Here is a 115,343-nt window from a genome sequence, read left to right on the forward strand (position 1 = left end):
CACGACACCCGCGACGAGGTCCTCATGATCCTCGCCCCACTCTGACCGCAAGGGCATTCGGACAGTTCCAATACCCGACGTCACCATTACACGTCAGCGACGACTTCATGAACACCATGCTCCATAAGGCGCTCGCGCCCGTGCTCGCGCCGACCACCTCCGCAGACAAGGACCGCTGATGGCCGCCAAGCTCGACTACCACTGGCACCTGCGCAAGGTCATGGCCGACCGAGGGCTGTTCTCCACCACCGACCTCATCCCGCTGCTGGACAAACGCGGCATCACCTTGTCCTCCAGTCAGGTCTACCGACTCGTCGTCGAGCGCCCCGAACGGCTCAGCCTGAGGATCCTCATGGCCCTGCTCGACATCTTGGACTGCACCATGGACGACCTCATCGAACCCGTGGCCGCGGCCGGTGCCGGAGCAACCAGCCGAACAAAGAAGGCAGTCGGCGCCGAGGCCGGTGTTGGTGATCTTCGGCCCAAGCGGGCCCGCATCCGTGGTGTCGAGCGACCGTGACTACCACGGGACACCCTGATCGGGCGGTCTCCGATCCGATCGGAACGATCGTGGACTTGGTCGCGGCCATCGAACCTCAGCTGGGGACCGAGCAGATCCGCACCGTGGTCACCGGCATCGCGGGCGGCCGGGCGAAGGCCCGCCGTCTCGCGTCCCACTTGGCTGGGCGTCCCGGCGTGTTGACCGACGGCCGCTCGCCGGCGCCCCGGGCCGTCGGTGACCTGCTCATCGCGCTCCGCGAGGCAGGCGCCTCGCACATCTCGCCTCCCTGTTGCGCCGACTGCGGCAAGTCGATGCGAACCCTCCAGCGCCGTGGGCAGGACTGGTACTGCTGGATCTGCGGACCGCAGCCCGAGCCCTGCGGCGCCTGCGGAAACACCCGGCGTGTCGCGACGCGGGATCGCGCCGGGCGGCCGCGCTGCAAGATGTGTCCGGACCTCGACGACCGGGATCCGATCACGGTCATCCAGACGCTGGTCAGCGCTCTGGACCCGGCCGCCGATCGCGGGGCGATAGCCGACGCGGTCCGCCGCTCGGCACCACGCCCCTCCTACCAGCAGAAACTCGCCTGGGCCCTGGAAACCGATCCCGGCCTGCTGACCGGGGACGGGCACCTCGCACCCCTTCGCGCCATTCTGCGGCTGATCGACCTCCTGCACACCGCGGGCATCGCCGGAGTCGTCCAACCCGCCTGTCCCCGCTGCTGCAGAGTCGTCCGCATCGACAAGCCACTCGATGGTCAGCGGGTCTGCCGCACCTGCATCGCCCACAGCCGCCTCCAGGACTGCTCGCGCTGTGGGGCCCACCGTGAACCCGCCACCCGCGACGACCAGGGCCGACCGCTGTGTCCGAACTGCCTGATCACCGACCCCGCGAACCTCGAAACCCGCATCAACTGCGGCCGCCTACGTCTGGTGAACACCCACACGCCAGACGGTCCGATCTGCCCGAGCTGCCCCGCTCTGCGCACCGCGACCTGCTCCATCTGCGGCGAGAACAGACCCTGCGGCACCTCCCGCACCACCGGTCGCCCCTGGTGTCCTACCTGTCAACGCCGCACCGCCTCCTGCTCGGCCTGCGGCCGCCTCTCAGCGGTGATCTCCGGGACCCTCGCCGAACCCCTCTGCGCCGACTGCACCGCCCCCGAGGTCTGGCACACCTGCCCCACCTGCACCGATCCCGACCATCCGCACCCGGGCCAGTGCGCCCGCTGCCTGATCAACCAGCGCCTCAACGAGCTGCTGGGGCCTCCAACAGCGACCCTCCACCCCGGGCTCCAGGCCCTCCGGCACAACATCGCCACCGCCGAATACCCCATCACCGCCAGGCGCTGGCTGAACAAGCCCTCCGTCGCCCCGGTCCTCGCCGACCTTGCCGCAGGCCGACGTCCACTCACCCACCAAGCCCTCGACGAACTGCCCGACACCCAGCCCCTCGCGCACCTACGTCAGGTACTCGTCAGCGCCGGCGCCCTGCCCGAACGCGACGAGCACATGGCCCGCACCGAACGCTTCCTCGCCGACCTGATCACCTCCCAACAGGACCCCGACCAGCGCAGACTCCTCCACCGCTATGCGACCTGGCACCTCGTCAGGCGACTGCGCGCCAAGAACAACGGCCAACCCGCCACGCTGCAGCAGTTCAACTCCATCCGCCAGCGCACCCACGCGGCCGTCGCTTTCCTGAGCTGGCTCTCCACCCACAACCTTGCCCTGGCCACCTGCGGACAAAGTGACCTCGACCGCTGGCTCACCGACGACTCCGCCACCTACCGCAAGACCGCCGGCCACTTCATCCGCTGGGCCCGCACCAACAAGCTGACCACCATCCACGCCCCCGCCCACCGCTGGAGCGGCCCGACCCAGCCCCTGGACGACCAGCACCGATGGGACACCGCACGCCGACTCCTGCACGACGGCGCTCTCAAAGCCGAAGACCGCCTCGCCGGACTGCTTCTCCTCCTCTACGCCCAAAGACCCGCAGCGATCAGCCGCCTCACCACCACGGACGTCGAAGCCGACGCTCAAGGAGTGCGCCTCCACCTCGGCCAAGCCCCTATCCAGCTGCCCGAACCAGTAGCCGCGCTCGCCCGCGCCGTCACCGCGAACCGCAAAGGTCACGCGACCATCGGGGCACTGACGCCATCGCCCTGGCTCTTCCCCGGCGGCCAACCCGGACGCCCGATCAGCACCACACAACTGGCCCAACGGCTCAACAACCTCGGAATCCGCCCCAACCAGGCCCGCAGCACCGCACTCTTCCAACTCGCCACCGAGATCCCCGCCGCGATCCTCGCCCGCACCCTCGGCATCCACACAGACGTCGCCGTCACCTGGCAGCGACTCTCCGCCGGCGACTGGACCAACTACGCCGCCGAAGTCAGCCACCGCATCAACCACACCCACCAACACGGAGACGATGATCATGCCCCTCGATGACCAGCACATCTGGGCTCTGCTGAGGGACCTCGACGATCCCGACCACATGGAGTTCCCTCAGAACTACGACCACGCCGCGACCCGGGCCCGATTCGACCAGCTCGCAGCCAGGCTGAATCAACGGTTCCAGTGCACCTGCTCCGTCGATCGAGGCGTCCAGGACGCCAGCCACCACGGGACGATCGTCATTCCCACCACGGCGACGGCCAGCGGCGACCACATCGCCATCCGTGTCAGCAACTTCGGCGCCCTCGTCACCGTGACGCTGGGGAACCCTGGCAGCTACGACGAGGAAGAAGAGAACCTCCTCTTCGAGACCGCCGACCGGCGCCGCATCAAGGACGAAGTGGAAGCGCTCGGCTACATCGCGGTCTCCGAGCACCTGCTCTGGACCCGATACGACGGCGCCAGCAATCTCGCCACCTACTACCCACCCGAGCACCCACCAACCTGGTGGACCCGCTTCTTCGACTACCTGTGAGCCCGCTCCACCCAACTCTGCACGCAGGCATTCGGACAGTTCCAATACCCGACGTCACCATTACACGTCCGCCTCCACCTCCAGCGCCAAGCCATCGACCTCCTCGGCCGTACCCTCGGCAAACCCTCCGAGGCCGCCACCAACCCCGACGACGGCGACGACCCACCGCTTTGTGCAGCACCCGTCCGCTGACGTTGCTTGTCAACTACTGCCGTCAGCACGGCCGGACGCCTCTCCCGAATGTGCTCGGGAGAGGCGTCCTGACTTGCGCCACAATCATCATTCCACAATTGGGTGCAAGCTCATTTCAGCTCAATACCCAAAACCATCAGAGATGGTACGGATAAAGCCGAATTGAAGAAACATTTAGGGAGACCGTGCTCCCTGGCTCAATTTCCCACTTTCGATCCGGAGCTTCGATCAGAATGATGTCGGACCCAAGTCTGATCCCCACAATCGGATCGTCCCCCTCGCCGATATCAACGACAGTTCCCGTGATGGAGACGCTCGCCTCCCCTTCGGCGCTCCCCACAATCGAACCGAGAGAGGGGGCATCGAGGACGGTCCAATCAGTGATCTCCTCTGGAATTTCCATCTCGACGTCAAACTCTCCGGGTCGGGCGGGTGTCGATCCAACCCAGCAGCCGGAAGCCCGCCCGAGCGCGCAACGGAAGGCAACCCGCCCCCCTGAAGCATCTAGAACTCGGGTGATCTCTACCCTCATTACTTCAGCCCCAACGGGACGCGAACCATCGTATTGCCCACTACCCACTCATTTGATGGGGAAATCCAGTCCCACGTTTCCATATGGAAGTGAAACTTTGTGGGCTTGCTGTTCATCTCATGGTCTCCCATCCGAATGCTGCGACGGCCATCAGCAGAAACAAGGCGGTTCGGATCCGGCAAGCCCGTACGAGGATGGATATTCGTGTATGGGCCTTCTCCCAAAAAGTCTGTCCATGCCTGTTCTGCCTGAGCAGGCTTCAGGGGCTTGGGGGCTGCCACCTCCGGGATATTTTTGACCGTCGCCTCGGGCCCTGTTGGCCCGCAATTGTGCACGAGTACCGGCGTGGAACCCGCCAGCACATAGTACGTGTGGAGGTTGCTGACTGTCAGGTCGTATGCCAGGCGAGGTGCAGTCCGGTAGCTGCGGACGTAGCTGACCGTCGCCATATTGCCGTCGGCAGTGCGCAGGGTGTCGCCAGCGTGGAGGTCGGCCGCATTGGTCCAGCGGTGTGTGCTCTCGTTCCAGTACGGGTGGTGCCGGGTGGAGGTTATCGTGGTCGGCTCAGCGGTGCCGTTGCCGTTTTGAGGGTCAGCTTGCTTGTTGGTGATGGAGATTGTCAGGTCGGTGAATTCTGAGTCATCGGGAGTTTTGATTACCCGGATGACTCGTTCCGAGTTTGTGGTGCTCGTCTGAGGGTCGCTGGATTCGACTTGGTCGCCGGTAGTGATCTCCTCGATTTTTTTGGTGCTGCCATCTGCCATGGCCACGAGAGTTCCGGGAAGGAAACTGTGGCAAGGGTTGGCAGGATTACGGCCCAGTCCGCCCAGCACGCCATAGCTTCCTCCGAGGAATCCACCAGCTATCGCGGTCTTGAACAGACTGTTCCGGGCGTTGCACCCCCAGTCCGCCCCGGGGGCCTTGCAGTTCTCGAGGTCGGGGATGTTTGCCGCGCTGGGCTTGTCCTCGTACCCGGGGGTCTTGCAGTTGGTCTGCTGTGCTATGTAGCCCTTGCAATAGCCAGATGTTTGTGGGCTGGGCTTGGGCTTGGGCTTGACGGTGTAGGTGGCAGTGAGTTTGAAGGAGGCGGAGTTGTCAGAGAAGTCGATGTGCTGGACGGTGGCGGTGCCTGTGGTGTCAACTTCTTTGACACCGATGTTGTTGTACACCCAGTGACCGGGGCCGCCGCCCCATTGGTCGGTGCTGCCGTCCGTGCAGGTGTTGGAGCATTTGCCTTCGGGGCGCAGACCGGACGGGTCGCTCAGGTTGACGGGGTTGTTGTTGCTGTAGGCGTAGCCGTTCCACTGCTGGGGGTCGGCTGTGTCGAGGATGGGGTCGGGGCTGATGAAGCGTCCGCGGACGGGGTCGTACTGGCGGGCGCCGAGGTTGGTGAGTCCGGTGGTGTCGTCCTTTGTGCCGCCGACGAAGCCCTTGGTGCCGGCCCACTGGTTGGTGCCAGGCTGGGTGCCGCGGGGGTTGCCGAAGGGGTCGGTGGGGCGGCGGGTGACGGTCTGGGTCGCGTTGGTGTTGACCTGGACGCCGTTGGTGCCGTGCGGGTCGGCGGCCTGGATCAGGACGGTGCCTCCGCCGATGGCGGCGGTGACGCGTGTGTAGGTCAGTCCGCCCGGGGCGGTGATGGAGCGGACGTTGCTCGTGGAGCCGCTGGCCGTGTCGAGGGTGAGCTCGTCGGTGGGCAGGTTGAGCGTGGTCTTGCCGGGGTTGCGGCGGATGAGCTGGTTGCCGTCGGCGTCGTAGAGGTAGGTGGTGGCAGCGGCCTGGCCGGTCTTGGCGAGCGAGTCGAGCCTGTCCTCGCCGTTCCAGGCCAGGGTGGTGGTGCCGCCGGTGTCGGTGATGGCGGTGGTGTTGCCCTTGGCGTCGTACTGGTAACTGACGGCCTTGGTGCCCGCTGGCCCGCTGGTGGTGGAGGTGAGCAGGGCATGGGGCCCGCCGGTTCCGCCGCCGGTGTTGGGGGCGCTGGTGGGGGAGTTGGTGCTCTTGGCGGCTCCGAAGGTCTGGGTCGTGGTGATGTCGTTGAGGCTGTTGCCGGTGATGTCGTGCTGCACGAGGCCGGTGCGGTTGCCGGTCGCGTCGTAGGTGTAGGTGTTCCAGTAAGGTGCCGGGCCGCCGATGGTCCGTCCACCGGGGTTGACGGTGGCCGGGCCGTTCGCGTTGTTGCAGCCGCCGACACCGGGCACGGTGGTGGAGCTGCCGGTGCCGTGGACCTCGCCCGAGGAGTCGGTCCAGTCGGCGGTGGTGAAGGTGCCTGCGGTGTCGGTCCAGGCGCCGGTCAGCCGGCGGAGGTGGTCATAGGTGAAGCACTGGGTGTCGGTCGCCGAGGCGTCCTGGATGGTGGTGGCCGAGGTGATCTGGCCGGACTGGGTGTAGGTGTAGCTGGTCTGGTCGACCGAGACGGTTCCGACCTGACGGTCGGTGAAGCTGTTGATGACCCGTCCGGTGGCCCAGTCGTACTGCTGGGTGGAGACGACCTGCTTGCCGTACTGGCCGACCGTCGTACGCACGGGGCGCGCGAGCGCGTCGTACTCGACCTTGGCGATGACGGCCTTGCTGAGGCTGGCGGCCGCGGTGAGCAGGCCGGTGATGGTCCGGCCGTAGCTGACGGTTTCTGCCGGCAGGCCGCCGGCGGCGGGGACACTGACCGTCTTCAGGGAGCCGATGACCGGGCTGTAGGTGTTGGTCGTCGTGTAGGTACCGGCGAGTGCGCCCTCGGCGGACGGGATGGTGATCGATGAGCCGAGAGGACGGTAGGCGGTGTCGTAGTCGGTGACGGCCTTGGTGTAGGCCGTGCCGCCGGCTCCGCCGACGTAGCGGGTCGAGGAGGTGGGCTGGCCCTTGACGAGGGTGTCGTAGCTCCAGGAGGCCAGCTGGTTCGCGGGTGCCACGGCACCGTTGAACGTGCCGGTCCTACGGTTGAGCAGATCGTAGGTGTAGGAAAGTGTGTTGTTCTTGGCGTCGACGATATGGTCGACGCGCGAGTTGACGTCGTAGAACGTCCGGGTCACACCGGTGTCCGGGTCGGAGGCCGAGGTCTGACGCCCAAGCAGATCGTAGGAGTAGTTCCAGGCGTTGCCGCTGCTGTCGGTCCGGGACGCGGTGAGACCGGTCGGCGTGTATCCGTAGCTGGTGACGTCCGCGTCGGCCAGGTTCCCGGTTGCAGTTGCCGTCCGGTACTGCCCCAGAGCGGTGGTGCGGCCTCGGGCATCCGTCACGGTCGAGGTTGGCGTGGAGCCCGAGGGAGGGGTGACGTCGGTGCGGTCAGCGCCAGGGTAGGCGGTGCTGGTGGCCCACTGGAGGTTCCCGTAGGAGCGGAACTCCGAGCGCACGACGCGCCCGTTTCCGTCGTAGGTGTTCCACGTCTGGCCCGGGACCTGGCCGTCTGCTGCCGGGACGAAGACGGAGTTGGTGGGGAATGACCCCTGTTCGTAGTACGGGTCCGAGGTCTTGACCACCCAGCCGTGGGTGTCGTAGACGGTGTCGGTGATCAGGCGCCCGGTCGGCTTGGCGGCGCTGGTGCTCTGGGTCTGCCGAGGCCGTGCCAGGCCGTCGTAGATGTCGATGCTCGCGGAGTAGGTGACCGCGTCGTCGTTGATCGATTCGGTCTTGACGGTGGACGGTGCCTTGGAGCCGTTCAGGAGGTAGGTGAACTTCCGGCTCGGCAGTTCCTCGGTCGGCCGGTCGGGCTCCCAGACTGCGGTGATGCGGCCGAGGGCGTCGTACTGGGCAGTGGTGACCCGGCCGTTGATGTCCTTGCTGACCAGAAGTGAGCCGCGGGCCGGATCCTGGGTGACGCTGGTGGTCCAAGCCGCTCCCATCGGTCCGGTGGTGCGGATCTCCGTCGGCAGCTGTCCGGCGGCCGGGGTGCGGGCGAGCGACGTGATGGCAGGCGTGACCGACGGCCCGCTCAGCTGGGCCCCGTTGCGGTCATAGGTCGAGCCTTCGGTCGTCGCAGTCGTGACGGAACGTCCGTAGGCATCGAAAGCTGAACTACCGTCATGAATATAGATGGGGTTGCCCGCTTGGTCGAAATGGTCGAGGACCTGGGCGCTGGTCGGGTCGCCGGCTGGACCGGCCTGTTTGAAGTCCTTGCCGTCATAGATGATGCGGCTGCTGGATAGGGTGTTGGAAGCCGTGGCCGTCGCGCCGCAGGACCCCTGGAAGGTGGTCGTTTCCGACGCCAGGGTCAGGAGCTGGGGGTTGTCACTGACCGCGTAGCCGGTGGTCGTGCAGGTCTCGGGAGTGGCGGCGGTGCCGTCGCCCTTGTCGTCGACCTTGACGACGCGGTTGCCGTTGGCCGGCTCGCTGGTGGTGACCGTCGTGGTCGTGCGCCAGCTGCCGTCGGTGAGCTTCGCCTTGGTGATCGCGGTGGTCTCGGAGTCCGGGAGCCACGCCTGGATCTTCGGCACGCCCGCGCTCTGGGCATGCGTCGCGGAGCTCGTCTGCCCGTTGTAGGTCTTCCCGGCCACCGCCGTGACCGTCCCGCCGGCCTGGTCGTAGACCTCGGTGGCGACGACGCGGCCGGACAGCTGGGCGCTGTCGGTGACGGTGCCGCCGAGCGGGCTGGGGACCTGGACGCTGCGTTGGGTCTTGCCGTTGGCGAGGTAGTCGTCGTTCATGCCCCGCAGGTAGGTGACCTTCTGCTGGGTCTTGGGTGCTTCGCTGGAGCCACCGCTGCCGGTCGTGGTGGTCACCGACTGGTACCCGCGGAAGCTGTCCCAGGTGCGGGTCTTGGAGTCGGTGAACTCCGCGTCGTTGCGATGCCAGGCGGCTCCACCGTTGTACGTGTACTCGGTGGTCTTGCCGATATTGGGTGTGCTGACGAGGTCCAGCGCGACGACTGTCTTGACGAGGGGCTTGTCGAACCAGTCGTTGATCGGGTCCTTCGAGGACAGGAACGTCGGGTACCACTTGACGGGCATGCAGGCCATCGTGTTGCTGTCCTCGGAGGACGGCATGTGGTTGTTCACCCGGGAGCATTCGGGGTCGGCGTAGATGACGCCGATCCGCCCGCCGGTCTCGGTGGTGATCTCCTGGATGCGCGGGCGCATGTACATCTTCTCGCCCAAGTCCAGGCCGTCGACGCGGTTGGCGCGCATCGTGTACTTGAACTGGACGGCGGGCAGGTCCTCGATCGCCGCCTGTCCGTTGCTCGGCACCCGCTGGACGGAGTCCAGCTGCAGGATTCGCTTGGTGGCGTCCCCGGGATCGGCAAGTTCCTGGTTGAGGTTCCAGGTGTCGACGGTGCGGTAGGCGGAGCCGACCATGACCTGTGTCGAGATCCCGGTCAGGCGCTTGGTCGTGAAGAAGGTGGGTGCCGAGTTCACGCACGAGCCGTCGGTGCAGATCTGGTCGATCGGCGTATCGGGCCAGGCGTCCGCGTTGGCCGCGGTGCGCTGGGCCTCGGAGCAGGTGATCGCACCGCTGGGTATGCAGCGCTCCGCGACGGTGAACAGGACCTTCGCCGCCGGGTTCGCGCCGCCCTTGGCCGCCTTCTGCTCGTCCAGGCGCTGGCCGTAGGCGATCTCCTTGAGGTAACCGGCCCGCTGGTAGTCGGAGAGGGTGCCGGTGCCGCCGTTCTGGACGCGGCCGCGGTTGTACTTGTTGCCCTCGGCGGCGTACTTGTACGTGGTCAGGTTGCCGTGCGGGTCGACCACGTAGTCGAGCTGCCAGCGCCAGGCCATCTGGCACCAGGAGTTGTTACCACTGCCGGAGTTGTAGCAGGGGTCGCCGCTGTTGGGCGAGTACACCGGCAGGGTCAGGACGGAGTTCGCGGCAGGATCGCTGCCGTCACCGCCCGGCAGGTGGTTGAGGCCGTAGTAGTACTGGACACCGTCGGGTGTGGTGATCCGCCAGTACTCCATGCCCTGGTAGTCGACATCACCCGCCGCCTTCGGAGCACCGGTGAGCTGCTCGACCTTGGTGCCGTCATCACTCTCCAGGTGCCAGACGTGGGTGTCGTCGTCGCGCACGATCGCACCGGCCCGGCCGCCGAGGGAGAAGGTGGCGTTCTGCCCGCCCCAGCACTGGTCGCCCGAGCCGGTGATGCCAGCCTTGTCGCAGCTGCGGTAGGACCGCTCGATGTAGCCGGGCTCGTAGCCCCAGCCGTCGCCGATCCACGAGGGCTGCGCGTTCGTGGACGACGTCTTGCCGTCCACGTTCGCCGAGTTGTAGCTCAGCGCAACGGTGGGTGCGGCGCCGCCGAGGGCCGGCGGTGTCTGGATCGGGTAGCTGTAGGTGAAGCTGCCCGTGTTGGAGCCTGCGGACCAGGCCACCGACGACGACAGTGGTGTCGCGGTGAAGTTGCCCAGGGGACCGGACGGGGAGGCCGCGGGGGCCAGGACCACGGAGCCGCCGGTTCCCCCGGCGCTGCCGACGGTCAGGGCCTGCGCAGGCGCCTGGGCGGACGAATTCGCGGTGGTGAACGACGCCTTCACCGCACCGCCCTGGGCGTTGCCAGGTGCCGCAGGGGGAAGGGTGACATCCGCAGTGATCGTGCCGGAGCCGTCGTTCTTCACCGGAACCGGGGTCTGCGTACGGCACTCGGGGCGTTCCGGTGTGGTCAGTGAACAGGCCGGGAGCGAGACGAGGCCGGCGCGGTCCGACCACCCGCCCGCCTGCAGGGCCTTCAGGTCCAGGGTGACGCTCGCCTGCCGCCCGTCGCCACCGACCGACGCCTTGGCGTCGGCCAGCGCCACCAGCGGGCCGCTGACGCCTGCGGCCTTGCCCTTGTCCTGTCCGGCCACCTCGACGGTGACGGCGTGCGCGCTCTCACCCTGGCCGGTTCCCGGTGCGACCCGGACAGCCAGATCTCCGGCCTTGGTTCCGGTCATGCCACCGGAGGCGGGCGAAGCCCCACCGGTCGCCCTGCGGGCAGCCTCGGCCTCGGCGCTGTCGGAGCCGAGCACGACCGTCGCGGTGCCGGTGACGATCGGCGGAGCGGTCTCCGGCTTCCAGTTCGCCGCCTTGCCCTCCGACTTGGCGCCTGGCGGCTGTGCATCGTGTCCCTTGACGGAGGGGGTCGCGCTTCCCAGGGGCGTGTTAGGAGGAGCCCAGACCTCCCCTTCGGGCTCGGGGTAGGTCCATGCCACCGCCGGCGGCACGCTCACCCCGGTCAGTGTCAGGGCGACCAGGGCCGCCACAGCCGGCGACCGCCATCGGCCGCCTATTCGTCTTCCGGCCCGTTTCCGGGCAGGCCAAACCACCACAGTGGTTTCTCCTCACTCATTGTCGACACAACGTCATATGGACAGGAATGTGCCAGGATCGAGGTGACGATATGTGCACCCACTGACACGCCACCAGGTCGCGCCGGTGCTGTACATGAGATGTTTATGAAGTCTTGATCTCGCGATCCGCGGCTTATCCGGACACATCGGCACGAACCGACAAAGGGTTTGACCGATCCACAGGCCAGCACGCATCGTTCCCACCCGAACGCACCCCATCGAGGGTGCGGCCCGACCGGGAGGGACCCCGCAATCCGCATGACCAGCACTCCGCGCACAATCGCGCACACACCACCGACACCGTCCATACGCAGGCGCATACTCGCGCTGACCGCCCTCGGCACCGGCTGCGCCCTGAGCCTGGCCCTGCTCAGCGCGCCGGCGGCGCTCGCGGCCGACACCGTCCCCGCCCCGCCGACCCACGGCCCGGTGGGTGGACTGCCGCCGATCGTCCCCTCGTCACCGGCACCTGCCCGCACCCCCGCGCAGCAGGCCATGCTGGACGCGCTCGCCAAGGCCAAGACGACCGGCAAGCCGGTCACCGTCGAGACCTTGACCAATGAGGCCTCCAGAACCATCGCCAACCCCGACGGCACGCTGACCAGCACCGACAACGCCCAGGCCGTACGGACCAAGCGCGGTGGTGCCTGGGCGGACATCGACTCGACGTTGCGGGCCAACGCCGACGGCACGTTCAGCCCGGCCGTCGCGACGACCGGGCTGAAGTTCTCCGGCGGCGGGGCGGGCCCGATGGCCACCGTGACGACCGACGACGGCAAGAGCCTCGCGGTGAACGCCCCGTTCGCCCTGCCCAAGCCGTCCGTGACCGGCGCCAACGCCACCTACGCCGACGTCCTCCCCGGTGTGGACCTGCAGCTGACCGCGCTGTCCCAGGGCGGCTGGCGGGACGCCATCATCGTGCGGACCAAGGAGGCCGCCGAGAGCGCGGCGCTCAAGTCGCTGACCTTCCCCGTCTCCGCGCAGGGCCTGTCCATGGCCAAGGACCAGTCCGGCGGCATCACCGTCGTCGACGACAGCGGTGTCACGCGCTTCCGCGCGCCCGTACCGCTGCAGTGGGACTCCAGCAAGCCCGCGCCTTCGACCGCCACCGCCGACCGGGCTTCCAGGGACTCGGTGCGTGCGGCGTTGGCGGCCGCCCCGACGCCCGCGCCCACGGGGAGTGCGAGCGGGATTCCGTCGACCGCCGAGGAACCGGGTGACGGCGCGAACGTGGCCGCCATCACCACCAAGATCACGCCCGCGGCGATCGAACTGACGCCGGACCACGACGCCCTCGGATCCGGCGACGGCCCCTGGTACCTCGACCCGTCCCTGGTGGCGGCGACGAGCTCGGTCCAGGGATCGGTGGAGGTCCAGGAGAACCACAAGAAGGCGGAGAACTTCAACAAGAAGAGCAACCTGGCCACCGGCTACTGCGGCTACCACAGCAGTGACCCGAGCCTGGACTGCGGTGACCTGGGCCGCCAGCGCGCCTACTTCCAGTTCGGCATCAACCCGGTGCTCTACACCAAGCCCGGCGGCGCCGAGAGCCCGCCGAGCATCTACAGCTCCACCCTCAACTTCCAGGTCACCGGCGCCTCCAGCCCGGGCACGAACACGCCGCTCGTGGTGTACTCGGCTCCCAAGCCCATCCACGAGCACACCAACTGGACCGACCAGCCCTGCGGGGACAGCAAGACCGTCGTCATGGAGAACTGCCCGACGGTCAACGGTCAGTGGATCACCGGCACCGGCCCGCTGGCCGTCGACGTGACCGACATGATGAAGCAGGCGATCGCCGGCCAGTGGCCGTGGTGGACCGTCGGCATCGCCCCGATGGGCAACGAGTGGGACATGATGTACCGGCACTACATCGCCAACAATCCCTCCATCACCACCACTTACGACATCACTCCGACCGTCTGGTACCCGCGCACCAGCCCCGCCCCCGGCTTCGCCTGGAACAACAGCGCCGCCGAGTGCACCACCGGCGGCGCGCACCCCTGGGACAACCCCGGCTGGATCGGCGGCAACCAGAACATCAACCTCACGGCCAACAGCTACTCGCCCGCCGGGCAGACCCTCCACACCGACTACCAGATGTGGGACGACAACGACGCCAATTTCAGCTGGACTCAGGGACGCTGGGGGACCAGCTACAATGACCCCGGCCCCTCCGTGGGCGTGGGATCACTGTCGGACGGCCACCAGTACGGCTGGACGGCACGCGCCACCGACGAGATCCTCACCTCGCCCATGACCCCGTGGTGCTACTTCCGCGTCGACAGGACCAACCCCCGCGTCAGCATCAGCTCGACCGACTTCCCGCCGTCGGGCACCCCCAACCCCACCCCGGCCAAGTACATGAACGACCCGGGTGCCTTCACCATCAACGCCGAGGACCCCGCCCCCGGCGCCGGGCTCCAGGCCTCCGGCGTCGCCTGCGTGCGCGTGAGCACGGACCCTACCCCGGTCGTCGGCTGGCGCTGCGGCCAGAACGGAACCCTGCCCCCCGGCCAGCCGTACACCTACAAGCCCAGGGACTGGGGCACCAACACCCTGTACGCCTGGGCCATGGACAACGCCGGTAACTACAGCCAGCCGGCCGTCTACAACTTCTACGTCCCCTGGAAGCCCGACACCCAGCCCCTGTTCGGCGACGTCGACAACGACCAGAAGCCCGACGTCATCACCGTCGACAGGAACGGTGACCTGCGCGTCATCGGCGGCACCATCGACCCCACCACGTCCCTGGCCGCCCCCGCCGCCGCTGCCCCGGGAAACCGGGACTACGGCGCCACCTGGTCCGACTACCAGGTCAGCCACCACGGCACCTTCGCCGTCGGACAGGCCGTCGACGAGATCCTCGCCCACTACACCAAGGACACGACCTCCAAGCTGCGCGAGGCCCTCTACCTGATCCCCAACAACGGCACCGGGCGCTTCGACACCCTGACCCCGATCGCCCTCAACCGGCCCGCCTGCACGACCTACGAGACCGGCAAGCCCTGCTCCGGCTACAACCAGAAGAACTGGAGCGGCGCCTCGCAGGTCATCGCGATCGGCACGCCCGACGGCGAGGCCGTGGGAGGAGAGCCGGGCAACGAAGCCCGCAAGGTCATCATGACCCAGACCTCCATCCTCTCCCTGGAGAACAACAACCTCTACCTCTTCCAGCCCAACGGCCTCGCCGACTCCCTCGACGCGGCCACCTACATCCCGGCCGTCTCCGGCAGTTGGGCCGACCTGGAACTGCTCAACCCGGGTGCGGCCAACGGGGCGACCGCCGTCCCCGGCACCACCGACCCCACCTACCAGACCACCATCTGGGCGCGGAACCGCACGACGGGTGACCTCTTCGCCTACCCACTCGGCTACAAGGCCGACGGAACGGTCGACTACTCCGCCCTCACCAAGCCCGGCCAGGGGATCAAGCTGGACGTCGGCCAGCCGGTCAAGGCGGGCGACTACCCCCGGATCGGCGCCGGAGACCTCAACAACGACGGCACCCCCGACCTCTGGGTCATGGACAACAGCAACGCGATCGCCATCTTCGCGGGCAAGAGCAACGTCGGCACCAAGGGCAAGGTCGACGGCTTCGTCCCGCCGGCCTTCGCCGGCTTCTCCGACTCCAGCGTCACCATCCACTCCCAGCTGGTGAACTGGCTGTGCGCCGACTCCATCGGCGGCCCCAACGAAGGCACCGAGGTCGCCGCCTACGCCTGCTGGCAGACCATCAACCAGCGGTTCAACTTCGCCACCGACGGCACCATCCGTTCCGGTAGCTGGTGCGTCTCCACCAAGGGCAACGCCCTCGGTAACGGAACCGGCCTGATCCTGTCCCGCTGCGTGGGCAACACCGGCCAGAAGTGGGCCGTACGCCCGGACGGCCGGATCTACCTCCCCGCCACCGTCACCGCGGACAACCCCGGTGGCCGCTGCCTCGAACTGCCCGGATGGGCCACCGAGCAGGGCACCCGGCTCGGGATCTGGAACTGCCCCGGTCTGCAGGCCAACCAGCAGTGGAGCCTCAACTACGAGCAGCACGCGCCTTGATGGCGCTCGCCGTGGGGCGAGCTGAACCGATCCGAAGAACGTGAACAGCCTGTAGGCAGGCCGGTGGGCCTCGACGCCGCGTCGAGGCCCACCGGCCTGTGGTGGCCCATCTGGCGCGGGCGCTCTGTGATGGCTGGGGCTGCGCGTAGCGGGGGTTGTGGGGGGAGGTGAAACTCCGTTGTCCGGGGGTGGGGCTCGCGGCGATGATTTCGGGTGTGGCTGACACCAGGTTCGAAGGCTCCGCGTTGCGGCCGTACCCCAAGATCTCGGCGAGGGGGCGGCTCTCCGCGTCCGGGAACCGGGAGTGGGTTGCCGTGGAGAAGGTGCACGGGGCGCACTTCGCGGTGGTCTGTGAGGGGGGTGCGGTCCGTCCGGCCAAGCGGCGGGAGCTCCTGGGGGAGGACGCGCTGGACGGCTTCTTCGGCGTCAGCCGGGTCTGGCCGGCGCTGGCGGTGGCGGCCGCCCGGTTCGCCTCGGCGGTGCGCGAGGCGGCGGGCGGGGGCGCAGGTGGGGGCGCTGTGGTGACTGTTTACGGTGAACTGGCCGGCGGGTGCTACCCGCACCCCGATGTGCCCGCCGTCGCCGGAGTCGAGCCCGTACAGACCGGCGTCTGGTACGCGCCGGGGTTGGAGTGGCTGCTCTTCGACGCCACCGTCGACACCGCCGAGGGCCGGTCCTGGATCTCCGACCGTGCTCTGCGTGACGCCGCGGGCACCGCCGGACTCGCCTGCGCCCCCTCGATCGGGCGCGGTGCGCTCACCGTGCTCCAGGAACTGCCGGCCGCCTTTCCCACCCTGGTCCCCGCGCTCCTCGGGCTCCCCGAACTCGCCGACAACCTCGCCGAGGGCTACGTCCTCAAACCCGCCGGCACCTGGCGGGAGACGGGTTCCGAGGGGGGCGGCGCGCGTCCGGTGGTGAAGGTGAAGCAGCAGGCCTTCGCTGAGGACGAGCGCTACGACGGTGCCCGCCCGTACCTGCCGCCGCCGCAGGGCGCGGCCGGGGTCCCCGCCTGGCTCCTGGTCCAGGCCGCGGCACTCCTCACCCCCGCCCGCGCCGCCGCCGCCGTCAGCAAGCTCGGTCCGCGCGCGCCCGAGGACGTCGTGGCGGCGGAGCTGACCCGGGACGTGGCGGAGGAACTCGCCGAGGCGGTGGGGGGATTGGACGGTGACGTCCTGCGCGCGCTGGAAGCCGCCCTCGGGCCCGGAGCGCGCTCCCTGGCGGCGTTCGACGCCGAGGACCGGCGCTCGCCGACGAGCCGGGCCGGGCTGACGGGCTGACGGGCTGAGGGGCCGAGAGGCCGAGGGGCTGACGGGCTGAGCGGTCGGGCTGGTCAGGCCGGTCGGGCGCGGAAGGATTCCTGAAGGAAGTCGCCCGCCCATGCGGAGGGCCCGTCGCCGGCTCCGGCCGAAGGGTGACAGCGCAAGGGTGGGTGGGGCGCGGATGTGGGAGGGGTGTTCGGGAAGAATATGTCGGTCGGTCTACTGATTCCTTGCCGCCGCCCGGGTGGTGCGCGCAGGAAGTCGGCCTGGTCGACTTCCTGCGCGGATGGAGGCGGTGGAAGTAACGGCGATGGAGAAACTGTAGACCGGTCTACATATTTCTTGCCGGAGAGGGCGTCGGTGGTCGAGGGTGGGTGAAGGGGGCGTCGAGAGGGGCTTCCGCCCGGGGTGGGCCGGGCCCATCATGGGCTCCCGGCCCCAGCCCCCGGTCGAGGGCTCCGGGTGAGGCTCCAGGAGGCAAGCAGAGATGGCGATTCCCTTCCCTGTCCGGATCCAGTCCGCCGTCGTCCGGGGCGCGTACGCGCTGCCGGAGGGGCTGCGGCGGGCGATCGCGGGCGCGCCGGTGGTGCGGGACGGTCAAGTGCTCTCGCTGGACGCGCAGTTGATCCTCAAGTTGCAGCGCCTGTCGAAGGCCGCCCTGGTGCTGCCCGCCGGGGTCGGGCCGTCGCGGGAGGCGATGGAGCACGCGCGGTACCTGGTGGGCGGGGCGACGATCCAGCCGGTAGCCGTCCGGAACGTCGGAATCCCGCAGGAGTACGGCGAGTTGGCGGCCACGCTGTACACGCCGGGCAGGCTGGCGGCGGGTTCCGGGCTGCTGGTGTACCTGCACGGCGGGGGCTGGGTGGTCGGCAGTCGGGCCAGCCACGACCACGTGGTGCGGTTCCTGGCGCAGCGGGCGCAGGTGCGGGTGCTGTCGGTGGAGTACCGGCGCGCGCCCGAGCACGCGTTCCCGGCGGCTGCGGACGACGCGCTGGCCGCGTTCGACTTCGCGTACGCCAAGGCGGCGGACCTGGGCGCGGATCCGGAGCGGATCGCGATCGGCGGCGACAGCGCGGGCGGGAACCTGGCGGCCGTCACCACACAGGCGGCGGTGCGGCGGGGCGGTCCGGCGCCGGTGTTCCAGTTGCTGCTGTACCCGGCGGTCGACGCCTCCGTCCGGCGGCCCTCGCGCGACCTGTTCACCGACGGGTTCTTCCTGACCAGCGCGGACATGGACTGGTTCCTGGACCGCTACGCGCCCGCGCCGGCCGACCGGACCGATCCGCGTCTGTCGCCCCTGCTCGCCGCCGACCTGTCCGGGCTTCCGCCCACGTACGTCGGCACCGCGGGCTTCGACCCGCTGCGGGACGAGGGCGAGGCCTACGCCGAGGCGCTGAAAGCGGCCGGGGTGACGGTGCGCCTGAGCCGCCAGCCGGACCTCATCCACGGTTACGCCAGCTACCTCGGCATCGGCCGCCGCTTCCGGGAGGCGACGGCGGAGGCGGCCGAGGCGCTGCGGCAGGCGCTGGGCGCCGCGTAGCGCGCAACCAGGGGCGGTACGGCTCGGCGCAGCACCGGGCGGGGGCCCGTTCGGAGGAATCAACGGCCCCTGCCCGGCTGCTCGTTCAGGCCGGGATCCGCCGTGCCTCGGCGAGCTCCGACGCCTGCGCGCCGTGCGCGAGGAGGTACTCCGCCACCGATCCGTGGTGACTCCGGATCGACAGCAGCGCGCGCCGCAGATGCACTTCGCGTACGGGCAGGGCGTTGTGCGCGGCCCCGGCCGGCGGCGGTTTGGCCAGGCCCAGTTCGTCGTTCGAGCGCAGGAAGTCCTGGAGGACCTCTGCCTCGGAGGCGCCCAGCAGCGTCTGCAGGACGGCGACGACGACTCCCGTGCGGTCCTTGCCCGAGGCGCAGTGGACCAGGACCGGCGCGGCCTCGCCCCCGCCGACGAGCAGTCGGCGCAGGACGGCCACCGCCGCCGCGCCGGCGCGCTCGGCCATCAGCGGGTACAGCTCCAACTGGTCGGCGGGCCAGCGTCGTTCGGTGAAGACCGGTGCGTGCAGGTACCGGGCGTCGACGAGGTCGACGGCATCCGGGCGCTCCGCCACCTCCGGGTCGCTGCGCAGGTCGACGACCGTCCGTAGGCCGAGGCGCCGCAGCGTGTCCGCGCCCTCCGCCGCGAGGCCGTGCAGGCTGTGCAGGGCTGCGGAGCGGTACAGCACGCCGCGCGGCAGGGAGCCGACGCCGCCGGCGTCGCGGAAGTTCCGTACGCCGGTGGGGGCGATGCGCTCCGGACCCGCCTCGGGCTGGTTGGTGATCACGTCTCACTGTATCCGGGGGCGGAGGGGGTGGCTGGGGGCGGCTGGGGGAGGCCATGGATGAGAAAGGACGCGGGAGTTGTGGTCGTGCGCCCGTCCGGTGCTGCGCGGGGGGTTCTCGTCGGCGGGCTCTTATTGTACTGTCCGTCTAATAAGCGGGTGAGCGGGCACCCGTAGGGGCAGGCATCTGGAGGCAGCCATGGCTCTCACCAACGCGGCGGCAGGGCGGGCGGTGGGTGCGCACGGCCACACCGCGGCCGACGACGACGTCTCGAAGCGGCTGCTGGAGTCCGCCGCGACCCTCTCCTACGACCCCTCGACCGAGATCGACTGGGACGCACCGCTCCCAGCCGACCACTACGGCCTCAACCCGGAGTGGAGCACCCTCTACGGCACCCGGCTGTGGGACGAGATGACCGAGCACCAGCGGGTCACACTCACCCGGCACGAGGTCTGCTCGATCATGAACACCGGGATATGGTTCGAGATGATCCTCCAGCAGATGGTGCTGCGCGATCAGTACCTGAAGAACCCCGCCAACGCCGAGTTCCAGTTCGCGCTCACCGAGATCGCCGACGAGTGCCGCCACTCGATCATGTTCGCCCGCGCCTGCGAGAAGATGGGCGTCCCCGCGTACCGGCCGAACAAGGTCATCGCCCAGGCCGGGCGCGCGTTCAAGGCCCTGGCGAAGGGTGAACTCGCCTACGGCGGCATCCTGGTGGCCGAAGAGGTGCTCGACGTCATGCAGCGTGACTGGATGCGCGGCGAGAACGTCCTGGACATCGTCCGCGGCACCTCCCGGATCCACGTCGTCGAGGAGTCGCGGCACATGAAGTTCGCCCGGCAGGAGATCCGCGAACGGGTGCGCCACGCCGGCCCCGCCCGCCGCCGCACCTCGGCCACCGGCATCGCCGTCGGCGCGTACGTCATCGTCTCCAGCATGGTGCACCCCGGGGTCTACCGGGCCGCCGGGCTCGACACCCAGCGGGCGATCGCCGAAGTGCGGGCCAACGAGCACCGCAAGGCGATGATGCGCACCAGCTCCCGGCACCTGATCGCGTTCCTCGTCGAGACCGGATTGCTCACCAGCCGATCGGCCGCCATCTACCGGCGTATCCACATGCTCTGACGATGCGTCAAATGCGGCACGTCAAGCGCGAACCGTCAAACGCGGCACGTCAACAAAGGCTCCGACTCCCGCACTTCACCACCTGTAGCGAGGGACCCCACCCCGGCCATGGCCTACGCGATCACCCGGACCTGCTGCAACGACGCCTCGTGCGTGTCCGTCTGCCCGGTCAACTGCATCCACCCGACCCCGGACGAACCGGAGTTCGGCACCACCGACATGCTGTACATCGACCCGGCCGCCTGCATCGACTGCGGCGCCTGCGCCGATGCCTGCCCTGTGGACGCGGTGTTCCCCGTCGACCGGCTGCGCGGGCCCGACACCGTGTTCGGCGACCTCAACCGCGACTGGTACCGCGACCACCCCAACGACCACGCCTGGCGCGCTCCCACCTTCCCGCGCAGCCTGCCCGGCGGGATCGGCACGCTGCGCGTCGCCATCGTCGGCACCGGCCCGTCCGCCGGGTACACCGCGCAGGAACTGCTGCGCAGCACCGGCGCCGAGATCACCATGATCGACCGGCTGCCCGTCACCGGCGGCCTGCTGCGGCACGGGGTCGCGCCCGACCACCAGTCCACCAAGCGCATCGCGGACAGCTTCGCCGGCGTCTTCCACGACCCCAGGCTGCGGATGCACCTCAACGTGGACATCGGTACCGACCTCACCCACGAGGAACTCGCCGCCCACCACCACGCCGTCGTGTACGCCGTCGGCGCGGCCGCCGACCGGCGGCTCGGCATCCCCGGCGAGGACCTTCCGGGCAGCCTTCCCGCGACCACCTTCGTCGGCTGGTACAACGCCCAACCGACCGTGCCCGCCGACGCGGTGGAGCTGTCCGGGCCCGGCGCCGAACGGGTGGTCGTCATCGGCAACGGCAACGTCGCCGTCGACATCGCGCGCATCCTGCTCACCGACCCTGACCGGCTCGCCACCACCGACATCGCCGACCACGCCCTCGCCGCACTGCGTCGCAGCCGGGTGCGGGAAGTCGTGCTGCTCGCCCGGCGCGGGCCCGCCGAAGCCGCCTGGACCAAGGCGGAGTTCCTGGCGCTGCGGCAACTGCCGGGCGTCGAGGTGGTGGTCGAGGACCACCCGGAGGTGCGGGCGGCGATCGAGGCGGCCACCAGGGCGATCGCCGCGCCGGCCGACGGGACGGAGGACGGGGCGGCCGCTGCGCCGACCGCCGGAACGGCCGCTGCGCCGACCGCGTCGGACGCGCGGGCCGCACTGCTCGCCGGGCTGCCGCTGGTGCCGTTCGACGGGGGTGCCGGGCCGGCGCCGGGCCGGCGGATCGTGCTGCGCTTCCTGTCCGCGCCGACCGCGCTCACCGCGTTCACCCCGCCAGGCGAACCCGGCGAACCCGGTGAACCCGGCGGGCCCAGCGCGTCCACCGGGGGCGGGCGGGTGACGGGCCTGACCGTCGCCCGGACCACCCTCGCGGGCGGCCGGGCAGCCGAGCCGACCGGGGAGGCGGACACGCTGCTGGCCGGCCTGGTGGTGCGCTCCATAGGGCACCGGGGCGTACCGGTGCCCGGGCTGCCCTTCGACGAGCGGGCGGCGACGGTCGCGCACCGGGGCGGGCGGGTCGTGGACCCGGCGACGGGGCGGCCGCTGCCAGGGACGTACGTGGTGGGGTGGGCCAAGCGCGGGCCGTCCGGGGGGATCGGCGCCAACCGGGCGTGCGCCCGCGAGACCGTGGACGCGCTCCTGGACGATGCGGCGGCCCACGCGCTGGCCGCCCCGGCGGCGAGCCGCGCGGACTTCGACCGCCTCGTCCGCCACCGTCGCCCGGACGCCGTCGGGCTCAAGGGACTGCGCGCCGTGGAGCGGGCGGAGCGCGCCCGGGGCGAGGCCGAGGGCCGCCCCCGCGTCAAGCTCGCCACCGTCCCCGCCCTGCTGGCGGCTGCCCGTCGGCGGTAGGCGGGCAGCGGGTTGGCGCTGGTCGGCGCGAAAGAATATGTCGCTCGGTCTACTTAATCCTGGCGCGCCGTGCACAGGAAGTCGGCCTGTCCGAGCAAACAGTTAAATGTAGACCGGTCTACATATTTTTTTGACTCGCTTCGGCCGGCGATCCGATCAGCTGCCCAGCCGGATCGTCGGCCAGCCGGTCGGACGACGCCGCTCGCAGTGTCGGACCCGTTGCCTAGGCTTCCCCCGGTGGCTCACGGGAGGGGCGGAATGTACGAGTACGAGGACGACGAGCACGGCGACCTGCGGTGGTTCGTGGATCAGGCGGTCGAGGCCCTGGAGCGGTGGCTCTCGTACGAGCGGGACCGTGACCGGTTCGACGACCTGTACCGCAGTGAGTCGATGGTGCTCGTCCGGCACACCGTCGGCGCGAAGGGGTTCCGGCGGTCGCTCCGCGACACCGTCGATCTGATCGAGACGGTGATCGACACCGTGGACCTGATCGAGCGGGCGGCTGTGCGGGCCGAGGAGCTCAGCCTCTTTCCGGCGCCCCCGGACCTGGACCAGTGGTTGGGATCGCTGGCGCTGCGGATCCACGGGTGGCAGCGCGACCTGTGCGGCCTGCGGAGGACTCTCGGCGGCCTCGAGCGCCACTACTGGGCCGGACGCCTGGGTGAGGCGGCGGCGGAGAGCGGTGGCGAGGCCGCGCCCCCGGGGGATGCGGACGGCCTCGGCCTCGGTGAGATCGACCGGCAGGCGCGGGCCGTCGCTGTCGAGGTGGTCGCGAAGCTCGGCCGCCGTCAGTGGCACCGGGACGATGACGGGACGGTGGACGGAAGGACGTTCGACGAGAGGATGCTCGACGAAAGGATGTCCACCGAGGCGTTCTCCAAGCGCAGCACGATCACCCTGGGGCAGATCGACGACGGTCACTTCACGACCTTCGAGCACACCGTTGCGGCGCTGCTGGAACGGGACGGGTTCACCGTCACGCGGGTGCAGGGCGGCGCCGGTGACATGGGCGGCGACGTCCTCGGGGTCACCGACCTGAACGTCCCGTTCATGGTGCAGTGCAAGCACTCCGGTGACCCGAGGGCGACGGTCGGCCAGCCGGTCGTGCAGCACGCGCTCGGCGGCGCCAGGGCGGTGTTCCAGGCCGGGATCATCCTCATCGTGACGAACCGCGGGTTCTCGAAGCCGGCGCGCGAGTTCGCCGCCCTGCCGACGGTGGGCGCGACCTTGATCGACCGCGAGATGCTGGTGTCCTGGGCGGAGCGGCGGACCCCGCTGGCCAAGGCGTCGACCCCCCAGCGCGACGCCGAGGCGTCGACCCCGTAGCGCGGCGCCGAGGGGTCGAACCGGCCGCTGACGCGGGGAGCGCCGCCGGGCGCGTCACCCCCGCCACGTGCGCTTGAGCTCCTCCCAGCGGGTGGCCTGGGCGGGGGTGAGGCCGCCTCGGAGTTCGGCCAGCTTCAGCAGTTGTGCTTCGGCGTCGGCGCCGAGGGGCTGGGCTTCGGCGCGGTAGTGGTCGGTGAGGAGGGCGTCGAGTTCGGGGCGGGTGAGGGCCGGGTCGAGGCGCTGGGCGAGTTTGGCCATGTTGCGGTAGGAGCCCTGGAGGAGGAACGGGGGTTCGGTGCGGGTGCGGTCGTCCTGGGCGGCGGAGGCCAGGTAGGCCCGGTTGACGGCGAGGACGGTGCCGCGCAGGTGGAGCAGTCCGGCGAGGACGGCGGTCATCCGGTCGGCCTCGGCGGCGGGCCAGGCACCCGCGAGGGTGCCGCCCGGGGTGCCGGTGGCGCGGGCCAGCAGGGTGTCCAGGTCGGCGCGGTCGGCGGTGGCGAGCGGGGCCAGGTGCGGGTTGGCGGGCAGCGCGTTCTCGACGAAGCTGAGCGCGAAGAGGTCCTCGCGCCCGGCGATGACGTCGCCGAGGTTCCAGACGTCGGCGCGGTTGGCGAGCATGTCGGGCAGTCGGAAGAGGCGGCCGGACTCGGTGTACGGGTTGGCGGCCATGACGACGGCGAAGCGCTTGCCGCGCAGGTCCCACTCGCGGGCCTCGCCGTCCCACACCCCGTCGATCCGGCGCTGGGCGTCGCAGAGCGGGATGAAGCGCTGGAGGAGCTCGGGCGAGGTGTGCTGGACGTCGTCGAGGTAGAGCAGCACGTTGTCGCCCGCGTGCAGGGCGAAGTTGAGCTTCTCGATCTCGCGGCGGGAGGTGGCGTCGGGGGCCTCGGCGGGGTCGAGGGAGGTGACCCGGTGGCCGAGCGCGGGGCCGCTGACGGTGACCAGCAGCAGGCCGAGCCGTTCGGCGAGGTACTCGACGAGGGTGGTCTTGCCGTAGCCGGGCGGGGAGACCAGGAGCAGCAGGCCGCTGCGGTCGACCGGTCCGCCGGCGTCGGCGGTGCCGAGCTGTTTGGCGAGGTTGTCGCCGACCAGCGGCAGGTAGACCTGGTCGATGAGCTGGTTGCGGACGAAGCCGTTGAGCGGGGCCGGCCGGTACTGGTCGAGTCGTAGCCGGGTGTGCTCGGCGGCCAGCAGGTCGGCGCGCAGCCGCTGGTAGGCGCGGTGTCCGGGGGCCTCGGTGGCGGCGAACTCGGCGACGCGGGTCAGGAGTTCGTCGAGGCGAAGGTCGAGCGCGCCGCCCGGGAGCCGGGGGTGGTCGCCGAGCAGTCCGGTGAGGCGGGTGGTGGCGGCGCCTTCGGCGGGTCGGCGTGGCAGGGACGGGCAGAGGAGCGCGGCGGCGGCCTCGGCGAGGTCTCCGGGGTGGGCGTCGACGGCGCTCGACTCCAGCCAGGCCTGGGCGAGTTGGCGCCTGGCGGGCAGCAGGGCGGGTTCGGCGGGCAGTGCGGCCAGCGCTTCGGTGAGGCCGACGGATTCGGGTGCGGCGTGGAACTTGTCGAGCAGCGCGGCGGCCCCCGGCGCGTACGCGAACGTGGGTGTGGCGGCGGCGAGTTCGGCCACCAGGTACGGGCCGGCGGGCTGCGGGTGCGAGGTGAACTCCGTGACGGCGGAGCTCAGTTCGTCGGACAGGACGGAAAGCGCGGCCAGGGCCGCGGGTGCGGCCGGGGCCGGCGCGGTGGGGTCCGGCGCGGTCGGGTCCGATGCTGTCGGGTTCGGAGCGGTCGGGCCCGGCGCGGTCGGGTCCGGTGCGGCGACGAAGGCCTGCCGGGCGAGGGTGAGGGCGAGGGCGAGCGAGCGGGCCCGGGTGTGCCAGACCAGTCGCTGCCGCTCGTCGGCGCCGTGCGCCCAGTACAGCTGCGCGGCCGCCCGGGCGGCCGCCGGGTGGCGCAACAGGCCTGCCTCGGCGTGGAGTTCGAGCAGGGCGCGGAGCAGTAGCGCCGTGTCGTGGTCGTGGACGCCGCGCTGGTAGCCCTCGTCCGGGCGCTGTTCGGCGGCGCGGCGGACGAACTCCAGCAGGTCGTCCTCGGTGCGCAGGGTGTCGCGCAGGGCGTCCAGCCCGTCCGGTTCGGCGGCCAGTAGCAGGCTGGCGGCGAGGTATTCGGACCGGTAGAGCGCGGGGGTCTCGGAGGGCAGCGGCCGGCCCCAGTAGCGCTCGGTGGCGGCGAACGCCGGGTCGGTGACGGGGGAGCGGTAGTCGGTGCCGGTGAGGGTGAAGGCGGGGCGGCCGCGCCAGGGGACGAGGGTGAGTTCGGGCCGCTGGGTGGTGACGGCGAACAGGTGGCGGCCCAGCCGCAGGGTGCCGGGGCCGTCGCCGGCGAGTTCGGCGCGGTCGCGCCGGGCCCGGTGGGCGCGGCTGCGGGCGGCGCGCAGCCGTCCGGTCAGCTCCTCGGCCCGGACCCGGTCGCCGAGCGAGGTCAACTGGGCGGCGAGGTCGCGGAGTTTGACGGCGGTCGGGTCAGCGGCGAGGGCGGCGTCGATCTCGGCCGCGGTGTCGAGGGCGGTGAGCCGCCGGTGCAGGGTGTCGAGGATGCGTTCGGCGGAGGCGGCGATCCGGTCGGCGCGGCGGGCCCGTTCCTCCAGCAGGTGCTGGCGGCGGGCGGTGAGGGCGTCGTGGATTCCGGTGCGCCGGTCGGCGAGTTGTTCGCCCAGCGCCGGGTCGGCGTCGGCGAAGCGGGTCTCCAACTGTTCGATCCGCAGCAGGAGTCGGCCGAGCTGGTCGTCGCAGGCCTCGGGGGTGTCGGCGGCGGCGAGCGCGGCGGTGGTGGCCTGGGCGAGCAGGGCGGTTTCGGCGGCGAACTCGGCGGCGGCCTCGCGGGTGCGCAGGTCGCGGCGGCGGACGGTGAGGGCGGCGCGGGCGCGGTTGAGCAGCCCGAGGACGTCGGCGAGCCGGTCGAGGATGGCGGTGCGGGTGGTGGCGTCGGCCAGGTCGAGGGTGCCTACGAGCTCCGAGACGGTCTGCAACGCCTCACTCTGCTCGGAGATCTGGAGACCCAGCGGCTCGGCTTCGGCGGCGGTGGCGAGGGCGGCGCAGCGGTCGGCGAGTTCGCCTGCGCGCCGGCGGTGCGGGGCGAAGGCCTCGGGTTCGGCGAGGTGTCCGACGGCTCGGGCGGCGGCCTCGGTCAGGCCGTCGGCGAGGTGGGCGGCGAGCGCGTCGATCCGGGCGGGGTCGGCGCGCGGCAGGTCGCGCAGCGCCTCGATCCGACCCTGGGCGCGGCGCAGCCCGGCGAGCCGGTCGACCCATTCGGCGGCGTCGGCGAGGGTCTCGCCGCGGGCGGTGCGCAGCAGGCCTTCGACGTGCTCGGTGGCCTGTTCGGTCTGCCGGGCGGCGTGCGCGGTGAGTTCGGCGACGGCCTCGTACTCGGCGATGACCTGCCGGGCGGTGTCGCGGATCTCGGCGAGCGGGGCGGCGAGGTCGCCGAGGCCGGGCTGGCCCAGCCAGTGGTGCCGGTCGGCGGTGCGGGTGCAGGCGGCGAGGACGGCCTGGTGGCCGGCCGGGGTGTCGGCGCCGGCGGCGGCGAGCCGGGCCAGGGAGAGGCAGTCGGCGAGGCCGCGGACGAGGTCGGCGTTGCCGATCCGGGCGAGCGGGCCGGTGCCGGGCGGCTGCGCGGCCGCGTGGCGCTCGCTGGTGAACGGGGTCTGCCACAGCTGGACGGGGTGCAGCCGGGTGGGCCCGTCCTCGGCCGGGCGGAGGGCGATCAGGGTGCCGTCGGCGAGCAGCGCGTAGCCCTGGCAGGGCAGCGGGGCGGCGGCCTCCTGGCGGACGCTGTTGTACGGCTGGAGCAGGGCGCGGCCGTCGGCGGGGGAGCGGAACTCGTACAGCACGTCCTCACCGTTGGGCGAGACGAGGGTGCGCTCGTAGGCCAGGCCGTCCACCGGCTGGTCGTAGCTGCGCACGGTGCCGTCGGCGAGGTGGCAGCCGCCGGGGAAGGCCACGCCCTGGTCGGCGGGCAGCCGCAGGCAGGCCTGGCCGAGTGCGTCGATCCGGGTGACCCGGCCGGTGGGCAGGTGGCAGACCAGGTGCCGGACGGTCTCCTCCTGGTACGGGCGCACGCGCACCAGCAGCAGGGTGCCGAGCCGGGCGTGGGCGATCTGGGCGTCGGCGAGGGTCTGCAGGGCCTCGGCGAGGGGTTCGCGGTGCAGCTCGCGGCCGTCGGGGGCGGTGACGGTCAACCGGCCGCCGTCGATGCCGAGCCGGAGTTCGCCGCCGAGGTCGGCGCGCGGTGGGCTGCCGGGGGCGGCGGGCAGCTGGTCGTCCCGGGTGAGGGTGGTCCAGGCGAGCTGCTGGCCGTCGGCGGCGGTGTGGTCGCGTTCGCCGCGCCCGTCCTGGTAGGCGGGGTGCCCGTCGTCGGCGAGGTCGTCGACGGGGCGCCAGCGCAGCACCCGGACGTCGGCGGCGGCGGGGCCGGTGCGGAAGACGGCGAGCAGGCGGCCGCTGACGGGGCGCAGCCGTTCCAGTCGGGCGTCGCGGAAGTAGCGGTGCAGGTCGGCGAGGTCCTGGCGCAGGCGCGGGTCGTCCAGCAGCGTGCCCTCGGTGGGGGCGGGGGTGAGGTCGGGGTGGTGGACGCTCAGGACCTCGCCGAGCGGCCCGGCACCCGGGGAGCCCTCGGACGGGGCGCCGGCGGAAACGGAGCCGGAGGCGGAGATGGTGGCGGAGACGGTGGAAGCGGAGGCGGCGGTGTCGGGCGCGCTGCCCGGGCGGGTGCCGAGCAGCAGCAGCCCACCGGCGGCGGTGAGGTCCTGCGGGAGGCAGGCCCGGCCGGTGGTGAGCCGGCCGGTGCCGACCAGCCGCAGCTCCCCGCCGCCGAACTCCTCGACCCGGCGGGCGTTCAACGCCTGCGCGCGGTCGGCGAGTTCGGCGGCGGACCGGGCGAGTCGGCCGCGCAGGACCTCATAGGTGCCGGCGTCGAGCCGGGCGGCGAGGGCGTCCACCACGTCAGTTCCTCAACTACTCGGTTTCTCGACTGCTCAGGAGATCGGGTACTCAGGCGACTCAGGCGACTCAGGCGCTCACTTGGAGCCGTTGACCGACGCCAGCGCCCCGATCGACGTCTCGGCGATCCCCAACTTCTGCGCTGAGGTGAGCAGTTGCCGCAACTGCCCGGCCTGCTCGCCGCCTCCGGCGCCGATCATCCGCATCAGCAGCGCGGACACCGTCAGGTTCTGCACGTCCGCCGTGGACACCGAGGACAGCACCCGGGTGAGGTCCTCGGTGAAGCTGGCACTGCCGTCGAGCCAGGGCCCGGCCAGGGCCTGGGCGGTCTGCGAGTGCCCGACGAAGGCGTCGACGCTCTTGGCGGCCGTCACCGACTGCACCAGGCGGTCGAAGAACACCCCGTCCCCGCCGACGATGTCGATCTTCGCCTTCTCCAGCCCGGCCGCGACCAGCGCGGCCTGCGCCTCGGCGATCTGCCGCTGGGTGTCCAGCCCGGCCAGCCGGACGTCCTTCTCGGCGGCCAGCCGCAGCCGGTACTCCTCGTGCCCGCGCGAGGCCTCGTCCAGCTTCGCCATCGCCGCGGCCTTCTCGGTGAGGCCCTCGGCCTCGGCCTTCAGCTTGGCGCCGATCTCCAGCGCGGCGGCCTTCGCCTTCTCGGCCTGGACGGCGGCCTCGGCGCGGCCGACCTTCTCCACCGCCGCGGCCTCCTGCTCGCGCACCTGCACCTGGGCCAGCCCCTCGGCGGCGGCCTCCGCCCGGATGCCCTCGGCCATCCGGATCTTGGCGGTGGCGTCCAGTTCGGCGGCCTGCTGGCGGGCCTCGGCCAGCACCAGCGACTCGCGGGCCTTGTGCGAGGCGGCCTGCTCGGCGGCCTCGGCGGCCTTGATGTCCTTGACGAGCTTCTCCTGCGCCTGCGCCTCGGCCTGGATGATCACCGCGCGGCGGGTGCGCTCGGCGTCCTCGGTGGCGCGCAGCGTCTTGACGGCCTCCTCCTGCTCGGCGACGGTCCGCTCCACCGCCACCCGCTCGCGGACCACGTCGGCGACCTCCCGCCGGCGGGACTCGACCTCCTTCTGCTTGGCCATGGTGGCGAGTTCGGTCTCCCGGTCGCGGCCGATGACCTCCAGCAGACGGTCCTTCTCGATCCGCTCGTTCTCCACCGCGATCACCCGCTCGCGGTTCTTCTGCGCCACCGCGACCTCGCGGGCCTGGTTCTCGCGCTGCACGCCGAGCAGTTCCTCGGTCCGGAGGAAGGCGGTCTGGGCGTTCAGCCGCTCCTCCTCCTGGACCCGGGCGATCACCGCGTCCTCCGTGGCCCGCAGGGTCTCGATCTCGCGGCGCTGGCGGATCTCGGCGTCGGCCTGGCGGCGCTGGAGTTCGAGGACGGCCTCCCGGGCGTCCACGTTCTGCCGGGTGATCTCCTTCTCCTCGGTGCGCTGGTACTCGTTGGTGCGCACGTGCTCGATCGCCGTCAGCTCGGTGATCTTGCGGATGCCCTGGGCGTCGAGGATGTTGTCGGAGTCCAGCTGGTTCATCGGGGTCTGTTCGAGGTGGTCGATGGCCGCGTCCTCAAGGGTGTAGCCGTTGAGGTCGGTGCCGATGACCGCGATGATCTGGTCCCGGAACTCGTGCCGGTGCGTGTAGAGGTCGGTGAAGTCGAGCTGCTTGCCGACGGTCTTCAGCGCCTCGGCGAACTTGGCCGCGAAGAACTCCTGGATCGCGGACGGGTCGCTGGCGCGGGCGGTGCCGATGGCCTGCGCGACCTTGATGACGTCCTCGACGGTCTTGTTCACCCGCACGAAGAAGGAGATCCGGATGTCCGCCCGGATGTTGTCCCGGCAGATCAGCCCGTCCCGGCCGGCGCGGTGGATCTCCACCGTCTTCACCGAGATGTCCATCAACTCGGCCTTGTGCAGCACCGGGAGGACGATCGCGCCGGTGAAGGTGACGTCCACCTTCTTGGTGCGGGAGACGATCAGCGCCTTGCCCTGCTCGACCTTCTGGAACAAGCGGCCCACGAACAGCAGCATGGCGAGCACGATGAGCAGTACGACGGCGACGAGAATGCCGAAACCCACGGCGATGGTGTCCATCACGGAGTCCTTTGACGAGATGACGAGATGGTGCGAAGTCGAGCGGACGAAAGCGGAACGAGCGAGACAAACGGGGTGAAAGAGGGTAAGGGGACGCCCGGGGGAGTCAGCCGCCCGGTAGCGCCGGGTCGAACGGCGCCACCAGGAAGTGCTCGCCGTCGGCGTCGTAGTCGAAGATCAGGGCGGTGCGGCCGGCCGCCAGCCCGGGCTCCTCGGTGAGCGTGCGGACCTGGACGGTCGCGGTGGAGCCGTCCTCGGCGGTGACCTCCGCCTGCCCGAAGTCGGCCGTCACCCGGCCGGTGCGGATCACGCAGACGCGGCCGACGAAGTCCCCCCTGGTCGCCGGACGGTCCTCGGGGAACAGCCGGGACAGCGGCCGGACCAGCAGCCGGGTGCCCGCCCAGGAGGCGACCAGCGCGACGGCGAACACGCCGCCGCGCGCCGGTGCCCCCGAGGTGAGGACGGTGCCGGCCAGGCTGACGAACCAGGCGAGCGCGACCAGCAGCGACACCGCCACCGTCACGGGCACCCCGCCCAGCCCCAGCGCGCCCAGCACGCCTCCGTGGTGGTGGGCGCCCCCGCCGTCGGCGCCGTGCCCGTCCTGGGCCCCGTGTCCCCCGTGCCCCCCGTGGGTCGCGTGCCCCCCGGCACCGTGGCCCAGGTCGCCCGCGTGACCGGCATGGCCGACGTGACCGGCATGCCCGACGCCGTGTCCCCCGTGCAGGGCGTCGAACCCCAGGCCGCCGACCAGCATCAGCAGCCAGTACCCGACCACCACCACCAGCGCGAAGCTGAACAGCGCCGTCGGAAAAGCCAGCGCGGCCGCGACGAATCCCCCCATCCCGGCCACGCTCCCCCGCTGTTCCCACGGCACCGCACCTCGGCGCCATGGAGATCGTGACAGCGGAGGGGTCGTTCGCACATTGCCAGGATCCGGCAATCTTTACGGCCCTTTGACACCCTGGAACGCACCGCCCGGGGGCGTTTGGCCGGCGCCTACAGCGGCTGCTCCGGCCAGTTCAGCAACCGGGCCCCCATCGCCGCCGTCTCCAGGGTGAACCGTTGCAGGGCGTCCGACGGGTCGTAGCCGGTCAGCGCCTTGATCCGCTCCAGCCGGTAGCCGAGCGTGCGCACGCTCAGCCCCAGCCGCCGGGCCGCCTCCGCGTTCACGTACGCGGCCTCCGCCTGCACCGCGATGGTGTCCAGCAGGGGGCGGGCGCCGCCGCGCGCCTCGGTCAGCGGGCCCAGCACGCTGCGCACCAGGTCGGCCATCGCCGCCCGGTCGCGCATCAGCACCGGGAAGACCAGCAGTTCCTCGGCCTTCAGCTGCCGCGCCGGCAGGTCCAGCCGGTCCGCGTAGTCCAGCGCGCCCAGCGCCTCCTCGTAGCTGCGCAGCACCCCGGTGGCCCCCGAGTGCCGGCGCCCGGTGGCCACCCGCAGCACCGGGCGGTAGCCGGGGCCGGGGCGCAGCGCCAGGTCGGCGAAGGCCTCCAGGACGGCGCGTTCGGTGTCCGGGGCGATGCACACCAGCCGGCCGTCCTTGCCGGCGAGCAGGACGTCCCGCTCGCCGAACCGCCCGACCAGCTCCCGTTCCACCCGGTGCACCAGCGGGTGGACGTCCGCGTACGGCGTGTCGCCGACGGCCACCGCCACCGCGTACGAGCCCGCCAGCCGCAGCCCGAACCGCTCGGCGCGCTCCGCCAGCAGGCCCAGGTCGCTGCGGCCGTACAGCAGGTCGTCGATGAACTCGCGCCGCGCGGACTCCTGTTGGCGGACCGCCATGCGCTGCGCGCGCTCGTGTCCCTCGCCGAGCGCGGCCAGTGCGGCCTCGGTCGCCGCGAGCACGGCGTCGCCGATCCGGCGCAGTTCCCCGACGCCGCCCGCCGCCGTGATGCCCGGCAGCACCTGCCAGGCCCGCCGGGTGGCCGCCAGGCAGTGCGCGACGACGTCGCGCAGCCCGTACCCGGCCTCGGCGCAGTGCTCGCCCAGCGTGCGCAGGCACTCCAGTTCGTCCCGGCGCAGCAGCCTCCCGGTGCGGGAGGCGTCGGCGAGCAGCCCGAGGTAGACCTCGGCGAGTTCGGTGGGTATGTCGTGCTCGGTCCCCTCGGACACCGCGGTACTCCGCCCCCCGTGACGCGTGATGATCCGGCGCGGAACTTTAGCAGGATCGATACGACGCCGAACGGTGCGGGGTGGGCGGCTGACCTGGCGCTATCGCGGGCCGGGCGGAGGTCCGGGCGGCAGGTCGGCCGCAGGGTCGGCAGGCGGCTCCGGCCGGGGCTCGCGGAAGTTCAGGACGAAGCGCGCGCTGCTGCCGTCGATCCGCCGCCGGACGTACAGCGCCGGGGCGCCGTCCGGGGTGCAGCTGACCCCCTCGCGGACCAGCAGCGGGGTGCCCGGCGGGACGCCCAGCAGCTCGGCGTCGGCCAGGTCCGCGCCGATCGCGCCGAACGCCCGCCAGTCGTACTCCAGCTCCACCCCGGCCGCGCGGGCCAGGTCCAGCACCAGGTTCCCGGGCCGGCCGGGCCGCACCAGGGCGTCCGGCAGCGGGCCGAACGGCACCCAGTAGCTGCACACGGCCCGGGCCCGCCCGCCGAGTCGGATCACCGTGTCCACCCGGGACAGCTCGGCCGGCGCCCGGCCCAGTTGCCGGGCCGCCTCCTCGTCCTCCGCCGACCCGGCCACCGGCGGGGTGCCCAGCACGAACTCGCCGTCGCCGGTGTCGGGGAGTGCGGCGTGCACGCTGCCCAGGTCGAAGCGCTGGCTGCGCGGGTCCACCGCGATCGAGACGCGGACGGCCGGCGGGCGGACGAACGTGCCCACGCCCCGCCGGATCTCCACCACGGCGGCCCGCTCCAGCTCCGCCACCGCCTGCCGGACGGTCAGCCGGTTCACCCCGAACTCGGCGCTCAGCTCGGGCTCGCTCGGCAGCCGGGCGCCCGCCGGGTACGCGCCGGCGTCGATCCGTTCCTGGAGCCGCCGGGCCAGCCGTCGGTAGAGCGGGGTGTTGGGAGGGTTCGTCGCCACATGCCCGATCCTACGAACCCCGAGCCCGCCGCCGCCCGCAGCCCGCCCACGGCCGGGCCCGCAGCCAGCCCACGGCCGGGCCCCGCGGCCCGTCCACCGCGGGGCCCGCCGCCCGCCCGCCCCGTCCCCTCCCTCCGGTCGACGGGACCGGTCGGCGGGGGTGGGATGGAGGGGTGCGGGTGGCTGTGGTTTGCCCCGCACCCCGGGGAGGGACTAGACATCTAGATGTCTTGATGCACGTCTGGATGCCCGGCCCCTCCCCACGGCCCCACCGAAAGGCCCCGCGCATGTCCCTGGTCAACTTCCGCGACTCCGCCGTCCTCGGCGACCCCGAGGGCCGGCGGATCCGCCCCGGCGTGCTGTACCGCTCCGCCCAGCCGTTCCCGGCCGCCGACGAGGCCACCGTCGCCCAGCTGCGCGCCTGCGACATCCGCACCATCGTCGACCTGCGCGACACCCGTGAGACCGACCCCGCCGACTGGGCCGCCGCCGAGGCCGCCGGGATAGCCGTCGTCGCCGCCCCGGTGAACCCCACCGGCGACGGCCTCGCCGCCCGGATGCGCACCATGGCCACCGCCGCCGACCTCGGCGACTACTACGTGCTGCTGGCCGAGTCCGCGCCCGAGGCCGTCACCGCCGCCGTCGAGGCCGCCGCCCGCCCGGGCGCTGTCCTCCTGCACTGCGCCGCCGGCAAGGACCGCACCGGCCTGCTGACCGCCCTGCTGCTGGACCTCCTCGGCGTGCCCGCCGAGCGGATCGTCGCCGACTACGCCCGCACCGCCGACGCCCTGCCGCAGATCTTCGCCGGCCTCTCCGAGCGCCACCGCACCGCGCTCAACGCCCGCGGCGCCCGGGTCACCGACTCCGAGGGCCGCGAACTCACCATCCCCGCCCCGCTCCTCGACGCCCCGGCGGAGGCCATGGCCGTCTTCCTCGACCGCGTCCGCACCCGCCACGGCGGCGCCGAGGCCTTCCTCCCGGCCTGCGGCGTCCCCGCCGCCACCCTCGGCGCCTTCCGCGCCAAGGCGGCCGCCGCGGCGGCCTCGGCCGTCTGACACCCGGCTTCCGTCCGGCTCAGACGTCCCGCCGCCGCATCAGGACCACCGTCGCCGCCAGCGCGACGGCCGCCCAGGCGCCCAGGGTGATCCAGGAGTCGAGCACGCTCGGCGCGTACTTGCCCATCGTCGTCGAGGAGTTGGGGTTGATCGTCAGCCTCCCCTCGGCGGCGAGCGGCAGGTGGTTGCCGATCTCCTTCAGCCAGCGGTAGCGGTCGCCGCCGAACAGCATCGGCACGATGAACAGCAGCATGACCAGCGAGACGATCGAAGCGGTGGCGTGCCGCAGCAGGGCGCCGAGGGCCATCCCGATCAGCGCGCAGACGGGCACGATCGCCGCGTAGCCGAGGACGGCCCGCAGGCAACCCTCGTCGGTGATGGAGAGCCCGACGTGCCGGGAGGCCAGCATGGCGTTGCTGCCGAAGAAGGACACCGCGGACACCACCGCCCCGGCGAGCGAGGTGAGGCCGGCGACCAGCACCACCTTGGCCACGGCCACGCCCCGCCGGTCGGGCACCGCGGCGAAGGTGGTGCGGATCATGCCGGTGGTGTACTCGCCGAACACGGTGATCGCGCCGAGGCTGCCGGCCGCGACGGCCATCAGGGCGCCGGAGATGCTGCTGAGGCCGTGGAAGAGCGGGTCGTACCGGTACGGCGGGAAGCCGGGCACCGGCGGGCGGGGGTGGTCGATGTAGGTGAGGTCGGTGTGGACGGCGTTCAGGTTGACCACGATCGCGGCCAGCGAGGCGAGCGCCAGCACCCAGTACGTGGACCGCAGCGAGCGCAGTTTGATCCACTCGGCGGCAAGCAGGTCGCCGAACCGGGGCCGCGGTTCGGCCGGGCGGGTGCGGGGGCGGGCGGGGGCGAGGGTGGCGGTACTCATCGGGCATCTCCTGCCGGGTATTCGACGCTGTCGGCGGTCAGGGACATGAACGCCGACTCCAGGGACGAGGTGCGGGTGGCGAGCTCGTGCAGCACCAGGCCGTGCCGCAGGGCGAGTTCGCCGATCCGGGCCGCGGGCAGCCCGGTCACCACCGCGCCGTCCGGCTCCTGCGCCTGCCGTACGGCCGCCCCTTCGGTCCGCAACACCTCGGCGAGCGAAGGCAGTTCGGGCGTCCGGACGGCCACGCTGGTGACGGCGTTGCGGGCGGAGAACTCCGCCAGGCTCTCGTCCGCGATCAGCCGGCCCCGGCCGATCACCACCAGCCGGTCGGCGGTGTGCTCCATCTCGGCCATCATGTGGCTGGAGACGAAGACCGTCCGCCCCTCCTCGGCGAGGCGGCGGAACAGGCCGCGCACCCACAGCACGCCCTCCGGGTCGAGGCCGTTGAGCGGCTCGTCGAACAGCAGCACCGGCGGGTCGCCGAGCAGCGCGCCGGCGATGCCGAGCCGCTGCTTCATGCCCAGCGAGTAGCCGCCGATCCGGCGCCCGGCGGCCTTGCCGAGGCCTACCTCGGCGAGCACCTCGTCCACCCGCCGGAGCGGGATGCGGTTGCCGCGGGCGAGCGCCGACAGGTGGGCCCGGGCGCTGCGCCCGCCGTGCACGTCCTGGGCGTCCAGCAGGGCGCCGACGTGGCGCAGTCCGCGCGGCCGGTCCGCGAAGGGCGCGCCGTCCACGGTGACGGACCCCTCGGTCGGGGTGTGCAGCCCCAGGATCATCCGCAGCGTGGTGGACTTGCCGGCGCCGTTGGGGCCGAGGAAGCCGGTGACGGTGCCCGGCCGGACGGTGAAGGTCAACTGGTCGACGGCCGTGGTGGCGCCGTACCGCTTGGTCAGTCGCTCGATCTCGATCACGGGGACAACGGTGCCGTCCGAGGCCCCGGCTGGGCATCGGGCCGCGGGCCACAACGCCGGCCGCCGCACTGGCCCGGGGGATTACGCCCTCGGGCCGATGTGCCGCCGCACGGGCCGCCGCTACCATCGGGCGATGATCACCAACCCTCGTCCGCCCCTGCTCAGGCGCCTGCCGCCGGGCGTCTGGGTGGCGGCGTTCTGGGTGGCCGTCATCACGTTCCGAGGCTTCCAGCGGAGCGACGAGCTGGCCCACCTGTTCCGCTACAACGGCAACTTCGAGGACATGCCGTTGCTGGTCACCGCGGTGGTCACGGTCCTGATGGCGTCGCTGCTGGTCCGGCTGCCGCTGCTGGCGGTGGCGATCCCGCTGGCGGCGTGCGTCTTCACGATCGGCATGCGGATCCAGGAGACGGCCGTGGTGCAACTGCTGCTCGCCGAGGTGGCGATCGGCTACTGCACGGCCACCCGCACCCGGGCCGTGTCGCTGTGCGCCGCCGCGATGCCGGTCGCCATGGTGGCCGTCCTGGCGGTCTGGCGGGTGGCGAACGACTACCACACCGACTTCGTCGCCCAGGCCGCGTTCGCCTCGACCGCCGCGATCGCCTGGCTGGTCGGCAACACCGTCCGGCAGAACCGCGTGCACGCCGAGGCCCTGCGCAGCCGCGCCACCGAGCAGGCGATCACCGCCGAACGGCTGCGGATCGCCCGCGAGTTGCACGACATGGTCGCCCACAGCATCGGCATCATCGCGATCCAGGCCGGGATGGGCAGCCGGGTCATGGACACCCAGCCCGCCGAGACCCGCAACGCGCTGAACGCCATCGAGGCGACCAGCCGGGAGACCCTGGCCGGGCTGCGCCGGATGCTCGGCGCGCTGCGCCAGGGCGAACCGGAGTCCGCGCCGATGGAGGTCGCCCCGGGGCTGGGCGAGCTGGACCGGCTGGTCGAGCAGACGGCCGGCGCGGGCGTGCGGGTCGCGCTCACCCGCCTCGGCGAGCCCCGCCCGCTGCCGCCCGAGGTGGACCTCGCCGCCTACCGCATCGTGCAGGAGGCGGTCACCAACGTGGTCAGGCACTCCGGCACCCGGGACTGCCGGGTCACCGTCGACTACGGCCCCGAGGAGGTCGCCGTCACCGTCGTCGACCTCGGCGCCGGAGTTGCCGGGCCGTCCGCCGGCTCCGGTTACGGCATCGCCGGCATGCGCGAGCGGGTCGGCCTGCTGCACGGCGAGTTCAGCGCCGGCCCGCGCCCCGCGGGCGGCTTCCAGGTCGCCGCCCGACTGCCGCTCCCCGTGGAGGTCTCCCCGTGATCCGTGTCGTCCTGGTCGACGACCAGCCGCTCATCCGCACCGGTCTGCGCGTGCTCATCGCCGACACCCCGGACCTGGAGGTCGTCGGCGAGGCCGGCAACGGCGCCGAGGCGGTGGAACTGGTCGGCCGGCTGCGCCCCGACGTCGCCGTGATGGACATCCGGATGCCCGGCATGGACGGCATCGAGGCCACCCGCCGGATCACCGCCGACCCCGACCTGCCCACCCACGTCCTCGTCCTCACCACCTTCGACGACGACGACTACGTGTACGGCGCGCTGCGGGCCGGGGCGGCCGGCTTCCTGGTCAAGGACCTCGCCCTGGAGACCATCCTCGACGGCGTCCGGGTGGTCGCCGCCGGGGACGCCCTGATCGCGCCGAGCATTACCCGCCGGTTGATCGGCGAGTTCGCCGCCCGCCCGCAGCCCGCCGCCGCCCGGTCCGGCCGGGCGACGGTCGACGGGATCACCGACCGTGAGCGCGAGGTGCTGACGCTGGTCGGCCGCGGGCTGTCCAACGGCGAGATCGCCGAGGAGCTGACCATCAGCGTGGCCACCGCCAAGGCGCACGTGGCCCGGCTGTTCACCAAGCTGGACGCCCGGGACCGGGTCCACCTGGTCATCCAGGCTTACGAGTTCGGCCTCGTCGCCCCGTCCTGAACCGGTCCTGAACCGGTCCTGAGCCGGTCCCGAGCCGGTCCTGAACCGGTCCTGAGCCGGTCCCGAGCCGGTCCTGAGCCGGTCCCGAGCCGGTCCTGAACCGGTCCCGAACCGGTCCTGAGCCGATCTTGAGTCAGTTCCGAGCCGGTCCCGAGCCGATCCTGACCCGGTCCCGAGCCCAGCCGGTCCACGGCGGGATCACGGTTCGACCAGCTCCCCGATCCGCATGATCCGCCCGTGCGAGTCCAGCACCACGTCGTACACGTTGCCGTAGCACCCGTACGGCGCGTCGTCGGGTTCGTGCTCGGCCAGGCAGTCCTCCAGGTGCCCGAGCACGTCCTCCAGCCGGACGGTTCTGGTCGGGTCGCCGTGCGGGCGGTCGACGAGCGTGGCCTCGACCCCGGCGGTCGCGAAGCCGTAGCGGGCCGGCGTCCCCGTCCCCTCGTAGCGGGCCTCGTCGCAGGAGTAGCGGGCGGGCTGGGCGGTGACGTCGCCGTCCTCGGTGGCGAGGACCACGAGGACGGTGTGTCCGGGGCGTTCGGTCGGGGTCGGGGTGGCGCAGTCGGCGGTGGGGACGGGGGAGGTGTCCATGCTGGGCTCGGGGTCGGCGAGGTCGTCGTCCAGCAGGTCGTCCTCGTCGTCGTACGCCCCGTCGGCGGCGGCCGCAGCGGAGGCGGCGGCGACGGTGGGCGCGGAGTCGGCGGGAGTGCAGGCGGCGAGGGCGGCTGCGGCGGTGCAGCAGAGCAGCGCGGCGAGGAGGGTTCGGGGCACGGCCATGGCACTAGTCTCCCCGGACAGCGGCGGAACTCGTCACGCAGGTACACGACTGGTGCACGGGCTGTGGTTCCCGCCGCCGCCGGATGTGCGGATCCGGCGGCGGCGGGAGTCTTGAGGGGCGGCGTAACGGTCAGGCGGCGACGGGCCGTTGCGCCTCGTACGCCTCGCGCAGCCGGGCCTGGGCCTCGGGGCCCGCCCCGAGGTGGTCGAGTCCGAGCAGCGCCGCGCCCAGGACGGGCGGCGCGACGACGACCCGCGGTTCGGCGAGCGGCGCGGCCTCGGCCAGACGGGCGGTCAGGTTGTCGAGCAGCAGCGGCTGCCGGGAGGAGATCACGCCGCCGCCGAGCACCAGCGGGGTCCGCGTTTCGAGCAGTTCCAGCCGCCGCAGGGCGACGACGGCGAGCCGGACGATCTCGTCGGCCTGGCGGTCGATCAGCCCCAGGGCGACCTCGTCGCCCTGCTCCGCGACGGCGAACAGCACTCGGACGATCTCGTGCAGCCGGCTGGTCGGCAGGTGCCCGAGGTGGACGGCCTCGGCGACGGCGCCGGCGCTGGGCAGGCCGAAGTGCTCGGCGATGGCGCGGGAGAGCCCGGTGGGGCCGCCGCGGCCGTCCTCGTGGCGGACGGCGTGCCACATGCTGGTGACGGCCAGGCCCCCGCCGCCGCCCCAGTCGCCGGTGAGCTCGCCGAGGGCGGGGAAGCGGGCGGTGCGGCCGTCGGGCAGCAGGCCCACGCAGTTGATGCCGGCGCCGCAGACGACGGCGACGCCGCGCGGGCCGTCGGTGCCGGCCCGCAGCAGGCCGAAGGTGTCGTTGACGACGGTGTTGCTGGCGCCCCAGGGGTGGGATTCCAGCGCGGCGCGCAGGGCCTCCTCCTCGACGGGCAGGTCGGCGTTGGCCAGGCAGGCGCTGACGTGGCTGGTGAGGACGCCGCTCCAGGCGGGGTGGCCGGCCGCGGCGGCGGCCTGCTCGACGAGCGGGGCGAGGCCGGCGACGGCGGCGGCGCCGCCGATCTTCTGGGGTGCGAAGCCGCCGCCGCGGGCGGTGCCGTGGACGGTGCCGTCGGCGCCGATCAGGGCGACGTCGGTCTTGGAGTTGCCGGCGTCGATGGCGAGGACGCCGGGCAGGATCGGTTCGGGCTGGTGGGTCATCAGGTCCCCGCGGCTCGTACGTGGCCCGGCCGTGGCGTGGTCCCCGGCCGGGGGTGATCGGTCTCCTCGCAGTGCCCGGCCCGCGACACCCTCATATCGCGGGCCGGGCTGCTTTCCGGACGGGGCCCGGGTGCGAAGCCGGGTCCCGGGCCGTCAGGCCCAGGCGAGGTGCTCGCGGTTGTGGGCGAGCAGCCGATCGGTGAGCTGGTCGGCGAGTTCGAGCTGACCGACCAGCGGGTGGGCGAGCAGGGCGTCGAAGACCCGGTCGCGGCCGCCGTGCAGGGCGGCGTCGAGGGCGAGGTGCTCGTACGCGGTGACGGCGGCGATGAGGCCGGCGTACAGCGGCTCGACGGCCCGCTGGGGGAGCGGCCGGACGCCGTTCGCGTCGACCTCGGCCGGGACCTCGATGACGGCGTCGTCGGGCAGGAACGGCAGCACGCCGTTGTTCGGCGCGTTGACGACCTGCACGGACGTCCCGCCGCCGGTGCCGAGCAGCGCGGCGATCAGCTGGACCGCCGCCTCGGAGTAGAACGCGCCGCCGCGCTGGCCGAGGAGTTCCGGCTTGGTGTCGAGGGCCGGGTCGGCGTACATCTCCAGCAGCTGCCGCTCGATCTCGGCGACCTGGGCGGCCCGCGAGCCCTGCACCCTGAGTTCCTCGACGACGGCGTCGTGCTGGTAGAAGTAGCGCAGGTAGTAGGACGGCACGACGCCGAGCCGCTCGATGACGGGCTGCGGCAGGTGCAGGTCCTCGGCGATGGCCTTGCCGTGCGCGGCGAGCAGCTCCGGCAGCACCTCCCGGCCCGTCGCCGATCCCGGGGCGTCGAGCAGGGTGACGCCGCGCTCCCAGGTGAGGTGGTTGAGGCCGACGTGGTCGAGCCGGACCAGCTCCGGGTCGACACCGAGGTGGGTCGCGAACTTGCGCTGGAAGCCGATGGCGACGTTGCACAGGCCGACGGCCTTGTGGCCGGCGTTGCGCAGCGCGCGGGTGACGATGCCGACGGGGTTGGTGAAGTCGACGATCCAGGCGTCCGGGTTGGCGCGCCGGACCTTCTCGGCGATGTCGAGGACGACCGGGACGGTGCGCAGCGCCTTGGCGAGGCCGCCGGCGCCGGTGGTCTCCTGGCCGACGCAGCCGCACTCCAGCGGCCAGGTCTCGTCCCGGTTGCGGGCGGCCTGCCCGCCGACGCGCAGTTGCAGCAGCACGGCGTCGGCGTCGGCGACACCGGCCTCGACGTCGACGGTGGTGGTGACGACGGCACCGTGCCCCTGCTTGGCGAAGATCCGCCGGGCGAGCCCGCCGATCAGCTCCAGCCGGTCGGCGGCCGGGTCGATGAGCACCAGCTCACCGATCGGCAGGGTGTCGCGGAGCCGGGCGAAGCCGTCGATCAGCTCCGGGGTGTACGTCGAACCGCCGCCGACGATTGCCAACTTGAGTGCGGACATCAGCCCTTGACCCCTGTCAGTGTCACGCCTTCGATGAAGGCCTTCTGTGCGAAGAAGAAGAGGATGATCACCGGTGCCATCACGAGGAGGGTGGCGGCCATGGTGAGGTTCCAGTTGGTGTGGTGGGCGCCCTTGAACGATTCCAGGCCGTACGAGAGCGTCCAGGCCTCGTGGTTGTTGCTGGCGTAGATCTGCGGGCCGAAGTAGTCGTTCCAGCAGTAGAAGAACTGGAACAGGGCGACGGCGGCGATGGCCGGCTTGGCCATCGGCAGCACGACCTTCAGCAGGGTGCGCAGGTCGCCGCAGCCGTCGATCCGGGCGGCCTCGATGTACTCCTTGGGGATGGTCAGCAGGAACTGGCGCAGCAGGAAGATCGAGAACGCGTCGCCGAAGGCCATCGGGATGATGAGCGGCCAGAGCGAGCCGCCGAGGCCGAGCTGCTTGGCCCAGAACAGGTACATCGGGATGACGGTGACCTGCGGCGGGAGCATCATCATGGCGATGACGGCCATCAGCGCCAGGTTGCGGCCCCGGAAGCGGAACTTGGCGAGCGCGTAGGCGACCGGCAGGCTGGAGACGATGGTCAGCACGGTGCCGAGGCCCGCGTAGAGCAGGGTGTTGCGCCACCAGGTGAGGAAGCCGGGGGTGTCCCAGACCTTGCCGTAGTTGCCCCATTGCCAGGAGGTGGGCCAGTAGTCGGTGGTGAGCGCCTGCTGGTCGGTCATCACCGAGGTGAGGAAGGCGAAGACGAACGGCAGCAGGAAGAACAGGGCGGCGGCGATGGCCAGCGAGTGCACGGCCACCCAGTTGAGCATCGCGCGGCGGCGGGCCGCCCGGGCGGCCGGGCCGGAGGCGCGGGAGGTGCCGGCCGGGGCGGGCGCCTTGGTGAGTGTGGAGCTGAGAGTCATGATCGGGTCCTCATCGGTCCGCTGGGTCAGCAGCACACGGACTAGTCGTCGCTCGCCATGAAGCCGGACTTGCGGCGGAGCAGGAGCGAGGTGACGGCCATCGAGATGGCGAACAGCACCAGGGCGACGACGCACGCCGCGCCGTAGTTGAAGCGCTGGAAGCCGAGGTTGTAGACCATCTGCGGCAGGGTCCAGGTGGAGCCCTGCGGGAAGCCGGGCTCGAACTGCTGGCCGGAGTTGCCCGCGATGCCGCCGGCGACCTTCCCGGCGACGATCGCCTGGGTGTAGTACTGCATGGTCTGGATGACGCCGGTGACCACGGCGAACATGATGATCGGCGAGATGTTCGGCAGCGTGACGTACCGGAACCGCTGGAAGGGTCCGGCGCCGTCCAGTTCGGCGGCCTCGTACTGTTCCTTGGGGACGTCGAGCAGCGAGGCCATGAAGATGACCATCAGGTCGCCGATGCCCCACATGGCGAGCATGGTGAGCGCGGGCTTGGACCAGTCGGCGCTGGCGAACCAGCCGGGCTGCGGGAGGCCGATCTCACCGAGGAAGTGGTTGACCGGGCCCGTGCCGGGGTTGAGCAGGAAGGCGAAGGCGACGGTGGCGGCCACCGGCGGTGCCAGGTACGGCAGGTAGAACGCGGTGCGGAAGAAGCCGACGCCGGTCTTGACCTTGGTGATGAGCAGGCCGATGCCGAGGCCGAAGGCGACCCGCAGGCTCACCATGATGAAGACCAGCCACACGGTGTTGCGCAGGCCCTGCCAGAACGCCGGGAGGTCGTTGAAGACGTAGTCCCAGTTCTTCAGGCCGCTGAAGGAGGGGGCGCCGAAGCCGTTGTACTTGGTGAAGGAGAAGTAGACGGTGGAGATCAGCGGGTACAGGAAGAAGACGCCGAAGCCGATCAGCCAGGGGGAGAGGAAGGCGAGGTTGCGGGCCGCCTCCCGGCGGCGCTTCCGGCGCAGCAGGTGCTGCGTGGAGGGCGCCGCCGGGTCGGTCGATCCGGTGCCCCTGCGGGTGCCGAACGCGAGTGACATGGGAGCTCCGTGGACCGTTTCCGCTACTTCGCCTGGGCGATGGCGGCGTCGATCTCCTTGGCGGTGGCCGCGAGGCCGGCCGCGAGATCGGGCTGCTTGCCGGACTCGTAGTCGTAGCCGAGGTTCTGCAGGGAGGCGATGTAGCCGCTGCCGTTGACGGCCGCCGGGGTGGTGCCCGAGTGCTGGTTCTTGGCGACGTCGATGAAGGTCTTGAAGTTCGGGTCGTTCGTCAGCTTCGGCGAGTTGAGCGCGTCGAAGGTGCTGGGCACGTTGTGGATCGCGTTGGCGAAGCTGACCACCGCGTCGGTGTCGGTGGTCAGGTACTTGACCAGCTCCCAGGCCGCGGCCTGCTTCTTGCTGCTGCTGGCGATGCCGACGATGGTGCCGGTCTGGTAGCCGCGGCCGTAGGTGTCGGCCTGGTCGTCCGGGACGGGGAACGCGGCGGTGGCCCAGTCGAAGTCGGGCTTGTTCTCGGCGAGGGCGGCGGTGCGCCACTCGCCGTCGATGGCCATCGCGACCTGGCCGGTGAGGAAGGGGTTCTTGGCGCTGAACTCCTCGCCGAAGGTGGCGCGGTACTTCTCCAGCTTGGTGTAGCCGCCGAGCTGGTCGACCATGCCCTTCTGCCACTTGAGCATCGCGGCGACCTTCGGGTCGGTGGCGATGTTCGACTTGCCGTCGGCGCCGAAGTAGGTCGGGCCGTACTGGCCCAGGAAGTGCTCGGTGGTCGACTCGTAGCCGTGGTACAGCGGCATGAAGCCGAGCTGCTTGTAGCCGTCGCCGTCCGCGAGGGTCAGCCTCTTGGCGTCCTCGGCGAACTCGCTGAAGGTCTTCGGCGGGTTGGCGATGCCCGCATCGGCGAAGGCCTTCTTGTTGTAGTAGAGGCCGTAGGCGTCGCCGAGCAGCGGCAGCGAGCACTGGTTGCCCTGGAACTGCGTGTAGTTGAGCATCGCGGCCGGGAAGGTCTTGACCGGGTCGATGCCGCTCTTCTGCAGCAGCGGCTTGAGGTCGGTGAACGCCTTGGTCGAACAGAACATGCCGACGTTGTTGGTGGTGAAGGAGGAGACCACGTCCGGCGCGTCGTCGCCGCCGGCCCGCAGGGCCTGGTTGACCTTGTCGTCCGCGATGTTGTCCACGGCCTTGACGTGGATGTTGGGGTGGGCCTTCTCGAAGGCGGCGATGTTGTCGTTGATCGCCTTCACCTCGTTGTCCTGGCTCCAGCCGTGCCAGAAGGTGATGGTGACGTCCTTGCCGCTGGCCGCGTCGTCGCTGCCGCTGCTCTCGCTGCTGCCGGTGCAGGCGGTGGCGAGCAGGGCCAGGACGGCGGTGCCGGTGACGGCGGCGATCGTGCGACGGCCTCTGCGGGAGGTGGTGGAGTGCACTTCGAGGTCCTCCTGGGGGTGCGCGGGCAGGCGTCATTGCCTCGGGGCCCGCGTTCGGGGGTTGGGAGAGGTGGGTGCAGGGTGCGTGCGGGGTGACGGGCGACCGGGGAGCGTCGGTGGGTGGGCGTCTGTGAGCGTCGGTGGGCGGCTGTCAGTGGGTGGCTGTCAGTGGGTGGAGAAGACCGCCTCGCGGGCGTCCGCCAGCGCGCGTTGCAGGGCGCCGAGCAGGACGGGCGAGCCGGGCAGGGCACTGCTGCGGACCTCGGGCCGGGCGATGGAGAGCCTGGCCAGTTCGTCCTCGACGAGGGCGCGCAGGCGTTCGCCGCCCGCGGTGGGCACCGCGCCGGAGAGGACCACCAGTTGGGGGTCGACGACGGCGACGATCGCGGCCAGTCCGACGGCGAGCCGGCCGGCCAGTTCGACGAGGAAGGCGTCGCCGGCGCCCGGGGTCTCCAGGGCCTTGGCGATCGACTCCTCGGCGGTGGGCGCGCCGAGCCCGTGTTCGCGGGCCAGGGTCCGGACGGCGGGTGTGCCGACCAGCTCCTGGAACCCGCCGAACTTGCGGCGGCGCACGTCCCGCGCGACCGGTGAGCCGGGCACCGGCATGTAGCCGACCTCCCCGGCGCCGCCGGTGAAGCCGCGGTGCAGCCGGCCGGCGATGACGATCGCGGCGCCGGTGCCCGCACCGGCCCAGAGCAGGACGAAGTCCTCGGAGCCCCGCGCCGCGCCGGAGGCCTGTTCGGCGACGGCGGCGAGGTTCACGTCGTTCTCGATCGACACGGGCGCGCCGATCGCCTCGGACAGCTCCTCGACCAGCCGCGGCGAGTGCCAGCCGGGCAGGTGGGAGGCGTAGCGCAGCTTGCCGGTGACCGGGTCGGGGGCGCCGCCGACGCCGATCGCGGCGGTGCGCAGGCTGCCCGCGGCCAGTCCCGCGGCACGGACGGTCTCGGCGACGGCGGCGGCGACCTTGGCGACGGTCTCGGCGGCCGGCACGCCCTTGGTCGGCACGGCGTGCTCGGCCAGCGTGGAGCCGGTGATGTCGGCGACGGCGACTCTGATCTCGCTGTTGGTGACGTCCAGCCCGGCGACGTGGCCGGCGGCCGGATTCACCTCGTACAGCTGCGCGTTGGGGCCGGGGCCGCCGGCGGTGGTGCCGACCGGCAGGACCAGTCCGGCCGCCTCCAGACGGGCCAGCAGCTGGGAGGCGGTGGGCTTGGAGAGGCCGGTCAGGGTGCCGATCTGGGTGCGGGAGAGCGGGCCGTTCTCCAGCAGCAGTTCGAGGGCGGCGCGGTCGTTGATGGCGCGCAGCAGGCTGGGGGTGCCGGCGAGGGGGGCCTTGGCGGTGGTCTTGGTCACGCGCGAAATCCTCCTCTTCCGGCTGGTGGGGGGAGCGACGAGGGTGAACCCGCCGGTTCGGGGAGCCGAACTGTTAGGAAAGTTTCCAGTCGCTTGGGAAGGACCGTACGGGCCCCGTCAGCGGGGTGTCAATGGTCCGTGGCCCGGAGGATGCCGAAGCGTTACCGGGCAGCACGAAGCCCCGTTCCCAAGGGTCTTGGGAACGGGGCTTCGTGCTGCCGGGCCTGGGGCCCTACGGCTTGGCGAGGTCGTCGGTCGGCCTCGGCGCCGGTATCGGCTCGGTCGCCCGGTACCGGGGCGAGGTCGGGTCGGACAGCGCGGACGGCGGTGCCGGCTCGGTCGCGGGGGAGATCACCACCCCGGTGGCGGGGGCCGCCGTCGCCGCGGCGGCCACCGGCGCGGCCTCCTCCTTGACCTTGATCCCGGCCTGGTCGAAGGCCGTCTTCAGGCGCTGGCGCAGCGCCCGGGACACCGCCGGCGCCTTGCCCGGCGCGGTCCGCGCCTCGATCCGCACCATCACCGAGTCCGCCGCGACCGACTCCACGCCCAGGACGGACACCGGCGCCCAGACCAGCTCGTCGTACGGCGACTCCTTGGACAGCGCCTCGGCCGTCTCCTGGATCAGGTCCTCGACCCGCAGCAGGTCCTCCTTGTACCCGACCTGCACGTCCACCGAGGCGGTCGACCAGCCCTGGCTCATGTTGGCGATCCGCTTCACCTCGCCGTTGCGGATGTACCAGATCTCGCCGTTGGCCCCGCGCAGCTTGGTCACCCGCAGGCCGACCTCCAGCACCGTGCCGGCGGCCACCCCGGTGTCGATCTCGTCGCCGACGCCGTACTGGTCCTCCATGATCATGAAGACCCCGGAGAGGAAGTCCGTCACCAGGTTGCGGGCGCCGAAACCGATCGCCACACCGGCCACACCGGCGCTGGCCAGCAGCGGCGCCAGGTTCACGCCCAGCGCGGACAGCACCATCAGCGCGGCCGTGCCCAGGATGGAGAACGACGCCACGCTGCGCAGCACCGAGCCGATCGCCTCCGACCGCTGCTGGCGCCGCTCCGGGTTCACCACCCCGGTGTTGGCCAGCAGCCCGCCGAGCCGGCTCTCCTCGTGGTGGTCGTGCGAGCGCGCCATCCGCGTGATCAGCTGGGTGATCAGCTTGCGCACCACGGCGCGCAGCACCAGTGCCAGCAGCACGATGAAGACGATCCGCACCCCGCCGGCCAGCCAGCCCTGCCAGTGCGTGTCGAACCAGCTGGCGGCCTGCTTGGTGGTGTCGCTGACCTCCTGCGCGCTGGTCGGGATTCTCAGGTCCAGCTGCGGCAGTTGCGGCGCGGTCGGGCTGGGCGCCGGTGTCGGAGTGGAGAGCGTCGAGGACGCGTCGGCGATACCGGTGGCGCCGGAGCGGAACACGTGCGGGCCTTCCTGCAAGGGGGCGTGGCGGGCCCGCGCCGCGGCACGCGGCCCGCGGACCGTCCGCCTCAGCCTAACCGGCGCCGAACACCCGACCGGACACGCCGAAGGGCGTACGGAGCAACACGAACGCCCCGTCAGCGCACCGGTGCGCTCCCCCGGACGACGGGGTCGACCGCTGCTCCGACCGGCCGAGCGCTCCCCCGGGAGGGCCACGGGCGGCACCCCGAGGGCACCCGGGTGCAACCCGACCTTCCCCAGGGCATACCGGCTATGACAGAGGCCACACCCGAAGTTCACACCAGGTCCGTTACACAGGAGTGGTGGCGCCGTACAAAGGCGTAAGGCGACACTGGGGGAGATCGCGCACCAGTTGTGCGATCCAACCGCTCGTCCCGGCGCGAGCCACGCGCCGCAGGCGTCCAAGGAGGCATCCGTGCCGCACGTCCTGGTCCTCAACGCGTCCTACGAGCCACTCGGCGTCGTATCGATGCGCCGCGCACTCATCCTGGTCCTCAACCACAAGGCGGTCAGCCTGGAGGACTCGGAAGTCACTCTGCACAGCGCCACCAGCGCCCTCCCGGCGCCGTCCGTCGTCCGCCTGACCCGCTTCGTCCGGGTCCCGTTCTGCGGGCCCGTCCCGCTCACCCGCCGGGCGCTGTTCGCCCGTGACCACGGCCGCTGCGTCTACTGCGGGGCCGCCGCCACCAGCGTCGACCACGTCATCCCGCGCAGCCGGGGCGGCCAGCACCGGTGGGACAACGTGGTGGCGGCCTGCCGCCGCTGCAACCACACCAAGGCCGACCGCCACCTCACCGAACTCGGCTGGCGGATGAAGCGGCCACCGGCCCCGCCCAGCGGCCTCGCCTGGCGGATCATCGGCACCGGCATCAAGGACCCGCGCTGGCGTCCCTACCTGGAGCCGTACGGCGGCTCCGACCAGCTGCGCGCCCCGCAGTGGGGCGAGTACGAGCACCACGACCATACCGAGCAGGGCCTCCCCGTCCCGCTCGGCCGGGCGCACTCGGCCCACTCCGCCCCCGTCCGCCGCGGTGAGCAGCCCGAACCGCTCTCCGCCTGACCCCGCTCCACAAGGGCCAGCCCGTCATACCGTCGGTACGCCTCATGGGCCGCCGCGCCCCCCACCGGGGAGCACGGCGGCCCGCCGCGTTGTCCGGTGGGGGAGGCGGCGGCTACTGCTTCGGCGGCGGTGTCCCGCCCGTCGTCCCGCCCGTCGTCCCGCCCGTCGTCCCGCCTGTCGTCCCGCCCGGAGTCCCGCTCGCCGGGGGCGTGGCCGGGGTGCTCGGAGCGGTCGGGGCCGTGGTCGGGGCCGTGGGCGCGGTGGTGGCGCCGCCGCCCGGCTGGGCCGGGGGGACGGCCGGCGGCTGCGACGGGGGCGGCGGGGTGACGGCGTACAGCTCGACGCCCCACAGCGAGTAGCCGTACTTGTTGGCCCGGGCCACGCCCTGCACCCGGAGGAACCGGGCGTCCGGAGCGTCGAAGCGCACGGTCTCGTCGCCGCCCTTGCCGTTGTCCACCGTCGCCGCGTCGGTCCAGGTGGTGCCGTCCGCCGAGACCTGGAGCCTGTAGGCGGCGGCGTACGCGGCCTGCCAGTGCAGCACCGCCGCGCCCAGGTGGGTCGCCTGCGGAAGTTCCAGCTGCACCCAGGCGTCGTCCTTGGCGGGGGAGGACCAGCGGGTCTTCGGGTCACCGTCGGTGACCGCCGAGGCGGGGAAGTTCGGCGTCTCGTCGCCCGAGGAGGTGGCCTTCGCGCCGAGTGCCAGGTCCGGACCGCTGGTCGGCGGCACCACACGCACCTGGAGCACCTGCTTCACGGTGGTGGCGCCGGCCGCGAACTGCACCGGTACCTGGTACGTCCCGAACGGCGTCCCGGGAGCGGCGCTGACCAGCAGCGGCACGCCGATGCGGCCGCCGCGCGGCACGGTCACCCCGGCCGCCGGGGTCACGGTCAGGCCCTTGGCCGCGGCCGGCACCTCGGTGTGCAGCTCGCCGCTGGTCCCCTCGGGGCGGCCGGCCTCGACGGTGGCCCGGGTCTGGGCGGGCGCGGCGGCGCCGGCCACCACGTCCAGGGTCGGGTCGGACAGGCTGAGCCGGGCCGCCGGGACGTCCGCGTACCAGGGGATCACCTGGTTGACCACCGGCGGGTCGCCGCCCGGCTTCCAGGCCAGCCGGAACGCGTCGGCGGCCTGCCCGCCGGCCGGCAGCTCGTTGTAGCCGGGCTGCACGGTGCCGATGTCCGTCCAGCCGCCGTCCGAGCGGCGCACCGAGACGGTGGCGGTGGCGTGCACGCCCGGGTCGGTGAGCACGGTGAGCCGGTCGAGCGGGCGGGCGGCGCCCAGTTCGACGGTGAGCGGCTCGTCCTGCGCGGTGGGCGGCTTGGCGGCCCGGTACGCGGTGTCCGGATTGCCGTCCAGCACCGCGGACGCCGAGGAGCCGGGCAGCGCGGCGGGGCCGCCGGTGACGCTGGCGGGGGCGTCGTCGGGCGCGGTGACGGTGAACTCGCGCACCGCGACGGCGGTCTTCTGGGCGGCGGTGGCCCGCAGCCGCACGGCCCGCACCACCGAGCCGGCCGGCAGCTTGGCGCTGACCGACTTCTGGTTCTTGACCACGGCGAGCTGCTTCCAGCCGCCCTCGCCGGTGCTGTACTCCAGCACGCCGTCGTGGAGGTAGTCGTCGACCGCGCTCCGGCCGTCCGGCCCGTTGCCCCAGGAGCCCATCAGCACGGTGACGGCGCCGACCGGGCGCCCGCCGCCGAGGTCGACGCCGACCGCGTCGCCGGGCTGCGGGGGAGCGGAGCTCCAGTAGAACGTGTCGGCTACGCCGTCGGTCATCAGCGCGGGCAGGTGGTCGTGCGCGGTGCCCATGGTGGTGGTCGGGGTGATCCCGCCGCCGGCCACCCCGGCCCAGTTGTCGGCGGCCCCGACGGCCCGCTCCAGGAACGGGTCGAGCACGCCCGCGCCGATCGTGGCCGGGCTCTGCGCGAGCTGCTCGCGCAGCCGGTTGAGCTCCACCCGGGCCTTCCAGGCGGCCGCGCCGTCGCCGCCGTGCTGGGCCAGCAGCATGTCCAGCGCGGACTGCCCGGCCAGCCCGTAGTCGTGCAGCGGGGCGAGCCAGGGCGCGGCCTCGGCGGCGAGCTGGGCGGTGGCCTGGGTGCCGGCGAGGGTCTGCTGGGCGGTGGCCATCGCGGCGAAGGCGTCCCGCAGGGGCGCGGCGGCCTCTATCAGCTTGGCGAGGTCCGACGCGGTGCCCGAGGTGGGCTCGGCGGCGGCCCAGAACCGGTCGAGCAGCGGCGTCAGGTAGTCGGACTCCTGCTGGGACAGCGGCGAGGAGGAGCTGTTGCCGGCCAGCGCGGTGACCGCGGACAGGGCGGTGCCGGCGGGCGTGCTGCCGGCCCCGGTCGGGCCGGCGAGCGAGCGCACCGCGGCCTGCCAGGAGTCCTCCGGCCGGTAGCCGGCCGGGTTCCAGGCGAAGTCGCCGGCCGTGGCGAGGGCGATCCGGGAGGCCATCGGCTGCTGCATGGCACCGGTGAGCATCACCGCCGAGCGGGTGGCCACCTCCGGTTCGCGCCCGGTGTAGGCGCCGAGGAAGAGCCGGTCCGGGCTGGCGTCGTTGACCGGGTAGTTGTCCATGGTGACCAGCGGGTGGCCGTACAGGTCGCCGGTCTCGGCGGCCTGGGCGCCGGTGATCTTCTCCGGGATCACCCCGCCCCCGCTCCAGGCCACCTGCACGCCGTCCGGCAGCGCCGCGGCCAGCGCCTTGCGGTACGGCGTGACGCCCTGCTTGTGGTACTCGGTGGGCACCACGGACAGCGGCGCCAGGCCCGGGTTGCGCGCGATCAGCCTGTCCCGCACCTTGGTCACCAGCGCGGCCTGCGCCTTGGCGGCCGCGGCCGGGCCGGTGCCGTAGGTGTCGCGGTCGTCGCCGCAGTGCCACTCGTCGTAGCTGACGTCCAGGAACTGGAGCTGGAAGGCGGTGAAGCCGAGCTTGCGCAGCCCGTCCAGCTTGGCCACCAGCGCGTTCACGTCCTTGCCGGAGCTGAAGCAGAGGGACTGCCCCGGGTCGATCGCGTAGCCGAGCGTGACGTGGTTGCGCCGGGCCGCGGCGCCCAGTTCGCGCAGCTCGTCGGCCTGGGCGGCGGGGTAGGCGTCGCGCCAGCGGGAGAGCCGGAACGGGTCGTCACCGGGAGCGTAGAGGTAGAAGTTCTGCTTGGAGCGGCCGAGGAAGTCCACCTGGTCGAGCCGCTGCTGCGCGGTCCACGGGCTGCCGTAGAACGCCTCCGCGGTGCCGCGCACCGGCGCGCCGCTCGGCCAGTCCCGCAGCGTGATCCCGGGCAGGCCCAGCCCGGCGGCGCCCGGCGCCTGCCCCTGCCCGGCCGGGACGGCGGCGAGCAGCTGGCGCAGGCTCTGCACGGCGTAGAAGGTGCCCGCCGCGTCCGCGCCCGCCAGCACCACCGCGCCGTACGTCCCGCCGCCCTGGGCCGGCAGCTGACCGACCGACAGCACGTACCCGCCGGCCGGCATGCCCGCGGTCGAGGGGGCGGCGCCGTCCTTGCCGCCGGCCGCGGCGGACAGCGCGCGCAGCGTCCGGTCCGTCCCGCCGTCGGCGGCCTCGGCCGGTCCGCCGACGTACACCACCAGCGACCCGGCGGCCGGCGCGTCGGCGTCCGGCTGCGGGGTCACGGTCGTCGCCCCGGCGATCTCCAGCACCTCCCGGACGGCGTCCAACGCCCCGAGGTCCGCGTCCGGCGCCGGCACCAGCGTCACCACGGCCGGCACCGCGACCGGCTTGCCGGCCACCGTCTGCTCCTGCGGACGCGGGAACACCTGCGGGTTCGTCATGCTCCCCAGCGGCGTCTGCGGTGCGCTGCTCACCACGTCCGGCCCCGCCGACGCCGCGTACGCCGCCGACGGCACCGGCCCGGCCAGCAACCCGCCGACCACCGCCGCCGCCGCGACCCCCGCCGCGATCTGCAGCGTCCGCCGCCCCGGCCGCCCCGCCGCCCGCCGGGCCCGCTCCGCCCGCCCCGACGCCAGCAGCGGTTCCGTCCCCTTGAGACCGGCGATCAGCCGGTCCGCCGTCCTGGGCGCCAGTTGACGGCACGTCCGCGCTGTGGCCCGCCGCGCCGCCAGCGCCGCCGGGTGGTACAGCACCTCCCGCAACGCCGCACTCCGCTCCAACCGCTGCCGCAGCCGCCGCCCGGCCACAACGGACACTCGGGCTTCCACAGGAGCCTCCTCGCCAGGCCTGGACCACATCGCCGCAACCCCACCAGCTACCCAACCCGGTGTCAACGCGACCGCCCGCTATGCCTGGTCTGCCCCGGTTCGAGAATTCGGTCCGGGGCCGCGGCAGCCACCGGCCGGCAGGCCGATCCACCCGCGCGGTCGTGTCGCGCAGCGTCGTCGGGCCGTCACCCGGGTAGGACTGTGGTCGTCCTGACCAGGCGTTGCCGAGACATCGCAGGAGCCGCGAGTGGCCGCTTATCTCGACCGTGACGGAGCCGACGGGCTGAGGGTGCCGACGCAGGACGCGCCGCCGCCACCGCCCGAACTGGTGGCGCTGGCGCAGGCGTACGGGGTGGACACCCGGTACCCCGGGCCGGGGGGTGTGGCCGTGGGGGCGCGAACGCTGGTCGCGGTGCTGGCGGCCCTGGGGGTGGCGGCGGGGACGCCGGAGCAGGCGCGCGAGGCGCTGGATCGTCACCGGGCCGCGCAGCAGGCCCGGTTGCTGCCGCCCTGCGTGGTGGTCCGTCAAGGGCGGCGGACGGCGCTGGACGTGCCGGCCGACGCGCGGCTGCACGTGGAGCTGGAGGACGGCGGGGTGTGGGAGCTGCCGCGCGGCCACTCGCACTGGCTGCCGCCGGACCTGCCGCTCGGGCGGCACGTGCTCAGGGCGGAGTGCGGCGAGGGCAAGGCCCAGGCGGCGCTGATCGTCGCACCGGAGAAGCTCCCCCCGCTGCCCGGCTACAGCTGGGGCTTCCTCGCCCAGCTGTACTCCGTCCTGTCCGACCGCTCCTGGGGCATGGGCGACCTCGGCGACCTCGCCGAGCTGGCCCAGTGGGCGGGCGCCGGCCTCGGCGCGGGCTTCGTCCAGATCAACCCGCTGCACCAGGCGCTGCCCGCCGCCCCCGCCGCCCCCACCGACCCGTCCCCCTACCGCCCCTCCTCCCGCCGCTTCGCCGATCCGGTGCACCTGCGGGTCGAGGCCGTCCCCGAGTACGCCTACCTGACGGGCGACCAGCGCGCCGAGGCGGAGGAGCTGGGCCGCCGGGCCGCCCGGCTGCGCGACGAGGTGCTGGGGCACGACGGCCTGATCGACCGGGACGCCGTCTGGGCGCTCAAGCGCGAGGCGCTGGAACTGCTGCACGAGGTGCCGCGCGGCCCCGGCCGCCAGGCCGCGTACGAGGCCTACCAGCGCCGCGAGGGCGACTGGCTGCGCCGGCACGCGCTGTGGAACGCGCTCGCCGAGGCGCACGGCGCCGACTGGCACGGTTGGCCGAAGGGGCTGCGTCACCCGGACGGCCCACAGGTGGGGCACGCCTCCCGGGAGCTCGCCGACCGGGTCGAGTTCCACCGCTGGCTCGCCTGGCAGGTCGACCAGCAGCTCGCGGAGGCCCAGCGCGCGGCCCGGCAGGCCGGCATGCCGGTCGGCCTGATCCACGACCTGGCCGTCGGCGTCCACCCGGACGGCGCGGACGCCTGGGCGCTCCAGGACGTGCTGGCCGGCGGCATCTCCGTCGGCGCCCCGCCGGACGCCTTCAACGCCCACGGCCAGGACTGGGGCCTGCCGCCCTGGCGCCCGGACGCGCTGGCGGCGGCCGGCTACACCCCGTACGCGGAGCTGCTGCGCACGGCGGCCCGGCACGCGGGCGCGGTCCGGATCGACCACGTGATGGGCCTGTTCCGGCTCTGGTGGGTGCCGGACGGCCACCCGCCGACCGAGGGCGCGTACGTCCGCTACGACGCCGAGGCGATGCTCGGCGTGCTGGCCCTGGAGGCGCACCGGGCCGGGACGGCGGTGATCGGCGAGGACCTGGGCACGGTGGAGCCGGGCGTCCGGGAGGAGCTGGCGGCGCGCGGGATCCTCGGCACCTCCGTGCTCTGGTTCGAGCGGGACTGGCAGGGGGCGGGGGAGATCCTCGCCCCGGACCGCTGGCGCCCGGGCTGCCTGGCCACCCTCACCACCCACGACCTGCCGAGCACCGCCGCCCGGCTCTCCGGCGAGCACGTCGAGCTGCGGCACCGGCTCGGGCTGCTGGCCCGTCCGCTGGGCGAGGAGCAGGAGGAGGCGGTGGCCGAGCTGGCGGACTGGCGGGCCGAGCTGACCGCGCGGGGGCTGCTCGCGCCGGGCGAGCCGCTGTCGATGCCGGTGCTGTACCGCTTCCTGCGCGCGACCCCGGCGGAGCTGGTCGGCGTCTGGCTGCCGGATCTGGTCGGCGATCCGCGCCCGCAGAACCTGCCCGGCACCTGGGACCAGTACCCGAACTGGCGCCTGCCGGTCGCCGACGGGGCCGGCGACCCGGTCACCCTCGACCGGCTGGCCGCCACCCCGGCCGCCCGCCTGCTCGCCCACCTGCTGGCCCCGCCCGGCGCCCACCCCGCCGTCTGACCCCGCCGTGCGGCCCCGCCGCCTGACCCCGGCACCGCGGACGGCCCCCTTCCGGAAGGCCGACCCCGACGCGCGGGGGGTCATAAGCGGCGGGTAAGTTGGAAACGTGGACAAGAGGAACGCTTTGCGAGCCGGCGCGGTCTCCGCAACGGTCACGCTGATGATGCTGCTGTCGTCGCCCGCCATGGCCTTCACCAGGGACGACGGCGACGACCCGGGTCCTGGCCTGAGCGTTGGCCAGACCATCGGCCTGTACGTGCTGATCCCGATCGCCGCCTTCGTGATCATCGCCGCCCTCGCGGGCCTGCCGTACGGCAAGGGCAAGGGCAAGAAGAAGTAACCACCGCGTCCACCAGGACCTGCACGACCCTGAAGGGGCACCGGAGATCTCCGGTGCCCCTTCAGGCGTTTCCAGCGCACCTTGACGGCGCCCGACGGCGCCCGACGGCGCCCACCGCGACCCCGAAGGCGCCCACCGGAACCCCGACCGGGGCCCCGACGGGCGCCTCAACAGCTCAGCAGGTCAGCGGCCGGCGCCCGCCGCCCGGTCGACCGCCTGGGCCTTGAGCGCGCGCTCGATCCCGGCCCGGGCCTCGACGACCTGGCGCCGCAGCGCCGGGGCCGGCTCGGCCTCGGCCAGCCACGCGTCGGTCGCGTCCACGGTGGCCTGCGTGACCTGCAGCGCCGGGTACAGCCCGCCGATGATCTGCTGCGAGATCTCGTGGCTGCGGGTCTCCCAGACCTCCTTGACGGCGGCGAAGTACTTGGCCGCGTACGGCGCGAGCAGCTCCTGCTGGTCGGACTGCTGGAAGCCCGCGATGGTCGCTTCCTGGACGTAGTTGGTGAGGGTGTCCGACTCGACGACGGCGGTCCAGGCCTCGGCCTTGGCCTCGGCGGTGGGCCGGGCGGCGCGGCAGGTGGCGGCGTGCTCCTGGCCGGCCGCGGTGTTGTCGCGGGCCAGCTCGGCCGTCACGGCGGCCTCGTCGGCGCGCCCGGTGGCGCAGAGCCGGGTGAGCAGGGTCCAGCGCAGCTCGGTGTCGACGGCGAGGCCCTTGATCTCGGCGGTGCCGTCGAGCAGGCCGGCGAGCAGGCCGAGCTGCCCGTCGGTGCGGGCGACGGAGGCGAGGGTGCGGGCCCAGGAGAGCTGGTGGTCGCTGCCGGGCTCGGCGGCGCGCAGGTGCTCCTCGGCGGCGGCGGCCCACTGGGCGAGGCCCTGCTCGCGCCAGTCGGGGTCGGTGTAGGCGTCGAGGGCGAGCCGGACCTGGCGCTGCACGGACTGCACGACGCCGATGTCGCTCTCCCGCCCGATGCCGGAGAGGGCGAGCGCCAGGTAGTCGCGGGCGGCGAGTTCGCCGTCGCGGGTCATGTCCCAGGCGGAGGCCCAGCACAGGGCGCGCGGCAGCGACTCGGTGAAGCCGCCGAGGTGCTCGGTGACGACGGCCATCGAGTCCTCGTCGAGCCGGATCTTGGCGTACGAGAGGTCGTCGTCGTTGAGCAGCACGACGGCCGGGCGGTGCCGGCCGACGAGCTCGGGCACCTCGGTGCGCGGGCCGTCGACGTCGAGCTCGATCCGGTCGGTGCGCACCAGCGCGCCGTCGGCGAGCTCGTACAGGCCGATGGCGATGCGGTGCGGGCGCAGCACGGCCTCGCCCTTGGCGCCGGTGGGCAGCGCGGGGGCCTCCTGGAGGACGGCGAAGGACTCGATCTCGCCGTCGGTGTTCAGCGTGATGGCGGGCCGCAGCACGTTGATGCCGGCGGTCTCCAGCCAGGCCTGGGACCAGGTCCGCAGGTCGCGGCCGCTGGCCTCCTCCAGGGCCCCGAGCAGGTCGGTGAGCCGGGTGTTGCCCCAGGCGTGGCGCTTGAAGTAGGCCTGCACGCCCTGGAAGAAAGCGTCCTGGCCGACGTACGCCACCAGCTGCTTGAGCACCGAGGCGCCCTTGGCGTAGGTGATGCCGTCGAAGTTGACCTGGACGTCCTCCAGGTCGTTGATGTCCGCCATGATCGGGTGGGTGGAGGGCAGTTGGTCCTGCCGGTAGGCCCAGGTCTTCATCTGGTTGGCGAACGTGGTCCAGGAGTGCGGCCACTTGGAGCCGGGGGCCTCGGCCTGGCAGACGGCCTCGGCGAAGGTGGCGAAGGACTCGTTGAGCCAGAGGTCGTTCCACCACTCCATGGTGACGAGGTCGCCGAACCACATGTGGGCGAGCTCGTGCAGGATCGTCGCCGCGCGGGCCTCGTAGGCGGCGTCGGTGACCTTGGAGCGGAACACGTACTGGTCGCGCAGGGTGACGGCGCCCGCGTTCTCCATCGCGCCGGCGTTGAACTCCGGGACGAACAGCTGGTCGTACTTGGCGAACGGGTAGGGGAAGTCGAACTTCTCCTGGAAGTAGTCGAAGCCCTGCTTGGTGACGGCGAAGATGTCCTCGGCGTCCAGGAACTCGCGCAGCGAGGGGCGGCAGTAGACGCCCAGCGGCACCTTCTGCGCGCCGTTCTCGTAGGTGTCGAAGACGCCGACGTACGGGCCGGCGACGAGCGCGGTGATGTAGGTGGAGATCCGGCCGGTGGGCTCGAACGTCCAGACCTGCGAGGCGCCCTCGCCGACCGGGGTCGGGGTGGGCGAGTTGGAGACCACGACCCAGCCGGTGGGGGCGGTCACGGTGAACGCGAACGCGGCCTTCAGGTCGGGCTGTTCGAAGGAGGCGAAGACGCGGCGGGCGTCCGGCACCTCGAACTGGGTGTACAGGTAGGTCTCGCCGTCGACCGGGTCGACGAACCGGTGCAGGCCCTCACCGGTATTGGTGTAGGCGCAGTTGGCGACGACGCGCAGCTCGTTCTCGGCGGCCAGGTTCGGCAGCGGGATCCGGCTGTCGGCGAAGCTCTCCGGGTCGAGCGGCGCGCCGTTGAGGGTGATCTCCTCGACGCTCGGCGCGACGAGGTCGATGAACGTGTCCGCGCCGGGGGTCGTGGCCGTGAACCGGACCACGGTGGTGGACCGGAAGGTGCCTCCTTCGCGGGCCGAACTCAGGTCGAGCTCGATGTCGTACGCGTCCACGTGGAGGAGGTCGGCCCGGGTGCGGGCCTCCTCGCGGGTCAGGTTGGTGCCGGGCACTCGCTGCACTCCTTCGTCAGGCTGATGGGGCGAATCCTCCCATGACCCAACGGACGGGCTCCCGGAAAAATCGCAGGCGGGGCGGGTCCGGACAGATCGCCCGTTCCCGCCCCGCCAGGACGAGCCGCGAGGGCTCGTGTCCGAGGGGTGCTCAGCCCCCCGCCGTCACTTCTTCCACTTGGTCAGCGGTGCGTCGGAGCTGCCGCGGCGGAAGGCGTACACGGCGCTGCCGTCGCTGGAGAGGACGTACTCGGACATGCTCATCCCGATGTCCAGGCCGTTGGGCATGGCCATGGTGCCGAGGTCGGTCATCGAGCCGTCGGCCGGCGAGAGCGTCACCAGCCGGGCGGGCTTGTTGTAGCCCTGGCTGACGATGGCGCGGACCTTGCCGTCCTTGTCGGTGCCGGACACCAGCCGGATGTCCTGGTTGGACGTGGCGCTGGCGGCGGACCAGATCCGCTTGCCGGTGGTCAGGTCGTACGCGTTGACGGCCGACTTGGCGCCGGTGATCTGGGCGTACAGGGTGGTGCCGCTGACCACGTTCTGGCTGTAGGCGTCGGACTGGCCGGACAGCCGCAGGCTGTCCGCGCCGGGCTCCTTGACCGACATCTGGTTGCCGGGCTTGTTGCTCTTGTCGAACGGCAGGATGTAGTCGCCGTTGGGGCCGCTGCTCATCAGCAGCACCAGCGGCTGGTCCTGGACGACCTTGTCGATCCGCTCGATGCTGCCGGTGAGGGTGATCGGCGTGCTGGCGGCCTTGCCGCTGTCGGCGTCCACGATGACCAGCTGCGACTTCGGGCCGGAGCCGCCGTAGCAGCGGTCGCTGACCGCGATCTGGCTGCCGGCCGCGCGGCCGTAGAGGCTGCAGTCCTTGTCGCGCGGCTGGAACTGCCAGGCGGCCGAGCCGTTGTCGATGTTCAGGCCGCCGACCACGTTGCCGCCGATGGCGACCACCTTGTCGGTGACGCTGAGCGTCGGCGAGGACATCCGGTCGGTGGAGACCTTGACGCTCCAGAGCAGCTTGCCCTGGCTGACGTCGACGGCGCCGATGGTGGAGCAGTCGCTGTCACCGGTGTTGAAGGAGACGGCGGCGATGTTCTTCGAGTTGGCCGAGTAGGAGGCGGTGCACACCTCCTTGCTGCCGGCCGGGACCGGGATGTTCCAGGCCTCCTTGCCGTCGGAGGTGTTGAACGCCCGGATGCCGGTGCTGTCGGCGCGCACCGCGACCTTGTCGCTGCCCCAGATGCCGAGCAGCTGCGAGCCGCTGTCCGCGTTGGCGGCCTTGGGGGCGTTCCAGGCGATGTTGTAGCCGGCCCCGCCGGTGTTGCCACCGGTGGTGCTGCCGCTGGTGCTGTCGGCGGTCGGGGCGTTGGTGACGGTGCCTCCGGAAGTGGCGCCACCGGACGTGGTGGTGCCGCCGGAGCTGGCGTTCGGCGTGGGGTCGGGGTCGTTGCCCTTGAGGAGCACGACCAGCCCGGCGACGATGGCGATCGCCAGGACGCCGCCGATGATCCCGCCCCACAGCATCACGGGGTTGCGCTGCTTGGGCGCGGGGGGCAGCGGCGCGCCCGGGTAGTACCCGGGCTGCTGCTGCGGGTATCCGTAGCCGGCGCCGTAGGCCTGCCCGCCGTCCGGCGCGCCGTAGGCGCCACCGGGCATCGGGTCGTACGGGCCGACCGGCGCCCCGGCCGGCGGCGGCGGAGCCTGGCCGGGGAAGGCGGCCGCGGTCGGCGCGTACGGCTGGTAGCCGGCACCGGCACCGGCACCGGCACCGGCGGCGGGCGGCTGCGCGGGCGGAGCCGGCGGCTGGGCCGGCGGCGGCCCGGCGGGCGAGGCCGGGCCCGGGATCGCCGCGCCGTCGAGCTGTGTCACCTGGTCCGCCACGGCGGCCGGATCCACGCCGCCGGGCGGGCGCCCGAACGAGACGCCCCGATTGTCCTGCGGGCCGCTGCCCGGCACTGCGCCTGCCCCCGGCGTAGGGTGATCCCCTGCCATCTGATTCCCCGTCATTCCTGGAAGCGCCCCCCTGCCGATACCGCCCCGCGGTCCGGGGGGACGCGTGAGATAGGGCACCATGCTAGTGGTGGGTGTTTTTCGGTCGAACCCAGGACTCCGTCGGCCCGTTTCCGTCCGCTCCCCCGCCACCTCCCCCCGCCACTTTCCCCCGCCGCTCCCGGGCCCGCCGCCGGTCCCCGTCGCCCCGTCCCGGCCCGATCAGCGCCGATCCGCGGCACAGGCCCTACCCTTCAGGAGTTGAAGGGGACGTCCCGGCGGAGGGGTCCCCGCCCTGGGAGGGTGGATCATGTCGACGGACACACCGGGCTCGCAGTCGTCCTTGCACCGGGCGAACCTGGAGCGGGTGCTGCGCGCGGTGCGGACGGCCGGCTCGCTGACCCAGGCCGAGATCGCCCGCGGCACCGGTCTGTCCGCGGCCACCGTCTCCAACATCGTGCGGGAGTTGAAGGAGAGCGGCACCGTCGTGGTCGCCGACACCTCCTCCGGCGGCCGGCGGGCGCGCAGCGTCTCGCTCAGCGGGGACGCGGGCATCGTGGTGGGCATCGACTTCGGCCACACCCACCTGCGGGTCGCGGTCGGCAACCTCGCGCACCGGGTGCTCGCCGAGGAGAGCGCCCCGATCGACGTGGACGTCTCCGCCGCGCAGGGCTTCGACCGGGCCGAGGCGATGGTGGAACGGCTGCTCCGGCAGGCCGGGTTCCGCCCGGAGAAGGTGATCGGCGTCGGCCTCGGCGTGCCCGGCCCGATCGACGTGGAGACCGGCGCGCTGGGCTCCACCGCGATCCTGCCCGGCTGGACGGGCATCGCCCCGGGCCGGGAGCTGGCCGAACGGCTCGGCATGCCGGTGCACGTGGACAACGACGCCAACCTGGGCGCGCTCGGCGAACTGGTCTGGGGGGCCGGGCGGGGGCTGAGCGACCTCGCGTACATCAAGGTCGCCAGCGGGGTCGGCGCCGGACTGGTGGTCAACGGCCAGATCTACCGTGGGCCGGGCGGCACCGCCGGTGAGATCGGGCACATCACCCTGGACGAGGCCGGGCCGGTCTGCCGCTGCGGCAACCGCGGCTGCCTGGAGACCTTCGTGGGCTCCCGCTACCTGCTCTCCCTGCTGACCCCGACCCTCGGCCCGGACCTCACCCTGCCCCGGGTGGTCGAGCTGGCCCATCAGGGTGACCTCGGCTGCCGCCGGGTGATCGCCGACGCCGGCCGGCAGATCGGCACCGGCGTCGCCACCCTGTGCAACCTGCTCAACCCGCGCCGGGTGATCCTCGGCGGCGACCTCGCCGAGGCCGGTGAGCTGGTGCTCTCCCCGATCCGCGACTCGGTGGCCCGCTACGCCATCCCGAGCGCCGCCCGCCAGCTCTCGGTGGTCCCCGGCACGCTGGGCGGCCGGGCCGAGGTGCTCGGCGCGCTGGCCCTGGTGATGAGCGAGATGGGGGAGTCCGGGGCGCTGGGGCGGGGCTGAGCCGCTGCGGCCCGGATCTTTCCCGAACGTCCATTCGTCAATCCAGGGTGACGCGCGACCCCCGGGCCGACCTCCGGGAATGGCGGTAACGGGTCGGTGGCACCGGGCGCGCCGCTCGGTGTCCGGCAAGCGGACATTAGACTCGACCGGTCGGCACCGGCCGCGACCGCCGGCCCGCCGCCAGACCGGGCAGCGACGCCCGTCGGACCGCCCGCGGTCCGCGAACACTGAACGAGGAGGAACGGGTGGCCCTGCTGACCCGCATTCGGGGACCGCGTGATCTCGACCGGCTCACGCCGGGACAGCTGGCCGCACTGGCCCAGGAGATCCGGACCTTCCTGGTGACCGAGGTCGCCAAGACGGGCGGCCACCTCGGCCCCAACCTCGGCGTGGTGGAGCTCACCATCGCGCTGCACCGGGTCTTCGACTCGCCGCGCGACCGCATCCTCTTCGACACCGGCCACCAGAGCTACGTCCACAAGCTGCTCACCGGCCGCCAGGACTTCTCGATGCTGCGGATGAAGGGCGGCCTGTCCGGCTACCCGTCCCGCGCCGAGTCCGAGCACGACGTGATCGAGAACTCGCACGCCTCCACCGTGCTCTCCTACGCCGACGGCCTGGCCAAGGCCAACAAGATCCTCGGCAAGCCGGACCCGGTCGTCGCGGTCATCGGCGACGGCGCGCTCACCGGCGGCATGGCCTGGGAGGCGCTCAACAACATCGCCGACGCCAAGGACCGCCCGCTGGTCATCGTCGTCAACGACAACGAGCGCTCCTACTCGCCGACCATCGGCGGCCTGGCCAACCACCTCGCCACCCTGCGCACCACCCAGGGCTACGAGCGCTTCCTCTCCTGGGGCAAGGACGCGCTGCAGCGCACCCCGGTGGTCGGCCAGCAGCTGTTCGAGACGCTGCACGGCGCCAAGAAGGGCCTCAAGGACTTCATCGCCCCGCAGGGCATGTTCGAGGACCTCGGCCTCAAGTACATCGGCCCGATCGACGGCCACGACCTGACCGCCCTGGAGTCCGCGCTGACCAAGGCGCGCGGCTTCGGCGGCCCGGTGATCGTGCACTGCCTCACCGAGAAGGGCCGCGGCTACCACGCCGCGGAGAACAACGACGAGGACCGCTTCCACGCGGTCGGCAAGATCCACCCGGAGACCGGCCTGCCGATCAAGAACGCCGGCGGCCGGAGCTGGACCTCGGTCTTCGCCGAGGAGATGGTCGCGCTCGGCCACGAGCGGGACGACATCGTCGGCATCACCGCCGCCATGCTCCACCCGGTCGGCCTCGCGCCCTTCGCCGAGGCCTTCCCGGACCGCATCTTCGACGTCGGCATCGCCGAGCAGCACGCCGTCACCAGCGCCGCCGGCCTGGCCACCAACGGGCTCCACCCGGTCTTCGCGGTCTACGCGACCTTCCTGAACCGGGCCTTCGACCAGGTCCTGATGGACGTCGCCCTGCACAGGCTGGGCGTCACCTTCGTGCTCGACCGGGCCGGCGTCACCGGCGACGACGGCGCCTCGCACAACGGCATGTGGGACATGTCGATGCTGCAGATCGTCCCGACCCTGCGGCTGGCCGCCCCGCGCGACGCCGACCAGGTCCGCGCCCAGCTGCGCGAGGCCGTCGAGGTCAAGGACGCCCCGACCGTGGTCCGCTACTCCAAGGGCACCGTCGGCCCGGCCGTCCCGGCGGTCGGCCGGATCGGCGGCATGGACGTGCTGCGCGCCGCCGAGGAGCCGGGCGGCACGCACCGCGCGGACGTGCTGGTCGTCTCGGTCGGCGCGATGGCCGCCACCAGCCTGGAGGTCGCGGACCTGCTGGCCGCCCAGGGCATCACCGCCACCGTGGTGGACCCGCGCTGGGTCAAGCCGGTGGACGCCGCCCTGCCGGGCCTGGCGGCCGAGCACCGGGTGGTCGTCACGATCGAGGACAACGGCCGGGTGGGCGGTGTCGGCGCCGCCGTGGCGCAGGCGCTGCGCGACGCGGACGTGGATCTGCCGGTGCGCGACTTCGGGATTCCGCAGGAGTTCCTGGACCACGCGAGCCGGAACGAGATCCTGGCCGAGATCGGCCTGAACGCCCCGGACATCGCCCGAAAGGTGACGGCCCTGGTCGCCGGCCTGGACGCGGCTCGGGTCGAGGCCTGAGAACGGGCCCGGAACGCGTTCCACCGACGACCGTTCGTCGTAACTCCGTAACAGTTCGTCACGAAACAAGCTGACAATCGCACCGAAAGGCGGGACCGGCGCCGCCCGCGCCGATCCCGCCCGGTAGGTTGTCATCCGTGCCCACCCCCACCCGCTTCCGCTTCGCCGGAATGGCCGAGCGCCTGCCCGAGCGCGTCCGTACCCATGTGCAGACCGGGTACTGGACGAGGCTGGTGCCGGTGCTCGCGCTGGTCGCACTGCTCACCCACATCCCGTCCTTCGCCCGGCCCGTCTGGAGCCCCGACGAGGGGTTCCTGGCCACCCAGGCCCGGATGCTGGCCGACGGCGGAGTGCTGTACGACACCGTGGTGGACCGCAAGCCGCCGTTGCTCCCCTGGCTCTACCAGGCCTGCTTCACGATCTTCGGCTCCGCCTCGCTGTGGCCGCTGCGCACCCTGGCGGTGGGCGCCCACCTGGTCACCGCGATCCTGCTGGCGTCCATCGCCCGCGGCCGCTGGGGCAACCGGGCCGGGGCCGGTGCGGGGCTGCTCTACCTGCTGGTCTCCATCGGGCTCTCCCCGGAGGACACCCAGGCGGCGACCTTCGAGGTCTTCATGCTGCCCGCCATGGTGGCCGCGTTCCGGTACGCCGAGCGCCGCCGCTGGCTGGCCGCGGGCATCGCGGTGGCGCTCTGCTCGCTGACCAAGCAGACCGGCGGCGCGGTGCTGCTGCCCGTGCTCTGGATGCTGTTCCAGGACGCCCGCCGGCGCGGGGTGCGCTGGCCGCCCGCCCTGTTCAAGATCGGCTTCGGCTTCATCCTGCCGATAGCGCTGGTCGCGGTCATCCTGACCAAGCCCAAGGGCTTCCTGTTCTGGGTGGTCACCGGCAGCGGGGACTACGCCTCCTTCGGCGGCGCCTGGCTCCAGATGATCGGCCGCGCGCTCGGCAACTCGGCCATCCTGGTCGCGGCCGGGCTGGGCTTCCTGCTCCCGGTCGGGCGCCGGCTCTGGCTCAAGCACCGCCACCGGCCGCTGCCCGTCGCCGGGGAGGAGCACGGCTCCACCGGCGACCTGTGGGTCTGGCTGGCCTCCTCGGTCGTCGCGGTCAGCGTGGGCTTCCACTTCTTCGGCCACTACTACCTACAGCTGATCCCCCCGCTGGTGCTGCTGGGCACCGGGGCGGTGGCCACCTCGGCGGTCCGCTGGAAGCCCGTCCTGGTGTACACCACGGTCGCCTCGACGGTCTTCTGGGCGCTGGCCCTGGCCTGGCCGGGGGAGCGGCTCGACCGCACCACCGAGGTCGCCACCGCGGTCGCCGCCCAGACCACCCCCAAGGACACCGTCCTGGTCTGGGGCATGCACCCCGAGCTGTACTGGCTGGCCGACCGCAAGCCCGCCACCCGCTACCTGACCGCCGGCTTCCTGACCAACTACAGCGGCGGCAAGGACGGCAACGCCAACGTGGGCGAGCAGTTCAGCGTCAGCAACGCCTGGCAGACCTTCGACAAGGAGCTCGCCGACAACCTGCCCGAGGTCGTGGTGGACGACTCCGGCATCGCCCCGTACCAGCCGGTGCTGGTCCCGCGGATCGAGAACCTGCTGGACACCCACTACGAGATGGTCGGCGTCTTCGCCGACACCGTGGTCTACCGCCTCAAGAAGAGCTGACCACCCCCGCACACGCCGGAGCCCCGGTGACCGTCCAGGTCACCGGGGCTCCGGCGTGTGCGGGTGAGGGGGCGCTACGCGTTACGCGGGCACCGAGGCCACGCCGGGGGCGAGGAAGTGCTTGCCGTTCACCCGCTCCGAGACGCCCTCACGGTCCAGGTACGGAGTGATCCCGCCCAGGTGGAAGGGCCAGCCGGCGCCGGTGATCATGCAGAGGTCGATGTCCTGCGCCTCGGCGACGACACCCTCCTCCAGCATCAGGCCGATCTCCTGGGCCACGGCCTCCAGGGCGCGGTCCAGGACCTGCTCCTCGGTCAGCACGGTGTCGCCGAAGGTCAGCAGCTCCAGCACCTCGGGGTCGAGGACCTGCTTGCCGTCCACCCAGGTGTAGAAGCCGCGCTTGCCGGCCTTGACCACCTTGCCGAGGTTCTCGGAGACGGCGAACCGCTCCGGGAACGCGCCGTGCAGGGTCTCCGAGACGTGCAGCGCGATGGCCGGGCCGACCAGCTCCAGCAGCACGATCGGGGACATCGGCAGGCCGAGCGGCTCGACGCCCTTCTCGACGGTGGCGATCGGGGTGCCCTCGTCGATGATGGTCTGGATCTCGCCCATGAAGCGGGTCAGGATCCGGTTCACCACGAACGCCGGGGCGTCCTTGACCAGCACCGAGGTCTTCTTCAGCTTCTTCGAGACGCCGAAGGCGGTGGCCAGCGAGGCGTCGTCGGTCTGCTCGCCGCGGACGATCTCCAGCAGCGGCAGGATCGCGACCGGGTTGAAGAAGTGGAAGCCGACGACCCGCTCGGGGTGCTTCAGCTTCGAGGCCATCTCGGTGACCGACAGCGAGGAGGTGTTGGTCGCCAGCACGCAGGTCGGCGAGACCACGTTCTCCAGGTCCGCGAAGACGGTCTGCTTGACGCCCATCTCCTCGAACACGGCCTCGATCACGAAGTCCGCGTCGCCGAAGGCGGCGGCCTTGTCGAGCGAGCCGCTGACCAGGCCCTTGAGACGGTTGGCCTTGTCCTGGCCGATCCGGCCCTTGCCGAGCAGCTTGTCGATCTCGGCGTGGACGTAGCCGACGCCCTTGTCGACGCGCTCCTGGTCGATGTCGGTGAGGACCACCGGCACCTCCAGACGGCGGGCGAACAGCAGCGCCAGCTGCGAGGCCATCAGACCGGCGCCGACGACGCCGACCTTGCTGACCGGGCGGGCCAGCGACTTGTCCGGCGCGCCGACCGGGCGCTTCGCCCGGCGCTGCACCAGGTTGAAGGCGTAGATGCCGCTGCGCAGCTCGCCGCTCATGATGAGGTCGGCCAGGGCCGCGTCCTCGGCGTCGAAGCCGGCCTGGAGGTCGGAGTCCTTGACCTGCTGGATGATGTCCAGCGCCTTGTAGGCGGCCGGCGCGGCGCCGTGCACCTTGGCGTCGGCGACCAGGCGGCCCCAGGCGACGGCGTCGTCCCAGGCCTTGCCGCGGTCGATCTCCTCGCGCTCGACGACGACGTCGCCCTTGAGGACCTTGGCGGCCCACAGCAGCGACTGCTCCAGGAAGTCGGCCGGCTCGAAGATCGCGTCGGCGATCCCCAGCTCGAACACGTCCTTGCCCTTGAGCTGCTTGTTCTGGTTCATCGAGTTCTCGATGATGACCTTGATCGCCTTCGAGGGGCCGATCAGGTTCGGCAGCAGGGTGCAGCCGCCCCAGCCGGGGACGAGGCCCAGGAAGACCTCCGGCAGCGAGAACGCCGGGACGCCCGCGCTGACCGTGCGGTAGGTGGCGTGCAGGCCGACCTCGACGCCGCCGCCCATCGCCGCGCCGTTGTAGAAGGCGAAGGAGGGGACGGGCAGCGCGGCGATCCGCTTGAAGACCTCGTGGCCGCCCTTGCCGATGGCCAGCGCGTCCGCGTGCTCCTTGAGCAGCTCGACGCCCTTGAGGTCGGCGCCGACCGCGAAGATGAACGGCTTGCCGGTGACGGCGACGGCGACGACCTTGCCCTCGGCGGCCTCGGCCTCGACCTGGTCCAGCGCGGTGGACAGCTTCAGCAGCGAGCCCGGGCCGAAGGTGGTCGGCTTGGTGTGGTCGAAGCCGTTGTCCAGGGTGATCAGGGCCAGCTTGCCGGCCTGCAGCGGCAGGTCCAGGTGGCGCACGTGCGCGGTCGTGACGACCTCGCCGGGGAACAGCTCGGCGCCGTGCTGCAGCAGCTCAGTGGTGCTCGTCATGTTCACTTACCACCCTCGAGCTCGGACGACTTTTCCGCTCCGCTCCAGTGCGGGTTCTCCCAGATGACGGTCCCGCCCATGCCGAAGCCGATGCACATCGTGGTGAGGCCGTAGCGGACGTCCGGGCGCTGCTCGAAGCGGCGGGCCAGCTGGTTCATCAGGCGCACGCCGGAGGAGGCCAGCGGGTGGCCGAAGGCGATCGCGCCGCCGTACGGGTTGACCCGCTCGTCGTCGTCCGCGATGCCGTAGTGGTCGAGGAAGGACAGCACCTGGACGGCGAAGGCCTCGTTGACCTCGAAGGCCTGGATGTCGTCGATGGTCAGACCGGCCTTGGCCAGCGCCTTCTCGGTGGCCGGCACCGGGCCGATGCCCATGACCTCGGGCTCCACGCCCGCGAAGGCGTAGGAGACCAGGCGCATCTTGACCGGGAGGCCGAGCTCCTCGGCGACGTCCTCGGCGGCCAGCAGCGAGGCGGTGGCGCCGTCGTTGAGGCCGGCCGAGTTGCCCGCGGTGATGTTGCCGTGCGGGCGGAAGGGGGTCTTCAGACCGGCCAGGCTCTCCATCGTGGTGCCCGGGCGCATCGGCTCGTCCACGGTGGCCAGGCCCCAGCCGGTCTCGCCGACCTCGGGGTTGGTGTTGCGGATCGAGATCGGTACCAGGTCGGGCTGGATGTCGCCGTTGGCGTACGCCTTGGCGGCCTTCTCCTGCGAGCGCACGGCGTAGGCGTCGCAGCGCTCCTTGGTCAGGTGCGGGAACCGGTCGTGCAGGTTCTCCGCCGTCATGCCCATGAACAGGGCGGACTCGTCGACCAGCTTCTCGGAGACGAAGCGCGGGTTCGGGTCGACGCCCTCGCCCATCGGGTGGCGGCCCATGTGCTCGACGCCGCCGGCCACGACCACGTCGTACGCGCCGAAGGCGATGCCGCCGGCGGTGGCGGTCACGGCCGTGAGCGCACCGGCGCACATGCGGTCGATCGAGTAGCCGGGGACGGACTTGGGCAGGCCGGACAGCAGGGCGGCGGTGCGCCCGATGGTCAGACCCTGGTCGCCGATCTGCGTGGTGGCCGCGATGGCGACCTCGTCGATGCGCTCGACGGGCAGGTTCGGGTTACGGCGCACGAGCTCCCGGATGCACTTGACGACCAGGTCGTCGGCGCGCGTCTCGTGGTAGATGCCCTTCGGGCCGGCCTTGCCGAACGGGGTGCGGACGCCATCGACGAAGACGACGTCCCTCACGGTACGAGGCACGGGGGCTCTCCTCCCAGGGACCAACATTTGAGGTGGGCAGGCTGCCGCCGGTGAAGACCCGAGCGGCGCCGCTTCACCGTCATGCTACCGGTCGGTAACCAACCTGCCCAGGCCTCACGGAGGGTTCACCCCGTGTGTCCCGCGACACGTCCGACCGGCGGAGTTCGAAAGACGGACCCCGAATACGCCGAAGGGGGTGTCGTCACGAGGACGGCACCCCCTCCGGACGCGCTCCAGGTCAGTCCTGGGCGGCCGCGGCCTCGGCGAACGCGGCGGCCACCACCGGCGCCACCAGGTCGACCTGCCACTGCCGGGCGCCGAGCCGGCGCAGCGCGGCGGCCACGCCCGCGGCGGCCGGATCGGCCGGCGGCTCCCAGGAGACCCGGCGCACCAGGTCCGGGGTGATCAGGTTCTCGGCCGGCAGGTTGTGCCGCTCGGCGAGGTCCGCGACCGCGGCGCGCGCCCCGGACAGCCGGGCGGCGGCCACCGGGTCCTTCTCGGCCCAGGCCCGCGGCGGCGGCGGCCCGTCGTGCGGCGCGGAGGCCGGCGGCAGCTGGTTCTCCGGGACCTCCCGGCCCCGCTGGACGGCCGCCAGCCACTGCTCCAGCTGGCGCCGGTGCACCCGCGGCCCGAAGCCCTGGACGCCCTGCAGCGCGGCGATGTTCAGCGGCATGGCCAGTGCGGCGTTGACGATCGCGGCGTCCGAGAGCACCCGGCCCGGCGAGACGTCGCGCTCCTGCGCCAGCCGGTCCCGGGCCAGCCACAGCTCGCGCACCACGGCCAGCTGGCGGCGCCGGCGGACCTTGTGCAGCTGCGAGGTGCGGCGCCACGGGTCGGTGCGCGGAGCCGGGCGCGGTGCGGCGGCGATCGCCGCGAACTCCTCCAGGGCCCAGCCGAGCTTGCCCTGGGCGTCCAGCTCCTGTTCGAGTGCGTCGCGCAGCTCGACCAGCACCTCGACGTCCAGAGCGGCGTAGCGCAGCCACGGCTCGGGCAGCGGGCGGGTGGACCAGTCGACCGCGGAGTGCTCCTTGGCCAGGCTCAGCCCGAGCACGCTCTCGGTCATCGGCCCGAGGCCGACCCGGGCGAAGCCGGCGATCCGCCCGGCCAGCTCGGTGTCGAACAGCTGCCGGGGTCTCATGCCGACCTCGGCCAGGCAGGGCAGGTCCTGGGTGGCCGCGTGCACCACCCATTCGGTGTCGGCGAGGGCGTCGCCCAGGCCGCTGAGGTCGGGGCAGGCGATCGGGTCGATCAGCGCACTGCCGGCGCCCGCACGGCGCAGCTGAATGAGGTACGCGCGCTGCCCGTAGCGGTAGCCGGAGGCCCGCTCGGCGTCGACGGCGACCGGTCCGGTGCCCCCGGCGAAGGCGGCGACGGTGGCGGCCAGCGCCTGCTCGTCCGCCACGACGGGCGGGATCCCCTCCTTCGGTTCGAGGAGCGGGACCGGGGCTGCTTCTTCTGGGATGGCTGCTACGGCGTCGGTCACCCACCAAGGGTACGACGGTCCTCGCGGCCGGGAGTGTTGTCGGACTGGTCAGACCGGGTCCGTGACTATGCCACGGGGCCCGGGCGGTGGCCGAGGGGCACGGCTACGGCGGCCGAGGAGGAAACGTTCCTCCTCGACCGCCGTGGCGGGTCCGTCCGAGGACTCAGTGGATGATGCCGGTGCGCAGCGCGACCGCGACCATCCCGGCGCGGTCGCCGGTGCCCAGCTTGCGGGCGATCCGGGCGAGGTGGCTCTTGACGGTGAGCGCGGACAGGCCCATCGCCACCCCGATCGCCTTGTTCGACTGTCCTTCGGCGACCAGCCGCAGCACCTCGACCTCACGGCCCGACAGCTCGCGGTAGGCGGACTGCTGTGTGCCCGGCGCACCGGGCGCACCGGGGGCTCCGTGGGTTCCGTGGGCGCCCGGCGCACCCACGGCGCCCGGCATGCCCGGCATGCCGGGGCGGCGCATCCGCCCGGCCAGCCCGGCGGCGCCGAGCGGCAGACCCGGGCGGCCGGGCATCGCCACGTTGGTGCGGGTGCCCGTGACGACGTATCCCTTGACGCCGCCGGCCAGCGCGCTGCGGACGGCGCCGATGTCGTCGGCGGCGGACAGGGCCAGGCCGTTGGGCCAGCCCGCGGCGCGGGTCTCGGCCAGGATGGTCAGGCCGGAGCCGTCCGGCAGGTGTACGTCGGCGACGCAGATGTCGCGCGGAGTGGAGACCCGGGGGCGGGCCTCGGCGATCGAGGACACCTCGATCACGTCCCGGACGCCGAGCGCCCACAGGTGGCGGGTGACGGTGTTTCGGACACGGGGATCGGCGATGACCACCATGGCGGTGGGCTTGGTCGGCCGGTAGGCGACCACGTTTGCGGGGTGCTCAAGAAGGACCGACACCAGGCCTCCTGCGGGGAGTGGCGGACGGAACCCCGAGGGGGCGGTCGGAGTGTTCCGCGTTCGGAAAGGGTCACAGTCTGCTTCGGCAGCTACCGTGCCCGGCTTTAGCGAAAGATCACGATCTAGTGAGTAACAATACGGACAAATCGCGCATATGAGTGATACGACCCGTCCTGAATTCGCACAAAATCGATCAGATCTGGTGCTGATCGGTCGGTTTCAACCGGTTAATTGACCCAGAGCGGGTTCGAAGTCACACTCCGTCAGCCCTGGGGGTGGCATCGGGGCGGTCGGGGCCGCCCGGCCCGGTGCGCCACTCCTCAGTGCGAACGAGGACGCCGCCGCGCGGGCATCGGGACCACCCCACCGAGTGACGGCACATCGGCCGGCGCCTGCGGGGCCGGCGCGGCCGGCGGCAGGCCGGCGCTGATGCACAGCAGGTCCCCCCAGGCCGCCAGGTGCCGCTCGAACCGGCCGTCGGCCGGCGTCCAGGAGGCCCGGATCTCGATCTCGGTCGAGGACGGGCGGTCCGCCAGCCCGCCGAAGTACTGCGAGGCGCAGTGGCTCACCGTGCCGGACGGCTCCGCGTACCCGGCCCCGTGCGCCTGCAGCGAGTCCAGCAGCCAGGCCCAGCCGACCTCCGAGAGCATCGGGTCGCCGGCCATCTCCGGCTCCAGCTCCGCCCGGGTCATCGTCACCACCCGGAACTCCCCGTTCCAGGCCTCCTGCCCGGCCGGGTCGTACAGCAGCACCAGCCGGCCGTCCGCCAGTTCCTCGCCGTCCACCTCCACCGAGGCGGTCACCGCGAACGCGTACGGGGCCAGCCGGCGCGGGGCCGGCGCGGGGGAGAGCTGGATCTCGGGCCGCAGACGTGCTCCGTCGAGGGCCTCCACGGCGGCCCGGAACTCGCTCGGAGCCCCCTCCCGACCTGTTCCGCCACCTGCTCCGCCACCCTGCGCGGGGTGCCCGCCGACCGCTGCCATGACCCGAAGACTAGGTCGAAAACCGCGGTTAAGGCCGCAACTTCCGTCCGAGCGGCGTGCCGGAACGGCAAACCCGGCCAGATCTTGGAGGAACCGACGAGACCGGCCGGGAGGAGCGCCCCGAGGCGCATGCGAAGATTTGGACCGTGAGCGAGACTACGGCAGACACCACGGCGGCCACCCCCGACGGCAGGCCCACCCCCGCGCGCCGCGGCGCCGCGCACGACTCCGCGTTCCTGCGCGCCTGCCGGCACGAGCCCGTGCCGCACACCCCGGTGTGGTTCATGCGCCAGGCCGGCCGCTCGCTGCCCGAGTACCTGAAGGTCCGCGAGGGCATCCCCATGCTGGAGTCCTGCATGCGGCCCGAGCTGGTCAAGGAGATCACCCTCCAGCCGGTCCGCCGGCACAAGGTGGACGCGGCGATCTTCTTCAGCGACATCGTGGTGCCGCTCAAGGCCGTCGGCATCGACGTCGAGATCAAGCCCAACGTCGGCCCGGTCATCGCCGACCCGATCCGCACCGCCGAGGACCTCAAGCGGCTGCGCCCGCTGGAGCCCGACGACGTCCCCTACATCACCGAGGCCGTCGGCCTGCTGGTGGACGAACTCGGCGAGACCCCGCTGATCGGCTTCGCCGGCGCCCCCTACACGCTGGCCAGCTACCTGGTCGAGGGCGGCCCGTCCAAGAACCACGAGCACACCAAGGCCATGATGTACGGCCAGCCCGAGCTGTGGGCCGCCCTGGTCGACCGGCTCGCCGACATCACCTCCACCTTCCTGAAGGTGCAGATCGAGGCCGGCGCCTCGGCCGTCCAGCTCTTCGACTCCTGGGTCGGCTCGCTGGCCCCCGACGACTACCGCCGCTCGGTCATGCCGTCCAGCACCAAGGTCTTCGACGCCGTCGCCTCCTACGGCGTGCCGCGGATCCACTTCGGCGTCGGCACCGGCGAACTCCTCGGCCTGATGGGCCAGGCCGGCGCGGACATCGTCGGCGTCGACTGGCGGGTGCCGCTGAACGTCGCGGCCGAGCGCGTCGGCCCCGGCAAGGGCCTCCAGGGCAACCTCGACCCGGCCGTGCTGTTCGCCCCCACCAAGGTCGTCGAGACCAAGGCCCGCGAGGTGCTGCACGCCGCCCAGGCCCTCGGCACCAGCGGCCACATCTTCAACCTCGGCCACGGCGTCCTGCCGTCCATGGACCCGGACGCCCTCTCCCGCCTCGTCGCCTTCGTCCACGAGGCCAGCGCCCGCTGACCCCGGCGGCGTGCCCCCTCCCGACCGGGCGGGGGCACGCCGTGCTCAGTCCTCGCTCAGTCCTCCGCGGGCCCTTCCCGCGGGCCGGACTCCGGGGGCAGCGCGGTCGCCGGGCGGCGCCGGCGCCGCAGCCGGTACACCAGCGCCGCCGGGACGCCCAGCACCAGCAGGAACGGCGCCACCGCCGCGAGCCCCACCGCCAGGGCGCGCACGATCGCCACCAGCACGTGCCAGCCGCCGCCCAGCGCGGAGCCGACCGACGCCCCGAAGCCCTCGCCGCCGCCCTTCGGCGGTGCCGGGGTGGGCGTCGGCGAGGCGGCCGCACGGCGCACGTCCAGCGTGACGGTCGAGAGCGAGGTCTTGCCGGCCAGCTCCTTCTGCTGCTTCTGGAGCGACTCCAGGTCGGCCTCCCGGCGGCTCAACTCGGCCTCCAGCGTGGTCACCTCGCTCAGCGACTTCGCCTGCCCCATCAGCGCCCGCACCCGCTCCACGCTCGCCTGCTGGGTCTGCACCCGGCTCGCCACGTCCGCGACCTGCTGGGTCAGATCGTCCGCCTGGCTCCTGCGGGACACCACCTGGCCCAGCGCGGCCAGCTGGTCCAGCGTCTGCTGGTAGGCGGCGGAGGGGATCCTCAGCGTCAGCTGGCCGCCCGCCTCGCCCCCCGCCGTGCTCCCCGGCCCGCCCTCCACCGCGCCGGAGACCGACTCGGCGCCGACGTAGCCACCCGCGGCCGCCGTCAACTCCCGGGCCTTCGCCAGCACCTGGGCGACGTCCCCGGTCCGCAGCGTCAACTGCGCGGTGTACGCGATCAGCCGGTTGTCCGCGACCGGCTGGGCACTCGCCCCCGCCGCCGGAGCCGTCCCGGCGACGCTCGGCGCGGCCGCCGGTGCCGCCGGTGCCGCCGGGGCGACGGCGTCCGCCTTCGCCGCCTCCCCCGCCCGGCCCGCACCGCCGGCGCTGCACGCCCCGACCAGCAGCACGCCCGCGGTCGCTACCGCCAGCGCCCCCGCTCCTGCCCGTCTCCCCATTCCGAAGCCCTCCCCAAGTCCGCTGTGAGATCTGCCCATTGGACGAAGGAACGCCCCGAGCGGACCCCGCCGGGAGGTCGCGACTCGATCACAGCTCGGCAGCGGACCGGACAACCTCGACGCCCGCCCGCCGCAGCAGCGCCGCCGTCACCCCGTCCCCGGGGCGCAGCTCCCCGGTGAACGTCCCGTCGTACACCCGCCCGCAGCCGCAGGACGGGCTGCGCGCCATCAGCACCGCCCGCCGCGCCCCCGCGGCGTCGGCCGCCGCCAGCGCCGCCCGGGCCCCGGCCACGAACTCCGCCGTACAGTCCGCGCCCGTCGCGTCCACCACCCGGGCCCGCCCGTCCAGCACGTCCGCCCCGTCCCCGCCGACGATCTCCGCCGCAGGGCGCGGGGTCGGCAGCCCGCCGGCCCCCTCCGGGCACACCACCACCGCCCGCCCCGCCTCGACCAGCCCCACCACGTCCGGCGAGGCCTTCGCCCGCCCGTCGTACCGGCACGGCACCCCGGCCAGACACGCACTCACCACGATCGGTTCCATAGCACACAGCCTAGGCAGCGGCTCGCAGGGCCTCGGAACTCGCTATCTTGGGAGCATGAGCGAGCTGCCGGACTGGATGTACGCGCCCAGAGACGAGGGCTGGTTTGCCGATGACCTCGACCACCTGCCGCAGGCGCCGCGCCACACCGAACTGATCGATGGGGCACTGGTCTTCGTGATGTCTCCGCAGCGCTGGTGGCACGGTGAAGTTGTCGACAACCTGAAGATGGCGCTGATTCCCCAGGTCCCGGAAGGGGTCAGGGTCGGGCGGGAGATGTCGATCAAGCTCGACAGGCGGAACCGTCCCGAGCCGGACGTTCTCGTCGTCAAGGCCAATTTCGAGAGAAAGCGCACGCAGTTCACTCCTGATGAAGTCCTGCTCGTCATCGAGGTCGTCTCGCCTGAGTCCGTAGACCGTGACCGTTTCGTCAAGGTCCGCAAGTATGCCGAGGCAGGGATCCCGCACTACTGGATCGTCGAGGAGGAAGAGGGCGGTCGGCCAGCCGTACACGTCTACGAGCTGGACCAGGCGACCTCGGCGTACGTGCCCGCCGGGATCTTCCGGGAGTCGTTGGAGCGCCCGGTGCCGTTCCCGATCATGATCGACCTGAACGCGCTGGCGGATTGAGGGCCCGGTGTAAAGACCTGCGAGACTGCGAGGCATGTCGGATGCACAGGTCGTCGTCGTCGGTGGTGGGATCGCGGGGCTGGCTGCGGCCGCCTTTCTGAGCGGGGCCGCCGGGGGGCCGGTGCGGGCGCGGGTGACGTTGCTGGAGGCGTCTGAGCGGGTCGGCGGGAAGCTGCGGGGCGGCGAGGTCGGCGGGGTCCGGGTGGACCTGGGGGCCGAGTCGATGCTCGCGCGGCGGCCGGAGGCGGTGGAGCTGGCACGGGCGGTCGGGCTGGGCGAGGAGTTGGAGCCGCCGACCACCGCGAAGGCCTCGATCTGGACGCGGGGCGCACTGCGCCCGCTGCCGGGCGGGCAGGTGATGGGCGTCCCGGGCGACCTGGACGCGCTGGCGGCCTCCGGAGTGCTCACCGCCGCGGGGCTGGAGCGGGCCAGGCACGAGGGCGCCACCGAGGTCGGGGACGACGTGGCGATCGGCCGCTACGTCGCCGACCGGCTGGGCCAGGAGGTGGTGGACCGGCTGGTCGAGCCGCTGCTGGGCGGCGTCTACGCCGGGCGGGCCGAGGAGATCTCGCTGCGCGCCGCCGTGCCGCAGCTGCTGGCGATCGCGCGGGGCGGCGGCTCGCTGGTCGACGGGGTGCACGAGCTGGCCTCGCGGCCGAAGGTGGTCGGCACACCGGTGTTCCAGGGCCTGCGCGGCGGGCTCGGCACCCTGCCGGAGGCCGTCGCTGCCGCCTGCCGGAAGGCGGGCGTGGACCTGCGCACCGGTACGCCGGTGGACGGGCTGCACCGCACCCCCGGGGGCTGGCGGGTGGTGACCGGCGACGGCGAGGTGCTGCACGCGGACGCCGTGGTGCTGGCCGTCCCGGCGCCGGCCGCGGCCCGGCTGCTGCGCGCGGACGCGCCGGCGGCGGCCGCCGAGCTGGACGCCGTCGAGTACGCGGGCATGGCGCTGGTGACCCTGGCGTTCCGCCGGGCCGACCTGGCGGAGCTGCCGGCCGACAGCGGGTTCCTGGTGCCGCCGGTGGACGGGCGGCGGATCAAGGCGTCGACCTTCTCCTCCAACAAGTGGGGCTGGCTGGAACGTTCCGCCCCGGACGCGTTCCTGCTGCGCACCTCGCTGGGCCGCTACCGCGAGGAGGAGGCACTGGAGCTGCCGGACGAGGAGCTGGTGGCCCGGTCGCTGGCGGACCTCCGGGAGGCGATCGGCCTGACCGCCCGGCCGTACGACACCGCCGTCTCGCGCTTCCGGGCGGGCCTGCCGCAGTACCCGGTGGGCCACCTGGACCGGGTGGCCCGGGTCCGGGCGGCGGCGGCCGGGGTGGGGGGACTGGCGCTGTGCGGCGCCGCGTACGACGGGGTCGGCATTCCGGCCTGCATCGGCTCGGCGGCCGCCGCGGTGGCCGCCCTCGACAAACTGTTGACCCCGGCAACCGGGGAAGGTTCCACGGAGAGGACAATGGGCGCATGACTGAGACCGTTGAGCGGCAGCCGGAGCAGCAGCCCGAGAAGAAGAAGGCGCGCGACCTGAACCAGGTCATCCGCTACACCATGTGGTCGGTGTTCAAGCTCAAGGGCACGCTGCCCGAGGACCGGACGGCGCTGGCCGCCGAGGTGGACGAGCTGTTCGCCCAGCTGGCCGCGAAGGACGTGACGGTGCGCGGCACGTACGACGTGTCCGGTCTGCGCGCGGACGCCGACCTCATGGTCTGGTGGCACGCCGAGGACTCGGACGACCTGCAGGAGGCGTACAACCGCTTCCGCCGCACCGGTCTGGGCCGTCAGCTGGAGCCGGTCTGGTCCAACATGGCGCTGCACCGCCCCGCCGAGTTCAACAAGTCGCACATCCCGGCGTTCCTCGCCGACGAGCGCGCGCGCGACTACGTCTGCGTGTACCCGTTCGTCCGCTCCTACGAGTGGTACCTGCTGCCGGACGCCGAGCGGCGCGCGATGCTCGCCGAGCACGGCCAGATGGCCCGCGGCTACCCGGACGTGCGGGCCAACACGGTGGCCTCGTTCGCGCTCGGCGACTACGAGTGGCTGCTCGCCTTCGAGGCGGACGAGCTGCACCGCATCGTCGACCTGATGCGCGACCTGCGCCCCTCCCGGGCCCGGCTGCACGTCCGCGAGGAGGTGCCGTTCTTCACCGGCCGCCGCAAGCCGGTCAGCGAGCTGCTCAACGGCCTGGCCTGAGTTCCGCGGGATCGGTGAACGGGGTCCGCTTCGGCGGGCCCCGTTTGCGTGTCACGTCCGGTGGGGGCGGAGGGCGGCGCGCAGGCGGGGGTCGGGGAGGACGGCGGGGCCGTTCATGGCGACGGCGGTGAGCAGTTCGCGCTCCTCGTCGTCCGCGAGGCCGTGCTGGCGGGCCGGGCGGACCTCGCGCAGCACCTCCTGGCCGACCGGGGACGCCCAGCGGGTGTAGGGGTAGACGTCGACCCGGGCCATCAGCAGGGTGCCCGAGGTGAGCACCAGCGGCAGCGAGAACCAGGCGAGCGGGGCGACGGTGTCACCGCCGGTGAAGCCGGTGAGGGTCAGCGCGGCGGCCAGCAGGAGGAGCGTCAGCAGCAGTGCGTGCCGCACCTGCCGGACCACCAGGACGGTGCTGCGCTGGACCAGGGCCGGGGTGGCCAGGCCGGCCAGCGAGAGCCGGGCGCCGATCTCCAGGACGGTCGGGTGCTCGGCCATCGCCCGGCGTAGCCCGTCGGTGCGGCACTGGCCGTCGGGGCCGACGGTGACGATGACCGCGCGCTCCAGGCGGCTGCGGCCCCGGGGGTCGACCACCGTGGTCCAGCCGGTGTGCGCCAGGTGCAGCCGGCCCCGGCCGGCCATCAGGACGAGGGCGAGTTCGACCACCCGGTCCGGGCCGCCGGCCAGGTAGGCCGTCTCGTACAGCCCGATCCCGACGGCCTCGGGCGGGCGCAGGCCGTCCGCCTCGGCCAGGGCGTCGGCGGTGGCGGTCGTCCGGACGAGCCGGAGACACGAGAGGACCGCCGCGACGCACGCCGGTATCAGGAACAGCAACCACATGGGCTTGTTGTATGCCTGGGCCGATGGCGCGGGGAACGGCTTCCCGGACCGCGATACCGAACTGTGACGTCAGGAGCCGCAGCCGCCGCCACCACCGCAGCTCGACGAGGACGACCCGCAACTGGAGGAGGACGACCCGCAGCTCGACGAGGAGGAGCCGCAACTGCTGGAGCCGGAGCCGCAGCTGGAGGACGAGGATCCGCAGCTGCTGCCGCTTCCCCCGCAGCCGGAGGAGCCGGAGTGGGAGGAGCCGCACCAGGCCGTGGAGCCCCCGCAGGAGGACCCGGACGAGCTGCACGAGCTGGGGGGAGAGCTGGTGGAGGAGCCCGTCGAGGAGGAGGCGGCGTAGGAGCTCGCGGCGGCCGACTTCATCACCTCGTCCTGGGCGGACGCGGCCAGCATCGCGGACCGCAGCTCGTCGTCCTCCAGCCCGGCGGCGGCCAGCCCGCCGAGCGCGAGGGCGCCCAGCAGCACGCCGCCGGTCGCCTTCGGCGACAGGCCGGCGCTCGGCGTCCACGGCGTGCCGACCTTCATCAGGGAGAGCTGGCGCCGCCCGGCCGGGGTGATCCGGCCCTTGGCCGGCCAGGTGACGAGCAGGCTGATCCCGCCGAAGACCAGGAGCACCACCGGGATCCACAGCGCGGGGCGGTCGGAGCCGGCGCCGCCCTCGTCCAGCACGTGGGAGAGGACGGTCGAGACGGCGACGCCGAGCAGCGCGAGCCAGAGCAGCCGCCGGGCGGTGCGGGCCCGCCGCAGCCGCTCGGGGTGGCGCATCAGGCCGCGGTCGGCGAGCCGGTCGCCGATCTCCTGCACGGCGGCGGAGCGCATCACGGCGCGGCGCAGCGGGGCGAGTTCACGGCTGCCTCCCGGGCCGACGGCGTCCAGGACGGCCTGGTCGACGGCGTCGTACGGCTTGTGCCCGGTGAGGGTGACCAGGCCGGCGCGGCTGATCACGGCCCGCTCGGAGAGGTGCATCCGGATCAGGGCGGTGTCGAAGACCCGGCCGGGGCCGCCGGACAGGAAGGCGGCGTCCATCAGCGGCAGGCCGCGGCCCGGCAGGCCCTGGACGTGCGGGACGTGGCCGACCCGCTGCTTGGTCCGGGACGCGTACAGCGAGGCCGCCACCAGCAGGACGGCGGGGATGACGAAGTAGGTGTTGTGCCACATGGGCGGGTTCCCCCCGAAGGTGTGCGGTGAAGGCGGGTGCTCAGCGCCGCAGGGCTCGGCGCAGACGGGCGAACGCGCCGGGCGGCCGCTCGGCGGCCGGGTGGAGCCACTGCTCCAGGGACCGGCGGTGGTCGGCGGCGAGCGGGCCGCCGTCGGCGAGCGCCCAGGCGGCGAAGGCCCGGGCGTCGGCGCGGTAGCCGCCGGTCTGCGGGTGCCGGCGGGCGTAGTCGAGGAACATCGGCCCGTACGGCCGGCCGAGCAGGCGGGGCAGTTCGGGGGCCACCTTGGCGACGGTGTCCCGCCGTTTGGTGGCCAGGCCGGTGGACTGGGCGCGGACCTGGTCCGGGTCGAAGCCGGGCGGGACGGGCCCGCCGGCCACCAGGGCGGCGAGCAGGTCCTCCTGGCGCCGCGCCAGCCGGGCGCGGGTGCCGCTCGGGCACGCGCCCGCCGCGGTCCCCCGGGGCTCGGCGCGGGGGGCCGGTGGGGCCGTCCGCGGGGTGCTCCCCTCCAGCACCCGGCGGATGGCGTCCAGTTCGCCGGCCAGCTCGCTGGGCGGCGGGAAGTCGGCGTCCCGTTCCAGCAGGACGCCGGGTGGTGCGACCCGTGCGCAGAGTTCGGCCAGGACCTCCAGCACCGGTTCGGTGACGGGGTGGGCGTGGGTGTCGTGCCAGACGCCGTCGACCAGGGTGCCGCCGGCGACGTGGACGTAGGCGAGCGCCTCCAGCGGCAGGCGGTCCAGTTCGGCGGCCGGGTCGATGCCGAGGTTGACCCGGTTGGTGTGCAGGTTGGCGACGTCGATCAGCAGCCGGACGCCGGTCCGCTCGACCAGTTCGGCGAGGAACTGCCCCTCGGTCAGCTCGTCGTCGGGCCAGGCCAGCTGGGCGGCGATGTTCTCCAGGGCGAGCGGCACCGGGAGCTGGTCCTGGGCGATCCGGACGTTCTCGGCGATCACCCGCAGCGAGTCCCGGGTGCGGGGGACGGGCAGCAGGTGGCCGGCCTCCAGACCGCCGGCCCGGACGAACGCCAGGTGTTCGGTGACCAGCGGGGAGTCGAGGGCGAGTGCCGCCTCGGCGAGCTTGGCGAGCCGGGCGGGGTCGGGCAGGTCGGCGCCGCCGAGGCCGAGCGCCACGCCGTGCGGGACGACGGTGACGCCGCGGGCGCGCAGGACGGTCAGGGACTCGGGCAGGTGGTCGGCGCAGATGTTCTCGGCGACCACCTCGACCCAGTCCAGGCCGGGTTGGCGTTCGACGACGGTGTCGATCTCGCTGCGCCAGCCGAGGCCGACGCCGAGGCGGGGCGCGCCGTCCCGCGCCGGGGTGGCGGAGCCGGGCAGGTCCAGGGCAGGGGAGGTCATCGGTTCGCCCCCTTTCGGAGGGCCGGGTGGGGAGGCCGCCGGGTGGTGCGGGCTTCGTCGCCAGGACCGCGCGGCCGTGTGCTGAGGATGTCCCCGGGTGGGACGGCTGCCAAGCCCCGCCCGGTCTTCTCAGAGCATTATTTGAGCTTGCCGCTGCGGGGGTGAGGGACTTTGGTCCCGAGCCGGGGCCGTTGCCGCAGGTGAGGCGCACCGGCGAGGGGAAATTCGAAGGCGCCGGACGGGCGTCGGGGTTAGCGTGGGAACCCATGACTTCTTTGACGATCCGTGACTTCCGCCCCGACGACGCCGAGGCCGTGGCCGCCGCCCACCGGGCCGGGCGCGAGCACCTGGTGATGACCTCCGAGGCCCTGCTCTGGCTTAACGGCCGGCAGAGCCCGGGCGAGCACTTCCGCACCTTCGTCGCCGAGCTGGACGGCCGGGTGGTCGGCGCGGTGCGCTGCGCGGTGGTGCTCGGGACGACGACCACCGGCGTCGGGTACGCCAACGGCAGCGTGCTGCCGCAGTTCCGGCGGCGCGGCGCGGCCACCGCGCTGCTGGCCGCGGCCGAACGGCACCTGGCCGGGCACGGAGTGAGCGAGCTGCACACCTGGCTGGACGACGAGCCCGCCTCGCTGGCCTTCGCCGCCGCCCGTGGCTACGAGCTCGGGCGCGCGGCGCAGTTCGGCGGACGGGACTTGGCGCTGCCGCTGCCGCAGGCGCCCGTACGGCCGGCCGGCGTCGAGCTGCGCCCGGCCGGAGACTGGGCGGCCGACCCGCGCCCGCTGTTCCTGGTCGAGGCGGACGCCATCCAGGACGAGCCCGGCGAGGTGCCGATGGACGCCCTGGACTACGAGGACTGGCTGCGGGGCGACTGGGCCCGGCCGGACCTGGACCGGGCGCTGACCGTCGTCGCCGTGGTGGACGGCGAACCGGCCGCGTTCAGCATGGCGCAGACCGACGGGGTGGACCGCTACTGGTCCGCGTTCACCGCCTGCCGCCGGGAGTTCCGCGGGCGAGGGCTGAGCAAGCTGGCCAAGCTGGAGTCGCTGCGCCTGGCGGCCGCGGCGGGCTACCGGCGCGCGTACACCTCCAACGACGAGACCAATGCGCCGATGCTCGCGATCAACGCGTGGCTGGGGTACGAGCGGTGCGCGGGGGAACGCAAGGGGATCAAGCGCTTGAAGTGACGCCGGGTGCGGCGATCCTGACGGTGGGAATTGCCGCGAGGGGGGTATTTCCGGCCACGGAGGGGACTTAACCAGGGCACACAGTTCGTGGTCGAGTCTTCCTCCGTGGGGATGATATGGAGATCCTGCTCCAGGTGTTCATCGCATCGGTTCCGGCCGTGATCGGATTCCTCGCGGCCCGCTCCCTCGCCCGGACCAGACTGTTCCTGCGCTACGGCTTCCTGCGGGCGCTGCTGGCGCCGTACAGCCGGGTGCAGATCATCACGCCGAGCATCGAGGTCGCGGAGTTCGCCTTCACCACGGACGGCTGCCAGCTGACCAGCCGCGGGCCGAAGAACGTGCTGTTCATGCCGATGGCCGAGGCCAGGGCGATAGCGGGGCTCACCGACCTGCTGCGGAAGGTCAACCGGAAGGCGACGATCGAACTGGTGGTGGCCGGCGCGCAGGATCCCCGGATGCCGACGTTCTCGATCGGGGGCCCGAGCGTCAACTCCTATTCCGGCGGCGTGCTGGACGCGGTGTTCCCGGATTTCGCCATCGAGTACCCGGACGAGGCCCGCGCCCGGTGGGGCGGAATGACCTTCGAGGCGCTGTACAACCCGGCCGGGGAGCTGATCCGCGACCACGGCTTCATCTTCGTGACCCGCACGCCCCGGCAGGCGCCCTGCATCGTGCTCTGCGGGGTGTTCGCCTTCGGCTCCGCGATGGCGGTGGAGGCGTTGACCGCGGCGAGCCGCAACTCCCCGCTGGCGGCGCTCTTCCGCTCGGGGGAGAAAGGATTCGTCGCGGTGGAGGGGCGGGTCATAGGCCTGGACACCGTCGACGTCACGGTCGAGGTCTGCCGCACCCTGCCCGCGCCCCGATCCGACGTCCCGTCGGGATTCCGGGGCGAGGTGTCCACGGGTCGTCCCGACGGTTGAGACGATTGGTCTCGACCACGAGGGGCGAAACCGGACAGCTCGGGAGAGTCTGGGGCAGCAACTCCTGGCAGCCGTACAGGTTTTGCCCCGCCCCTGACACACTTTGGGCATAATCGCGCACATGACGATCAACCGTGCGAACGTGAGCGCGATTGCCGAGGACCTGTACGTGTGGCTCCCCCCGAAGCGGGGCTGGGGCCTGGCCAACTGCGGGCTGCTGGCCTCGGCGAAGACCGCGCTCTGGATCGACACCCCCTACGACCCCACCCTGGCCGGGGAGTTCCTCGCCGCCAGCCGCCGCCTGCTGCCGGCCGGGGTCGAGGTCGACCGGGTGATCGTCACCCACGCCAACGGCGACCACCTGTGGGGCGCCGGAGTCGTCCCGGACGCCGAGGTGATCTCCACCCGTGAGGCGCTGGAGCACATCCACTACGAGCCCACCCCGCAGCAGCAGCACGCCCTCGTCGTCGGCGGCGACCCGGACTCCCCGCTCGGCGGCTACCTCAGGGAGCACTTCGGACGGTTCGACTGGTCCGCCACCGACCCCGTGCACCCCGACACCGTCTTCACCGGCGAGCTGGAACTGCGGGTGGGGGAGTACCCGGTGCAGGTGACCGGCCTGCCCGCCGCCCACACCGGCGGCGACCTGATCGTCCACCTCCCGTACCAGCGCGCCGTCTTCACCGGCGACGTGATCTTCGGCTCGACCCCCGAGTACCCCGGCGACCACCCGGTGCACTGGGCCGGCCCGCTGGAGAACGTGATCACCGCCTGTGAGCGGATCCTGGCCACCGGCGCCGAGATCTTCGTCCCCGGCCACGGCCCTGTGCTCGACCGCGACGGGGTTCGCCACCACATCGCTTACCTGACGTACGTCCGGGAGCGCGCGCACGCCCTGCACACCGCCGGGATCCCCGCGCTGGACGCCGCCCGGCGGGTGATAGCCGAGCAGCGCCACCCCGAACTCGGCCTGCCCGAGCGGCTGGTGCTCACCGTCGCCGCCGAGTACCGGCACCTGGACGGCACCGAGGTGCCGAACGTCCTGGTGGCCATGGGCCAGGTCGCCCAGGTGGCCCGCGAACTGGCCGAGGACGCCGCCCGCAGCCCGCGCCCGCGCGCCGCCGCCCGGGACTGACCGCCCGGGACCGACCGCCCGCCGCGCCCGGGCCGGACCACCGCCGGCCCCGGCCCCGGCAGCAGCCGACCAGCCGGACCCCCAGAGGACTTCCGAGGACTTCGATGACGCAGATCGCGCAGATTGCGCTGATCGCCCTGGCGCTGGTCGCCGCCGCGACGGCGGGCGTGCTCGCCCGCGGCCGGGCCCGGGCCCTCACCCGGGCGGTCGCCGCCGAGACCGCCCGCGGCCACGGCGAGGAACGCGCCCGCGCCGCCGAAGGCCGGCTGGCCCGCGCCGAGCAGCAACTGCGCGAGGCGCAGGACGCCGCCCGGCGCGCCACCGAGGAGACCCACCACGCCGAGAGCCGCTACCGGGCCGCCGAGGAGCGCACCCGGGAGGCCGAGAGCCGGGCCCGCACCGCCGAGGACGCCACCCGGGAGACCGACCAGCGGGCCGCCGCCGCGAACACCCGGGCCGGGGAGGCGGAACGGCGGCTCACCGCCGCCGAGGAGCACACCGCCGCCGTGCTCGCCGAGATCGGCCACCTCGCCCAGGAACGGGTGGCCGCCACCGCCGTCCGGCTCAGCCACGCCAACGCCCCGCTGGTCGGCCCGCTGGACGGGCAGGCCGTCGGCCCCGAGGCCGTCCGGGCGCTGCAGTCCGTCCTGGACGCCGCCTCCGCGGCCCTCACCGACGAGCGCGAACGCGTCGACGCCGCCGCCCGCGCCGCCATGCGCGGCGCCACCTCCCGGATCCAGACCCTGCTCTACCAGATCCAGAGCCTGGTCCAGCAGCTCCAGCACGACAACGACGACCCCCGGCTGCTGGAGGTCGACTTCCGCAACGAGGTCGCGCTGCGCCGGATCCAGACCGTCGCCGTGCTCTGCGAAGCCTGGCCCGGCCTGGCCCGCACCGACTCGCCGCTCGCCGAAGTGGTGGTCGGCGCGCTCTCCCGGGTGCCCGGCTACGCCCGGATCAAGGTCGCCAACCACCTGCGCGAGCAGCGGCTCGCCGTGGTCGCCCGGGCCGCCGAGCCGCTGGCCATCACCGTCGCCGAACTCCTCGCCAACGCCTCCGCCTACTCGCACCCGGAGACCGACATCCCGGTCACCGTCCAGCAGGGCGGCCGCGGCGCGCTGGTGATCATCGACGACAGCGGCATCGGCATGGACGACGACCAGCTGCGCCGGGCCCGCCGACTGCTGGCCGGCCCGCCCGACGTCCTGCTCACCGAACTCGGCAACCCGCCCAAGACCGGCTTCGCGGTGATCGGCAAACTGGCCCGCCAGTACGGCTTCTCCTGCCACATCGAGCCCTCGCCGTACGGCGGGATGCGCACCATCCTGCGCATCCCGGCCGCGCTGGTGACCGTCGTCGACGACGAGCAGCCGCTGTCGGTGCTCACCCCGCTGCCGCTGCGGGCCGGCGCAGGCCCGGCCCCCGCGCCCACCGTCCAGGCCGTCCCGCCGATGCGCGACGCCGACGAGGGCGACGGGCCGCCCCCGCTCGCCGACCGGCACAACCAGCCGGGCCCGCACCCCGCGCCCGCCATCCACGCGGTGCCCGACGCACCGGCCGGCCCCGCCGACCCGGTCGATGACGGCACCGGCCTGCCCAGTCGGCGACGCCGCCGACCGGTCACCGCCGACGGCCCCGGAGCCCCCGAGCCCGCCGCCGGGCCGTCCGCCGCACCGGCCGAGCCGCCCGCCCGGGCCCCCGAGCGGACGCCCGAGCGCGCCGCCGCCCACTGGCAGGCGCTCCAGGAGGGCACCGACTCCGGCCGCGCCGCCGTGGCACAGGCCGCCCGCGGGACCAGCACGACCGGCGAGTCCAGCGCGACCGCCGGGACCAGCGCGACCGGCCCGACCGCGGCCGCCCGCGACACCGGTGCCCGCACCACCGTCCGCCCGACCGCCCCGACCCCCGAAGGAGCCGAGCAGTGACCAGCACGCCCAGCCCGACCACCGCCGACGAGATCTCGTGGGTGCTGACCCCGCTGCTGGAGCTGCCGGGGGTGCTGCACGCGGTCATCGCCACTGGTGACGGCCTCGTCGAGGGAGCCTCGGACGGGCTCGACCGCGCCTCCGCCGAGCGGGTCGCCGCGATGACCGCCACCGTGCACGCCGCCGCCCGCGCGTTCACCAGCGCCTTCACCGACACCGAACGGCCCCGGCTGGCCCAGACCGTGGTCGAGTCCGACCTCGGCTACGCCGTCGTCGTCCCGGCCGGGGAGAACACCTCGCTCGCCGTGTTCACCTCCCCGGAGGCCCAACTCGGCAACGTGGCCTACCAGATGCAGGTACAGGTCGCCGCCCTGGGCCGTGCCCTCGCGAGTCCGACCCGGCAGCAGGACACCACCGTCCGATCATGACCGCCGTACCCCGCAGGCGGATGGTGCCCGCCTACCTGGCCACCGGCGGCCGCAGCCGCCCCGGTACCGCCGGCTTCGACCGGCTCACCGTGCTGTTCGCGGACCGCGTCGAACCGCCCCGCGAGCTGGAACCCGAACACCAGCGGCTCTGGGAACTGCTGCGCCCCGGCGCGCTGACCGTGGTGGAGGCCGCCGCGCACCTGCGCCTGCCGGTCAGCGCCACCGTCTTCCTCGCGGCCGATCTGGTCGAGGCGGGCTGCCTGCGCGCCCGCGCGCCGATCCCGCGCGCCCAGCAGACCGACCGCTCCATCGTCGAGAGGCTCCTCGTTGGACTCCGTGCGCTCCGGTAGCCCGGCCGACCGGCCGAGCCGGGTGGGCTACCTGCCCGACCGGGACCAGACGCTGATGAAGCTGGTGGTGGCCGGCCCGTTCGGGGTCGGCAAGACGACGCTCATCCGCACCCTCTCCGAGATCGCCACCCTGCACACCGAGGAGGCGATGACCGAGACCGGACGGCCGGTGGACGACCTGGCGGGCCTGCCCGAGAAGGCCACCACCACGGTCGCCGTCGACTTCGGCCGGCTGACCCTGCCCGGCAACCTCGTGCTCTACATGTTCGGCACCCCCGGCCAGCGCCGCTTCTTCCCGCTCTGGCAGGACATCGCCCGCGGCGCCCTCGGCGCGCTGGTGCTCGCCGACACCCGCCGGCTCGCCGACTCCTTCGAGATCATGGACATGGTCGAGGAGCAGGGCCTGCCCTACGCCGTCGCCGTCAACTGCTTCCCGGACGCGCCGGTCCACTCGATCGAGGTGCTGCGCGCCCACCTGGACCTGCACCCCACCACCCCGCTGCTGCTCTGCGACGCCCGCGAGCGCGGTGCCAGCCTGGACGCGCTGATCGCGCTGGCCGAGCACGTCCTCGACGGCCTGCCCGCCGCCCCCGCGGACGCCGCCGACCTCGCCACCCCGGCGGACGTCACCGAGCCCGCCGTCCCGGCAGCGACCGCCCCTGCCGCCTCCGCCGCCGAGGAGCGCCCGTGACCACCGACACCCGCCCGACCCCCATCTACGGCCCGGTCTTCGCCGCCGACCCGCAGCTGGTCTACGACCGGCTGCGCCGCTACGGCGCGGTCGCCCCGGTGGAGATCGCGCCCGGCGTCGAGGCCCTGCTGGTCACCGACTACCAGGCCGCCCTGGACCTGCTGCGCGACACCGACACCTTCTCCAAGGACTCCCGCGCCTGGCAGCGCACCGTCGCCCCCGACAACCCGCTGCTGCCGGTGCTCGGCTACCGCCCGACCGCCCTGTTCAGCGACGGCGAGGTGCACGCGCGCTACCGCGCGGTGATCACCGACGGCCTCGCCCTGCTCGAACCGCACCGGCTCCAGCGCCGGGTCGCCGAGGTCGCCCACCAGCTGGTCGACCGCTTCGAGGCGGCCGGCACCGCCGACCTGATCGCCGAGTACGCCCGCCAGCTGCCGGCCTTCGTCCTCACCACCTGGTTCGGCGTGCCGGGGGAGCACAGCGCCCGGCTGGTCGCCGGGATCGCCGGGATGATCGAGTCCACCGAGAAGGCCGTCGTCGCGTACGGGGACCTCGTCGCGGTGGTCACCGCCATGGTCGCCGAGCGGCGCGAGCGGCCCCGGCACGACCTCACCTCCTGGTTCGTCACCCACCCGGCCGGGCTGGAGGACGACGAGGTGATCCGGCAGATCACCCTCACCATGATCGCCGGGCACGAGCCGACCACCAACCTGATCGGCAACGCCCTGCTGCGCCTGCTCACCGACGCCCGCTACGCCGGCTCCCTCATCGGCGGCGCGATGACCGCCTACCAGGCGATCGACGAGGTGCTCTGGCACGAGCCGCCGCTGGCCAACCTCTCCGCCCACTACCCGCGCTACGACATCACCTTCCACGGCCGGGAGATCCCGGCCGGCACGCTGGTGCTGGTCTCCTACGCGGCCGCCAACTCGCAGGCCGCGCCGCCCACCGACGGCACCGAGCTGCGCAGCGGCGAGAGCGCCCACCTGGCCTGGGCGGCCGGCCCGCACGGCTGCCCGGCCCGCGACCCGGCGCTGCTGATCGCGATCACCGCGATCGAGCAGCTGACCAGCCGGCTCAGCGACCTGGAGCTGGCCACCCCGGCCGAGGACCTGCTCTGGCGCCCCGGCCCGTTCCACCGGGCCCTGGTCCACCTCCCGGTCCGCTTCGCCCCGACGGCCTGAGCCCCGACGGCCTGAGCCCCGGCGGCCCGCCCCTCGGCGGCCCGGACCCTGCTGGTCCGGGCCCCGGCGGCCCGGGACGCACGAGGGCCCGGGCGTCCGTCCGTACGGAAACCCGGGCCCTCGCGGCGCGACCGGCCGGCCCTACTCGGCCGGCTTCAGCGTCAGCGAGACGCTGTTGATGCAGTACCGCTGGTCGGTCGGCGTGCCGTAGCCCTCGCCCTCGAAGACGTGGCCCAGGTGCCCGCCGCAGCGGGCGCAGCGCACCTCGACCCGGCGCATGCCGAGCGTGGTGTCCTCGATGTACTGGACCCGGTCCCCGGCCAGCGGCGCGTAGTACGACGGCCAGCCGCAGTGGCTGTCGAACTTGGTCTCGGAGCTGAACAGCTCCGCGCCGCAGGCCCGGCAGCCGTAGACGCCGACGGTCTTGGTGTCGGTGTACTCACCGGTGAACGGGCGCTCGGTGCCGGCCTCGCGGAGCACGTGGTACTCCTCGGGGCTCAGCTCGTCCCGCCACTCGGCCTCGGTCTTCTCGATCTCGTAGCTCATCACGGCTCCCGGTCGGGGTACGTCAGACGTTGGAGGCAACGTTCGAGAGGTGCTGCACGCTTCCCCGGATCTCCTCCAGGATGGCGGGGCCCAGGTTGGTGACGTCGCCGGCACCCATGGTGAGCAGCAGGTCGCCGGGGCGGGCCAGGCCGGCCAGCACGGCGGGGGCGGCGGCGAAGGAGTGCTCGGCGGTGACGTCGGCGCCGGCCCGGTGGGCGGCGTCGATGATCAGCTCGCTGGTCACGCCGGGGATCGGGTCCTCGCGGGCCGGGTAGATGTCCAGCACCACCGAGGCGTCGGCCAGCGCCAGGGCCCGGCCCATCTCCTCGGCGAGCTGCTGGGTGCGGCTGAACAGGTGCGGCTGGAAGACCACCAGCACCCGGCCCTCGCCCTCCAGGCCCTCCCGGATCGCCTCCAGGTCGGCGGTCATCTCGGTGGGGTGGTGGGCGTAGGAGTCGATCACCTGGACGCCGCCGGCCTCGCCCTTGAGCTGGAGGCGGCGCCGCACGCCGGTGTAGGCGCCCAGGGCCTTGGCCAGGTCGGCGGCCGGGACGCCCAGCGCGACGCCGGCGGCCAGCGCGGCGACCGCGTTGTGCGCGTAGTGCCGGCCGGGCACCGAGACGGTGAAGGACAGCTCGGCGCCGTCCAGCTCGACGGTGACCTCGCTGGTCATGCCGCGGGCGACCACCGAGCGGACCCGGACGTCGGCGTCCTCGGCGGCGCCGACGGTCACCACGGTGAGGCCCTCGCGGTCGGCCACCCGGGCGGTCAGCTCGCGGGCGCCGTCGTGGTCGGCGGAGACCACCAGGGTGCCGCCGGGGGTGATCCGGCCGACGAAGGTCTCGAAGGACTCGTAGATCTCCTCGATCGAGGCGTAGTTGGCGTGGTGGTCCAGCTCCACGTTGAGCACGATCGCCACCTCGGGCGCGTACTTGTGGAAGCTGCGGTCGCTCTCGTCGGCCTCGGCGACGAAGATCTCGCCGGCGCCGTGGTGGGCGTTGGAGCCGGGCGTGTCGAGGTCGCCGCCGATCGCGTAGGACGGGTCCAGGCCCAGTTCGCCGAGGGCGACGGCGAGCATGCTGGTGGTGGTGGTCTTGCCGTGGGTGCCGGCCACCGCCAGCGCCCGGCGGCCGCCCATCAGGGCGGCCAGCGCGTCGGAGCGGTGCACCACCGGGATGCCGCGCTCGTGGGCGGCGGCCAGCTCCGGGTTGTCGGCGCGGATCGCGCTGGAGACCACCACGCTGCTGGTGCCGTCCGGCACGTGCTCGGCGGCGTGGCCGACGTGCACGGTCGCGCCGAGGGCGCGCAGCGCGAGGACGGTCTCGGACTCCTTGGAGTCGCTGCCGGAGACGCTGGCGCCGCGCACCGCGAGGATCTTCGCCAGGCCGGACATCCCGGCGCCGCCGATGCCGATGAAGTGCGGGGCGTGCAGGTCGTGCGCGGCGTCGTTCAAGGCGGGGCTCCGTAGGGCGGGGGCGGAATGGTCGGGCGGACGGGATGGGGAATCGTCCTCGCGGGCGGACCGCAAGGACGATTCTGCACCACCGGCCGGGATCCCTAGGAGTCGCTGGCGAACAGCCGCAGCACCGGGACCCCCACCTTGTGCCGGGCCTGGGAGGCCCAGTCGCGGTGGAAGAACTCCTCGACGAAGTGCGGTGAGGTGAGCACCACCACCTCGTCCGCGCGGTGCTCCTCGACCGCCGCCCGCAGCCGGTCCAGCGGCTTCTCCTCGACCAGCTCGCCGACCGCCTCGGCCCCGGCCGCGCGCAGGTGGCGCAGGCTGTGTTCGAGCGACTCGGAGGCCACGGTCGGCCCGGACTCGGACTCGTCGTGCTCGTGCACCACCTTGTCGAGGTGGCCGAGCGCCACGTCGTCCAGCGCCCGCAGCAGCTCGTCCTGCTTGCCGCGCGGCTGCATCAGGACGACGAAGGAGACCTTCTCGTCGCTGTGGAGCGTGGTGACGAGTTCCACGTCCGCGTCGGAGAGAGCCTTTTCGATCATCAGTACCGTCTTGAACACGTGAGTCCCTTCCAGTGGCCGGCCCCCGGGCCCCGGCATCGCATTAACGGGATCACGACCCGTCGGTCACGGGGTCGGCGGACGCATGTAGCGGGTGAAGAGGAATCCTTTCTGCTCGATCAATGAGACCAGCCGCATCCGCTGCACGTCAGGCATTTCCGCATCGCGGATGATGCGCGGCGCGTCGCCGCCCGTGATCAACGGAGCCAGCGACAGGCACAACTCGTCCAGCAGACCCGCCGCCGCCAGCTGCCCCAGCAGCCGCGGGCCGCCCTCGCTCAGCAACCGCGTCCAGCCCCGCTCCGCCAGCGCCGACACGCCCGCCCGCAGGTCCACCGCCCCCTCCCCGGCGAGCACCAGGTCGGCCACCTCGGCGACCGCCCGGCGGCGCTCCTCGGGCGCGTCCGCGGTGGTGATCACCACCGTTCTGACCAGCGGGGCGGTGAACAGCGGCGCGGTCAGGTCCAGGGTCAGCGAGCGGCTCACGATCGCGATCGCCGGAGCCGGGGCCTGCCCGGCCGCCGCCCGCGCCGCCGCGAACTCGGCCCGGGCCCGGGCCGGCCGGTAGCCCTCCGCGCGGACCGTCTCCGCGCCCACCAGCACCACGTCCGACAGCGCGCGCAGCACACCGAAGATCCGCTTGTCGGCGTCCCCGGACAGGCCCTCCGAGAGGCCCTCCAGCCTCGCCCCGCCGTCCAGACCGGCCACCATGTTGGCGCGCAGCCAGGGCCGCCCCCGATTCACCTGGTCGGGGTACGCGTAGACGGCGGCGAGCGACTCCAGCGAGGCCGGGTCCACGACCGGCTCGCCCAGCGGGCTGATCAACTGTTGCATGCCCTCAGTCTTCCACCGGCCGCCGTCCCGAGGGGCCTGGGACCAGGCGTACCCTCTACTAACGTGCCAGCAGCCCCCCGCCCCGACACCGCGACCGAGTCCATAGCCGCCGCGAGCGCGGCCGGCTCCCCGATCGCGCTCGCCGACCGCCGCCCCGTCGTGCCCGCCGAGCGGCTGGTCGCCGAGATGGTCCCGCCGCCCCGGTTCTCCGACGTGAGCTTCGGGACGTACATTCCGGACCCGAACCAGCCCAGCCAGTACGAGGCCGTCCAGGTCCTGGAGCAGTTCGCCACCACCCTCGGCGGGGGAAACGGTTCCGCACCCAAGCGCAGCTGGTTCCGCCGCTCCGCCCCGGCGCCCACCGGCCCGGCCGGTGTGTACCTCGACGGCGGCTACGGCGTCGGCAAGACCCACCTGCTCGCCTCGCTCTGGCACGCCGCCCCCGGCCCCAAGGCCTTCGGCACCTTCGTCGAGCTGACCAACCTGGTCGGTGCGCTCGGCTTCCAGCAGGCCGTCCGGACCCTCTCCGGGCACACGCTGCTGTGCATCGACGAGTTCGAGCTCGACGACCCGGGCGACACCGTCCTCGTCTCCACGCTGCTCGGCCGCCTCGTCGACAACGGCGTCAAGCTCTGCGCCACCTCGAACACCCTGCCGGAGAAGCTCGGCGAGGGCCGCTTCGCCGCCGCCGACTTCCTGCGCGAGATCCAGGGCCTGTCCGCGCACTTCCGCCCGATGCGGATCGACGGCCAGGACTACCGCCACCGCGGCCTCCCGGACGCCCCGCCGCCCTACCCCGACGCGGCCGTCGACGCCGTCGCCGCCCGGACCCCCGGCGCCTCCCTGGACGACTTCGACACCCTCCTCGCCCACCTCTCCGCCGTCCACCCCAGCCGCTACGGCGCGCTGCTCGACGACGTCACCACCGTCTGCCTGCGCGGCGTCCGCCAGGTCGACGACCAGTCCACCGCCCTGCGCCTGGTCGTCCTCGCCGACCGCATGTACGACCGCGAGCTCCCCATCACCGCCTCCGGTCTCCCCTTCGACCAGGTCTTCCCCGACGACATGCTCCGCGGCGGCTACCGCAAGAAGTACCTCCGCGCCATCTCCCGCCTGGTAGCCCTCGCCCGCGACAGCGCGAAGACCTGAGCCCGTGACCCCCGCCCCGGCCGGGCGCTGCTCCCGGGCCCTGTCCGGCAAGATCAGCCGGACAGGGCCCGGCGGAGCAGAGTGTGAGGCCGAGCATCTGCCCGCTGCCGACCACGACGTCTATGACCGGGAGGAGCAGCGGTGAGCAGCGGTTGTCACACGCGGTGGGTCGTGCCGCCGGAGCATCGGGAGAGCGAGCAGTACCGGCCGGCCGGGCGGCGGATGGCGCCGGCCGAGGCCGTGTACGCCCGCCGCTCCGCTCTCGGCTGGACGCTCGCCGAACTCGCGGAGCGGTCCGGGCTGGACGAGGCGACGGTCGAGAGCATCGAGGAGAGCGGCGTCGATCCGGCCCTGCCGCTGATCGAACGCCTCGCCGCCGCCTTCGACTCGGTCGTCCGCATCGACCCGGCCCGCGAGCCGGCCATGAGGTTCGAGGGGCACGCGGCCTGAGGGAGCCGCACCGCTTGTCGGTGGTGGGTCGTACGGTGGACTCGTGCGACCCATCACGAGTATTGAGCGGTCAGTGGCGCCCTTCGAGGTCGTCAGTCCCTTCCAGCCGAACGGGGACCAGCCGGCGGCGATCGCCGAGCTGGAGCGGCGGATCAAGGGCGGGGAGAAGGACGTCGTCCTGCTCGGTGCCACCGGTACCGGGAAGTCGGCCACCACGGCCTGGATGATCGAGCGGCTGCAGCGGCCCACCCTGGTGATGGCGCCGAACAAGACGCTGGCCGCCCAGCTGGCGAACGAGTTCCGCGAGCTGCTGCCGAACAACGCGGTCGAGTACTTCGTCTCGTACTACGACTACTACCAGCCCGAGGCGTACGTCCCGCAGACGGACACCTACATCGAGAAGGACTCCTCGATCAACGAGGAGGTCGAGCGGCTGCGGCACTCGGCGACCAACTCGCTGCTGACCAGGCGGGACGTGATCGTGGTCGCGTCGGTGTCCTGCATCTACGGCCTCGGCACCCCGCAGGAGTACGTGGACCGGATGGTCCCGCTCAAGGTCGGCGAGGAGATCGACCGGGACGTCCTGCTGCGCCGCTTCGTGGACATCCAGTACGCCCGCAACGACGTGGCGTTCACCCGGGGCACCTTCCGGGTCCGCGGCGACACCATCGAGATCTTCCCGGTCTACGAGGAGCTGGCCGTCCGGATCGAGATGTTCGGCGACGAGATCGAGGCGCTGTACACCCTGCACCCGCTCACCGGCGAGATCATCAGCCAGGACGAGTCGGTGTACGTCTTCCCCGCCTCGCACTACGTGGCCGGCCCGGAGCGCATGGAGCGGGCGATCACCGGCATCGAGAAGGAGCTGGAGGAGACGCTCGCCCGGCAGGAGAAGCAGGGCAAGCTGCTGGAGGCCCAGCGGCTGCGCATGCGCACCACCTACGACATCGAGATGCTGCGCCAGATCGGCACCTGCTCGGGCGTCGAGAACTACTCGATGCACTTCGACGGCCGCGAGCCCGGCTCCCCGCCGAACACCCTGCTCGACTACTTCCCGGAGGACTTCCTCCTGGTCATCGACGAGTCGCACGTCACGGTCCCGCAGATCGGCGCGATGTACGAGGGCGACGCCTCGCGCAAGCGCACCCTGGTGGAGCACGGCTTCCGGCTGCCCTCCGCGATGGACAACCGCCCGCTGAAGTGGGAGGAGTTCCTGGGGCGGATCGACCAGACGGTGTACCTGTCGGCGACGCCCGGCCCGTACGAGCTGTCCCGCGGCGACGGCCAGGTCGAGCAGATCATCCGCCCGACCGGTCTGATCGACCCGGAGGTGATCGTCAAGCCGACCGAGGGCCAGATCGACGACCTGGTGCACGAGGTCCGCAAGCGGGTGGAGCGGGACGAGCGCGTCCTGGTGACCACGCTGACCAAGAAGATGGCCGAGGACCTCACCGACTACATGCTCGGCCTGGACATCCGGGTCCGGTACCTGCACAGCGACGTGGACACCCTGCGCCGGGTGGAGCTGCTGCGCGAGCTGCGCGCGGGCAGGTACGACGTGCTGGTCGGCATCAACCTGCTGCGCGAGGGCCTGGACCTGCCGGAGGTGTCGCTGGTGGCGATCCTGGACGCGGACAAGGAGGGCTTCCTGCGCTCCGGCACCTCACTGATCCAGACGATCGGGCGGGCCGCCCGAAACGTCTCGGGCCAGGTGCACATGTACGCGGACCGGATCACCCCGTCGATGGAGAAGGCGATCGACGAGACCAACCGCCGCCGGGTCGTGCAGCAGGCGTACAACAAGAAGCACGGGATCGATCCGCAGCCGCTGCGGAAGAAGATCGGCGACATCCTGGACACCCTCGCCCGCGAGGACGTGGACACCGACGAGCTGCTGTCCACCGGCTACCGCGGGGCCGCCGGGAAGGGCAAGGCCCCGGTGCCGGCCCTGGGCATGGAGCGCAAGCAGGGCGAGAGCCTGCCGGCCGCCGAGCTGGCGGAGCTGATCCAGTCGATGACGGACCGGATGCACGCGGCCGCCGCCGACCTCCAGTTCGAGGTCGCGGCCCGGCTGCGCGACGAGGTGAAGGAGCTGAAGCGGGAGCTGCGCCAGATGAGGGAGGCCGGCGTGGCCTGAGCGGGGGCCGAGGGGCCGACGGGGGTCTGAGGCGGGTCGAGACGGCCGCCGGGCCGGGCCGGTGTGACACCGGTCAAGCCCGGCGGTGTCTCAGCCTTGCCACAATGCGGCGACCGCCGGGAGGTGCGGGGTGCCGCAGGCCCTAGGCTGGCCTGCGGCATCGACCTCGGGACGGGGTGGTGCGACAGCAACAGGGGGCCTCAGCCGGGGGACGGCACGGGGTGTTCCACCGTGGCGCCGCGCGGGGAGCGACCGCGTGGCCGGGTAGAGAGGACAACGCCGTGTCGGTGAACCTTGCCAAGGGACAGCGGGTCAGTCTCCAGAAGGGGCCGGGCGGCGCGTTGACCGTGGTCCGGATGGGGCTCGGCTGGCAGGCCGCGCCGAAGCGGGGCCTGTTCGGCAGCCGCACCAGGACGATCGACCTGGACGCGTCGGCGCTCCTGTACGCCGAGAAGACCCCGTCCGACGTGGTGTTCTTCCAGCACCTGGAGAGCACGGACGGTTCCGTCCGGCACACCGGGGACAACCTGGAGGGCGGCTCGGGCACGGAGGACGACGAGGCGATCCTGGTGGACCTGCTGCACGTGCCGGCGCACATCACCCAGGTGGTGTTCACGGTGAGCTCGTACACCGGGCAGACCTTCGCGGAGGTGCGGGGCGCCCACTGCCGGCTGGTGGACGAGACCACGGGCGAGGAGCTGGCCCGGTACGAGCTGGCCGGGGGAGGGTCGCACACCGGGCAGATCATGGCGAAGGTGTTCCGTGACGGGGCCGGCGGCTGGGAGATGCAGGCGATCGGCGCGCCGGCCAAGGGGCGGACCTTCCAGGACCTGCTGCCGGCGATCGAGCCGTACCTCTGACGGTTCTTTACCTTCTTTACCTTTCTTTGGGCTTCCTGTTACTCTCGATGGCAGCGGAGGGGAGTATTCCCCCGCAGTTGTCCCCGTCATCACGGGCGCCCACGAGCGGCGCCCCGGGGCGCTGGTCCGTGCGGACGCCCCGAGAGCGGGCCCGACGGGCGGAAGAGACCTCCGGCAGTGACGATGACTGTCTCGCCTACCTGCCGGAGGAGCAGTAGTGGACGTTTCCATAGCCATGTGGGTCACCACGATCGGTGTGTTGATCGCACTGATCGTGGCGGACTTCTTCATCGGAGGGCGCAAGCCGCACGAGGTCTCGGTCAAGGAGGCCGGGATCTGGACCGCGGTCTGGATCGTGCTGGCGCTGATCTTCGGCGGGTTCCTCTGGTGGCACTCCGGCGCGCAGCCGGCCGGTGAGTTCTTCGCCGGTTACATCACCGAGAAGTCGCTCAGTGTCGACAACCTGTTCGTCTTCATCCTGATCATGGGCAAGTTCGCGGTGCCGAGGATCTACCAGCAGCGCGTGCTGATGTTCGGTGTGATCATCGCGCTGGTGCTGCGGGCGGTCTTCATCGCCGGCGGCGCGGCGCTGGTCACCCAGTTCTCCTGGGTGTTCTTCATCTTCGGCGCCTTCCTGATCTGGACCGCCTGGAAGCTGATCAAGGAGGCCCGGGCCGGCGAGGAGGAGGACGAGTTCGAGGAGAACCGCCTGCTCAAGTCGATCGAGCGGCGCTTCCCGTCCACCGACACGTACCACGGCACCAAGCTCTTCATCCGGGAGAACGGCCGCCGGCTGATGACCCCGATGCTGATCGTGATGCTGGCGATCGGCACCACGGACGTGCTGTTCGCGCTGGACTCCATCCCGGCGATCTTCGGCCTCACCCAGGACCCGTACATCGTCTTCACCGCCAACGCCTTCGCCCTGATGGGCCTGCGCCAGCTGTACTTCCTGATCGGCGGCCTGCTGAAGAAGCTGGTCCACCTGTCGTACGGCCTGTCGGTGATCCTCGGCTTCATCGGCGTGAAGCTGGTGCTGCACGCGGCGCACGAGGCGGGCGCGAACGTGCCGGAGATCGGCATCCCGCTCTCGCTGGGCGTCATCGTGGTCGTGCTGGCCGTCACCACGGTGACCAGCCTGATCGCCTCGAAGAAGCAGGAGCGGGCCGAGCGCGAGGCCCAGAAGCTGGACGCCTGACCCCCGCGTGACGGCCGAGGCCCCCGCGACCCGAAAGGGGTCGCGGGGGCCTCGTCGTGCCCGGTGCCCGGTGCCCGGAGGCCGAGGTCACCAGCCGCGCTCGCGCCACTCGTCGAGGTGCGGGCGCTCGGCGCCGAGGGTGGTGTCGTTGCCGTGGCCGGGGTAGACCCAGGCCTCGTCCGGCAGCACGTCGAAGACCTTCTCGGTGACGTCTCGCAAGAGCGTGCGGAAGGCCTCCGGGTCGCCCCAGGTGTTGCCGACGCCACCGGGGAAGAGGCAGTCGCCGGTGAAGACGTGCGGGTGGCCCTGCGGGTCGTCGTAGACCAGCACGATCGCGCCCGGGGTGTGTCCGACCAGGTGCCGGACGGTGAGTTCCACGTCGCCGACCCGCAGCTTGTCGCCGTCCGCGAGCAGCAGCTCGGTGGGCACGTCGACGCCCTCGGCGTCGTGCGCGCCGGCGGCGGTGCGAGCCCCCGTCACCGCGACCACCTCGGCGAGCGCGGCCCAGTGGTCGTGATGCCGGTGGGTGGTGACCACGGTGGCCAGCTCGTCGCCGATGGTCTCCAGCAGCACCGGGGCGTCGGCGGCCGCGTCGATCAGCAGCTGCTCGTCGGTGGCCCGGCAGCGCAGCAGGTAGGCGTTGTTGTCGTACGGGCCGACGGCCACCTTGGTGATGATCAGGTGCGCCAGCTCCCGCACGTCCGGCGGCCCGCCGACCTTGACCGCTCCGTGGTACGTCATCCGTCCGCTCCTCGTCCGGTGAAGGGGTTCAGGATCATCTTCGCGCCGTCAGCCCAGCGGGGGAAGCTGGGGGAGGGCGGTGTCGGGGGTGGCCCGGAGGTCGGCGCCGTCGGAGCGGCCGGAGAGCCAGGCGAGCAGGGAGCGGAGGGGGCCCCGGACGGTGAGGGCGGGCTCGCCGGTGCCGATCAGGCCGATGTCCCCGGTGTCCTCGGCGACGAGCTCGACGCCGGGCAGGGCGGCGCCGTGCAGCTTGTTGGCGATCTTGTGGAACTCGGTGACGGCGAAGACCTCCGGCCAGTGCGCGGGGGTGTGGCCGGCGTCCAGGTCGACGTGGTGGTACTCGACCTCGGCGAGGCGCTTCCACGGGAGGTCGTGGGCGGGGAAGACGTAGCCGGTGCGGTGGCGGACCTCGACCGTCCAGGCATCGGCGGGCAGCAGCGCGGCGGCCGCGGCGAAGCGCTCGCGGGAGTCGCGCAGGTCGGCGAGCTGGACGTCGACCGGGCGGGGCGCGCCCTCCTCGATCTGCCGGTCGCGGGCCTCGGTGCTGGCGTACTGCGGGATGTCGGTGCCGGTGCGGGCGCCGTCCAGCAGGTTGACCAGGGAGTCGGCGTTGCGGGCGAGGTGGGCCAGCACGTGACCGCGGGTCCAGCCGGGCAGGGCGGAGGGCTCGGCGACGGCCTCGGGCTTCAGCTCGGCGACGGTGTGCAGCAGGTGCCGGGTGCTCTCCTCGACCAGGGCCAGGTACTGCGCGGCGGCCTCGGCGGCGGTCTGCGGGTCGGTCATCGGATCGGCCTTCTGTGGGAGACGGCGCGTTGCCCGCGGGGGGCTCCGCTCGTTGACCAGCTGACGCTATCGCCGAATCCGACCGCTGAGCAGGGCCTTTTTCGGTCCGGGTACGGAGGGTCCGAGGGGCGCTCTCACTCGTTCGGGTGGACTCCACTGGACACGGTCGATATTCGAACGTCTGAGCTAGTAGGCTGGCTGCCGCATCCTGGAAGAAGCACACATCTCCCCGCAAGTCCTCTCGCCCCGGAGAAAGGCGCCAGAAGCAGTGGCCGACCGCCTCATCGTCCGCGGTGCTCGCGAGCACAACCTCAAGAACGTCTCGCTCGACCTGCCCCGCGACTCCCTCATCGTCTTCACGGGCCTCTCCGGCTCCGGCAAGTCCTCGCTCGCCTTCGACACGATCTTCGCCGAGGGCCAGCGCCGCTACGTCGAGTCGCTGTCCTCCTACGCCCGCCAGTTCCTCGGGCAGATGGACAAGCCCGATGTGGACTTCATCGAAGGCCTCTCCCCGGCCGTCTCGATCGATCAGAAGTCCACCAACCGCAACCCCCGTTCGACCGTCGGCACGATCACCGAGGTCTACGACTACCTGCGCCTGCTGTTCGCCCGGATCGGCAAGCCGCACTGCCCGCACTGCGGCCGCCCGATCGCCAAGCAGTCGCCGCAGGCGATCGTCGACAAGGTGCTGGAGCTCGCCGAGGGCACCCGGTTCCAGGTGCTCAGCCCGGTGGTGCGCGAGCGCAAGGGCGAGTTCGTCGACCTCTTCGCCGACCTCCAGTCCAAGGGCTACTCGCGCGCCCGGGTGGACGGCGAGACGATCCAGCTCGCCGAGCCGCCGAAGCTCAAGAAGCAGGAGAAGCACACCGTCGAGGTGGTCATCGACCGCCTGACCGTCAAGGAGAGCGCCAAGCGGCGGCTCACCGACTCGGTGGAGACGGCCCTGCGGCTGTCCGGCGGCATGGTCGTGCTCGACTTCGTCGACCTCGCGGAGGACGACCCGGAGCGCGAGCGGATGTACTCCGAGCACCTCTACTGCCCGTACGACGACGTGTCGTTCGAGGAGCTGGAGCCGCGCTCGTTCTCCTTCAACTCGCCGTTCGGCGCCTGCCCGGACTGCTCGGGCCTGGGTAACCGGATGGAGGTCGACCCGGAGCTGGTCGTCCCGGACCCCGAGCGCTCGCTGGAGGAGGGCGCGATCCACCCGTGGTCGGCGGGCCACGCCAAGGAGTACTTCCAGCGGCTGATCGACGCGCTCGCCGGGGAGCTCGGCTTCCGCACCGACATCCCGTGGGCCGGGCTGCCGGCCCGCGCCAAGAAGGCGCTGCTGTACGGGCACAAGCACCAGGTGCAGGTCAGCTACCGCAACCGCTTCGGGCGCGAGCGCTCGTACAGCACCGGCTTCGAGGGCGCCGTCCCGTTCATCCAGCGCCGGCACACCGAGGCGGAGAGCGACAGCAGCCGCGAGCGCTTCGAGGGCTACATGCGCGAGGTGCCCTGCCCGACGTGCGAGGGCACCCGGCTCAAGCCGGTGGTGCTCGCGGTCACCGTCGAGGAGAAGTCGATCGCCGACGTCTCGGCGATGTCGATCAGCGACTGCGCCGAGTTCCTGGGCGCGATGAAGCTGAACGACCGGGACAAGCAGATCGCCGAGCGCGTCCTGAAGGAGGTCAACGAGCGGCTGCGCTTCCTGGTCGACGTCGGCCTGGACTACCTCTCGCTGAACCGCGCGGCCGGCACCCTGTCCGGCGGCGAGGCCCAGCGCATCCGGCTGGCCACCCAGATCGGCTCCGGCCTGGTCGGCGTGCTGTACGTGCTGGACGAGCCGTCCATCGGCCTGCACCAGCGGGACAACCACCGGCTGATCGAGACGCTGGTGCGGCTGCGCGACATCGGCAACACGCTGATCGTGGTCGAGCACGACGAGGACACCATCAAGACGGCGGACTGGGTGGTCGACATCGGCCCGGGCGCCGGCGAGCACGGCGGCAAGGTGGTGCACTCCGGCTCGTTGAAGGGGCTGCTGTCCAACAAGGAGTCGCTGACCGGCCAGTACCTCTCCGGCAAGCGGTCCATCCCGATCCCGGCGGGCCGCCGCGACCGGGACAAGAAGCGCCAGCTGACCGTCCACGGCGCCCGCGAGCACAACCTCAAGGACGTCACGGTCGGCTTCCCGCTCGGCACCTTCACCGCGATCACCGGCGTCTCCGGATCCGGCAAGTCGACGCTGGTCAACGACATCCTCTACACCCACCTCGCCCGGGAGCTGAACGGCGCCCGCAGCGTGCCCGGCCGGCACACCCGGATCACCGGCACCGACCTGGTGGACAAGGTGGTGCACGTCGACCAGTCGCCGATCGGGCGCACCCCGCGCTCCAACCCGGCCACCTACACCGGGGTGTTCGACCACGTGCGCCGGCTCTTCGCGGAGACGCAGGAGGCGAAGGTCCGCGGCTACCTGCCCGGCCGGTTCTCCTTCAACGTCAAGGGCGGCCGCTGCGAGAACTGCTCGGGCGACGGCACCATCAAGATCGAGATGAACTTCCTGCCGGACGTCTACGTGCCGTGCGAGGTCTGCCACGGCGCCCGGTACAACCGGGAGACGCTGGAGGTCCACTACAAGGGCAAGTCCATCTCCGAGGTGCTGGACATGCCGATCGAGGAGGCGCTGGCCTTCTTCGAGGCCGTCCCGGCGATCGCCCGGCACCTCAGGACGCTCAACGACGTCGGCCTCGGCTACGTCCGGCTCGGCCAGTCCGCGCCGACGCTCTCCGGCGGCGAGGCGCAGCGCGTCAAGCTCGCCTCCGAGCTGCAGAAGCGCTCCACCGGGCGGACGGTCTACGTGCTGGACGAGCCCACCACCGGCCTGCACTTCGAGGACATCAGCAAGCTGATCAAGGTGCTCAGCGGGCTGGTGGAGAAGGGCAACACGGTGATCGTCATCGAGCACAACCTCGATGTGATCAAGACCGCCGACTGGGTCGTCGACATGGGCCCCGAGGGCGGTTCCGGCGGCGGCATGGTGGTCGCCGAGGGCACCCCGGAGCAGATCGCCGCCGTCCCGGAGAGCCACACCGGCAAGTTCCTCCGGGACATCCTTCCGGGCGAGTTCGCGGACGCCCCGGTCGCCCCGGTGAAGAAGGCGCCGCGCAAGCGCGCCGCCGCGGCGAAGAAGTAGCGAAGAGGGAGAAGCGACCCGCTCCGCCGCCCCGCCCCCCGGGGCGGCGGAGCGGGTGCCGCATAGACTTCCGTGGTCCCTCGTAGGAAGCCGAACCGCAGGAGCGCACCGATGTCAGAGGCCCCCGAGACCAGCCCCGCCACCTCCCGCCGCACCGTGCTCTGCGGCGCCGCCGCCGTACTGGCGGCCGGCGGCACCGTGGCGGTCGCCGGCTGCGGTTCCTCCTCGGGCTCCTCCGGCGCCGGCAGCGCGGCCAAGAGCCCGGTGGACCTCGGCCCGGCCTCGGCGGTGCCGGAGGGCGGCGGCAAGGTCTTCCGCAACCAGAAGATCGTCGTGACCCAGCCGACCGCGGGGGAGTACAAGGCCTTCAGCGCCGTCTGCACCCACGCCGGCTGCGTCGTCGACCAGGTGAAGAGCCAGCAGATCCAGTGCCCCTGCCACGGCAGCCGGTTCGCCATCACCGACGGCGCCGTCCAGGACGGCCCGGCCCCCAGGCCGCTGCCCGCCTACGCCGTCACGGTCGACGGCGGGAACCTCAAGGTGACCCCGAGCTGAAGCAGTTGATCTCCGCCCAGTCGATCTCCGCCCAGTCGATCCCCGCCCCGTTGATCTCCGCCCCGTCGATCTCTCCTTCGCGGCCCCGGCCCCACTCGGTACGGTGGACCCATGGCTGACCCGAGCACCTACCGCCCGGCGCCGGGCGCGATCCCAACCTCACCGGGCGTCTACAAGTTCCGTGACGCCCACGGACGGGTCATCTACGTCGGCAAGGCCAAGAGCCTGCGGCCGCGCCTGTCGTCCTACTTCCAGGACCTGGCCGGCCTGCACCCGCGCACCGCGACCATGGTCACCACCGCCGCCTCGGTGGAGTGGACGGTGGTGGCCACCGAGGTCGAGGCGCTCCAGCTGGAGTACTCCTGGATCAAGGAGTTCGACCCGCGGTTCAACGTCAAGTACCGCGACGACAAGAGCTATCCGGAACTCGCCGTCACCCTCGACGAGGAATACCCGCGGGTCCAGGTGATGCGCGGGGCGCACAAGAAGGGCGTGCGCTACTTCGGCCCGTACGGGCACGCCTGGGCGATCCGCGAGACGGTCGACCTGCTGCTGCGCGTCTTCCCCGTCCGCACCTGCTCCAACGGCGTGTTCAAGCGCGCCCGGCAGGTCGGCCGGCCCTGCCTGCTCGGCTACATCGGCAAGTGCGCCGCGCCCTGCGTCGGCAAGGTCTCGCCGGACGAACACCGGGCGCTGGCCGAGGACTTCTGCGACTTCATGGCCGGGCGCACCGGCAACTACCTGCGCCGGCTGGAAGAGCAGATGCGGGAGGCCGCCGAGGAGATGGAGTACGAGAAGGCGGCCCGGCTGCGGGACGACATCGGCGCCCTCAAGCGCGCGATGGAGAAGAACGCCATCGTGCTCGCCGACGCCACCGACGCCGACCTGCTGGCCGTCGCCGAGGACGAACTGGAGGCCGCCGTCCAGATCTTCCACGTCCGCGGCGGCCGGGTGCGCGGCCAGCGCGGCTGGGTCACCGACAAGGTCGAGGACGTCGACACCGCCGGCCTGGTCGAGCACGCCCTCCAGCAGCTCTACGGTGGTGCCGGCGGCCCGGACGAGCGCAACGAGTCCGTCCCGCGCGAGGTGCTCGTCCCCGCGCTGCCCGAGCCGGCCGGTCCGGTCCGGGACTGGCTGAGCGGCCTGCGCGGCAGCCAGGTCGACCTGCGGATCCCGCAACGCGGCGACAAGAAGGACCTGATGGCCACCGTGCAGCGCAACGCCCAGCAGGCGCTGGCACTGCACAAGACCAAGCGCGCCTCCGACCTCACCACCCGCAGCCGCGCCCTGCAGGAGATCGCCGACGCGCTGGAGCTGGACTCGGTGCCGCTGCGCATCGAGTGCTTCGACATCTCCCACCTCCAGGGCGAGGACGTGGTCGCCTCGATGGTCGTCTTCGAGGACGGCCTGGCCCGCAAGAGCGAGTACCGGCGCTTCCAGATCAAGGGCTTCGAGGGCCAGGACGACGTCCGCTCGATGCACGAGGTGATCGGTCGGCGCTTCCGCCGCTACCTCCAGGAGCGCGAGCAGACCGGCGAGTGGGTCGTCCCCGAGGCCGACGACCCGGGCGCCGCCGCCGACGGCACCGGGGCCCCGGCCGGCCCGATCGACCCGGAGACGGGCCGTCCGCGCCGCTTCGCCTACCCGCCCCAACTGCTGGTCGTCGACGGCGGCCAGCCGCAGGTCGCCGCCGCCAAGCGCGCCCTGGACGAACTCGGCATCGACGACGTCGCGCTGTGCGGCCTGGCCAAGCGGCTGGAGGAGGTCTGGCTGCCCGGCGAGGACGACCCGGTCGTGCTGCCGCGCTCCAGCGAGGGCCTCTACCTGCTCCAGCGGGTCCGCGACGAGGCCCACCGCTTCGCGATCACCTACCAGCGCAGCAAGCGTTCCAAGCGACTCACCGCCGGGGAACTGGACTCCGTCCCGGGCCTCGGCGAGACTCGCCGCCAGGCGCTGCTCAAGCACTTCGGCTCGCTGAAGAGGCTCCGGGCCGCCACCGTCGACGAACTCTGCGCCGTACCCGGCATCGGACGCCGCACGGCGGAGACTGTTGCGGCGGCGTTGTCCTCCCGTACACCCGTCGCACCAGCGGTGAACACCGCTACCGGCGAGATCATCGAGGACGGGGCCGAACCGGCCGCCGAGCCGGTGGTCGCAGCATCCCAGACCGCACCATCCCAGGAGACGCCATGACGGTCGACGCCGACCGTCAGACGGCGCGCCCAGCCCCCGCCCGCCTGTCCGGGCAGGGGAAGGGCGATCGCGCCGTGCGCGTTCTCCCCAGCAGAAAGACCGAGAGCGGGGAACCGAAGTGACCGTGTCAGACGTGGCCGAGAACGCGCCGGAGCTGGTGATCATCTCCGGCATGTCCGGAGCCGGCCGCTCCACCGCCGCGAAGTGCCTGGAGGACCTGGGCTGGTTCGTGGTGGACAACCTGCCACCGGCCCTGATCCCGACCATGGTCGACCTGGGCGCCCGCTCCCAGGGCAACGTCGCCCGGATCGGCGTGGTCGTGGACGTCCGGGGCCGCCAGTTCTTCGACGACCTGCTCACCTCGCTCGACGAGTTGGAGAAGCGCGGCGTCCGGCTCAGCGTGGTCTTCCTGGACTCCTCCGACGACGCGCTGGTCCGCCGCTTCGAGAGCGTGCGCCGCCCGCACCCGCTGCAGGCCGACGGCCGGATCGTCGACGGCATCGCCCAGGAGCGCGACCTGCTGCGCGACCTGCGCGGCGAGGCCGACCTGGTGATCGACACCTCCAACCTCAACGTGCACCAGCTGCGCGCCAAGCTGGACGCCCAGTTCGCCGACCACGACGAGCCCGAGCTGCGCGCCACCGTGATGTCCTTCGGCTTCAAGTACGGCCTGCCGGTCGACGCCGACCTGGTGGTGGACTGCCGCTTCCTGCCCAACCCGCACTGGGTGCCCGAGCTGCGCGCCCGCACCGGCACCGACGCGGACGTCGCCGACTACGTGTTCCAGCAGCCCGGCGCCAACGAGTTCCTGGACGGCTACGCCGAGCTCCTGCGCATCATCACCGAGGGGTACCGCCGCGAGGGGAAGCGCTACATGACGCTTGCCGTAGGCTGCACCGGTGGCAAGCACCGCAGCGTCGCGATGTCCGAGCGCCTGACCAAGCGTCTCATCGCCGACGGAGTGGAGACGGTGCTCGTCCACCGTGACATGGGACGGGAGTGACCGCCGCCTCCTAGCCGGGCCGCCGGCGGGGCCGGCGGCCGCGGCGAGGAACGCGAGGTGAGTGTGGCGGGATATGTGCCCGGGCGGCAACCGCAGAACAGGAGTGCCGACCGGGCGGGTGGCCCGGCCCGGCCGCCGGTCCCGAGCCGGCCGCGCAGCAGCCCCGCCCGGGCCAACCCGGCCCCCCGGATCACCGCGCTCGGCGGCGGCCAGGGCCTGTCCGCCTCGCTCTCCGCGCTGCGCCGGCTCACCAGCGACCTGACCGCCGTGGTCACCGTCGCCGACGACGGCGGCTCCAGCGGCCGGCTCCGCACCGAGCTGGGCGTGCTGCCCCCCGGCGACCTGCGCAAGGCGCTGGCCGCGCTGTGCGGGGACGACGACTGGGGGCGCACCTGGTCCGAGGTGATCCAGCAGCGCTTCACCGGCACCGGCGAGCTCGGCGGCCACGCGGTCGGCAACCTGCTGATCGTCGCGCTCTGGGAGAAGCTCGGTGACCCGGTGGCCGCCCTGGACTGGGTCGGCCGGCTGCTGAACGTCCAGGGCCGGGTACTGCCGATGTCGGCGGTGCCGCTGGACATCGAGGCGACCGTGCGCGGCCACGACCCGGAGCGCCCCGGCGAGCTGTCGGCCGTCCGCGGCCAGGCCAGCGTCGCGGTCACGCCCGGCACCGTGCAGTCGATCCGGCTGCTGCCGGACGGGCCGCCGGCCGTCCCGGAGGCGGTCACCGCCGTCCGGGAGGCGGACTGGGTGGTGCTCGGTCCCGGCTCCTGGTTCACCAGCGTGCTGCCGCACCTGCTGGTCCCGGAGCTGGCCAAGGCGCTCACCGAGACCCGCGCCCGCCGCCTGCTCACCCTGAACCTGGCCCCCCAGCCCGGCGAGACCGAGGGCTTCACCCCGCAGCGCCACCTGGAGGTCATCGCCGACCACGCCCCGGGCCTCGCGGTGGATGCGATCCTGGTGGACGAGCGCGCCGTCACCGGCGGCGCCTTCGGCCAGGCGGATCTGGCCGGTCTGGAGAAGGCCGCCGAGCGGATGGGCGCCGCCCTGGTCCTGGGCCGGGTGGCCCGCACCGACGGCACCCCGCGACACGACCCGGAGCTGTTGGCGGCAGCGTACGACCGGATTTTCCGGACACATGGAAGGATCGGGCCATGGCGATGACTCCAGCGGTGAAGGACGAGATCAGCCGGCTCCCGGTCACCAGGGCCTGCTGCCGCAAGGCGGAGGTGTCGGCGATCCTGCGGTTCGCGGGCGGGCTGCACATCGTGAGCGGCCGGATCGTGATCGAGGCGGAGCTGGACACCGGCGCGGCGGCGCGGCGGCTGCGCAAGGACCTGCTGGAGATCTTCGGACACTCCTCCGACCTCGTGGTGATGGCCCCCGGCGGACTGCGGCGCGGCAGCCGCTTCGTCGTCCGGGTGGTCAAGGACGGCGAACTGCTCGCGCGCCAGACCGGCCTCGTGGACGGCCGGGGCCGGCCGATCCGGGGGCTGCCCCCGGCAGTCGTCTCCGGGGCCACCTGCGATGCCGAGGCGGCCTGGCGCGGGGCCTTCCTGGCGCACGGCTCGCTCACCGAGCCGGGCCGCTCCTCCTCGCTGGAGATCACCTGCCCCGGCTCCGAGGCCGCCCTCGCCCTGGTCGGCGCGGCCCGCCGGCTCGGCATCCCGGCCAAGGCCCGCGAGGTGCGCGGCGTGGACCGGGTGGTGATCCGCGACGGCGACGCTATCGGCGCGCTGCTGACCCGGCTCGGCGCGCACGAGTCGGTGCTCGCCTGGGAGGAGCGCCGGATGCGGCGCGAGGTCCGGGCCACCGCCAACCGCCTGGCCAACTTCGACGACGCCAACCTGCGCCGCTCGGCCCGCGCCGCGGTGGCGGCCGGCGCCCGGGTGGCGCGGGCGCTGGAGATCCTCGGCGAGGAGGTGCCCGAGCACCTGGCCGCGGCCGGTCAGCTGCGGATGCAGCACAAGCAGGCCTCGCTGGAGGAACTGGGCGCGCTCGCCGACCCGCCGCTGACCAAGGACGCGGTGGCCGGCCGGATCCGCCGCCTGCTGGCGATGGCGGACAAGCGCGCCTCCGAGCTCGGCCTGCCGAGCACCGAGGCCAACCTCACCGACGAGATGGCGATGAACTGACCGCCGCACCGAGTGGCTGTTCCGCGGCCGGTGTCCGGATTCCGGGCACCGGCCGCCGCCGTGTCCGGCGGGGATACCCGGACGCGCCCGGTGTGCGCAAATTGGTAGAGACCACTGACCGGGACCAACTGCCCTGACGGCCAAGGACGGTCGGCCTGATTTCGCGCCACGCCAGGTCGTCGCACGTGGCGCGATGTGCCCTCCCAGGCCTGGGAGGGGTAGGGTCATAGGCGGTCGGGGACTTCCCAAATCTCACCCCCGTCGGCTTAGCTCCGGCGTACCTAACGAGGAGATCGGTTCGTGACGATCCGGGTAGGCATCAACGGATTCGGCCGCATCGGCCGCAACTTCTTCCGCGCGGTCAAGGCGCAGGGCGCGGACATCGAGATCGTCGGTGTCAACGACCTCACTGACACGAAGACCCTGGCTCACCTGCTCAAGTACGACACCACCCTGGGCACCTTCCCGGGCGAGGTCTCGCACACCGAGGACAGCATCACCGTCGACGGCAAGACCTTCCAGGTCAGCGCCGAGCGTGACCCCGCCAACCTGCCGTGGGCCGCCCTGGGCGCCGACATCGTCGTCGAGTCCACCGGCATCTTCACCAAGGCCGAGGCCGCGAAGAAGCACCTCACCGCCGGCGCCAAGAAGGTCATCATCTCGGCGCCCGCGAGCGACGAGGACGTCACCATCGTCCTGGGCGTCAACGAGGACAAGTACGACGCCGCCAACCACTCGATCATCTCCAACGCCTCGTGCACCACCAACTGCGTGGCGCCGATGGCCAAGGTGCTGCACGAGAACTTCGGCATCGTCAAGGGCCTGATGACGACCGTCCACGCGTTCACCAACGACCAGGTGACCCTGGACTTCCCGCACAAGGACCTGCGTCGCGCCCGTGCCGCGTCGCAGAACATCATCCCGACCTCGACCGGTGCCGCCAAGGCGACCGCCCTGGTCCTGCCGGAGCTGAAGGGCAAGCTGGACGGCACCTCGCTGCGCGTCCCGGTCCCGACCGGCTCCATCACCGACCTGGTCGTCACCCTGGAGCGCGAGGTGACCAAGGACGAGGTCAACGCCGCCTTCCAGAAGGCCTCGCAGGAGGGCCCGCTCAAGGGCATCCTGACCTACACCGAGGACCCGATCGTCTCCTCGGACATCGTCAACGACCCGGCCTCCTGCATCTTCGACTCCCAGCTCACCATGGTCCAGGGCAACCAGGTCAAGGTGCTCGGCTGGTACGACAACGAGTGGGGCTACTCGAACCGCCTCGTCAACCTGACCTCCCTCGTCGGCGGCCAGCTCTGACGCAGCGGGAGCTGACGTGATGTAGGGGCGAGGGCCCGGCTGGCGCACTGTGCCGACCGGGCCCTCGCTCTGCGCACCAGGACTTCCCAGGCGGCCCCTGCGCCGTGCCGCCTCTGCGCATCAACCATCTCCCCAGGAGAGCCAATCCCCGTGAAGACCATCGAAGACCTCGACGTCGCCGGCAAGCGCGTGTTCGTCCGTGCCGACCTGAACGTCCCGCTGGACGGCACCACGATCACCGACGACGGCCGGATCCGCGCCGTCGCCCCGACCATCGCCAAGCTCGTCGAGCGCGGCGCCCGGGTCGTCGTCGCCTCCCACCTCGGCCGCCCCAAGGGCGCGCCGGACCCGCAGTTCTCCCTCGCGCCGGCGGCCGCGCGCCTCGGCGAGATCCTCGGCAAGAACGTCGCCTTCGCCACCGACACCGTGGGTGAGAGCGCCGAGTCCACCGTGGCCGCGCTGGGCGACGGCGAGGTCGCGCTGCTGGAGAACCTGCGCTTCAACGCCGGCGAGACCAGCAAGGACGACGCCGAGCGCAAGGCCTTCGCCGAGCAGCTGGCCGCCCTCGCGGACCTGTACGTCGGTGACGGCTTCGGCGCCGTGCACCGCAAGCACGCCTCGGTCTACGACCTGCCCGGCCTGCTGCCGCACGCGGCCGGCGACCTGATCGCCACCGAGGTCGGTGTGCTCAAGAAGCTCACCGAGGAGGTCGCGCGCCCGTACGTGGTCGTGCTCGGCGGCGCCAAGGTCTCCGACAAGCTCGGCGTGATCGACAACCTGCTGAAGAAGGCCGACCGGATCCTGATCGGCGGCGGCATGGCGTACACCTTCCTCAAGGCCAAGGGCCACGAGGTCGGCATCTCGCTGCTGCAGGAGGACCAGATCCCGGTCGTCCTGGACTACCTGAAGCGCGCCGAGGAGACGGGCGTCGAGTTCGTCCTGCCGGTGGACGTCCTGGTGTCGGTGGACTTCCCCGACCTCAAGACCAAGGCCCCGGCCAACCCCTCGCTCGTCGCCGCGGACGCGATCCCGGCCGACCAGGAGGGCCTGGACATCGGCCCGAAGACCCGCGAGCTGTACGCGGCGAAGCTGGCCGACGCGGGCACCGTGTTCTGGAACGGCCCGATGGGCGTCTTCGAGCACCCGGACTACGCGAACGGCACCAAGGCCGTGGCCCAGGCGCTGCTGGACAGCGACGCGTTCACCGTGGTCGGTGGCGGCGACTCCGCCGCGGCCGTCCGCATCCTGGGCTTCGACGAGAACGCATTCGGACACATCTCGACCGGCGGTGGCGCCAGCCTCGAGTACCTGGAGGGCAAGACCCTCCCCGGTCTCGCCGCCCTGGAAGGCTGAAAGCAATGACTGAGCGTCTCCCGCTGATGGCGGGCAACTGGAAGATGAACCTCAACCACCTTGAGGCCATCCAGCACACCCAGAAGCTGGCCTTCGCGCTGGCCGACAAGGACTACGAGGCCGTCGAGGTCGCCGTCCTGGTGCCGTTCACCGACCTGCGTTCGGTGCAGACCCTGGTCGACGGCGACAAGCTGAAGATCAAGTACGGCTCGCAGGACATCTCGCAGCACGACTCCGGTGCCTACACCGGCGAGGTCTCCGGCCCGATGCTGGCCAAGCTGAAGTGCACCTTCGCGGTGATCGGCCACTCGGAGCGCCGCCAGTACCACGGTGAGGACGAGGCGATCGTCAACGCCAAGGTCAAGGCCGCCTACCGGGCCGGGATCACCCCGATCCTGTGCATCGGCGAGCCGCTGGACGTCCGCAAGGCCGGCACCCACGTCGAGCACACCCTCGCCCAGCTGGACGGCGCCCTGGCGGACATCCCGGCCCACCAGGCCGAGTCCATCGTGGTCGCCTACGAGCCGGTCTGGGCGATCGGCACCGGCGAGGTGGCCACCCCGGAGGACGCGCAGGAGGTCTGCGCCGCCATCCGCAAGCGGATCGCCGAGCTGTACGACGCCGAGCTGGCCGACAAGGTCCGCGTGCTGTACGGCGGTTCGGTGAAGTCGTCGAGCGCGGCCGGTCTGATGGCCAAGCCCGACATCGACGGCGGCCTGATCGGCGGTGCCTCGCTGGACGCCGACGAGTTCGTCAAGATCGTGCGCTACCGTGAGCAGGCAGTAGGCTAACGCCGCTGCAGCAACGTAGGCTTTGGGGCCGGACCGCCGTCAGCGGTCCGGCCCCGTCGCCGAAGATACGAGAGAGTTGGTCCCGTCGTGGTTCTCGGGTTCTCGATTGCCCTGATCATCTTCAGTCTGCTGATGATCCTGCTGGTGCTGCTGCACAAGGGGAAGGGCGGCGGCCTGTCGGACATGTTCGGTGGCGGCGCGATGTCCACCGGCGGCGGCTCGGCGGTGGCCGAGCGCAACCTGGACCGCATCACGATCGTGGTCGGTCTCGCCTGGTTCGCCTGCATCATCGTGCTGGGCCTGGTGCTGAAGTACAAGAGCTGACGTAACCCTGACGCCCCGTCGCCCGAGCGCCTATCCTGGGACGGTCGGGGGCGGAGGCGATGGCGGTGGACGCTTAACTCCTGCTTACACTAGGACGACTTTCGCCACCGACGCGCACCGCGGAGGGTCGGCGCACCAGCACGCAGGGAGTCAGACCGTGGCAAGTGGCAACGCCATCCGTGGCAGCAGGGTCGGAGCGGGCCCGATGGGCGAGGCGGAGCGCGGCGAGTCCGCCCCGCGCAACCGGATCACCTTCTGGTGTGCCAACAAGCACGAGACCCGGCCGAGCTTCGCCGCCGAGGCCGTCATCCCGGACACCTGGGACTGCCCGCGGTGCGGTTTCCCGGCCGGACAGGACGAGCACAACCCGCCCGCGCCCTCGCGCAACGAGCCGTACAAGACCCACCTCGCCTACGTCCGCGAGCGGCGCACCGACGCCGACGGCGAGGCGATCCTCGCCGAGGCGCTGGCCAAGCTGCGCGGCGAGATCTGACCCGGACGACAGACAGCGAAGGGCGCCACCGTCGAGGACGGTGGCGCCCTTGTGCGTTGCCGGGCCCGTTACGCCGAGGCCGGCGGGTACAGCTGGGGCGGGATCTGCTCCGCCGCGGCCCGGTCCAGCAGCCACAGGGTGCGGCTGCGGCCGTACGCGCCGGAGGCGGGCGCCTGGAGCTCGCCCGGGCCGGACAGGGCCATCGCGACCGCGTCCGCCTTGTCCGCGCCGGCCGCCAGCAGCCAGACCTCGCGGGCCGCCCGGATCGCCGGGAGGGTGAGCGAGATCCGGGTCGGCGGGGGCTTGGGGGCCCCGCGCACGCCGATCACGGTCAGCTCGGTCTCCCGCACGCCCGGGTGCTCGGGGAAGAGCGAGGCGACGTGGGTGTCCGGGCCGACGCCGAGCAGCAGCACGTCGAAGGCCGGGACGCCGAGCCGGTCACCCGGGCCGGAGGCCTTCGCCAGCTCCTCCGCGTAGCGGGCGGCGGCGGCCTCCACATCCGAGCCGTCCGCACCGTCCGAGGCGGGCATCTCGTGCACCCGCGCCGGGTCGAGCGGGACGGAGTCCAGCAGTTCGGCGCGGGCCTGGACGGCGTTGCGGTCCGGGTCCCCGGCGGGGACGAAGCGCTCGTCGCCCCACCAGAGGTCCAGCCGCGCCCAGTCGACCGCGTCGCGCGCCGGGGAGGCGGCGATCGCGGCCAGCAGGGCGTTGCCGTTGCGCCCGCCCGTGAGCACCACCGAGGCGGTGCCGCGGGCGGCCTGGGCGTCCACGATCCGGGTGATCAGCCGGGCCGCGGCCGCCTGGGCCATCAGCTCCTTGTCCCGGTGGACGACCAGCTGCGGGGTCGCGTTGGTCATGCGCTCCCCTTGGCGGCGCGCTTGGCGGGCTTCTTGGCGGGAGCCTTCTCGGCGGCCTCGGCCTCGGCCTCGGCCACGTCCTCGGACGCGACCTTGGCGGTCACCCGGGCGGGGTTGGCCACCGCGGCCTCGGTGACCGCCGCGCGGGCGACCCGCTCGGCCGCCGCCGTCTCGGCGGTGTCCGGCTCGCGCAGCCGGTCGACGGGCGTGCGCACGGCCGTCGCGTAGATGTCGTCCGGGTCGAGCCGGCGCAGTTCCTCGGCGATCAGCTCCGAGGTCTCGCGCCGCTTGAGCGCCACCTGGCGGTCCGGGGAACCGACCATGGAGAGCGTGCCCATCAGGCCGTCCGGGCGGTCCAGGGTGATGTCGCCGTCCTTGGTGCGCAGGTGCACCGCGGTGATGCCGGGGCCGCCGGTGACGATCCGCTCGACCGGCACGTGCAGCCGGTTGTGCAGCCAGAGGCCGAGCAGTTCGACGCTGGGGTTGTAGGACTCGCCCTCGACCACCGCGGAGGTGATCGTGACCGGCCGCTGGTCCAGCGCGGCGGCCAGCATCGAGCGCCAGCCGGTGATCCGGGTCCAGGCCAGGTCGGTGTCGCCCGGGGTGTAGCTCTGGGCCCGCTGGGCGAGCTGGCCGACCGGGGACTCGGCGGTGACGGCGTCGGTGATCCGGCGCTGGGCGAGCGCGCCCAGCGGGTCCTGCGCCGGGTGCAGCGGCGCGTTGTCGGGCCACCAGACGACGACCGGGGCGTCCGGGAGCAGCAGTGGCAGGACCACCGACTGCGCGTGCGCGGCGAGTTCGCCGTGCATGCGCAGGATGACCGTCTCTCCCGAGCCGGCGTCGGTGCCGACGAGGATCTCGGCGTCCAGCCGGGTCTCGGCGCGGGCCCGGGGCGAGCGCCCGGCGCGCTTGATCACCGCGAGGGTGCGCGAGGGGTGCTCGCGGGAGGCGTCGTTGGCG

The 115,343-nt window shown here is 72.5% G+C and carries 85 protein-coding genes (1 of these 85 running past the window's edge); 47 read left to right on the forward strand and 38 right to left on the reverse strand.

The annotated features are described in order from the left end of the window. The first annotated feature begins 178 nt into the window (after positions 1 to 178). The 3 genes from AB0O82_RS05025 to AB0O82_RS05035 are packed head-to-tail and all read left to right on the forward strand — an operon-like array spanning position 179 to position 3,439. Positions 179 to 520 carry a helix-turn-helix transcriptional regulator gene (locus AB0O82_RS05025; RefSeq protein WP_363580306.1) on the forward strand — a complete coding sequence of 114 codons (342 nt, stop codon included), beginning with the start codon at positions 179 to 181 and terminating at the stop codon, positions 518 to 520. Between the two features lie 50 nt (positions 521 to 570). Then, on the forward strand, positions 571 to 2,958 hold the full coding sequence (locus AB0O82_RS05030) for a site-specific integrase (protein ID WP_363580308.1): 2,388 nt from the start codon (positions 571 to 573) through the stop codon (positions 2,956 to 2,958). Further along, a complete protein-coding gene (locus AB0O82_RS05035; RefSeq protein ID WP_363580310.1) occupies positions 2,945 to 3,439 on the forward strand; it encodes a hypothetical protein in 495 nt (164 codons plus the stop codon). Before AB0O82_RS05030 ends, AB0O82_RS05035 begins: the two co-directional genes overlap by 14 nt. A gap of 723 nt (positions 3,440 to 4,162) precedes the next feature. Here AB0O82_RS05035 and AB0O82_RS05040 read toward each other — a convergent pair. Further along, on the reverse strand, positions 4,163 to 11,284 hold the full coding sequence (locus AB0O82_RS05040; RefSeq protein WP_363580312.1) for an RHS repeat-associated core domain-containing protein: 7,122 nt from the start codon (positions 11,282 to 11,284) through the stop codon (positions 4,163 to 4,165). Between the two features lie 378 nt (positions 11,285 to 11,662). On the opposite strand from AB0O82_RS05040, the gene AB0O82_RS05045 reads away from it, so the two are divergent. The 3 genes from AB0O82_RS05045 to AB0O82_RS05055 all read left to right on the forward strand — a co-directional run bounded on the left by AB0O82_RS05045 (position 11,663) and on the right by AB0O82_RS05055 (position 18,259). Continuing rightward, entirely contained in the window at positions 11,663 to 15,460 is a 3,798-nt protein-coding gene (locus AB0O82_RS05045; protein WP_363580314.1) for an RICIN domain-containing protein, read from the forward strand. 215 nt (positions 15,461 to 15,675) lie between these two features. Further along, on the forward strand, positions 15,676 to 16,737 hold the full coding sequence (locus AB0O82_RS05050; protein ID WP_363580316.1) for an RNA ligase family protein: 1,062 nt from the start codon (positions 15,676 to 15,678) through the stop codon (positions 16,735 to 16,737). 469 nt (positions 16,738 to 17,206) lie between these two features. After that, positions 17,207 to 18,259 (forward strand): alpha/beta hydrolase, encoded by a 1,053-nt coding sequence (locus tag AB0O82_RS05055; protein ID WP_363580318.1) that lies wholly within the window; start codon positions 17,207 to 17,209, stop codon positions 18,257 to 18,259. Between the two features lie 85 nt (positions 18,260 to 18,344). Here AB0O82_RS05055 and AB0O82_RS05060 read toward each other — a convergent pair whose 3' ends face one another. Then, positions 18,345 to 19,040: a tyrosine-protein phosphatase gene (locus AB0O82_RS05060; RefSeq protein ID WP_363580320.1), complete on the reverse strand. Its 696-nt coding sequence runs from the start codon at positions 19,038 to 19,040 to the stop codon at positions 18,345 to 18,347. 196 nt (positions 19,041 to 19,236) lie between these two features. Between AB0O82_RS05060 and AB0O82_RS05065 the strand changes: the two genes are divergently transcribed. From AB0O82_RS05065 to AB0O82_RS05075, 3 genes are all read left to right on the forward strand, one after another. Continuing rightward, on the forward strand, positions 19,237 to 20,166 hold the full coding sequence (locus AB0O82_RS05065; protein ID WP_363580322.1) for a diiron oxygenase: 930 nt from the start codon (positions 19,237 to 19,239) through the stop codon (positions 20,164 to 20,166). Between the two features lie 108 nt (positions 20,167 to 20,274). Beyond that, positions 20,275 to 22,086 (forward strand): FAD-dependent oxidoreductase, encoded by a 1,812-nt coding sequence (locus AB0O82_RS05070; RefSeq protein WP_363580324.1) that lies wholly within the window; start codon positions 20,275 to 20,277, stop codon positions 22,084 to 22,086. Positions 22,087 to 22,344: 258 nt separating this feature from the next. Then, complete coding sequence (locus AB0O82_RS05075; RefSeq protein WP_363580326.1) at positions 22,345 to 23,412, forward strand: restriction endonuclease; 1,068 nt, start codon at positions 22,345 to 22,347, stop codon at positions 23,410 to 23,412. A gap of 54 nt (positions 23,413 to 23,466) precedes the next feature. On the opposite strand, the gene AB0O82_RS05080 is transcribed toward AB0O82_RS05075, so the two are convergent. The 5 genes from AB0O82_RS05080 to AB0O82_RS05100 form a co-directional block, all read right to left on the reverse strand. Further along, entirely contained in the window at positions 23,467 to 28,401 is a 4,935-nt protein-coding gene (locus tag AB0O82_RS05080) for a DNA repair ATPase (RefSeq protein ID WP_363580328.1), read from the reverse strand. Positions 28,402 to 28,476: 75 nt separating this feature from the next. Beyond that, positions 28,477 to 30,495: a flotillin family protein gene (locus tag AB0O82_RS05085; protein WP_363580330.1), complete on the reverse strand. Its 2,019-nt coding sequence runs from the start codon at positions 30,493 to 30,495 to the stop codon at positions 28,477 to 28,479. A 106-nt stretch (positions 30,496 to 30,601) separates the two neighbouring features. After that, positions 30,602 to 31,336 carry a hypothetical protein gene (locus AB0O82_RS05090; protein ID WP_363580332.1) on the reverse strand — a complete coding sequence of 245 codons (735 nt, stop codon included), beginning with the start codon at positions 31,334 to 31,336 and terminating at the stop codon, positions 30,602 to 30,604. 155 nt (positions 31,337 to 31,491) lie between these two features. After that, on the reverse strand, positions 31,492 to 32,607 hold the full coding sequence (locus AB0O82_RS05095) for a helix-turn-helix domain-containing protein (RefSeq protein ID WP_363580334.1): 1,116 nt from the start codon (positions 32,605 to 32,607) through the stop codon (positions 31,492 to 31,494). Positions 32,608 to 32,706: 99 nt separating this feature from the next. Next, a complete protein-coding gene (locus tag AB0O82_RS05100) occupies positions 32,707 to 33,522 on the reverse strand; it encodes a GntR family transcriptional regulator (protein ID WP_363580336.1) in 816 nt (271 codons plus the stop codon). 287 nt (positions 33,523 to 33,809) lie between these two features. Between AB0O82_RS05100 and AB0O82_RS05105 the strand changes: the two genes are divergently transcribed. Further along, positions 33,810 to 34,577, forward strand: a complete 768-nt coding sequence (locus AB0O82_RS05105) for a tyrosine-protein phosphatase (protein ID WP_363580338.1) — start codon at positions 33,810 to 33,812, stop codon at positions 34,575 to 34,577. A 19-nt stretch (positions 34,578 to 34,596) separates the two neighbouring features. On the opposite strand, the gene AB0O82_RS05110 is transcribed toward AB0O82_RS05105, so the two are convergent. Together AB0O82_RS05110 and AB0O82_RS05115 are read right to left on the reverse strand one after the other, a co-directional pair. After that, positions 34,597 to 35,460: an ABC transporter permease gene (locus AB0O82_RS05110; RefSeq protein ID WP_363580340.1), complete on the reverse strand. Its 864-nt coding sequence runs from the start codon at positions 35,458 to 35,460 to the stop codon at positions 34,597 to 34,599. Further along, entirely contained in the window at positions 35,457 to 36,371 is a 915-nt protein-coding gene (locus AB0O82_RS05115) for an ATP-binding cassette domain-containing protein (RefSeq protein WP_363580342.1), read from the reverse strand. The genes AB0O82_RS05110 and AB0O82_RS05115 overlap by 4 nt, the downstream gene beginning before the upstream one ends. Before the next feature lie 133 nt (positions 36,372 to 36,504). Here AB0O82_RS05115 and AB0O82_RS05120 point away from each other — a divergent pair, with 133 nt between their 5' ends. After that, positions 36,505 to 37,680, forward strand: a complete 1,176-nt coding sequence (locus AB0O82_RS05120) for a histidine kinase (protein ID WP_363580344.1) — start codon at positions 36,505 to 36,507, stop codon at positions 37,678 to 37,680. Further along, the gene (locus AB0O82_RS05125) at positions 37,677 to 38,339 is read left to right on the forward strand and encodes a response regulator transcription factor (RefSeq protein ID WP_363580346.1); all 663 of its coding nucleotides are present in this window, start codon (positions 37,677 to 37,679) and stop codon (positions 38,337 to 38,339) included. The genes AB0O82_RS05120 and AB0O82_RS05125 overlap by 4 nt, the downstream gene beginning before the upstream one ends. Positions 38,340 to 38,537: 198 nt before the next feature. On the opposite strand, the gene AB0O82_RS05130 is transcribed toward AB0O82_RS05125, so the two are convergent. The 8 genes from AB0O82_RS05130 to AB0O82_RS05165 form a co-directional block, all read right to left on the reverse strand. Beyond that, entirely contained in the window at positions 38,538 to 39,116 is a 579-nt protein-coding gene (locus AB0O82_RS05130) for a hypothetical protein (protein WP_363580348.1), read from the reverse strand. Positions 39,117 to 39,246: 130 nt separating this feature from the next. After that, the gene (locus tag AB0O82_RS05135; RefSeq protein ID WP_363580350.1) at positions 39,247 to 40,266 is read right to left on the reverse strand and encodes a BadF/BadG/BcrA/BcrD ATPase family protein; all 1,020 of its coding nucleotides are present in this window, start codon (positions 40,264 to 40,266) and stop codon (positions 39,247 to 39,249) included. Positions 40,267 to 40,419: 153 nt separating this feature from the next. Continuing rightward, positions 40,420 to 41,709, reverse strand: a complete 1,290-nt coding sequence (locus tag AB0O82_RS05140; protein ID WP_363580352.1) for a 6-phospho-beta-glucosidase — start codon at positions 41,707 to 41,709, stop codon at positions 40,420 to 40,422. Continuing rightward, a complete protein-coding gene (locus AB0O82_RS05145; RefSeq protein WP_363580354.1) occupies positions 41,709 to 42,617 on the reverse strand; it encodes a carbohydrate ABC transporter permease in 909 nt (302 codons plus the stop codon). Before AB0O82_RS05145 ends, AB0O82_RS05140 begins: the two co-directional genes overlap by 1 nt. Before the next feature lie 41 nt (positions 42,618 to 42,658). Continuing rightward, the gene (locus AB0O82_RS05150; protein ID WP_363580356.1) at positions 42,659 to 43,657 is read right to left on the reverse strand and encodes a sugar ABC transporter permease; all 999 of its coding nucleotides are present in this window, start codon (positions 43,655 to 43,657) and stop codon (positions 42,659 to 42,661) included. A gap of 23 nt (positions 43,658 to 43,680) precedes the next feature. Beyond that, on the reverse strand, positions 43,681 to 45,036 hold the full coding sequence (locus tag AB0O82_RS05155; protein WP_363580358.1) for an ABC transporter substrate-binding protein: 1,356 nt from the start codon (positions 45,034 to 45,036) through the stop codon (positions 43,681 to 43,683). A gap of 165 nt (positions 45,037 to 45,201) precedes the next feature. Further along, on the reverse strand, positions 45,202 to 46,392 hold the full coding sequence (locus tag AB0O82_RS05160; protein ID WP_363580360.1) for an ROK family transcriptional regulator: 1,191 nt from the start codon (positions 46,390 to 46,392) through the stop codon (positions 45,202 to 45,204). A gap of 232 nt (positions 46,393 to 46,624) precedes the next feature. Further along, positions 46,625 to 47,806, reverse strand: a complete 1,182-nt coding sequence (locus AB0O82_RS05165; protein ID WP_363580362.1) for a mechanosensitive ion channel family protein — start codon at positions 47,804 to 47,806, stop codon at positions 46,625 to 46,627. A gap of 436 nt (positions 47,807 to 48,242) precedes the next feature. Between AB0O82_RS05165 and AB0O82_RS05170 the strand changes: the two genes are divergently transcribed. Then, positions 48,243 to 48,887 (forward strand): HNH endonuclease, encoded by a 645-nt coding sequence (locus AB0O82_RS05170; protein WP_363580364.1) that lies wholly within the window; start codon positions 48,243 to 48,245, stop codon positions 48,885 to 48,887. 112 nt (positions 48,888 to 48,999) lie between these two features. Here AB0O82_RS05170 and AB0O82_RS05175 read toward each other — a convergent pair whose 3' ends face one another. Next, positions 49,000 to 52,665: a beta-N-acetylglucosaminidase domain-containing protein gene (locus AB0O82_RS05175; protein WP_363580366.1), complete on the reverse strand. Its 3,666-nt coding sequence runs from the start codon at positions 52,663 to 52,665 to the stop codon at positions 49,000 to 49,002. Here AB0O82_RS05175 and AB0O82_RS05180 point away from each other — a divergent pair. The 3 genes from AB0O82_RS05180 (at position 52,664) to AB0O82_RS05190 (ending at position 55,775) form a co-directional block, all read left to right on the forward strand. After that, entirely contained in the window at positions 52,664 to 52,921 is a 258-nt protein-coding gene (locus tag AB0O82_RS05180; protein WP_363580368.1) for a hypothetical protein, read from the forward strand. The two genes, AB0O82_RS05175 and AB0O82_RS05180, sit on opposite strands and share 2 nt — an antisense overlap. 420 nt (positions 52,922 to 53,341) lie before the next feature. Beyond that, positions 53,342 to 55,435: a 4-alpha-glucanotransferase gene (gene malQ / locus AB0O82_RS05185; RefSeq protein WP_363580663.1), complete on the forward strand. Its 2,094-nt coding sequence runs from the start codon at positions 53,342 to 53,344 to the stop codon at positions 55,433 to 55,435. Positions 55,436 to 55,541: 106 nt separating this feature from the next. Next, positions 55,542 to 55,775, forward strand: a complete 234-nt coding sequence (locus tag AB0O82_RS05190; RefSeq protein WP_363580370.1) for a hypothetical protein — start codon at positions 55,542 to 55,544, stop codon at positions 55,773 to 55,775. 183 nt (positions 55,776 to 55,958) lie between these two features. Here AB0O82_RS05190 and pepN read toward each other — a convergent pair whose 3' ends face one another. Together pepN and AB0O82_RS05200 are read right to left on the reverse strand one after the other, a co-directional pair. Next, positions 55,959 to 58,541, reverse strand: coding sequence for an aminopeptidase N (pepN, locus tag AB0O82_RS05195; protein ID WP_363580372.1), 2,583 nt, complete (start codon positions 58,539 to 58,541; stop codon positions 55,959 to 55,961). Between the two features lie 165 nt (positions 58,542 to 58,706). After that, on the reverse strand, positions 58,707 to 60,425 hold the full coding sequence (locus AB0O82_RS05200; RefSeq protein ID WP_363580374.1) for a PQQ-binding-like beta-propeller repeat protein: 1,719 nt from the start codon (positions 60,423 to 60,425) through the stop codon (positions 58,707 to 58,709). A 418-nt stretch (positions 60,426 to 60,843) separates the two neighbouring features. Here AB0O82_RS05200 and AB0O82_RS05205 point away from each other — a divergent pair, with 418 nt between their 5' ends. The 3 genes from AB0O82_RS05205 to AB0O82_RS05215 all read left to right on the forward strand — a co-directional run bounded on the left by AB0O82_RS05205 (position 60,844) and on the right by AB0O82_RS05215 (position 65,842). Further along, a complete protein-coding gene (locus AB0O82_RS05205; RefSeq protein ID WP_063349467.1) occupies positions 60,844 to 62,022 on the forward strand; it encodes an ROK family transcriptional regulator in 1,179 nt (392 codons plus the stop codon). Between the two features lie 245 nt (positions 62,023 to 62,267). Next, entirely contained in the window at positions 62,268 to 64,175 is a 1,908-nt protein-coding gene (dxs, locus tag AB0O82_RS05210) for a 1-deoxy-D-xylulose-5-phosphate synthase (RefSeq protein ID WP_363580376.1), read from the forward strand. Positions 64,176 to 64,312: 137 nt separating this feature from the next. After that, entirely contained in the window at positions 64,313 to 65,842 is a 1,530-nt protein-coding gene (locus AB0O82_RS05215; RefSeq protein WP_363580378.1) for a glycosyltransferase family 39 protein, read from the forward strand. An 81-nt stretch (positions 65,843 to 65,923) separates the two neighbouring features. Here the strand turns inward: AB0O82_RS05215 and AB0O82_RS05220 are convergent, their stop codons facing one another. The 5 genes from AB0O82_RS05220 to AB0O82_RS05240 all read right to left on the reverse strand — a co-directional run bounded on the left by AB0O82_RS05220 (position 65,924) and on the right by AB0O82_RS05240 (position 72,664). Then, positions 65,924 to 68,053: a 3-hydroxyacyl-CoA dehydrogenase NAD-binding domain-containing protein gene (locus tag AB0O82_RS05220; protein ID WP_363580380.1), complete on the reverse strand. Its 2,130-nt coding sequence runs from the start codon at positions 68,051 to 68,053 to the stop codon at positions 65,924 to 65,926. 2 nt (positions 68,054 to 68,055) lie between these two features. Continuing rightward, complete coding sequence (locus AB0O82_RS05225) at positions 68,056 to 69,300, reverse strand: acetyl-CoA C-acyltransferase (protein WP_363580382.1); 1,245 nt, start codon at positions 69,298 to 69,300, stop codon at positions 68,056 to 68,058. A 238-nt stretch (positions 69,301 to 69,538) separates the two neighbouring features. Next, the gene (locus tag AB0O82_RS05230) at positions 69,539 to 70,783 is read right to left on the reverse strand and encodes an HRDC domain-containing protein (RefSeq protein WP_363580384.1); all 1,245 of its coding nucleotides are present in this window, start codon (positions 70,781 to 70,783) and stop codon (positions 69,539 to 69,541) included. 163 nt (positions 70,784 to 70,946) lie between these two features. Next, on the reverse strand, positions 70,947 to 71,681 hold the full coding sequence (locus AB0O82_RS05235; RefSeq protein WP_063349472.1) for a response regulator transcription factor: 735 nt from the start codon (positions 71,679 to 71,681) through the stop codon (positions 70,947 to 70,949). Positions 71,682 to 72,001: 320 nt separating this feature from the next. Beyond that, positions 72,002 to 72,664, reverse strand: coding sequence for a DUF3000 domain-containing protein (locus AB0O82_RS05240; protein WP_363368843.1), 663 nt, complete (start codon positions 72,662 to 72,664; stop codon positions 72,002 to 72,004). A gap of 236 nt (positions 72,665 to 72,900) precedes the next feature. Between AB0O82_RS05240 and hemE the strand changes: the two genes are divergently transcribed. After that, positions 72,901 to 73,914 (forward strand): uroporphyrinogen decarboxylase, encoded by a 1,014-nt coding sequence (gene hemE / locus AB0O82_RS05245; RefSeq protein WP_244293679.1) that lies wholly within the window; start codon positions 72,901 to 72,903, stop codon positions 73,912 to 73,914. A 56-nt stretch (positions 73,915 to 73,970) separates the two neighbouring features. On the opposite strand, the gene AB0O82_RS05250 is transcribed toward hemE, so the two are convergent. Then, positions 73,971 to 74,942 carry a DUF4349 domain-containing protein gene (locus AB0O82_RS05250; RefSeq protein ID WP_363580386.1) on the reverse strand — a complete coding sequence of 324 codons (972 nt, stop codon included), beginning with the start codon at positions 74,940 to 74,942 and terminating at the stop codon, positions 73,971 to 73,973. Between the two features lie 88 nt (positions 74,943 to 75,030). Next, entirely contained in the window at positions 75,031 to 75,483 is a 453-nt protein-coding gene (locus AB0O82_RS05255) for a DUF523 domain-containing protein (RefSeq protein WP_363580388.1), read from the reverse strand. Between the two features lie 55 nt (positions 75,484 to 75,538). Between AB0O82_RS05255 and AB0O82_RS05260 the strand changes: the two genes are divergently transcribed. The 3 genes from AB0O82_RS05260 to hemQ are packed head-to-tail and all read left to right on the forward strand — an operon-like array spanning position 75,539 to position 78,301. Beyond that, the gene (locus AB0O82_RS05260) at positions 75,539 to 76,111 is read left to right on the forward strand and encodes a Uma2 family endonuclease (protein ID WP_363580390.1); all 573 of its coding nucleotides are present in this window, start codon (positions 75,539 to 75,541) and stop codon (positions 76,109 to 76,111) included. A 34-nt stretch (positions 76,112 to 76,145) separates the two neighbouring features. Next, complete coding sequence (hemG, locus tag AB0O82_RS05265) at positions 76,146 to 77,579, forward strand: protoporphyrinogen oxidase (RefSeq protein WP_363580392.1); 1,434 nt, start codon at positions 76,146 to 76,148, stop codon at positions 77,577 to 77,579. Next, positions 77,576 to 78,301, forward strand: coding sequence for a hydrogen peroxide-dependent heme synthase (hemQ, locus tag AB0O82_RS05270; protein ID WP_363580394.1), 726 nt, complete (start codon positions 77,576 to 77,578; stop codon positions 78,299 to 78,301). The genes hemG and hemQ overlap by 4 nt, the downstream gene beginning before the upstream one ends. 51 nt (positions 78,302 to 78,352) lie before the next feature. On the opposite strand, the gene AB0O82_RS05275 is transcribed toward hemQ, so the two are convergent. The 3 genes from AB0O82_RS05275 to AB0O82_RS05285 all read right to left on the reverse strand — a co-directional run bounded on the left by AB0O82_RS05275 (position 78,353) and on the right by AB0O82_RS05285 (position 81,656). Continuing rightward, positions 78,353 to 79,135 (reverse strand): TIGR04222 domain-containing membrane protein, encoded by a 783-nt coding sequence (locus AB0O82_RS05275; protein WP_363580396.1) that lies wholly within the window; start codon positions 79,133 to 79,135, stop codon positions 78,353 to 78,355. Positions 79,136 to 79,204: 69 nt separating this feature from the next. Next, entirely contained in the window at positions 79,205 to 80,302 is a 1,098-nt protein-coding gene (locus tag AB0O82_RS05280) for a TIGR04222 domain-containing membrane protein (RefSeq protein ID WP_363580398.1), read from the reverse strand. Between the two features lie 40 nt (positions 80,303 to 80,342). Next, positions 80,343 to 81,656: a DUF692 domain-containing protein gene (locus AB0O82_RS05285; RefSeq protein ID WP_363580400.1), complete on the reverse strand. Its 1,314-nt coding sequence runs from the start codon at positions 81,654 to 81,656 to the stop codon at positions 80,343 to 80,345. A gap of 266 nt (positions 81,657 to 81,922) precedes the next feature. On the opposite strand from AB0O82_RS05285, the gene AB0O82_RS05290 reads away from it, so the two are divergent. From AB0O82_RS05290 to AB0O82_RS05325, 8 genes are all read left to right on the forward strand, one after another. Next, positions 81,923 to 82,843, forward strand: a complete 921-nt coding sequence (locus tag AB0O82_RS05290; RefSeq protein WP_363580402.1) for a GNAT family N-acetyltransferase — start codon at positions 81,923 to 81,925, stop codon at positions 82,841 to 82,843. A 116-nt stretch (positions 82,844 to 82,959) separates the two neighbouring features. After that, complete coding sequence (locus AB0O82_RS05295) at positions 82,960 to 83,763, forward strand: hypothetical protein (RefSeq protein WP_363580404.1); 804 nt, start codon at positions 82,960 to 82,962, stop codon at positions 83,761 to 83,763. Positions 83,764 to 83,884: 121 nt separating this feature from the next. Beyond that, a complete protein-coding gene (locus AB0O82_RS05300) occupies positions 83,885 to 84,898 on the forward strand; it encodes an MBL fold metallo-hydrolase (RefSeq protein ID WP_363580406.1) in 1,014 nt (337 codons plus the stop codon). Between the two features lie 104 nt (positions 84,899 to 85,002). Continuing rightward, on the forward strand, positions 85,003 to 86,823 hold the full coding sequence (locus AB0O82_RS05305) for an ATP-binding protein (protein ID WP_363580408.1): 1,821 nt from the start codon (positions 85,003 to 85,005) through the stop codon (positions 86,821 to 86,823). Beyond that, the gene (locus tag AB0O82_RS05310) at positions 86,820 to 87,251 is read left to right on the forward strand and encodes a roadblock/LC7 domain-containing protein (protein ID WP_363580410.1); all 432 of its coding nucleotides are present in this window, start codon (positions 86,820 to 86,822) and stop codon (positions 87,249 to 87,251) included. The genes AB0O82_RS05305 and AB0O82_RS05310 overlap by 4 nt, the downstream gene beginning before the upstream one ends. Then, complete coding sequence (locus AB0O82_RS05315; RefSeq protein ID WP_350885830.1) at positions 87,248 to 87,601, forward strand: DUF742 domain-containing protein; 354 nt, start codon at positions 87,248 to 87,250, stop codon at positions 87,599 to 87,601. The genes AB0O82_RS05310 and AB0O82_RS05315 overlap by 4 nt, the downstream gene beginning before the upstream one ends. A 55-nt stretch (positions 87,602 to 87,656) precedes the next feature. After that, complete coding sequence (locus AB0O82_RS05320) at positions 87,657 to 88,292, forward strand: ATP/GTP-binding protein (protein WP_363580665.1); 636 nt, start codon at positions 87,657 to 87,659, stop codon at positions 88,290 to 88,292. Beyond that, on the forward strand, positions 88,289 to 89,479 hold the full coding sequence (locus AB0O82_RS05325) for a cytochrome P450 (RefSeq protein ID WP_363580412.1): 1,191 nt from the start codon (positions 88,289 to 88,291) through the stop codon (positions 89,477 to 89,479). The genes AB0O82_RS05320 and AB0O82_RS05325 overlap by 4 nt, the downstream gene beginning before the upstream one ends. 141 nt (positions 89,480 to 89,620) lie before the next feature. Here AB0O82_RS05325 and msrB read toward each other — a convergent pair whose 3' ends face one another. From msrB to AB0O82_RS05345, 4 genes are all read right to left on the reverse strand, one after another. Beyond that, entirely contained in the window at positions 89,621 to 90,025 is a 405-nt protein-coding gene (gene msrB / locus AB0O82_RS05330) for a peptide-methionine (R)-S-oxide reductase MsrB (protein ID WP_063349491.1), read from the reverse strand. A gap of 22 nt (positions 90,026 to 90,047) precedes the next feature. Beyond that, the gene (murC, locus tag AB0O82_RS05335; RefSeq protein ID WP_363580414.1) at positions 90,048 to 91,478 is read right to left on the reverse strand and encodes a UDP-N-acetylmuramate--L-alanine ligase; all 1,431 of its coding nucleotides are present in this window, start codon (positions 91,476 to 91,478) and stop codon (positions 90,048 to 90,050) included. Positions 91,479 to 91,582: 104 nt separating this feature from the next. After that, positions 91,583 to 92,044 carry an indole-3-glycerol phosphate synthase gene (locus AB0O82_RS05340; RefSeq protein ID WP_350885822.1) on the reverse strand — a complete coding sequence of 154 codons (462 nt, stop codon included), beginning with the start codon at positions 92,042 to 92,044 and terminating at the stop codon, positions 91,583 to 91,585. Between the two features lie 66 nt (positions 92,045 to 92,110). Beyond that, on the reverse strand, positions 92,111 to 92,878 hold the full coding sequence (locus AB0O82_RS05345; protein WP_363580416.1) for a pyrimidine reductase family protein: 768 nt from the start codon (positions 92,876 to 92,878) through the stop codon (positions 92,111 to 92,113). Between the two features lie 102 nt (positions 92,879 to 92,980). Here AB0O82_RS05345 and zapE point away from each other — a divergent pair, with 102 nt between their 5' ends. From zapE to AB0O82_RS05370, 5 genes are all read left to right on the forward strand, one after another. Then, positions 92,981 to 94,027: a cell division protein ZapE gene (gene zapE, locus AB0O82_RS05350; RefSeq protein ID WP_363580667.1), complete on the forward strand. Its 1,047-nt coding sequence runs from the start codon at positions 92,981 to 92,983 to the stop codon at positions 94,025 to 94,027. Between the two features lie 171 nt (positions 94,028 to 94,198). Then, a complete protein-coding gene (locus AB0O82_RS05355) occupies positions 94,199 to 94,477 on the forward strand; it encodes a helix-turn-helix transcriptional regulator (RefSeq protein WP_363580418.1) in 279 nt (92 codons plus the stop codon). A 43-nt stretch (positions 94,478 to 94,520) separates the two neighbouring features. Next, positions 94,521 to 96,614: an excinuclease ABC subunit UvrB gene (gene uvrB / locus AB0O82_RS05360; RefSeq protein WP_363580420.1), complete on the forward strand. Its 2,094-nt coding sequence runs from the start codon at positions 94,521 to 94,523 to the stop codon at positions 96,612 to 96,614. Positions 96,615 to 96,895: 281 nt separating this feature from the next. Further along, a complete protein-coding gene (locus AB0O82_RS05365) occupies positions 96,896 to 97,474 on the forward strand; it encodes a TerD family protein (RefSeq protein ID WP_363580422.1) in 579 nt (192 codons plus the stop codon). Positions 97,475 to 97,691: 217 nt separating this feature from the next. After that, entirely contained in the window at positions 97,692 to 98,672 is a 981-nt protein-coding gene (locus AB0O82_RS05370; protein WP_363580424.1) for a TerC family protein, read from the forward strand. An 87-nt stretch (positions 98,673 to 98,759) separates the two neighbouring features. On the opposite strand, the gene AB0O82_RS05375 is transcribed toward AB0O82_RS05370, so the two are convergent. Together AB0O82_RS05375 and AB0O82_RS05380 are read right to left on the reverse strand one after the other, a co-directional pair. Beyond that, the gene (locus AB0O82_RS05375; RefSeq protein WP_363580426.1) at positions 98,760 to 99,413 is read right to left on the reverse strand and encodes an MBL fold metallo-hydrolase; all 654 of its coding nucleotides are present in this window, start codon (positions 99,411 to 99,413) and stop codon (positions 98,760 to 98,762) included. 48 nt (positions 99,414 to 99,461) lie between these two features. After that, positions 99,462 to 100,196 carry a maleylpyruvate isomerase family mycothiol-dependent enzyme gene (locus AB0O82_RS05380; RefSeq protein ID WP_363580428.1) on the reverse strand — a complete coding sequence of 245 codons (735 nt, stop codon included), beginning with the start codon at positions 100,194 to 100,196 and terminating at the stop codon, positions 99,462 to 99,464. 268 nt (positions 100,197 to 100,464) lie between these two features. Between AB0O82_RS05380 and uvrA the strand changes: the two genes are divergently transcribed. The 11 genes from uvrA (at position 100,465) to AB0O82_RS05435 (ending at position 113,526) form a co-directional block, all read left to right on the forward strand. Further along, complete coding sequence (gene uvrA, locus AB0O82_RS05385; protein ID WP_350885808.1) at positions 100,465 to 103,374, forward strand: excinuclease ABC subunit UvrA; 2,910 nt, start codon at positions 100,465 to 100,467, stop codon at positions 103,372 to 103,374. Positions 103,375 to 103,485: 111 nt separating this feature from the next. Further along, a complete protein-coding gene (locus tag AB0O82_RS05390) occupies positions 103,486 to 103,929 on the forward strand; it encodes a Rieske (2Fe-2S) protein (protein WP_363580430.1) in 444 nt (147 codons plus the stop codon). Between the two features lie 111 nt (positions 103,930 to 104,040). Beyond that, positions 104,041 to 106,122: an excinuclease ABC subunit UvrC gene (gene uvrC / locus AB0O82_RS05395; protein ID WP_363580432.1), complete on the forward strand. Its 2,082-nt coding sequence runs from the start codon at positions 104,041 to 104,043 to the stop codon at positions 106,120 to 106,122. Positions 106,123 to 106,240: 118 nt separating this feature from the next. Next, positions 106,241 to 107,125: an RNase adapter RapZ gene (gene rapZ / locus AB0O82_RS05400; RefSeq protein WP_350885802.1), complete on the forward strand. Its 885-nt coding sequence runs from the start codon at positions 106,241 to 106,243 to the stop codon at positions 107,123 to 107,125. Between the two features lie 63 nt (positions 107,126 to 107,188). Continuing rightward, entirely contained in the window at positions 107,189 to 108,286 is a 1,098-nt protein-coding gene (yvcK, locus tag AB0O82_RS05405) for a uridine diphosphate-N-acetylglucosamine-binding protein YvcK (protein ID WP_350885867.1), read from the forward strand. Then, the gene (gene whiA / locus AB0O82_RS05410; RefSeq protein WP_063349505.1) at positions 108,277 to 109,257 is read left to right on the forward strand and encodes a DNA-binding protein WhiA; all 981 of its coding nucleotides are present in this window, start codon (positions 108,277 to 108,279) and stop codon (positions 109,255 to 109,257) included. Before yvcK ends, whiA begins: the two co-directional genes overlap by 10 nt. Positions 109,258 to 109,557: 300 nt before the next feature. After that, entirely contained in the window at positions 109,558 to 110,565 is a 1,008-nt protein-coding gene (gene gap / locus AB0O82_RS05415; RefSeq protein ID WP_363580434.1) for a type I glyceraldehyde-3-phosphate dehydrogenase, read from the forward strand. Positions 110,566 to 110,715: 150 nt separating this feature from the next. Continuing rightward, on the forward strand, positions 110,716 to 111,918 hold the full coding sequence (locus AB0O82_RS05420; protein WP_363580436.1) for a phosphoglycerate kinase: 1,203 nt from the start codon (positions 110,716 to 110,718) through the stop codon (positions 111,916 to 111,918). Positions 111,919 to 111,923: 5 nt separating this feature from the next. Beyond that, a complete protein-coding gene (gene tpiA, locus AB0O82_RS05425) occupies positions 111,924 to 112,709 on the forward strand; it encodes a triose-phosphate isomerase (RefSeq protein ID WP_350885798.1) in 786 nt (261 codons plus the stop codon). An 87-nt stretch (positions 112,710 to 112,796) separates the two neighbouring features. Further along, entirely contained in the window at positions 112,797 to 113,033 is a 237-nt protein-coding gene (gene secG / locus AB0O82_RS05430) for a preprotein translocase subunit SecG (protein ID WP_063349509.1), read from the forward strand. Between the two features lie 157 nt (positions 113,034 to 113,190). Further along, positions 113,191 to 113,526 (forward strand): RNA polymerase-binding protein RbpA, encoded by a 336-nt coding sequence (locus AB0O82_RS05435; protein ID WP_079135914.1) that lies wholly within the window; start codon positions 113,191 to 113,193, stop codon positions 113,524 to 113,526. A gap of 68 nt (positions 113,527 to 113,594) precedes the next feature. Here the strand turns inward: AB0O82_RS05435 and pgl are convergent, their stop codons facing one another. Then, positions 113,595 to 114,383, reverse strand: coding sequence for a 6-phosphogluconolactonase (gene pgl / locus AB0O82_RS05440; protein ID WP_363580439.1), 789 nt, complete (start codon positions 114,381 to 114,383; stop codon positions 113,595 to 113,597). Beyond that, positions 114,380 to 115,343: the 3' portion of a glucose-6-phosphate dehydrogenase assembly protein OpcA gene (opcA, locus tag AB0O82_RS05445; RefSeq protein WP_363580441.1), read on the reverse strand. The gene runs 149 nt beyond the window's last position; the window shows 964 of its 1,113 coding nt (coding positions 150-1,113); its start codon lies beyond the right edge, outside the window; it ends in the stop codon at positions 114,380 to 114,382. The genes pgl and opcA overlap by 4 nt, the downstream gene beginning before the upstream one ends.

This window comes from Kitasatospora sp. NPDC088264, assembly GCF_040685715.1.
Taxonomy (GTDB): Bacteria; Actinomycetota; Actinomycetes; order Streptomycetales; family Streptomycetaceae; genus Kitasatospora.

Excerpts from the sequence above, each read along its gene's own strand:
- AB0O82_RS05205 (WP_063349467.1), top strand. The coding sequence starts at position 60,844 with ATGTCGACGGACACACCGGGCTCGCAGTCGTCCTTGCACCGGGCGAAC.
- AB0O82_RS05035 (WP_363580310.1), top strand. The coding sequence starts at position 2,945 with ATGCCCCTCGATGACCAGCACATCTGGGCTCTGCTGAGGGACCTCGAC.
- AB0O82_RS05295 (WP_363580404.1), top strand. The coding sequence starts at position 82,960 with ATGGAGATCCTGCTCCAGGTGTTCATCGCATCGGTTCCGGCCGTGATC.
- AB0O82_RS05375 (WP_363580426.1), bottom strand. The coding sequence starts at position 99,413 with ATGACGTACCACGGAGCGGTCAAGGTCGGCGGGCCGCCGGACGTGCGG.
- AB0O82_RS05315 (WP_350885830.1), top strand. The coding sequence starts at position 87,248 with ATGACCGCCGTACCCCGCAGGCGGATGGTGCCCGCCTACCTGGCCACC.
- AB0O82_RS05280 (WP_363580398.1), bottom strand. The coding sequence starts at position 80,302 with ATGTGGCACAACACCTACTTCGTCATCCCCGCCGTCCTGCTGGTGGCG.
- hemQ (WP_363580394.1), top strand. The coding sequence starts at position 77,576 with ATGACTGAGACCGTTGAGCGGCAGCCGGAGCAGCAGCCCGAGAAGAAG.
- msrB (WP_063349491.1), bottom strand. The coding sequence starts at position 90,025 with ATGAGCTACGAGATCGAGAAGACCGAGGCCGAGTGGCGGGACGAGCTG.
- AB0O82_RS05260 (WP_363580390.1), top strand. The coding sequence starts at position 75,539 with ATGAGCGAGCTGCCGGACTGGATGTACGCGCCCAGAGACGAGGGCTGG.
- AB0O82_RS05045 (WP_363580314.1), top strand. The coding sequence starts at position 11,663 with ATGACCAGCACTCCGCGCACAATCGCGCACACACCACCGACACCGTCC.
- AB0O82_RS05250 (WP_363580386.1), bottom strand. The coding sequence starts at position 74,942 with ATGGGGAGACGGGCAGGAGCGGGGGCGCTGGCGGTAGCGACCGCGGGC.
- AB0O82_RS05175 (WP_363580366.1), bottom strand. The coding sequence starts at position 52,665 with ATGACGAACCCGCAGGTGTTCCCGCGTCCGCAGGAGCAGACGGTGGCC.
- AB0O82_RS05140 (WP_363580352.1), bottom strand. The coding sequence starts at position 41,709 with ATGTCCGCACTCAAGTTGGCAATCGTCGGCGGCGGTTCGACGTACACC.
- AB0O82_RS05290 (WP_363580402.1), top strand. The coding sequence starts at position 81,923 with ATGACTTCTTTGACGATCCGTGACTTCCGCCCCGACGACGCCGAGGCC.
- pgl (WP_363580439.1), bottom strand. The coding sequence starts at position 114,383 with ATGACCAACGCGACCCCGCAGCTGGTCGTCCACCGGGACAAGGAGCTG.
- AB0O82_RS05055 (WP_363580318.1), top strand. The coding sequence starts at position 17,207 with ATGGCGATTCCCTTCCCTGTCCGGATCCAGTCCGCCGTCGTCCGGGGC.
- AB0O82_RS05300 (WP_363580406.1), top strand. The coding sequence starts at position 83,885 with ATGACGATCAACCGTGCGAACGTGAGCGCGATTGCCGAGGACCTGTAC.
- AB0O82_RS05390 (WP_363580430.1), top strand. The coding sequence starts at position 103,486 with ATGTCAGAGGCCCCCGAGACCAGCCCCGCCACCTCCCGCCGCACCGTG.
- tpiA (WP_350885798.1), top strand. The coding sequence starts at position 111,924 with ATGACTGAGCGTCTCCCGCTGATGGCGGGCAACTGGAAGATGAACCTC.
- hemG (WP_363580392.1), top strand. The coding sequence starts at position 76,146 with ATGTCGGATGCACAGGTCGTCGTCGTCGGTGGTGGGATCGCGGGGCTG.
- whiA (WP_063349505.1), top strand. The coding sequence starts at position 108,277 with ATGGCGATGACTCCAGCGGTGAAGGACGAGATCAGCCGGCTCCCGGTC.
- AB0O82_RS05150 (WP_363580356.1), bottom strand. The coding sequence starts at position 43,657 with ATGTCACTCGCGTTCGGCACCCGCAGGGGCACCGGATCGACCGACCCG.
- AB0O82_RS05070 (WP_363580324.1), top strand. The coding sequence starts at position 20,275 with ATGGCCTACGCGATCACCCGGACCTGCTGCAACGACGCCTCGTGCGTG.
- AB0O82_RS05065 (WP_363580322.1), top strand. The coding sequence starts at position 19,237 with ATGGCTCTCACCAACGCGGCGGCAGGGCGGGCGGTGGGTGCGCACGGC.
- AB0O82_RS05240 (WP_363368843.1), bottom strand. The coding sequence starts at position 72,664 with ATGGCAGCGGTCGGCGGGCACCCCGCGCAGGGTGGCGGAGCAGGTGGC.
- AB0O82_RS05275 (WP_363580396.1), bottom strand. The coding sequence starts at position 79,135 with ATGTGGTTGCTGTTCCTGATACCGGCGTGCGTCGCGGCGGTCCTCTCG.
- AB0O82_RS05135 (WP_363580350.1), bottom strand. The coding sequence starts at position 40,266 with ATGACCCACCAGCCCGAACCGATCCTGCCCGGCGTCCTCGCCATCGAC.
- AB0O82_RS05075 (WP_363580326.1), top strand. The coding sequence starts at position 22,345 with ATGTACGAGTACGAGGACGACGAGCACGGCGACCTGCGGTGGTTCGTG.
- AB0O82_RS05285 (WP_363580400.1), bottom strand. The coding sequence starts at position 81,656 with ATGACCTCCCCTGCCCTGGACCTGCCCGGCTCCGCCACCCCGGCGCGG.
- uvrC (WP_363580432.1), top strand. The coding sequence starts at position 104,041 with ATGGCTGACCCGAGCACCTACCGCCCGGCGCCGGGCGCGATCCCAACC.
- AB0O82_RS05025 (WP_363580306.1), top strand. The coding sequence starts at position 179 with ATGGCCGCCAAGCTCGACTACCACTGGCACCTGCGCAAGGTCATGGCC.
- AB0O82_RS05110 (WP_363580340.1), bottom strand. The coding sequence starts at position 35,460 with ATGAGTACCGCCACCCTCGCCCCCGCCCGCCCCCGCACCCGCCCGGCC.
- AB0O82_RS05145 (WP_363580354.1), bottom strand. The coding sequence starts at position 42,617 with ATGACTCTCAGCTCCACACTCACCAAGGCGCCCGCCCCGGCCGGCACC.
- AB0O82_RS05320 (WP_363580665.1), top strand. The coding sequence starts at position 87,657 with ATGAAGCTGGTGGTGGCCGGCCCGTTCGGGGTCGGCAAGACGACGCTC.
- AB0O82_RS05255 (WP_363580388.1), bottom strand. The coding sequence starts at position 75,483 with ATGGAACCGATCGTGGTGAGTGCGTGTCTGGCCGGGGTGCCGTGCCGG.
- AB0O82_RS05120 (WP_363580344.1), top strand. The coding sequence starts at position 36,505 with ATGATCACCAACCCTCGTCCGCCCCTGCTCAGGCGCCTGCCGCCGGGC.
- AB0O82_RS05090 (WP_363580332.1), bottom strand. The coding sequence starts at position 31,336 with ATGGGGGGATTCGTCGCGGCCGCGCTGGCTTTTCCGACGGCGCTGTTC.
- AB0O82_RS05085 (WP_363580330.1), bottom strand. The coding sequence starts at position 30,495 with ATGGACACCATCGCCGTGGGTTTCGGCATTCTCGTCGCCGTCGTACTG.
- AB0O82_RS05305 (WP_363580408.1), top strand. The coding sequence starts at position 85,003 with ATGACGCAGATCGCGCAGATTGCGCTGATCGCCCTGGCGCTGGTCGCC.
- AB0O82_RS05180 (WP_363580368.1), top strand. The coding sequence starts at position 52,664 with ATGCTCCCCAGCGGCGTCTGCGGTGCGCTGCTCACCACGTCCGGCCCC.
- AB0O82_RS05380 (WP_363580428.1), bottom strand. The coding sequence starts at position 100,196 with ATGACCGACCCGCAGACCGCCGCCGAGGCCGCCGCGCAGTACCTGGCC.
- AB0O82_RS05220 (WP_363580380.1), bottom strand. The coding sequence starts at position 68,053 with ATGACGAGCACCACTGAGCTGCTGCAGCACGGCGCCGAGCTGTTCCCC.
- AB0O82_RS05130 (WP_363580348.1), bottom strand. The coding sequence starts at position 39,116 with ATGGCCGTGCCCCGAACCCTCCTCGCCGCGCTGCTCTGCTGCACCGCC.
- AB0O82_RS05105 (WP_363580338.1), top strand. The coding sequence starts at position 33,810 with ATGTCCCTGGTCAACTTCCGCGACTCCGCCGTCCTCGGCGACCCCGAG.
- AB0O82_RS05345 (WP_363580416.1), bottom strand. The coding sequence starts at position 92,878 with ATGCAACAGTTGATCAGCCCGCTGGGCGAGCCGGTCGTGGACCCGGCC.